The organism is Pseudomonas sp. SWRI111, assembly GCF_014268555.1.
GTDB lineage: Bacteria > Pseudomonadota > Gammaproteobacteria > Pseudomonadales > Pseudomonadaceae > Aquipseudomonas > Aquipseudomonas hamedanensis.
Genome location: NZ_JABWQQ010000004.1, coordinates 1 through 114,624, shown reverse-complemented (window position 1 = coordinate 114,624; position 114,624 = coordinate 1). Strand labels below are relative to the sequence as shown.

The window sequence follows — 114,624 nt, the reverse complement described above, 5'->3', positions numbered from 1 at the left end:
CGCGGCACCGGTGCCCACGGCACCTTCACCGTGACCAACGACCTGAGCGATCTGAGCAAGGCCAAGGTCTTCGCCGCAGGCCAGAGCACCCCGGTGTTTGTGCGCTTTTCGGCGGTGGTGCATGGCAACCACTCCCCGGAAACCCTGCGCGACCCACGCGGTTTTGCCACCAAGTTCTACACCGCCGACGGTAACTGGGACCTGGTCGGCAACAACTTCCCGACCTTCTTCATCCGCGACGCAATCAAGTTTCCGGACATGGTGCATGCGTTCAAGCCCGACCCGCGCACCAACCTCGACGATGACTCGCGTCGATTCGACTTCTTCTCCCACGTGCCGGAAGCCACGCGCACGCTGACCGAGTTGTATTCCAACTCGGGAACGCCAGCCAGTTATCGGCAAATGGACGGTAACGGTGTTCACGCCTATAAGTTGATCAACGCCAAGGGCGAAGTGCATTACGTGAAGTTCCACTGGAAGAGTTTGCAGGGGATCAATAACCTCACGCCGAAAGAAGTCAGCAAAGTTCAGGGTCAGGATTACAGTCATATGACCAATGACTTGGTGACTCATATCAACAAGGGTGACTTTCCAAAGTGGGACTTGTACGTTCAGGTATTGAAACCGCAAGATTTGTCCAAGTTTGATTTTGATCCGCTGGATGCAACCAAGATATGGCCGGGTGTTCCAGAACGAAAAGTTGGACAAATGGTATTGAACCGTAATCCAGCCAATGTATTCCAGGAAACCGAACAAGTGGCAATGGCACCGGCCAATATTGTTCCAGGCATCGAGCCGTCAGAAGATCGCTTGTTGCAAGGTCGGGTGTTCTCTTATGCCGATACGCAAATGTACCGCTTGGGCGCCAATGCTTTGCAATTGCCGATCAATGCCGCGAAAGTTGCAGTCAATAACGGCAATCAGGATGGCGCGATGAACTTCGGGGCCAGCCGCTCCGGGGTCAATTATCAGCCGAGTCGCCTGCAGCCTCGGGAAGAGACCGAGACGGCACGTTACAGCCAGTTGGCGCTGGCGGGCAGCACCCAGCAGGCGAAGATCCAGCGCGAGCAGAACTTCAAGCAGGCCGGTGATCTGTATCGCTCGTTCAGCCAGCAGGAGCGTCGTGACCTGATCGACAGCTTCGGCGGCTCTCTGGCCACCACCGATGATGAGAGCAAGCACATCATCCTGTCCTTCCTTTATAAGGCCGATCCGGAATACGGCAGCGGCGTGACCAAAGTGGCCAAGGGTGACCTGAGCCGGGTCAAGGCACTGGCGGCAAAACTCACCGACTGATTGTCGCGGCCATGCCATGCGGGGCCTGAATCGGGCCCCGTTCTGTTCAAGGAGACGGCGTATGCGTATTTATCTGTTATTGCTGCTCGGCAGCCTGTCCTGGTCGGCGCTGGCCGGACAGAGTCCCGAGGCGGTCAAGGCGCAGTTGCAGGATTATCTGTTCGATGCCGCCCGGCGCGGCGACGTACCGATGCTCGAGACGTTTATCGAGGCCGGTTATCCCCTCGACACCCGCGACAGCAAGGGCTACACCGCGTTGATCCTCGCGGCCTATCACGGCCAGGCGCCGGCGGTGGAGCGCTTGCTTGCTGCCGGAGCCGATGCCTGCGCCCAGGATCAACGCGGCAACACGGCGCTGATGGGGGCAATATTCAAAGGCGAGGTGCAGATTGCCCGACGTCTGATGGCCACCGATTGCAGCCCTGACCAGCGCAACGGCGCGGGGCAGACCGCTGCCATGTATGCAGGTTTGTTCAAGCGCCTGGAGCTGCTTGACGCGCTGAAAGCCAAAGGTGCCGACCTCAATGCCGAAGATCCGCTGGGCAACAGCGCCGCACGTCTGGCCAGCGGCGAAATCCGCAGCGCTGCGCCGCGCTGATCGGCGATGGCTGCGTTATCATCGCGTCTTTTGCTTCGGGGGTTCTGATGGCCAAGGCCAAGCGCATGTACGGCTGCACCGAGTGCGGCGCAACCTTTCCCAAGTGGGCCGGGCAGTGCGGTGAGTGCGGTGCCTGGAACACCCTGACCGAAACCATGATCGAAAGCGGCGGCGCCACGGCACCCACCGGGCGCACCGGTTGGGCCGGGCAGCAGGCGCAGATCAAGACGCTGGCCGAAGTCAGCATCGAAGAAATTCCACGTTTTTCCACCGCTTCCGGTGAACTGGATCGTGTCCTTGGCGGCGGTCTGGTCGATGGTTCGGTGGTGTTGATCGGCGGTGACCCGGGGATCGGCAAGTCGACCATCCTGCTACAGACCTTGTGCAACCTCGCCAAGAGCATGCCGGCGCTATACGTCACCGGCGAAGAATCCCAGCAGCAAGTGGCGATGCGCGCACGCCGTCTCGGGCTGCCCCAGGATCAGTTGCGGGTGATGACCGAAACCTGCATCGAAACCATCATTGCCACCGCCCGCCAGGAAAAACCCAAGGTGATGGTGATCGACTCGATCCAGACGATTTTCACCGAGCAGCTGCAATCGGCGCCGGGCGGCGTGTCCCAGGTGCGTGAGAGTGCGGCGCTGCTGGTGCGCTACGCCAAGCAGAGCGGCACGGCGATTTTCCTCGTCGGCCACGTCACCAAGGAGGGCGCGCTGGCCGGTCCCCGCGTGTTGGAGCACATGGTCGACACTGTGCTGTATTTCGAGGGCGAGTCCGATGGCCGGCTGCGCTTGTTGCGTGCGGTGAAAAACCGTTTCGGTGCGGTCAACGAACTGGGCGTATTCGGCATGACCGACAAAGGCCTGAAAGAAGTCTCCAACCCGTCGGCGATTTTTCTCACCCGCGCCCAGGAGGAAGTCCCGGGCAGCGTGGTCATGGCGACGTGGGAGGGCACCCGGCCGATGCTGGTCGAAGTGCAGGCACTGGTCGATGACAGCCATCTGGCCAATCCACGGCGGGTGACGCTGGGGCTGGATCAAAACCGTTTGGCGATGCTGCTCGCGGTATTGCACCGTCATGGCGGCATTCCGACCCACGATCAGGATGTGTTTCTCAACGTGGTCGGTGGCGTCAAGGTGCTGGAAACCGCGTCCGATCTGGCGTTGATGGCGGCGGTGATGTCGAGCTTGCGCAACCGGCCGTTGCCGCATGATTTGCTGGTGTTTGGCGAAGTCGGCTTGTCCGGCGAAGTGCGCCCGGTGCCGAGCGGGCAGGAGCGCTTGAAGGAAGCGGCCAAGCATGGTTTCAAGCGCGCCATCGTGCCCAAGGGCAACGCCCCGAAGGAAGCACCGGCGGGGTTGCAGATCATCGCAGTGACGCGCCTCGAACAAGCCCTCGACGCGCTTTTCGAATAACCACGATTCCCCTGTAGGAGTGAGCCTGCTCGCGATAGCGGTATATCAGCCAATGATTGGTTGAATGACAGACCGCTATCGCGAGCAGGCTCACTCCTACATTTGATCGTGGTGATTTCTAGATCTCGATCAGCGCAGCCAACTCGCGCTCAAGTTCCGCTTCATCCGCCAGGTTCAGCTCGATCAACCGCCGCAGACGCTGGATCGATTCCAGGCTGATATGCCGGCAGATGAACCCTAAATGACCGTTCTCCTCATGGGCCAGATGCACGTCCATCTCGATATCAACGTCTTCGCTCAGATGAATGTCGACGAAAAAGTCCTGTTCACGATCTCCAAGCCACGGCTCCGGCCGTTCGATCAGCAATCCCTTGAGCGACAGGTCGATCAGCTTCACCTGCCAGATGTACTCGCCCTGCCTCAGCTCGGTTTTGGCATCGAACTCGATACGTTTAAAGCGGCGACGATTGTCTGGGTGCTCGCTCATGGCGCAATCCTCCGAAGGTTCGCTGACTATAGACCCGCATTGTTCAAGCGTGCCAGCGCAGGCGGGCCGAATAGACCAATGTCGGGGTATGGCCTTTGGCGCCGTAAGCGCTAAACTCGGGGTGGCTGTCTTTCTTGTCCACCCTGGCTGGAATAAAAAAATGAAAAATAATAATAGCCTGCTACGCCACTTACCCTGGCTAGTGCTGGCAATCGTAGGAGCGTGCGCCCTGGGCGTAGTGGCATTGCGCCGAGGCGAGGCGATCAACGCCTTGTGGATTGTGGTCGCTGCCGTGGCCATTTATCTGGTTGCGTACCGTTACTACAGCCTGTTCATCGCCAACCATGTGATGCAACTGGATCCGCGTCGGGCCACCCCCGCCGTGCTCAACAACGATGGTCTGGACTATGTGCCGACCAACAAACACATTCTTTTCGGTCACCACTTCGCGGCCATCGCTGGTGCGGGGCCACTGGTCGGCCCGGTATTGGCAGCGCAGATGGGCTATCTGCCCGGCACGCTCTGGCTGATTGCCGGTGTGGTGCTGGCGGGCGCGGTGCAGGACTTCATGGTCCTGTTCATGTCGACCCGACGCAACGGCCGTTCCCTGGGCGACATGGTGCGTGAAGAAATGGGCCGGATTCCCGGCACCATCGCGCTGTTCGGCTGCTTCCTGATCATGATCATCATCCTTGCGGTGCTGGCGCTGATCGTCGTCAAGGCGTTGGCCGAGAGTCCGTGGGGCATCTTCACCGTGATGGCGACCATTCCGATCGCGATGTTCATGGGCATCTATATGCGCTACATCCGCCCGGGCCGCATCGGCGAAATCTCCGTGGTCGGCGTGTTGCTGCTGCTCGGTTCGATCTGGCTGGGTGGGCAGATTGCTGCCGATCCAGTGTGGGCCAAGGCCTTCACCTTCACCGGCGTGCAGATTACCTGGATGCTGGTTGGATACGGTTTTGTCGCTGCGTCGCTGCCGGTGTGGCTGATTCTCGCACCGCGTGACTACCTGTCGACGTTCCTCAAGATCGGTACCATTGTTGCGCTGGCGATCGGCATTCTGGTCACCATGCCCGAGCTGAAAATGCCCGCGCTGACGCAGTTTGTCGACGGCACAGGCCCGGTGTGGAAGGGCGGTCTGTTCCCGTTCCTGTTCATCACCATCGCCTGCGGTGCGGTATCGGGCTTCCATGCGCTGATCTCGTCGGGCACCACACCGAAGCTGCTGGATAACGAAACCAACGCTCGCTACATCGGTTACGGCGGCATGTTGATGGAGTCGTTCGTGGCGATCATGGCCATGGTCGCCGCTTCGGTGATCGAGCCAGGCGTGTACTTCGCCATGAACAGTCCGGCAGCCGTGGTCGGCAGTGACGTGGTATCGGTCGCGCAAGTCGTCACCAGCTGGGGCTTCGCGATTACGCCGGATGCGCTGCAAGCGGTGGCCAATGACATCGGTGAAACCACCATTCTGGCTCGCGCCGGTGGTGCGCCGACCCTGGCGGTAGGTATCGCGCAGATCCTGCACAGTGTCCTGCCGGGTGAAAACACCATGGCGTTCTGGTACCACTTCGCGATCCTGTTCGAAGCGCTGTTCATCCTTACCGCTGTCGACGCCGGCACCCGTGCCGGACGCTTCATGCTGCAGGATCTGCTTGGCTCCTTCGTACCGGCGCTCAAGCGTACCGAATCCTGGACTGCCAACCTGATCGCCACCGCCGGTTGTGTGGCAATGTGGGGCTGGTTGCTGTATCAGGGCGTGATCGATCCACTGGGCGGCATCAACACCCTGTGGCCATTGTTCGGCATCTCCAACCAGATGCTCGCCGGTATCGCGCTGATGCTCGGCACCGTGGTCCTGATCAAGATGAAGCGCCAGCGCTACATCTGGGTCACCCTGTTGCCGGCCACCTGGCTGCTGATCTGCACCACAACGGCAGGCTTCATCAAACTGTTCGACGCCAACCCGGCGATCGGCTTCCTGTCCCTGGCGAAAAAATACAGCGATGCGCTGGCCAACGGTCAGGTGCTGGCGCCGGCAAAAAGCGTTGAGCAGATGCAGCACGTGATCTTCAACGCCTATACCAACGCAACGCTCACGACGCTGTTCCTGTTCGTGGTGTTCAGCATCCTGTTCTATGCGCTCAAGGTTGGCATCGCCGCCTGGGGCAAAAAAGAGCGCACGGATAAAGAATCGCCATTCCAGGCCTTGCCGGATGCGTAACCAGAGGATTGCACCATGTTCAATGACCTGAGTCGCCTCGGTAAATACCTCGGTCAGGCCGCGCGCCTGATGGTCGGCATGCCCGACTACGACACCTACGTCGAGCATATGCAAACCAAACACCCGGACAAACCGGTGATGAGCTACGAGATGTTCTTTCGCGAACGTCAAGAAGCCCGTTACGGTGGCAAGGGTGGGCCCAAGTGCTGTTGAGCTGACAGCCTTGGGCTGATGCAATCCCCCTGTGGGAGCGGGCTTGCTCGCGAAAGCGCAGTGTTAGTCGATGATGGTGTTGACTGATCCACCGCCTTCGCGAGCAAGCCCGCTCCCACATTTGTTTTTGTGTTGTTCATTGAATCTATGAAGGGGATCGATTTTGACTTCTCCAATACCGGTCACGGTACTCAGCGGCTTCCTTGGCGCCGGCAAGACCACGTTGCTGCGTCATCTGCTCAAAGCCGAGCACGGCCTGAAAATCGCCGTGATCGAAAACGAATTCAGCGATGCCGGTATCGACACTCAGTTGCTGGGTGACGAGCCGGTGCAAGTCATGACACTGGCCAACGGCTGTGTCTGCTGCACCATTCACACTGATCTGACCAAGGCGCTGTATTTACTGCTCGAGCGCCTGGACAGCGGCGAGATCGCTTTCGACCGACTGGTGATCGAGTGCACCGGTCTGGCCGACCCGGCGCCCGTGGCGCAGACGTTTTTCATCGACGAAGAACTGCGCGAGCGTTACCTGCTCGACGGCATCATCACCCTGGTCGACGCCGCCCACGCCGACGTGCACCTGACCCAGACCATCGCCCAGGCGCAAATCGGTTTTGCCGACCGTCTGCTGGTGAGCAAGACCGATCTGGTCGACGCAGCGACGTTCGACGCATTGAGCGAGCGGCTGACGCGGATCAACCGCCGCGCGCCGATTCGTGTGGTCGAGCATGGCAACATTGATCTGGCCGAATTGCTTGATGTGCGCGGCTTTAATCTGAATGCCGATCTTGGCGGTGGATTGAGTCTGCGTCCGGTGGGCAAGGCCCCGTCCATCGACCGCATTTCCAGTGTGGTGCTGCGCACCGATCAGGCGCTGGATATCGATCAGCTCAGCGAGTTCATGAATGAACTGCTGGAAGAACACGGCAAACAATTGCTGCGTTACAAAGGCGTGCTGAACATTGCCGGTGAGGATCGGCGCCTGGTGTTCCAGGGCGTGTTGAAACTCTATGGTTTCGACTGGGACAGCGAATGGGCTGAGGGTGAGGCGCGGGAAAGTGTGATCGTGTTTATTGCCGATGAGTTGCCGGAAGAGAAGATTCGGGCGGGGTTTGCCAGGGTGGCTTCTGCCTGATGGTTTTTCTGAACCTGTAATGAAGCTATCGCGAGCAGGCTCACTCCTACAGAGGAACGCATTCCAAATTGTAGGAGTGAGCCTGCTCGCGATAGCCATCTAACCTACAACACATGGCTCAAGGTCTGAACCGAGCAGCGTCTGCTCAAGATGATCCAGATGCCGATTAATCAATGAATCGGCTTTGGCCGCATCGCCACGTTCAATGGCTTCGACAAGCGCCACATGCTCCTGCCACGCGCAGCAGCTATGCGTCTGGCCCGCACTTCGCGCAACCGCCAATGACGTAACAGGTACAAGGCTGCCAAGAAAATTCGCCAACGGCACATTCCCCGCCATCCGCGCCAACTGCAGGTGAAACTCCCCCGACAAACGAATCGCCGCCCCCCGCCGGTCCTGCTCGACGGCGCGCTTCTCGCGTTCGACCGACGTGCGCAAGCATTTCAAATCATCTACCCGCGGACGCTGACACGCCAACCGTATCAACGTGATCTCAGCCAGCCGCCGCGCATGCAGGGTCTGCCTGATCAATTCTCGATCAGGCGCCGCCACGCGCGGTCGATGATTGGCCCGCAGCACCACGATCTGCTCATGGGCCAGTTGCGTCAGCACTCGCCGGACATCGGCACGACTGGAATTAAACATGTCCTTCAGGCTGTCCTCGGTAAAACGGCTGTCTGCATCGATACGCTGCTCGAGAATCGCATCGAACAGTCGTGGGTAAAGGTCCTCCACCGGCATCCGCAGGCGCGGGAAGGGCAGGGCAGTCGGGTGCGGGTGCGGCGCGGAAGCGAAACTGTTCATGGCCGGTCTCCAAAGGATCAGTTGGGCAGGTTGTCATCCGGGATATTCAGCTCAATGCCCATGCGCCGACCTTCACGCAGAATGTGCCGACGCATTTCGGCGCTGGCCTGGGCGCTGTTCTTGCTGCGAATCGCGCGGACCACGGCTTCGTTTTCCTCCAGCCGCTCGGCCAGATGTTCCGGTGAATTGCGCAGCACTTCGGCGCTCTGCTTGAGGGCGTTGCTGGTCTGCTGCACCACACTCTGGAAAATCGGATTCGAGGTCAGTGTGAACAGCTCTTCGTGGAAGGCGATGTAGGCGCTGACCCCGGCTTCGCTGTCGCCGGCCTCGAGGGCTTCACGCATGTCCATCAGGGTCAGGCGCAACTGGCCGATTTCCTTGCTACTGATCGATTGCGCGACCAGCCCGACAATGAACGGCTCCAGGGTGTAGCGCAGTTGCAGCACGTCTTCGAGGCTCGCGCCGGCGACTGCGCTGTCGTGGCTCTGGCTGTCGGTCAGTTGCGCGTCGAGGACGACCACGCCTTTGCCCGGCATCGAGCGCACCAGGCCGAGGGTTTCCAGAACAATCACCGCCTCGCGCAGGCTGGGCCGGCTGATGCCCAATTGTTCGGCCAGTTCGCGCTGGCCCGGCAGCATATCGCCGGAGCGCCATTGCCCGCGGGCCAGGGCGGCGCGCAGTTTTTCCACCACTGAGTTGACGACGGTTGATGAAGTAATCACGTATTGGCTCCATTCGCCGTGCCTGCGGTCTGGCAGGCACGGCGCTCATTCAAAATTCTTTCGCCGCCGCTTGGGCGACCGTTTTTCTCGGTTGAAAGTTATAGCCTTGCTCGCCATTGAGCACCTTGTTCGCCCGTTGCACATCGATGTCCTTTTCCCAACGGGCGATGGCCACGGTGGCCACGCAGTTGCCGATCAGGTTGGTCAGCGCGCGGCCGATGCCCATGAACCAGTCCACCGCCAGCACCAACACCAGGCCGACCACGGGAATGGCCGGGATTGCCGTCAGGGTTGCCGCAAGAATCACCAGCGCCGAACCGGGGATGCCGTGGGCGCCCTTGGAGGTAATCAGCGAGACCAGCAAAATCGTCAGCAGATCGGTCATGGCCAGCGGTGTGCCGGTAGCGTTGGCGATGAAGACGATAGCGAGGGTCAGGTAAATCGAAAAACCGTCGAGGTTGAAGGAGTAACCGGTCGGAATCACCAGCCCTACCGTCGAACTGCCGATGCCCAAGTGTTCGAGCTTGCGCATGATCTGCGGCAGCACTGCATCAGAGGAGGCGGTGCCCATGACGATCAGCAACTCTTCGCGCAGATACTTGAGCAGCGGCCACATGCGCAGGCCGGAGACGCGCATCACCAGGCCGAGAATCAGCGCGACGAAGGCGATGCAGGTCAGGTAGAACAAACCGACCAGACTGCCCAGATGCTGCAACGAATCGAGGCCATATTTGCTGGTGGTGAAAGCGATGGCGCCGAACACGCCGATCGGCGCCAAACGTACGATCATGCCCATGATGCGGAAGATCACATGGCTCAGTTCGTTGATCAGCCGCGAGATCCCGGAAGCCGCTTCGCCAACCAGATTCAACGCACTGCCGAACAGCACCGAAAACAGCAGCACCTGCAAAATGTTGTTGTCGGCGAAGGCGCCGATCACCGAGGTCGGGATCAGGTCCATCAAGAACTGCGTGGTGGTGTGCATGTGCTGGCCGCGCTCGGCGAGGTCGCCCATGTCGGCGGTGGAGAGTTGCTCCAGATGAATATTCGCGCCGCTGCCGATACCGGTGCTGAAGGCGAACACCAGCCCGATAATCAGCGCGAGGGTGGTCAGCACTTCAAAATAAATCACCGATTTGAGGCCAATGCGCCCGACCTTCTTCAGATCGCCTGCGCCGCTGATGCCGCTGACCACCACGCAGAACACGATCAGGCCGATGAGCATCTTGATCAGTTTGATGAAACCGTCGCCGAGCGGCTTGAGCTGGGCTGAGTATTCAGGAAGGGTCAGCCCGCAGACGATGCCGAGCATCAGTCCGAGAACCACTTGAAGGAAGATCGAACGCGAGCACCATCTGAGCATGGGAGGAATCCTGGGTCGGTGTCCTGGCTGCCGCACGCTTGGCGCATCGGATTCAGGACTTAATTATTGTGGTCTTACCGGTATGTCCAGTGCAGGCGCAGTTTAGGCTTTGGTTTTTCCTGATTACAAGAGGGAGAGGTGAAATTGGCATGACCGGTCTGACCGGTGGTCCAAAAACAATCTTTTGATCTTTTGATCTTTCATTCAGACGAAAAAAAACCGGCCAATCACTTGGCCGGTTTTTCATGCTGCGGGTTTAACGTTGCGATTTACGCGCCGTATACCGGCAGTTTCTTGCAGATGGCTTTGACTTTCTCACGAACGGCGTCGATCACCGCTTCGTTGTTCAGGTCTGCCAGAATGTCGCAGATCCAGCCGGCCAGCTCTTTGCACTCGGCTTCCTTGAAGCCGCGAGTGGTCACAGCCGGGGTGCCGAAGCGCAGGCCGGAGGTGACGAACGGCGAGCGTGGATCGTTAGGCACGGAGTTCTTGTTCACGGTGATGAACGCTTTGCCCAAAGCGGCGTCGGCGTCTTTACCGGAGATTTCCTGCTTGATCAGCGACAGCAGGAACAGGTGGTTTTCGGTACCGCCGGAAACCACGTCGAAACCGCGCTCGATGAACACGCCGGCCATGGCCTTGGCATTCTTCACCACTTGTTGCTGGTAAACCTTGAACTCAGGCTGCAGCGCTTCCTTGAAGCAGATCGCTTTGGCGGCGATCACGTGCTCCAGCGGGCCGCCCTGGGCGCCCGGGAATACTGCGGAGTTGAGCTTCTTCTCGATATCGGCGTTGGCGCGCGCCAGGATCAGACCGCCACGTGGACCGCGCAGGGTCTTGTGGGTAGTGGTGGTCACGACGTCAGCGAACGGCACCGGGTTCGGGTAGACGCCAGCGGCGACCAGACCGGCCACGTGGGCCATGTCGACGAACAGGTAGGCGCCGACTTTGTCAGCGATTTCGCGGAAGCGCGGGAAATCGAGAATCTGCGAGTAGGCAGAGAAACCGGCCACGATCATTTTCGGCTTGTGTTCTACCGCCAGGCGCTCGACTTCGTCGTAGTCGATCAGGCCGTTGGCGTCGATACCGTACTGGATGGCGTTGTACAGCTTGCCCGACGAGGAAACGCTGGCACCGTGGGTCAGGTGACCGCCGTGGGCCAGGCTCATGCCCAGAATGGTGTCGCCGGCCGACAGCAGGGCCAGGTACACAGCGGCGTTGGCTTGCGAACCGGCGTGCGGTTGAACGTTGGCGTAATCGGCGCCGAACAGCTCCTTGGCACGGTCGATCGCCAGTTGCTCAACCACGTCGACGTACTCGCAACCGCCGTAGTAGCGCTTGCCCGGGTAGCCTTCGGCGTACTTGTTGGTCAGAACCGAACCTTGAGCCTCCATCACCGCTGGGCTGGTGTAGTTTTCCGAAGCGATCAGCTCGATGTGTTCTTCCTGGCGCTGAGCTTCTTGCTCCATGGCGGCAAAAAGATCGGCGTCGTACTTGGCAATAGTCAAATCACGGCTGAACATGGCGGTCCTCAAGGATCGGGGGCAGAAAAGGGGGGCATTCTAACCCAACGGGTTTTGGATGGCATATGAAACGACATCATGTCGCAGACAAGTGGCGTTCATGACAGATGTGCGGTGCTTTTGCCGGCCCCATCGCGAGCAGGCTCGCTCCCACAGGGGAATGCATTTCAGATGTGGGAGCGAGCCTGCTCGCGAAGGGCGCGCCGCAGGTCTTCAGTCGAACATGAACAGCGCATCATTGCTGAACTGCGCCTCAAACCGCCCGGCCGGCATCGGCCGCCCGAACAGATAACCCTGCACCTCATCACAACCATGCTCACGCAGGAAGTCCAGTTGCTCATGGGTTTCCACACCCTCGGCGATCACCGCCAGGTTCAGGCTGTGGGCCATGGCGATGATGGCCCGGGCGATTTGCGCGTCCTGCTCGCCGGATGGCAAGCCATCGACGAAGGTGCGGTCGATCTTCAGCACGTCGATCGGGAACTGCTTGAGATAGTTCAGCGACGAGTAACCGGTGCCGAAGTCATCGACCGCAATGCTCAGGCCGAGATTTTTCAGTCCGGCAAGAATCTGCATCGCCTCGCTGACTTCGCGCATCAGGATGCTTTCGGTCAGTTCAAGCTCCAGGCAGGCCGGCGGCAAGCCGGTTTCGCGCAGGATCGTGGCGATGCGCGTGCCGAGCTGGCCGTCGGAGAACTGCCGCGCCGAGATGTTCACCGAGACCTTTGGCACTCGCACGCGTTGCTGGTGCCAGGTTTTCAACTGCCTGCAGGCCTCGCTGATCACCCAGTCGCCCACGTCGACCACCAGACCGAGTTCTTCCAGCACCGGAATAAAGTCGCCCGGCGGCACCAGCCCGCGCCGCGGGTGCCGCCAGCGCAACAGCGCCTCGGCGCCGGTCAGGCGTTTGCCGTCGCCGCTGAACTGCGGCTGGTAATACAGGACGAATTCGTTCTGCTCCAGGGCATGGCGCAAATCGCTCTCCAGCTCCAGGCGCTCCAGTGCACTGGCGTTCATGTCGGCCTGATAAAATTGGAAGTTGTTCTTGCCGCGCTCCTTGGCGTGGTACATCGCAGTATCGGCGTTCTTCATCAACTGGCTGAGTTCGTTGCCGTCCTGCGGACTGAGGGCGATGCCGATACTGGCGGTGACAAAGAACTCGCGACCTTCGAGTACAAACGGCCGCACCAGGCTGCCGAGAATTTGCTCGGCGACGTGAATGGCCCGGTTCAGGGCCAGTTCGCGGCTTGAACGGTGTTGCAGCAGCAGGGTGAACTCATCGCCGCCCATGCGCGCCACGGTGTCGTCTTCGCCGACGCAGGCCAGCAGGCGCGTGGCCATGTCCTTGAGCATGCGATCGCCGGCGGCGTGGCCGAGGGAGTCGTTGATCGGTTTGAACCGGTCGAGATCGAGGAACATCAGCACCACCCACGACTTCTGCCGTTCGGCCGCTTGCAGCGCGGTGTGCAGGCGATCCTGGAACAGCGTGCGATTGGGCAGATGGGTCAGGGCGTCGTAGTAGGCGAGGCGGTGAATGCGCTGTTCGCTGGCCTTGCGCTCGCTGATGTCGCTGAAGAAACACACGTAACTGGCCAGGTCGCCCTCGTCGTCGAGCACCGCAGTAATCCCGACCCACGCCGGGTAGTGCTCGCCGTTACGGCGCTTCATCCAGACTTCGCCTTCCCAGGTGCTGTGCTCGTGCAGTTGCTTGAGCACGTAGCGCAGGTGCGCGTCCTGCTGTTCGTCGACGGTGAGCATGTTCGGCAGTTGATCGAGCACTTCGCTGACGGCATAGCCGCTGACCCGGCTGAAGGCTTCGTTGGCCTGGACGATGTAGCCGGCCGGGTCGGTGATGAGGATCGCCGAGGTTGAATGCTCGAAAACCGTGGCGGCCATGCGCAGGTCTTTTTCCGCGCGGCGCTGCTGGCTGATATCACGGCCGACGCCCAATACGCCTTCGAACGCGCCGTGTTCGTCCCACACCAGCACCAGGCGCAGTTCGATCGGGATCTTGCGGCCGTCGGCACGCAGGCAGTCGAACAGGAACAATTGCGTCTGTACCTGACTGCGCAGCAGGGCCAGTTGCTCGGGCTTGTCCAGCGCTTTGCTGACGCGGTCCATCAGGCTGTAGATGCCGTTCAGTTGCCCCGGGTTGGCGATGGTCGATTGCCAGCCGTTCTGGAAAATCCATTCGGCGTTGTAACCCAGCACCGCCTGTACCGACGGACTGACATAGTTCAGCGAGAGCTTGCTGTCGGTGGAAAAAATCACATCGCTGATGCTCTCGGCGAGCATGCGGTAGCGCTGCTCGCTGTCGCGCAGCGATTCACTGGCTTCAATCTGTTCAGTGATGTCCTTGGCCACGCCGATGATCCGCGTGACCTGATCGTGCTTGTCGCGGGCCAGCGCCTGTTCGCGAATGTCGAAGCGCCGCCACTTGCCGTCGCGATGGCGGAAACGCAACTGGCATTGCAGCAACTGGCTATAACCGGCGTGGCGCTGCATTTGCCGTGAGCGATGGTAGTAGTCGGCGTCTTCCGGATGCAGAAGGATTTCCCAGAAATACTCGCCCATCTGGTGCAGTTCGCTGCGGTTGTAGCCGAGGGTCTGGCCGAGGTGGTGGTTGCTGAAAATCATCCGCTGGCTGATCACGTCCTGCACATACAGATGATCGGGCACGGTGCGCACCACGTCCGACCAGAAACCTTCGCGTTCCAGCAGGGACAATTCGATCAGCTTGCGGCTGGTGATGTCGTTGATGCTCAGGATGACCGCTTTATAGTCGTGCTGCTCCTGCGGCAAGCGCAGCACCATCCACAGGTGTTGATCGCGACCGTTGGGGTGCGGCAGCTTGATTTCCAGTTCCAGTTGTTTCTGCTGGAGCAGTACGGCATCGAGTATCTGATTGCCGATCGCACAGTGCGCGTGTGGCTGACCGTCGATCAGCAACTGCCAGGCCTGGTCGCAGGAATGGACGTCGAGCAGTTGCAGCGCCACCTGATTGACCTCGGTGACGCGCAACTCCTGCAGCAGTTGTTGGCGCTGGCGAGGCTGATCGAGCCAGGCCTTGAGCTGATCGCCGGTCTGGATCTGCGCCTTGTCAAAAAACTGCTTGAGTCCGGACAGGTCGAGGACGCACAGGGCGACGCCGGTGCCTTCGAAAATATCCTGATAACGTCGCCGACCTTCGTGCAACTGACGCTGACGACGGCGCATATTCAGCAGCGCAATCACCGGCAGCATTGAGAATGCCAGGCCCAGCAGGCATTTGCCGATGAACGCCGGCAGCAGTTCTTCGAGCACGCGCTGGCGGTCGAACAGCCCACGCAGTTGCCAGTCGCTGCTGCTCAGCGGCACGGTCAGGACGGTGTTGGCCAGATCGTCCGGGGTCAAAACCCCGGGCCTGGCCGAAGGCTGGGCGTCGTCGCGGCTGATGATTTGCTGGTTGACGCGGTTTTCCACCAGCCACAACGGACGCAGGCCGGTTTCGCCCTGCTGGGTCAGTGAGTCGAAGAACGTCGGCGTCAACCGCAACGCCCAATAGCCGCGCGTGCTGCCGCTGGCTTGGCGCAGTAGCAGATGCACCACCGAGCCGTCGCTGGCGTTGCTGAAGTAGTGCGCCTGGGCGCGGCTGCGGCGCACCAGTTCGGCGAGATAGTCGGCGTCGGGGCTGTCAGCAGCGCTGTCGCTGATGACTTTTCCCGATGGGCTGAGCAAGGCCATGCTGCGCAGGTCCGGCAGCGATTGCTGCAGCTTGCGCAGCAACACCTGCTGTTCGTCGGTTGTCTGCGGTTGCTCGACGATTGGTAGCAGATTGAGTGCGATCTGCGCGTTCAACGCCATGTTCAGACTGACCTGGGCGGCCAGGTCGGCGGTGTAATCGATGGTGTACTGGCGCTGGTTTTTCTGGGTTTCGCGCAGTTGGTCGAGCAGTTGCCAGAACAATAACGCCAGCAACAGCAACACCAAAGTCGCCAGCGCACCCTTCAATGTCCCGCGCAGGGGCGAGCCGGGCGCCGGTTGGGCGCTGCTCACAGAGGCGGGCGGACTGACATTGGACAAGCTGTGATCCTGCGGATTGGCTGGACTGGCGCGACGTGCACTATAAGCCGGACGCCCAAAGGGCGGCTAGCATGCCTTGAGTCGTGGCGAAGTGCCAGCCCTGCGCGGCTGGACTGCCTTTCATCATTAAGGTAGCTTTGCCGGTTACGCGGGAGCGTTCCAGCTCCTAGACTCAGACTTTTTCCGCGCGCACGCATTGATAACCATCACGTGAACGACGCGCATGGTCTGGCCAGGCATCGCCTGTGCTGCAATCATTCATCTGTCACTGACCCAAGGTTCTCCATGGCTCAATACGTCTTCACCATGCATCGGCTGGGCAAAGTTGTTCCGCCGAAGCGGGAAATCCTGAAAAACATTTCGCTGTCCTTTTTTCCCGGCGCCAAGATCGGCGTGCTCGGCCTCAACGGTTCGGGTAAATCCACGCTGCTGAAAATCATGGCCGGCGTCGACACCGAGTTCGAAGGCGAAGCCCGTCCGATGCCGGACCTGAACATCGGTTACCTGCCGCAAGAGCCACAACTGGACCCGGCCAAGACCGTGCGTGAAGTGGTCGAGGAAGCGGTCAGCGTGATCAAGGATGCGCAAGCGCGTCTGGACGAGGTCTACGCGGCCTACGCCGACCCGGATGCCGACTTCGACAAGCTCGCCGCCGAACAGGCCAAGCTCGAAGCGATCCTGCAGGCCAGCGACGGCCACAACCTTGAGCGCCAACTGGAAGTCGCCGCCGATGCGTTGCGCCTGCCGGCGTGGGACGCCAAGGTCGAATTTCTCTCCGGTGGTGAAAAGCGCCGTGTCGCCCTCTGCCGCCTGCTGCTGTCCGCCCCGGACATGCTGCTGCTCGACGAACCGACCAACCACCTGGATGCCGATTCCGTGGCGTGGCTGGAGCATTTTCTCCACGACTTCCCGGGCACTGTGGTTGCGATCACGCACGACCGCTACTTCCTCGACAACGTCGCCGGCTGGATCCTGGAACTTGACCGCGGCGCGGGCATTCCTTACGAGGGCAACTATTCGGGCTGGCTCGAAGCCAAGTCCGATCGTCTGGCCCAGGAATCCAAGCAGCAGTCGGCCCACGAAAAGGCTATGAAAGAAGAACTGGAGTGGGTGCGCAAAGGCGCCAAGGCTCGTCAGTCGAAATCCAAGGCCCGTCTGCAACGCTTCGAAGAAATGCAATCGCAGGAATTCCAGAAGCGCAGCGAGACCAACGAGATCTACATCCCGGCCGGCCCACGTCTGGGCGATAAGGTCATCGAGTTCAAGAACGTCACCAAGGGCTATGGCGATCGCGTGCTGATCGACAACCTGTCGTTCTCCATGCCCAAGGGCGCCATCGTCGGCGTGATCGGCGGTAACGGTGCCGGTAAGTCGACGCTGTTCCGCATGCTGATGGGCAAGGAAACGCCAGATTCGGGCAGCATCGAAATCGGCGAAACCGTGCAACTGGCCTGCGTCGACCAGAGCCGCGAAGACCTCGACGGCAGCAAGACCGTGTTCCAGCAGATCTCCGACGGCTCCGACCAGATCCGCATCGGCAACTACGAGATCCCGTCGCGCACCTACGTCGGTCGCTTCAACTTCAAGGGCGGCGATCAGCAGAAGTTCGTCAAGGACCTCTCCGGCGGTGAGCGCGGGCGTCTGCACCTGGCGCTGACGCTGAAGGAGGGCGGCAACGTCCTGCTGCTCGACGAACCGTCCAACGACCTCGACGTGGAAACCCTGCGTTCGCTGGAAGAAGCCCTGCTGGACTTCCCGGGCGCGGCCATTGTGATCTCCCACGATCGCTGGTTCCTGGACCGTGTCGCCACGCACATCCTGGCGTACGAGGACGACTCGCAAGCGGTGTTCTTCGAAGGCAACTACACCGAGTACGAAGCCGACCGTAAAAAACGTCTCGGCGAAGCGGCTGCCCAGCCACACCGGGTGCGTCACAAGAAACTGGCCTGATTTCTGGTTGGTTGCATGAAAGAGCGGAGCCTTCGGGCTCCGTTTTTTTTTGCGTTTTTTCAGCTGAACCGTGGTGGGGCTATCGCGAGCAGGCTCACTCCTACAGGGGGAACGCATTCGCAATTGTAGGAGTGAGCCTGCTCGCGATAGCGGTATCCCTGATAGTGCGAAACCAGAATTGGTAATCCCTGTTCCGGTGCAAAATCCCCCAAAAACGCCGCTGATTTATATCCTGTGCACCATTTAATTTCATAACTGCGACATTTTGCTCTATTCCTGTGCGCAATGCGTTTGTTACAGTCCGGCTCAATCTCCTCCAACGACAACAAATTTGCCGAGACTTTTGCCCATGATCGAATCCGTCGAATCCTTCCTTGCGCGCCTGAAAAAACGCGACCCGGATCAACCCGAATTTCATCAGGCCGTCGAAGAAGTGCTGCGCAGTCTGTGGCCGTTTCTCGAAGCCAATCCGCATTACCTGACGTCGGGGATTCTGGAGCGCGTCTGCGAGCCGGAGCGTGCGGTGGTGTTTCGCGTGTCGTGGGTCGACGATCTGGGCAAGGTCCAGGTCAATCGCGGTTTCCGTATCCAGATGAACAGCGCCATCGGCCCGTACAAGGGCGGCTTGCGTTTCCATCCATCGGTGAACATGGGCGTGCTGAAATTCCTCGCCTTCGAACAGACCTTCAAGAACTCCCTGACTTCGCTGCCCATGGGCGGCGGCAAGGGCGGGTCGGACTTCGATCCGAAGGGCAAGAGTGACGCCGAGGTTATGCGTTTCTGTCAGGCGTTCATGAGCGAGTTGTATCGCCACATCGGCGCCGACGTTGACGTACCGGCCGGCGATATTGGTGTCGGCGCGCGGGAGATCGGGTTCCTGTTCGGCCAGTACAAACGCCTGAGCAACCAGTTCACCAGTGTACTGACGGGCAAAGGCATGACCTATGGCGGCAGCCTGATCCGTCCGGAAGCCACCGGTTTTGGCTGCGTGTATTTCGCTGAGGAAATGCTCAAGCGACGCGGGCTGAGCGTGGAGGGCAAACGCGTGGCGATTTCCGGTTCCGGCAACGTCGCGCAATACGCGGCGCGCAAGGTCATGGACCTGGGCGGCAAGGTGATTTCCCTGTCCGACTCTGAAGGTACGTTGTATTGCGAAGCCGGATTGACCGAGGAGCAGTGGCGGGCGCTGCTGGAATTGAAGAACGTCAAACGCGGGCGCATCAGTGAACTGGCGGACGCTCATGGTCTGGAGTTCCGCGCCGCACAGCATCCCTGGTCGCTGCCGTGCGACATCGCGTTGCCATGCGCCACGCAGAACGAGCTCGACGCCGACGCCGCACGCACATTGCTGCGCAACGGCTGCGTCTGTGTGGCCGAGGGCGCGAACATGCCGACTACGCTTGCGGCTGTGGATATCTTTATCGAGGCCGGGATTTTGTTTGCGCCGGGCAAAGCTTCCAATGCAGGCGGCGTCGCGGTGAGCGGTCTGGAGATGTCGCAAAACGCCATGCGGCTGCTGTGGACGGCGGGCGAGGTGGACAGCAAGCTGCACGCGATCATGCAGTCGATCCACCACGCCTGCGTGCATTACGGCGAAGAAAACGGCCAGGTCAATTACGTCAAGGGCGCGAACATCGCCGGTTTCGTCAAAGTCGCCGACGCGATGCTGGCCCAGGGCGTGGTTTAAGCCGGTTCGATGCGGATCACTTCAATCAGTTGATCGCCGGCAGGACGCTGCCACAACACTTCATCGTTGCGCCGGGCGCCGAGCAAGGCCCGGCCCAGCGGTGAGGCCCAGTTGATCAGGCCCTGACTGGCGTCGGCCTGATCTTCACCGACCAGTTGCACACGATGTTCCGTGTCGTGTTCGTCGGCGAAAGTCACCCGGCTGCCGATCTGCACTTTGTCGGTCGAGGTCGCGGCAAGCGCCACTTGGGCACTGCTCAGGCGCTGAGTGAAGTAGCGCAGATCCCGTTGCAAATCCGCCAGCCGCTGTTTGTCGGCCTGTTCGCCCCTGGCGGTTTGCTCGGCGTGCAAGGTTTGCAGCTCGGCGACTTTCGCCTGCAATTGCGCCAGCCCTTGTGGGGTGACGTAATTGGGCTGCGTGCTGACCTGACGCTCGACGGGCTGATCGGCTTGTGCGGCGGCGTTATCTTCGTTAACAAAAGCGCGGCTCATGGTGTCCTCCTCTATGAGGTTTGGGCCATGCTCGCAGGTATTTGGTTTCACCGGATGTCTGTCAGCGACCTAGGGCGAGCGATAAGCCCGCCCGGCGTCCTGAACTTTCTGCTGTTGCCAGGCACGCTCGCGTTCGTCCCAATGCTCGTTGCGATATTGCTCGCGATCGCGGTTTTCGAGCATCGCCTGACACTGGCGAAAACCGTCGCTCCAGCCTTCGGCGTACTGCTTGTCCTTGAGATAGCGCGGCACGTTCTTGCGAAATTCGCCGCTGATTGAGCCGGCCGCCTGGCGGCCACTGATGCAACCGTCATCGAAGCCGTCGGCGAAGGCGGGTGGATAACCCTTGGCGATCAGATCTTCATGGGTGGTCTGGCAACCGCCCAGCGCCAGCAAAACGCTCAACAAACCCACGCACCGCCACATCGCATTCTCCCGCGCCGGTTTTCGGCTGATAGGGAAAGTCTAGAAGGGGATTGGTCGGGCGCTGGTGAAAGGCATGTCAGTAATTTGTTGAACAGCACAAATCCAAATGTGGGAGCGGGCTTGCTCGCGAAGCGGTGGGTCAGTCAATATTTGAGTTGCCTGACACGACGCCTTCGCGAGCAAGCCCGCTCCCACAGGGGGATTTGTGCTGTGTTCTGGATCAATAGTGATACCACTTCACTTCAAGCATGACTTCCGTTTCCGGGCTGGCGAGCTGGCTGAACTCGCGCTGCGCACTCAAACGCAATCCCAGGTTGCGCGACAGTTCCCACTGCTGATTCAGGCTCAGGCTGCGGCGCACTTCACCGTTGAAAAAATAATCGCCCTTGGCTTCCAGGCTCAAGTTGCCCAGCGGGTTTTTCCACAGCACGCCCGTGTTGAAACCGCCCGCCGGGGAGACGAATTCGGCGAAGTCATTGTTGTGTTCCACCCGCACCGTGCCGAGGGCAAACCCGAGCACGTCTTCACCTAACTGCCACGTACCGCCGCCGCCGCCGTTGACGTGGCTGACCAGCGTTTCGTCATCATGCTTGCCGGGCACCCGCTCAAGACCGCCGGTGACTTGCCACGACCACGGCTGCAGCAGCTCGTTGCGCGGTGTCAGCGAACGAATGGTCGCCAGATCCAGTTGTTGCAACTGCCAGTCGTTGCCTTCGTACTGGCGCAGTTTCAACTGCAGGATTTCAATCTGCGCACCGAGGGGGAAACTTTCAGCATTGTCGTTGAGGTCGTGATAAGCCATGCGCAAGCCGTACTCGCCAAACGCGCGATCGCCACGAGTACCGAGGCCTGCCTGCCAAGTGCGGGATTCATGGCCGTCTTCGGGCAAACCGGGCTGCGGAATGTCCAGCTCTGGTGCCGGATTTTTGTTGATCGCGCGCAACAGTTCGAAACTGCGCTGCGCTCGTTGCGGGTCGCGCTCCTGGCCGTTGGCGCGGTAACGCTCAAGGCGATAGGCGGCATCGACGATCAACGCCTGACGATCACGGGGCAGCGCTTTGAACGTCGCCTCCTGCAATACTTGTTGATCGGCGCTGACTTTCAGCACCCACTGCTGTTCGTCGTCGCTCAACGGCTCGGCGCGACTGAGCAATTCACGCTCGCGAGACGGCCGGTATTCGATGTGCTCGACCAGTCCGGCCTCTTTCACCGCTTTGACGGTGTCGGTGGGGATCGCGGTCAGCGGGAACTGTTCGGTCAGGCGCAGGCTCGGCCGCGCCACTTGCAGCAGTTCGAGCAAGCGATACGAGCAGTTTTCATCGAAGAAGAAATAGTCGAACTGAATCTGCTTCAACTCCCACACATGCTCGACCATGCGGGCGGTTTCTTCCTGAGTCAGGTTGAGCCGGTATTCCCACAGGTCGCGGTTTTCCAGGCTGCGGTACTCGGAGAGTTTTTCCTGATAGGGCACCAGCGCGAACAGCCCGGGGTAGCCGCCCATCAGGCCTTTCCAGGCATAGAGAATGCTGTTGTCGGAGCCTTCGATATAGGCGCCGAAGTTGATTGCGTAACTGAGCAGCGAAGTCTTGTCGGCTTGCACGTCGGCCTGATCGATGCGCAGCAGGGTATGGCCGAACATCGACGAAGGGCTGTTGAGATACGCCGCCGGGAAAATCATCACTGCGCTGTGCGGCGAGACGTCCTTGAACCATTTCTTGTATTCGACGCAGGCCGGCGCCGGCAGATCGGTCAGGTTGAGCTGCGCCTTCAGCCAGCGCGTACGCGCCGGGTAAACGCATTGCGCGTGTTGCTCGCCGAGGCTGGCCGGGGCGTACAACGCCTGCACGGTGGCGGCGAGTTCGCGCTCGGGATGCTCGTTGCCATCGGGCGCCAGAAAGAACTTTTTATCGCTGACATAACTGCGCCAGCCGCCGAGCTTGGCGGTTTCGTAATGACCGAGGGAAATCCAGAAGCGGTCGTTGGCCAGTTGCTGCAAACGTTGAGGGTCGATGTGAGGCGCGGCGGACAGCGGGGCGCAGACACAGAGCGCCAGCCAGGCAAGGCGTTTGAGCATAAGTGGCAACTTATCGAAAGAAAATAAAACCCGGATCGGGGGTGATCACTGCACCCTGTGGCGAGGGGATTTATCCCCGCTGGGCTGCGAAGCGGCCCCATAAGCTGTGTCCCCAATGCATCAGATACACCGCATGCACAGGTTTTACGACTGCTTCGCAGCCGAACGGGGATAAATCCCCTCGCCACAGACCGCATTCAAAATAAAAACCCGCTTCCCGAAAGAAGCGGGTGGGGTCGAGCTTAAGCCTGAGTTGCGTACTTGGCCAGACGTGGGTCTGCCTTGAGTACCGCCAGGGTGTTGGTATGCACGTCTTCAGCGGTCACGTCAGCTTTGCTGAAGATCTGCTGGAAGTGCTGGTGAGTCACTTGCGCAAAGTGCGCGCGATCTTCCGGTGCTACGCCCAGTACCACGGCATAAGTCGTCAGCGCTTCGCCGTTGCCTTTGGCCATGTCTTCGGACAGCTCGTTCATCATGCCATTCATGGCGAACCAGGACTTGCCGCCATAAGTCAGCGACGCGTTGGTCGAGCAACCGTTGGTGCCGGAAGTCATACCGAACGTGGCGTTACCGGAAGTGCCGTTGGTGGTAGAAGCAAGGAAGTGCGCCGGGGTGCCACGCTGACCTTCGAACAGCATGTTGCCCCAACCGCAATCCGGGCCGCCCGGGGCTTGCGCCATTGCGTTGATGGATACAGCGGTGAAGAGAGTACCGAGAAGAATCCGTTTCATAGCTTTGTTCTCTTTATGTGCATACCAATGGACAGGGTTCTGGCCCTTTTGACGCGGTCTGCGACAGCGCCAAAAGTGTCAGGGGGCCGGTATTAGTTCCAGCCGCGCAGTTTGGAGTTTAGGCACGTTCCAGCGGTTCCGTGATTTTTTACAAAATATTTGGAATAAACCCCGGTTTCAAGGGGCGCGTCGCAGGCCCGGCCACTTGTCTATGCTTTGTTGGTGGCGCGCCTTGCCAGTGGGGCACGGGCAGCGCCAGAATGCCGCTACTTGCCCCGCCTGATTGTTAAGGAAGCCCGATGCCTGATCCTGTTGCTGCCAGCCTGCGTCTTGCGCCCGAAGCGCTGACTCGTCCGTTTTCCGCTGAACAGTTCAGCTTCACTACCACCAATGATCTGGAGCCCTTTCGCGGTGTGCTCGGCCAGGAACGTGCGGTCGAAGCCTTGCAGTTCGGTGTGGCCATGCCACGCCCCGGTTACAACGTGTTCGTCATGGGCGAGCCCGGCACCGGGCGCTTCTCGTTCGTCAAACGCTACCTGAAGGCCGAAGGCAAGCGCCTGCAGACCCCGGCAGACTGGGTCTACGTGAACAATTTCGATGAGCCGCGCGAACCGCGCGCACTGGAGTTGCCGTCCGGCACCGCCGCCTCGTTCATAGGCGACATCAACGGTCTTATCGACAACCTGCTGGCGACTTTTCCGGCGGTCTTCGAGCATCCGTCCTACCAGCAGAAGAAAAGCGCCATCGACCGCGCCTTCAACCAGCGCTACGACAAGGCCCTCGACATCATCGAGCGCCTGGCCCTGGAAAAAGACGTCGCCCTGTACCGCGACAGCAGCAACATCGCCTTCACGCCGATGCTTGAAGGCAAAGCGCTGGACGAAGCCGAGTTTGCCCAGTTGCCGGAAGCCGAGCGCGAGCGTTTTCACACGGATATTTCCGGCCTCGAAGAGCGCCTGAACGAAGAACTCGCAAGCCTGCCGCAGTGGAAGCGTGAGTCAAACAATCAACTGCGCCAGCTCAACGAAGAAACCATCACCCTGGCCTTGCAGCCATTGCTGGCGCCGCTGTCGGAAAAATACGCTGAAAACGCTGCCGTCTGCGGGTACTTGCAGGCGATGCAGGTTTACTTGTTGAAAACCGTGGTCGAGCAACTGGTCGACGACAGCAAGACTGACGCGGTGGCGCGCAAGCTGCTGGAGGAGCAATACGCGCCAAGCCTGGTGGTCGGTCATCCGGCCAGCGGTGGCGCGCCGGTGGTATTCGAACCGCACCCTACTTACGAAAACCTGTTCGGCCGCATCGAGTACACCACCGACCAGGGCGCGCTCTACACCACCTATCGGCAGCTACGCCCGGGCGCACTGCATCGGGCCAACGGCGGCTTCCTGATTCTGGAAGCGGAAAAAATGCTCAGCGAGCCGTTCGTGTGGGATGCGCTCAAGCGCGCCCTGCAATCGCGCAAGCTGAAAATGGAATCGCCGCTGGGCGAGATGGGCCGTTTTGCCACCGTGACCCTTAACCCGCAGCACATTCCGTTGCAGGTCAAAGTCATCATCATCGGCGCGCGTCAGTTGTATTACACGCTGCAGGACCTCGATCCGGACTTCCAGGAAATGTTCCGCGTGCTGGTCGACTTCGACGAAGACATTCCGATGGTCGACGAAAGCCTCGAGCAGTTCGCCCAGTTGCTGAAAACCCGCACCTCGGAAGAAGGCATGGCGCCTTTGACTGCCGATGCGGTGGCGCGCCTGGCGACCTACAGCGCGCGGCTGGCCGAGCATCAGGGGCGTTTGTCGGCGCGCATTGGCGACCTGTTCCAATTGGTCAGCGAGGCGGATTTCATTCGCCACTTGGCCAGCGATGAAATGACCGATGCCGGCCACATCGAACGCGCCCTGAAAGCCAAGGCCACCCGTACTGGGCGCGTATCGGCGCGGATTCTCGACGACATGCTTGCCGGAATCATCCTCATCGACACCGACGGCGCGGCGGTCGGCAAGTGCAACGGGCTGACGGTGCTTGAGGTCGGCGACTCGGCATTCGGGGTGCCGGCGCGGATTTCCGCCACGGTCTACCCGGGCGGCAGCGGCATTGTCGACATCGAGCGCGAGGTCAACCTCGGCCAGCCGATCCACTCCAAAGGCGTGATGATCCTCACTGGCTACCTGGGCAGCCGTTATGCGCAGGAATTCCCGCTGGCGATTTCCGCAAGCATCGCGCTGGAGCAATCCTACGGTTACGTCGATGGCGACAGTGCGTCGCTGGGCGAGGCGTGCACGCTGATCTCGGCGCTGTCGAAAACCCCGCTCAAGCAGTGCTTCGCGATTACCGGTTCGATCAACCAGTTCGGTGAAGTGCAGGCGGTCGGCGGAGTCAACGAGAAGATCGAAGGCTTCTTCCGCCTCTGCGAAGCTCGCGGGCTGACCGGCGAGCAGGGCGCGATCATCCCGCACGCCAACGTCGCCACGCTGATGCTCGATGAAAAAGTCTTGGCGGCGGTGCGTGCCGGGCAGTTCCATGTCTACGCCGTGCGTCAGGCCGACGAGGCGCTTAGCCTGCTGGCCGGCGAACCGGCGGGCGAGCCAAACGCTGACGGCGAATTCCCGGAAGGCAGCATCAATGCACGGGTGGTCGAGCGCCTGCGCGACATTGCCGAGATGATCAGCGAAGAGGACTTGAAGGAGGCCGAGAAAGAACTGGCGCAGGAGGCCCTCGCCGAAGCGAAACCGGCTTGACAGGCTTGCAGTGAACCCTGTGGGAGGGAGCTTGCTCCCGAAAGCGGTCTATCAGTTGACGAATCTGTTGCCTGACATACCGCTTTCGGGAGCAAGCCCCCTCCCACAGTTGTTTTGCCTCGATTGTTTTTTGTGGTGATCTTCGGGGAAAACGCCACTACTCTGGCGTCAAACTTCACACAATGACCATTCGGCGCCTTCTGGTTTCATTTGGCGTGCGCCGGACACTTTTCTTCTATTCTCAGGTCAAGGATATCGACAGTATCACTGGATCGAGCCAGTCCTCCCGTGGGGGCTGAATACCGGCTTCACCGAGGGTCGCCGCCATGTCGCGCAACCTCTGTCTCACCCGTCAATGCCTGGGTCTGGTGACCCGGATCGAATGCGCCGTCAAGCCGCTGGCCGGCGATAACGGCCTGTGGACGCTGCTCTTCGCCGCCGGCATGGCCGGCGAACAACCTTCCGCGATCAAAGCCCAGGGCCCGTTCCATGGGCCGGTCGCTGCCGAGTCGATTCTCGACACCATCGTCGAAAGCCTGACCCTGCATGGCTACGAACTGGCCGATGATCCGCAGATCTGGAGTCTTCACCTGCAAGCTCAATTGCGGCAGATCAATGGCGGCCGCGGGCGCAGTCTCAACGGTTAAGGGGCCGCTTCGTCCACCGGCGCCTTGTCGAGCTTGACCTCGAAACCGTATTGCACGGTGGTCAGGTCGGTGCGCTGGTAGGTTTCCACGCGGGTCGGGTGGCCATAGAAATAGTGCACGCCGAGTAACGCCGGGCCTTCTGCGCTGGCGTCGTGGCTGACCGACAGCATCTGCTTGAGATAGTGGCCGCTGTCATCCTTGACGAAAAAACGCCACTCGTTGGCCGGGAACGCTTTCAGGTCGACCACCAGGGTGTTGTCCTTGATCGCCAGGCCCTTAGGCAGTGAATTGGCGTCATGGGACTGCTTTGCGATCGTGGCCAGAAACAACGGCATCGAGCCCACGGCAATCGCCGGGGTTTCCGGGAACAGGTTCAGATCGTAAGTAATGGTCGCTTGCAGCGGATCGACCTGATACGCCTCGGGCGGCAGTTCGATCGGCTCGTCGAGTTTGCCGCCGCGCTTTTCAGTAAAGAATGTCACCGGGCTGACGCCGGGATTGAGTTCATCGCCAAGCAATTCGTCATTGAAGGTGCGGCGGTGGGAAAACTCGATGCGCGCCGCGCTCGGCTCTTCCACCGATTGATGGATACGCACGCCAGCCTTCAGTTGCTCCTCCGTCAGGTCCGCGCCTTTGAGCCAGTTTGCGGCCAGATCGTCGTAAACCACTACCGGCAGGTCCAACGGCTGAACGGCTTTTGCGGTGGTGTGCGGGTTGAAGGTGCGAATCGGCAGGTCCAGGGTTTTGCGCGTTACCGTCGCCGCGGAGAAATCGAGCACGCTGACTTCCAGCGTTTCGATCGGTCCGTGAAAGTAAACCTTGTTGTAGCGACGCGGATGCGCTTTTTCAAAGGCTTGCTGATCGTCGCCGAGCTGTTTTTCCAGCGTATCGCTCCAGCTCTTTTGCTGTTGCAACTGCGCCAGTTGTTTGCGGTAGAACGCGACCTGCTCCGGGCTTTCGTTGATCGCACCGGCGCGTACCAGGTACTGGCCGCTGGCGTCGCGGGCCTGGACAATCAGCGGATTGATGCGCGTCTCGGCGACTTCCGGGGCCAGCGGCAGGCTGTTGCTGACTTCGACCTCGGCGTAGTTCTTTTCAAGTTTGAGCAGTTTGACGCTGAGGTTATCGTGGGTGCGAGTCTGGCCAACGTCTTTGTGCGTCAGGTCGAAGCTGTACAGGCGCCGTGGCGCGATGACTTCGACCTCACCTTGCAGGCTGACCGGCTGCGGCAGGCTTTTTTTGTCCACGTTGAGGCCGTCGATGAACGGGTAGGTCACCGTCAGGTCATCGGGGTTGGTTACGTTGGAACTGGAAGGGCTGAGCTGAATGCCGGGATCGGTTTCCGACCACTCTGGCTGAAAGGCAATGACGCGTTTGTTGCTCAGCGTCACCGAACGCCACTCGATGCCATGGGGGAACAGAAACCCGCCGGGGATGTTCAGGTTGAAGGGGAACACGGGTTGCAGATCGGTGAGGTAATCGGAGCTGGCGTCCTTGTGCAGCACGAACAGGCCATTGATAAACGTATCGACCAACGCCTGTGGAGTAGGGTAGTGCTTTAGCACGGCAAGGGCGTCTGCGCCGTATTCGGTGTGCGGCGCGATGTCATCGAGCTTGAGTTGGGCTCTTTCCAGCAACAGCAGCGAACCGCCGAGTTCGGTGATCGCGTCCTTGAGCTTCGGATCGCCGATGGCGTCCAGTGACTGTTCGAATGTGGCGGTTTGTTCCTCGAGCTTCGCCACCTGCTTTTCATCGCCGGGCGAGCAGCCGCCCATCAGCAGGGCAAGGCAGATTCCGGCGGTCGTCATTGGCAATCGCACATCCATTTCCACGCGTCCTGTCCACTGTCGCTGGGCTGTCGATGACTTGGACACTAGCAGAAAAACTTTGTCACACACACGCCCGCAGGTGGCGGATTTTTCGGCGGTTTCTGGCTGTCACAGGGGACTGTTATACTCGCCGCCATTTCCAGCCCCCTTGTGTGAGATTCAATGGAACGCTTTATCGAAAATGCAATGTACGCCACGCGCTGGCTGCTGGCGCCGATCTACATCGGCCTGTCCCTCGGTCTGCTGGCGCTGGCATTGAAGTTTTTCCAGGAAATCGTCCATATCCTGCCCAACGTGTTTGCGATGGCCGAATCGGAACTGATTCTGGTGCTGCTGTCGCTGATCGACATGGCGCTGGTGGGCGGTCTGCTGGTAATGGTGATGATTTCCGGCTACGAGAACTTTGTCTCGCAACTGGACATCGACGAGGGCAAAGAAAAGCTCAGTTGGCTGGGCACCATGGACTCCTCGTCGCTGAAGATGAAAGTCGCCGCCTCGATCGTGGCGATTTCCTCGATTCACCTGTTGCGCATCTTCATGGATGCCAAGAACGTCGATCCCGAGCACTTGATGTGGTACGTGATCATTCACATGACGTTTGTGATCTCGGCATTCGCCATGGGTTACCTCGACAAGGTCACCAAGCACTGATCGACAATCGATCAAGGCTGCAAGGAAACCGCCCGTCTGTTGCGAAACAGACGGGCGGTTTCGTTTGTGGCTTGTGCTTTGAGGCACGTCGGCCTATCCCTGTAACGGTACGATTCGCCAACGGTGTGAGGTGCGCTCATGAACCTGCAAGAGCTGAATGCGTTTGCCATCGCCGGCAAGGTCGATGAATTGAATCTGATCTCCATGGAAGGCGGGATCTATCTGCTTGAAGCGCGGATGCACGGGGCGGCATATCCGTTGAACGGTCCGCTGGGGAAAACCCTCACCCTGCGTTCGGTCGAGCATGCGCGGGACATGTTGCACGCTTTTCCGGTGCTGCCCTTCAATCTGGTCCATACCTCGGTGCACGATGAAATGTGTGGCCTGGGCGGTGGCATCAATGAAAGTCTGAAAGTACCGCTGGCCTGGCGCTCGGCCCTGTAGGCACGGCCCCAAAGCCTGGGTATCTGTGCTAGTCTGCTCGCCCTTTTGGTTCCGGGCGCGCCGGGACGCGCTGTGCACGCACGGCAAGTCTTGTGGCCGTCCGCACAGCGGAGCAGTGTCATGTCCGAAGTAAATCTGTCCACCGACGAAACCCGCGTCAGCTACGGTATCGGCCGTCAGTTGGGTGACCAGCTGCGCGACAACCCGCCACCGGGCGTCAGCCTGGACGCGATTCTGGCCGGTCTGACCGACGCTTTCGCCGGCAAGCCAAGCCGTGTTGGCCAGGAAGAAATGTCCGCCAGCTTCAAGGTCATCCGCGAAATCATGCAGGCCGAAGCAGCAGCCAAGGCTGAAGCGGCTGCTGGCGAAGGTCTGGCATTCCTGGCTGAAAACGCCAAGCGTGACGGCATCACCACCCTGGCCTCCGGCCTGCAATTCGAAGTGCTGACCCAGGGCGACGGCGCCAAGCCGACCCGTGAAGACCAGGTTCGCACTCACTACCACGGCACGCTGATCGACGGCACCGTGTTCGACAGCTCCTATGAGCGCGGCCAGCCTGCAGAATTCCCGGTTGGCGGCGTGATCGCTGGCTGGACCGAAGCCCTGCAACTGATGAATGCCGGCAGCAAATGGCGTCTGTACGTGCCGAGCGAACTGGCTTACGGCGCTCAAGGCGTTGGCAGCATCCCGCCGCACAGCGTTCTGGTATTCGACGTCGAGCTGCTGGACGTTCTGTAATACCGAGCCTGCCTTGATGGCAGGCCAATGTAGGAGTGAGCCTGCTCGCGAACGCGGTGTGTCAGTTGTTGATTGGCTATCTGACACACCGCTATCGCGAGCAGGCTCACTCCTACAGTTTTGACCGCGTTTCATATTTCGATCTTGTTGTGCAGCTCGGTGGTCGGGCGCAACGCCCGGGCATAGCAGAACAGGAACAGATTGCGCACCAGCTCCTTGAGCACCAGCGGCTCGCTGGAGTTCAGGCTGCTGACGTCCAGATCCCCCTGGTCTTGCAATTCATGCAGGGCTTCTTCTTCAAGCACCGCACAGACCTCTCCGGTTTCCCGATGAAGGATTCTGAGGTAGGGGTGTGGGCGATCCAGCCAGGCGTCGATCAAATAAGTCATGGGTCTCATCTCCTTGAAAGGTTTCAATGAGAATAATTCTTATTCATCAAATAGCAAGTGCCTATTGGCGGATCGTGATTTTTTCTGCGGGAGTCCTGTGGGAGCGAGCCTGCTCGCGAGGGGGCAAAACAGGGATTCATTGAGGCAAAGCGGGGAAGGCGAAGCTCCATCCCACGGCTGGCGCGGGATGGATGACGCAAGGCTCAGACTTTTCTGACGAACTCGGATTTGAGTTTCATCGGGCCGATGCCGTCGATCTTGCAGTCGATGTCGTGATCGCCGTCGCACAGGCGGATGTTCTTGACCTTGGTGCCGACCTTGACCACCAGGGACGTGCCCTTGACCTTCAGGTCCTTGATCACGGTGATGGTATCGCCGTCCTGCAGAACGTTACCGACCGAATCTTTTTTCACTGCATCATCGGACGCTACTTCGGCTTCGCCGCTGGCGGACCACTCGTGGGCGCACTCCGGACAGACCAGTTGGCTACCGTCTTCGTAGGTGTATTCGGAATTGCATTTCGGGCAGGGTGGCAACGTGCTCACTAAGGCTCCTTGGCGTGGGGGTCGCTAAAAGTCGCACATTATATAGGGTTTAACGCGAAGGAGGGCATTGCGCAGAAACAACTGTGGGAGCGACGGTGCGACGACTCGACTTGCTCGCGAAGGCGTCAGTTCAGTCAACATTGAAGTCGACTGGTTAATCGCATTCGCGAGCAAGCCCGCTCCCACAAAGGGCAGAATCAGTGCGTGCGGGCGACCGCGAACTCGCTCAGTTCCACCAGCGCATCGCGATATTCGCTGGCCGGCAGTGCTTCGAGGCATTTGATCGCACGGGCTACGTAATCGCGAGCCAGTTGCGCGGTATATTCCAGCGAACCAGAGGCTTCGACGGCGATGCGGATACTCTCCAGATCTTCGATCCCGCCTTTCTGGATTGCCTGGCGCACCAGCGCCGCCTGCTCAGGCGTGCCCTCGCGCATGGTGTAGATCAGCGGCAGGGTCGGCTTGCCTTCGGCCAGATCGTCGCCGACGTTTTTTCCGAGAGTTTCTGCGTCACCCTTGTAGTCGAGCAGGTCGTCGACCAGTTGGAAGGCCACGCCCAGGTGATCGCCGAAGGTACGCAAGGCTTCAGCCTGTTCAGGGCTTGCCTCGCACAAGGCCGCCGCGCTGTGGGTCGAGGCCTCGAAGAGCATCGCGGTCTTGCCGCGGATGACTTCCATGTAGGTTTCTTCGGTGGTGCTGGCGTCGCGCACCTTGGACAGTTGCAACACTTCGCCCTCGGCGATGATGCGCGTGGCCTGGGAGAGGATTTTCATCACGGGCATCGAGCCCAGCTCGACCATCATTTCGAACGAGCGCGAATAAAGGAAGTCGCCGACCAGCACGCTTGGAGCGTTACCCCACATGGCGTTGGCGGTAGAGCGGCCACGGCGCATGCCGGACATGTCGACGACGTCGTCATGCAGCAGGGTCGCGGTGTGCAGGAATTCGATGGTGGCGGCCAGCAGGCGCAGATCGTCGCCTTCGCGACCCAGGGCCTTGCCACACAGCAACACTAATAAAGGACGCAGGCGTTTGCCGCCAGCCGAGGTGATGTAATCGCCGATTTTCGATACCAGCGGCACTCGAGACGTCAGCTGCTTCTTGATGATGCCGTCGACGGCGCTAAAATCGTCCGCCACCGCGCGGTAGAAAGCTTGGGGTTGCATCAGCGAGAGTCGCTCCAGAAGGGTTGCGCGGCATGCTAGGACCCCCATCCGGACCTGTCAAGGCGCGATGGACGGCTACTTGCAAGCGTACGGCGGCTTGCGTACAATCGCGCACCCTGAACTTCCTGGGCAGCACCTGCCTTACGCAATTGCTAGCGGGCCATCCAGCCCCATGCAGCCATGCCAGCCAATACCTCTTCCTATAAAGAGCTGGGTGAGCAGGATTATCGGAGAAATACCATGTCTTATGCAGTAATCGTTACTGGCGGCAAGCAATACAAGGTCGCCCCAGGTGAATACCTGAAGATCGAAAAACTGGAAGTCGCTACCGGCGAATCCGTTACCTTTGATCGCGTTCTGTTGGTTGCCAATGGCGACGACGTGAATATCGGCGCTCCAGTTGTTGCTGGCGCTACCGTTGTGGCTGAAGTGATCTCCCAAGGTCGTCACGATAAAGTCCGCATCATCAAGTTCCGTCGCCGTAAGCACCACATGAAGCGTATGGGCCACCGCCAGTGGTACACCGAGATCAAAATCACCGGTATTCAGGCTTAATTACAGCCTAATTCCTCACTAGGAGAATTGAACTCATGGCACACAAAAAAGCTGGTGGTAGTACCCGTAACGGTCGCGACTCAGAAGCCAAACGCCTTGGCGTCAAGATGTATGGCGGCCAGAAAATCATTCCGGGCAACATCATCGTGCGTCAGCGCGGCACCCAATTCCACGCCGGTTACGGTGTAGGCATGGGTAAGGATCACACCCTCTTCGCGAAAATCGAAGGCGTGATCAAGTTTGAAGTAAAAGGCGCGTTCAACCGCCGTTACGTGAGCGTTGTCGCAGCCTAACTGCGAGATCGCTGGAAAAGCCCTGTCTCGCGACGGGGCTTTTTCGTTTGTGGGGTGAGTCTCTTGCAAAGCTGTTTGTATGGGCTGTCGGCGTGCGATGCAGGTCGTGTTTTGGGGTCGCTGCGCTCATTTTTGCAAGAGTCTTATGTCTTGATTGTTTTTCGGCTCGTCCGTACGGCGAGAGGCGTTGGTTATGAAGTTTGTTGATGAAGTATCGATTCGTGTAAAGGCTGGCGACGGTGGCAATGGCGCCATGAGTTTCCGCCGTGAAAAATTCATTGAAAACGGTGGCCCGAACGGCGGTGACGGCGGTGACGGCGGTTCCATCTACATGATGGCCGACGAAAACCTCAACACCCTGGTCGACTATCGTTATACCCGTCACTTCGATGCCGAGCGTGGCTCCAATGGTGGCAGCACCGACTGCACCGGCAAGAAGGGTGAAGACCTGATCTTGCGTGTGCCGGTCGGCACCACGGTGATCGACTCTGCCACTCAGGAAGTCATCGGCGACCTGACCAAGGCTGGTCAGAAACTGATGGTGGTGCAGGGCGGCTGGCACGGTCTGGGCAACACTCGTTTCAAATCCAGTACCAACCGTGCGCCGCGTCAGACCACGCCGGGCAAGCCGGGCGAGCAGCGCGATCTCAAGCTGGAAATGAAAGTATTGGCCGACGTCGGTCTGCTGGGCTTGCCGAACGCTGGTAAAAGTACCTTTATCCGTTCGGTGTCGGCTGCCAAGCCGAAAGTCGCCGATTACCCGTTCACCACGCTGGTGCCGAACCTGGGTGTGGTCAGTGTCGATCGCTGGAAAAGCTTCGTCATTGCCGACATTCCGGGTCTGATCGAAGGCGCTTCCGACGGTGCCGGCCTGGGTATTCGCTTCCTCAAGCACTTGGCGCGTACGCGTTTGCTGCTGCACCTCGTCGACATGGCGCCGCTGGACGACTCCAGTGCTCCGGACGCGGCAGAAGTGATTGTCAACGAGCTGATCAAGTTCAGCCCGTCGCTGGCTGAGCGTGATCGCTGGCTGGTGCTGAACAAATGCGACCAGATTCTTGAAGAAGAGCACGATGCCCGGGTCAAGGAAGTCGTTGATCGTCTGGAGTGGACCGGCCCGGTTTACGTGATCTCGGCCATCGCCAAGATCGGTACCGAGCGTCTGTGCCACGACATCATGCGTTACATGGAAGATCGTGCCGACCGTCTGGCCGCAGACCCTGCGTACAAGGAAGAGCTGGCCGATCTCGATCAGCGCATCGAAGACGAGGCGCGTGCGCAGTTGCAAGCGCTGGATGACAAGCGTGCCCTGCGTCGCAGCGGCGTGAAGTCGGTCCATGACATCGGCGACGATGACTGGGACGAAGAAGATGTGGATGACGAAGACGGTCCGGAAATCATTTACGTGCGTGACTGATCTGTTGCGATAAACTTGAACGCCGCTCAATCGAGCGGCGTTTTAGTATCCGGAAATCGATCGTTGGTCACCAATAACCACGATTAACGTCACGGGCAGCGCTGGGTCGCGCTGTCCTCAAGCTAAGGTTGAAGATGATGCGGAGCAAGGTGACAGGTGCGCAGCGTTGGGTCGTGAAGATCGGCAGCGCGTTGCTGACGGCTGATGGCAAAGGGCTGGATCGTGCGGCAATGGGTGTCTGGGTCGAGCAGATGGTGGCCTTGCACGAGGCGGGCGTCGAGTTGGTGCTGGTGTCCTCCGGTGCAGTGGCGGCGGGCATGAGCCGCTTGGGCTGGACCGCGCGACCCAGTGCGATGCACGAGCTCCAGGCGGCCGCCGCAATTGGTCAGATGGGGCTGGTGCAGGCGTGGGAATCGAGCTTCGCCGAGCATGGCCGGCACACCGCGCAGATTCTCCTGACCCACGACGACCTGTCCGACCGCAAGCGCTACCTGAACGCCCGCAGCACCTTGCGCGCACTGGTCGAGCTGAAAGTCATCCCGGTGATCAACGAAAACGACACCGTGGTCACTGATGAAATCCGTTTCGGCGACAACGATACCCTGGCGGCGCTGGTGGCCAACCTGGTTGAGGCGGATCTGCTGGTGATCCTCACGGATCGCGACGGCATGTTCGATGCCGATCCGCGCAACAACCCTGATGCGAAGATGATTTTTGAGGCGCGCGCCGATGATCCGACACTGGATGCGGTGGCGGGCGGTACCGGCGGTGCGCTGGGGCGTGGCGGCATGCAGACCAAGTTGCGCGCGGCGCGACTGGCGGCACGTTCCGGGGCGCACACGATTATTGTCGGTGGGCGTCTTGAGCGAGTGCTTGACCGTCTGAAGGCTGGCGAGCGCATCGGCACCTTGCTCTCGCCTGAGCGTGGCATGCTGGCGGCGCGCAAGCAGTGGCTGGCCGGGCATCTGCAAACCCGCGGTACGCTGGTGCTGGACGATGGCGCAGTGTCGGCGCTGTCCCAGGGTAACAAGAGCTTGTTGCCGGTCGGCGTCAAGCTGGTGCAGGGCAGCTTCCGTCGTGGCGAAATGGTGGTTTGCGTGGCGCCGGACGGTCGTGAGATCGCCCGTGGCCTGGCCAACTACAGTGCGCTGGAAGCACAAAAAATCATCGGTCAGTCGTCGGATGCGATTGTCGGTTTGCTCGGTTACATGGCGGAGCCGGAACTGGTTCACCGTGACAACCTGATTCTGGTCTAAGGAAAACTCGATGCGCGTAGCAAAAGGATTGTTGGCCTTGCTGATGGCAATGCCATTGCTGGCTTCGGCCGAGGAAATCGGCCAGGTGTCGACAGTGTTCAAATTTGTCGGGCCGAATGACCGGATAGTGGTCGAGGCGTTCGATGATCCGAAAGTTGAAGGTGTGACCTGCTACCTGTCGCGCGCCAAGACCGGCGGTGTGAAGGGTGGGCTGGGTCTGGCCGAAGATCGTGCTGAAGCGTCGATCGCATGCCGGCAGGTCGGCCCGATCAAATTCAAGGGCGAGCTGAAGGATGGCGATGAGGTGTTCAAGGAGCGCACCTCGCTGGTGTTCAAGACCATGCAAGTGGTGCGCTTTCTCGACAAGAAGCGCAATACGCTGGTGTATCTGGTCTACAGCGATCGCCTGATCGAGGGTAGCCCGCAGAATGCGGTCACTGCCATTCCGATCCTGCCGTGGGTGCCGGTCCAGCAATAACGCCGCAAGCCAACTGTAGGGGTGAGCCTGCTCGCGATGGCGGTGTGTCAGATAGAAATCTTCATCTGACACACCGCCATCGTCGGAACGCCGCCCGGAGCAGGCTCACTCCTACATTTTTTAGCGTCGCATTCACCAAATCACAGGCAATAAAAAACCGACCCTGAGGTCGGTTTTTTAATGACTACGTCGATTAAGCAGCTTCTTTCAGCGCTTTGACGTGGCCATTCAGACGGCTCTTATGACGAGCAGCCTTGTTCTTGTGGATGATGCCTTTATCGGCCATGCGGTCGATAACTGGCACAGCCAGAACGTATGCAGCTTGAGCTTTTTCAGCGTCTTTTGCGTCGATGGCCTTAACTACATTCTTGATGTAGGTACGAACCATGGAACGCAGGCTGGCGTTGTGGCTGCGACGCTTCTCAGCCTGTTTTGCACGTTTTTTGGCGGAAGGTGAGTTGGCCACCGTCGAGCTCCTCGAAAGACTTTTTAGGAAATAGCAAACAAAATAGGCCGCGAATCATGCCGATGAAGACTTGTCTTGTCAAGGGCACTTGAATCGTTCCGCTAAGTGGTAGGTATAAAGAGGCGGGATATTTATTTCCGGCGCTTGACCTGTAAACTCGCGAGCTTTGGCTCTGTGCTGCTGCGGCGCGGAGTATCGCACAAGTAGGCGCATTGTTCGCCTGCTGTTTATCGACAGGCACAAACTCTCTCAATGAATCTGCTCAAATCGTTGGCCGCCGTCAGCTCTATCACGATGCTTTCCCGGATTCTGGGCTTTGTTCGTGACACGCTGATCGCACGGACATTCGGCGCCGGGATGGCCACGGACGCCTTCTTTATTGCCTTCAAACTGCCCAATCTGCTGCGGCGGATCTTTGCCGAAGGGGCTTTTTCCCAGGCCTTCGTGCCGATTCTCGCCGAGTACAAAAGCCAGCAGGGCGAAGAGGCGACGCGCACTTTTATTGCCTATGTGTCGGGCTTGCTGACCCTGGTGCTGGCAGTGGTCACCGCGCTGGGCATGATCGCCGCCCCCTGGGTGATCTGGGCCACGGCGCCGGGTTTTACCGATACGCCAGAAAAATTCCAGCTGACTTCCGATCTGTTACGGGTGACCTTTCCTTATATATTGCTGATTTCCCTGTCCTCGTTGGCCGGTGCGATTCTCAATACCTGGAACCGGTTTTCGGTGCCGGCCTTTGTGCCGACCCTGCTCAATGTCAGCATGATCGTGTTTTCGCTGTTCCTGACGCCGTACTTCGATCCGCCGGTCATGGCCCTTGGCTGGGCGGTATTGGTCGGCGGCCTGGCGCAATTGCTCTATCAACTGCCGCACCTGAAAAAGATCGGCATGCTGGTGTTGCCGCGGCTGAATCTGCGCGACAGCGGCGTGTGGCGGGTGATGAAGCAGATGTTGCCGGCGATTCTCGGTGTGTCGGTCAGCCAGATCTCGCTGATCATCAATACGATTTTCGCCTCGTTTCTGGTCGCCGGTTCAGTGTCGTGGATGTACTACGCCGACCGCTTGATGGAACTGCCGTCCGGCGTATTGGGCGTAGCGCTGGGCACGATTCTGTTGCCGACGCTGGCAAAAACCTACGCCAGCAAGGATCGCCACGAGTATTCGCGGATTCTCGACTGGGGCCTGCGCCTGTGCTTCGTGCTGGTGCTGCCGTGCGCATTGGCATTGGGAATTCTGGCTGAGCCGCTGACCGTCTCGCTGTTCCAGTACGGCCAGTTCAGCGGTTTTGACGCCGAGATGACCCAGCGCGCGCTGATTGCCTATTCTGTCGGGCTGCTGGGGATTATCGTGATCAAGGTGCTGGCGCCGGGCTTTTATGCGCAACAGAACATCCGCACCCCGGTGAAAATCGCAATCTTCACCCTGGTCTGCACGCAACTGTTCAACCTGGCGCTGATCGGGCCGCTGGCTCACGCCGGTCTGGCGCTGGCGATCAGTGCTGGCGCCTGCCTGAATGCCGGTCTGCTGTTCTATCAGTTACGCAAGCAGAACATGTATCAGCCACAACCGGGTTGGGGCAAATTCGCTTTCAAGCTGGTTGTCGCCGTGACTGTGATGTCGGCGGTGTTGCTGGCCGGCATGCATTTCATGCCGGCCTGGGACGAGGGCCACATGCTCGAGCGATTCCTGCGTCTGGGGGCCTTGGTGGTGGCGGGTGTGGTGGCGTACTTCGGCATGTTGCTGCTGCTGGGTTTCCGCCTGCGCGACTTTAATCGCAAGGCTTTGAGCTGAGGTTTTAGCGATTAAGGCCAGACGCCGGCCGGCAGTTTTGTCGGCTCGATCACTTTGCGTTACGGTGTTGCCTGTCGCCGACCGTCGGGTGTGGTTATAATCGACCACTTTATGAGCAAGAAGCGCGTTATGCAGCTGGTTCGAGGCCTCCACAACTTGCGCCCCCAGCATCGGGGCTGCGTCGCCACTATTGGCAACTTTGACGGTGTTCACCGTGGTCACCAGGCAATCCTGGCCCGACTGCGTGAGCGTGCGCTCGAGTTGGGCGTACCCAGCTGCGTGGTGATTTTCGAGCCGCAGCCACGGGAATTCTTTGCCCCTGACACGGCGCCGGCACGGCTGGCGCGCTTGCGTGACAAACTGCAATTGCTCGCCGCCGAAGGCGTCGACCGGGTCTTGTGCCTGGCGTTCAACCAGCGCCTGAGCAAGCTCAGCGCCAGTGAGTTCGTCGATACCATTCTGGTCGACGGTCTTGGCGTACAGCATCTGGAGGTCGGTGACGATTTCCGCTTCGGTTGCGACCGCCTCGGTGATTTCGATTTCCTGCTGCAAGCCGGGCAAATGCACGGTTTTACCGTGGAAGCTGCGCAGACCGTCGAGCTGGACGGCCTTCGCGTCAGCAGCACGCAAGTGCGCAACGCCTTGGCCGCCGCCGATTTTGCCTTGGCCGAACGCTTGCTCGGCCGTCCGTACCGGATTGCCGGTCGCGTGTTGCACGGCCAGAAGCTGGCCCGGCAACTGGGTACGCCTACTGCCAATGTTCAACTCAAGCGCCGTCGCGTACCGTTCACCGGGGTGTATCTGGTGAATGTCGACATCGACGGCAAAACCTGGCCCGGCGTCGCCAACATCGGCGTGCGGCCCACGGTACAAGGTGACGGCAAGGCCCACCTTGAGGTCCATCTTTTAGATTTTGCCGGCGATCTGTATGACCGGCGTTTGACGGTGGTTTTCCACCAAAAGCTGCGTGAAGAGCAGCGATTCGCCTCCCTGGAGGCGCTGAAAACGGCGATCAACGCGGATGTCGCCGCCGCCCGTGCACTAGCCGCACCTAGCGCCCATCGCTAATGAAGAGCCTTAAATGACCGACTATAAAGCCACGCTAAACCTTCCGGACACCGCCTTCCCAATGAAGGCCGGCCTGCCACAGCGCGAACCGCAGATCCTGCAGCGCTGGGACAGTATTGGCCTGTACGGAAAGTTGCGCGAGATTGGCAAGGATCGTCCGAAGTTCGTCCTGCACGACGGCCCTCCGTACGCCAACGGCACGATCCACATCGGTCACGCACTGAACAAGATTCTCAAGGACATGATCATCCGCTCGAAAACCCTGTCGGGTTTCGACGCGCCGTATGTGCCGGGCTGGGACTGCCACGGTCTGCCGATCGAGCACAAGGTTGAAGTGACCCACGGCAAGAATCTGGGCGCGGATAAAACCCGCGAGCTGTGCCGTGCCTACGCCACCGAGCAGATCGAAGGGCAGAAGTCCGAATTCATCCGCCTCGGCGTGCTGGGCGACTTCGCCAACCCGTACAAGACCATGGATTTCAAGAACGAGGCCGGTGAAATTCGCGCCCTCGCCGAAATCGTCAAGGGTGGTTTCGTGTTCAAGGGCCTCAAGCCGGTGAACTGGTGCTTCGATTGCGGTTCGGCCCTGGCTGAAGCGGAAGTCGAATACGAGAACAAAAAGTCCTCGACCATCGACGTGGCGTTCCCGATTGCTGACGAGGCCAAACTGGCTGCCGCCTTCGGTCTGGCGTCGCTGAGCAAACCTGCTGCGATCGTGATCTGGACCACCACCCCGTGGACCATCCCGGCCAACCAGGCGCTGAACGTGCACCCGGAATTCAACTACGCCCTGGTCGATATCGGCGACAAGCTGCTGGTGCTGGCTGAAGAGCTGGTCGAAGCCTGCCTGGCGCGCTACGGCGTGCAAGGTTCGGTCATCGCCACCACCACCGGTAAAGAACTGGAGCTGATCAACTTCCGTCACCCGTTCTACGATCGTCTGTCGCCGGTGTACCTGGCTGACTACGTCGAACTGGGCGCTGGCACCGGCGTGGTTCACTCCGCCCCGGCCTACGGCGTCGACGACTTCGTGACCTGCAAAAAATACGGCATGGTCAACGACGACATCCTCAACCCGGTGCAGAGCAACGGCGTGTACGTGCCGTCGCTGGAGTTCTTTGGCGGCCAGTTCATCTGGAAGGCCAACCCGGCGATCGTTGAAAAACTGACCGAAGTCGGTGCGCTGATGCACACCACCGTCATCGAACACAGCTACATGCACTGCTGGCGCCACAAAACCCCGCTGATCTACCGCGCCACCGCGCAGTGGTTCATCGGCATGGACAAAGAGCCAACCAGCGGCGATACCCTGCGCGTGCGTTCGCTCAAAGCCATCGAAGACACCAAGTTCGTTCCCGCCTGGGGCCAGGCGCGCCTGCACTCGATGATCGCCAACCGCCCGGACTGGTGCATCTCGCGTCAGCGCAACTGGGGCGTGCCGATCCCGTTCTTCCTCAACAAGGAAAGCGGTGAGCTGCACCCACGCACCGTCGAGCTGATGGAAGAAGTCGCCAAGCGCGTTGAAGTCGAAGGCATCGAAGCCTGGTTCAAGCTCGACGCCGCCGAACTGCTGGGCGATGAAGCGCCGCAGTACGACAAGATCAGCGACACCCTCGACGTCTGGTTCGACTCGGGCACCACACACTGGCACGTCCTGCGCGGGTCGCACCCGATGGGCCACGAGAGCGGCCCGCGTGCCGACCTGTACCTGGAAGGTTCCGACCAGCACCGTGGCTGGTTCCACTCGTCTTTGCTGACCGGTTGCGCTATCGACAACCACGCACCGTACCGCGAACTGCTGACCCACGGCTTCACCGTCGACGAGTCCGGTCGCAAGATGTCCAAGTCGTTGGGCAACGTGATCGCGCCGCAGAAAGTCAACGACACCCTGGGCGCCGACATCATGCGTCTGTGGGTTGCATCGACCGACTACTCCGGCGAAATGGCGGTGTCCGAGCAGATTCTGCAGCGCAGCGCGGATGCCTATCGGCGCATCCGTAACACCGCGCGTTTCCTGCTTTCCAACCTGACCGGTTTCAACCCGGCCACCGACCTGCTGCCGGCCGAAGACATGCTGGCGCTGGATCGCTGGGCAGTGGATCGCACGCTGCTGCTGCAACGCGAACTGCAAGAGCACTACGGCGAATACCGTTTCTGGAACGTCTACTCGAAGATCCACAACTTCTGCGTGCAGGAGCTGGGTGGTTTCTATCTCGACATCATCAAGGACCGCCAGTACACCACCGGTGCCGACAGCAAGGCGCGTCGCTCGTGCCAGACCGCGCTGTTCCACATCTCTGAAGCGCTGGTGCGCTGGATCGCGCCGATCCTCGCCTTCACCGCCGACGAACTGTGGCAATACCTGCCGGGCGAGCGCAACGAGTCCGTCATGCTCAACACCTGGTACGAAGGCCTGACCGAGCTGCCGGAAGGCTTCGAGCTGGGTCGCGCCTACTGGGATCGCATCATGGAAGTGAAAGTCGCGGTCAACAAAGAGATGGAAATCCAGCGCGCGGCGAAAGCTGTCGGTGGCAACCTGCAGGCGGAAGTGACGCTGTTTGCCGAAGAGGCGCTGAGCGCCGATCTGGCCAAGCTGAGCAACGAACTGCGCTTTGTATTGATCACTTCGACGGCAAGCGTTGCGCCATTTGTGCAGGCTCCGGCCGATGCGGTGGCAACCGAAGTCAGCGGTCTGAAACTGAAGATCGTCAAGTCGGCCTTCCCGAAGTGCGCCCGTTGCTGGCACTGCCGCGAAGATGTCGGCGTGAACCCGGAACATCCGGAAATCTGCGGTCGCTGCGTCGACAACATCAGCGGCGCTGGCGAGGTTCGTCACTATGCCTAACGCCGTTGGCCGTTTCGGACGGCTGAGCTGGCTGTGGTTGAGCTTGCTGGTACTGGTCATTGACCAGGCCAGCAAGTTCTACTTCGAAGACAAGCTCGAAATGTTCCAGCAGATCGTGATCATTCCCGATTACTTCAGCTGGACCCTGGCCTACAACACCGGCGCTGCGTTCAGCTTCCTGGCTGACAGCTCCGGCTGGCAGCGCTGGCTGTTCGCGCTGATTGCGATTGTGGTCAGTGCGGTGCTGGTGGTCTGGCTCAAGCGCCTGGGGCGCAACGAAACCTGGCTGGCCGTCGCCTTGGCGTTGGTGCTGGGTGGCGCGCTGGGTAATCTGTATGACCGCATTGCCTTGGGCCATGTTGTCGACTTCATCCTGGTGCACTGGCAGAACCGCTGGTATTTCCCGGCGTTCAACTTCGCCGACAGCGCGATCACCGTTGGCGCGATCATGCTGGCACTGGACATGTTCAAACCGAAGAAAACCGAAGAGGCTGCTCATGACTGAACAGGTATCGGCTGAGCAACGCATCGGCCAGAACACGGAAGTCACCTTGCACTTTGCCTTGCGCCTGGAAAACGGCGACACCGTCGACAGCACGTTCGACAAGGCACCAGCTACCTTCAAGGTGGGCGATGGCAACCTGCTGCCGGGTTTCGAAGCGGCGCTGTTCGGCTTCAAGGCGGGCGACAAGCGTACGCTGACCGTCGAACCGGAAAACGCCTTCGGCCAGCCGAACCCGCAGAACGTTCAGATCATCCCGCGCTCGCAGTTTGTCGACATGGAGTTGTCGCCGGGTTTGCTGGTGATCTTCAATGATGCGGCCAATACTGAGTTGCCGGGTGTGGTGAAAGAGTTCGACGACGCGCAAGTGACCATCGACTTCAACCACCCGTTGGCCGGCAAGACGCTGACCTTTGACGTCGAGATCATCAGCGTCAAAGCGCTGTAACTGACCGAATACGGTCAAAATGTGGGAGCGGGCTTGCTCGCGAATGCTGACTGACATTCAACGTTGATGTTGTCTGACACACCGCTTTCGCGAGCAAGCCCGCTCCCACAGTTTGTTTTCCATTGTTTTCGCGCGCAAGACACGAGGCACAGCATGCAAATCAAACTCGCCAACCCCCGTGGCTTCTGCGCCGGTGTGGACCGTGCGATCGAAATCGTCAATCGCGCTCTGGAAGTCTTCGGGCCGCCGATCTATGTGCGCCATGAAGTGGTGCATAACAAGTTCGTCGTTGAAGACCTGCGCAGCCGTGGCGCGATTTTCGTCGAAGAACTCGATCAGGTGCCCGATGACGTGATCGTTATCTTCAGCGCCCACGGTGTTTCCCAAGCCGTGCGTAACGAAGCCGCTGGTCGTGGCCTGAAAGTGTTCGACGCCACCTGCCCGCTGGTCACCAAGGTGCACATCGAAGTGGCGAAATACAGCCGCGACGGTCGCGAATGCATCCTGATCGGCCATGCCGGTCACCCGGAAGTCGAAGGCACCATGGGTCAGTACGACGCCAGCAATGGCGGCGCGATCTACCTCGTCGAAGACGAGCAAGACGTGGCCGAGTTGCAGGTGCGTAACCCGGAGAAACTCGCCTTCGTTACGCAGACGACTCTGTCGATGGACGACACCAGTCGGGTTATCGATGCGCTGCGAACGCGCTTTCCGGCCATCGGCGGTCCACGCAAGGACGACATCTGCTACGCCACGCAAAACCGTCAGGACGCGGTCAAGCAACTCGCCGACGAATGCGACGTGGTGTTGGTGGTCGGCAGCCCCAACAGCTCCAACTCCAACCGTCTGCGTGAACTGGCTGAGCGCATGGCGACCCCTGCCTACCTGATCGACGGCGCCGAAGACCTGCAAAAGAGCTGGTTCGATGGCGTCGAGCGCATCGGCATTACCGCCGGCGCCTCGGCTCCTGAAGTCCTGGTGCGCGGCGTGATCCAGCAATTGCAGGCCTGGGGCGCAACCGGTGCCGATGAGCTGGCCGGTCGAGAAGAGAACATCACATTCTCGATGCCGAAAGAGCTGCGCGTTCGTTCGATCTGACGTTTCTGTTTCTGTCGCAAAGCGCCTGTTCGGTTTCCTGACTGCCCAGGCGCACGCGACCGGTCGCCGCCAGCACAATCTGGCGCTGGCTGACCGGTTCGCGCGGTGAGCAGATGTGCAATGTTCCCGCCTGAAACCGCCGTCCGGGCATCAGCGGTTGCCCCAGATGACTGAACCGCACATAGCGGCTCACCCACCAGTTGCCGACAATCGGCACCTTCGCCTCGCTGGCGCGCTCAACCAACAGCGGATTGCTGCTGTCTTCCGGCCCCTTGCCGCTGATGTCCAGAATGATTCGCCAACCCTGACTCCAGTCGCCGTCGATACCGTGGATCACCACGCTCTGATTGTGCGTAATGGCTAGTGTGCGGGCGTGGCGGATACCTTCGATCAGTGACTGCGCCGCGTGGTCGCGCTGAGTCGCTTGCTTGAGCGCGGCGAACGCCGGGCTGACCAGCAACAGAACAATTGCGCCAATCGCCAGTCCCATAAGCACTTCAATCAGGCTGAAACCGTGTTGCGGCATGAAAAATCCCTCCGTGGAGTGGTGTGAACGGCGCATTCCGTGCGCCGCGCAGGGCAAATCCGTCGGCGCGTGCCGAGCGAATGTTCTAGCGTGTAGAAGCAGGTATAGCCGACGGCAACGGAGGGCATCGATGGATCTTCGTACAAAAGGTTTCACGCTGGTCGAGTTGCTGATCGCCATCGCGGTGTTGTTGCTTCTCGTCACCTTGGCGGTGCCGGCCTTTACCCGAACGATTCAGAGCAGCAAGGCCGATACCGAAATGGGCGACCTGCAGCGTGCGATCAATTTTGCTCGCCTCGAAGCCATCAACCGCGGGGTGACGACTCGCCTGCGCCCGACTGCGGGCGGCAGCGTCTGGACCGGTGAGCTGGCGGTTTACGACAGTACTGGCAATCCGGCCAATGTGTTGCGGGTTGTTCCAGCGATGAGCAGCGGCGCGACTCTGACGCTAACCTCAGGAGTGACCGCGCTCGATTTCAATAATCTGGGTGGTCTGGCGGCACCGTCGACGGCGGTGGTCATCGCTTACACGCTGGGCACGCAAAGCAGGACGCTGAACGTGTGTTTGAACGGACGCATTCAATTGGGTGGAAATTGCGGATGAGGGCAGGGAGCAAAAAAGCACAGGAGGGCATGACGCTGATCGAAGTGCTGGTCGCGTTGCTGATTCTGACCGTCGGGCTGTTGGGCGCGGCGGCGGTGCAACTCAATGCGCTGAAGTACACCGACAGCTCGCGGATGACCAGTCAGGCCAGTTTCATCGCCTACGACATGATGGACCGCATTCGCGCCAACGCCGGCGCCAACTACACCGTCACGCCGCCCACCTCGGGCAACCTCAGCGTAACGCGAGACCAGGATCTCTACGACTTCACCACCAATATCGCCAACTTCGGCGGTCCGACCGCGACGGGCAGCATCACCCTCAACCAGCGGGTCTACACCATTACGATTACCTGGAGCGATGCCCGTGCGGCCAACACCGCAAGTGCGCAACGCAGTTTCGTGCTGACCAGCCGGGCGACGGTCGATCCGGTGGCGACACCATGAAGCGTTCCAGTCGTGGTTTCGGCCTGATCGAGTTGCTGGTCGCATTGGCGTTGGGGCTGATCGTCGTGCTTGGAGTGGTGCAGATTTTCATCGCGGCGAAGAACACTTACGTCAGTCAGAACAGCGCCGCTGCGATGCAGGAGGACGCGCGCTTTGTTCTCAGCAAAATGATTCAGGAAATTCGCATGGTCGGCATGTTCGGCTGCCTCGGCACCATCGTCGACTCCAGTTCGGCAGGGGATTTCAATGCGGCGCAGCTCACTCCGATCAGTTGGGATAATGCCAATCTCAAACTGACCCTGGTGACGGCCGATGTCGGCAGCGGCGGGGGGACGCCGACGTGGACGGTGATTTCCGACTGTCGCAACAGTGCGGTCGCCTACAGCGGATTGCGTAGCCCGACCACGGGGCAGATTGCTTTCCCGATCCGGCGTCTCCTTTACAGCTTTAGCAATAACCAGATCCTCATGGGCACCGGCAGCGGTAATCCGGCGCAGCAAGTGCTGGTGAATAACGTCAGTGCGTTCGACGTGACGTTCGGTCTGGCCAGTTCCGCGACGGATGTGGCGGCCTCGACCTACAGCAGCAATCCTGGTGATCCGGCGCGCATCCGCAGCGTCCGCCTGAGCCTGACCCTCACCGACCCGAACAATCGGGTGCGCAATCAAACCTTCAACGTGGTTGCCGCTTTGCGCAACCGCTTGCCGTGAGGGCGCGGCGATGAGGATTTCCTTGCACCAGCGGCAAACCCAGCACGGCATGGTCTTGCTGGTCAGTCTGGTGTTTTTGCTGTTGCTGACCTTGATCGGACTGTCATCGATGCAAAGCGCCAACCTGCAGGAAAAAATGGCCGGCAGCGTGAGCCTGCGCAATCAATCGTTCCAGTCCGCCGAAGCGGCGTTGCGTGTCGGTGAGAGCGCAGTGCAACTGGACAGCTACGCATTGCCAGTGTGCAGTGGCACTCAGTGTCTGCCGCCAGCCGAGTCATCGGTGATCAGCGCGGCGGGGTTCAATTCGACATCCGGCGTAACCTGGATCGCCGCCGGTAATGGCTTTTACGGGGTGCAGAATATCGGCACGACCGTCACCGCGGTGAACGTGCCCAGTAATACCTCGGCCACCCTGTATCGAGTGACCGCGGTCGGGCTTGTCGGCACTTCGCGCAGTGTGGTGGAGAGTGTCTATGCGAAGTATTGAGCGCTACAGAGCGCTGCTGCTCGGCATGTTGGCGAGCCTTTATCTGGCGGCGCCGGCCTGGGCGTTCACGCCGTCCGAATCGCCGCTGTTGAGCGCCGCGGCGGTGGCGCCGAACGTGATGCTGCTGATCGATGATTCCGGCAGCATGAACAGCATTATCTACGACACGGATTTCAATCCTGCCATCAACCGCACGCCGGCCCGGGAATGCAATGCCTTCCTCGGACTGTGCTCTGCGCTGAATGCGCCGCAGATTACCGGCGACACCGTATTCTTATCGAGCCTGCCAAACTCCGGCTGCTCGGGGGGCGCCTATGCGTTCTACAACAACAGCCCGGTGCCGTTGTGCCTGAAACTGCCAGACCCGGTAGGCAACGAGAACACCCGTTATTCCGCTGATTACATTGCCTGGATCGTCAGCCAGGCCATCAGCACCGGAACCCGTGACTTCACCACCGGTGCAATTCCCAACGATTACCGCATGAACGTTGCGCGCAACGTTTCCACCGCACTGGTCAGCAGCAACCGTACCTTGCGCATCGGCTTGTCGACGTTCAATCCGGCCAACAGCACTAACCCTGGCAATGGAGGTTTCATTGCCCGCTCGATCAGCGATTTGTCGCCCGTTTCCGGAAGCGTCACCCAGGCCCAGGCTGACACCAACTACAACGCGCTGATTTCATCGATCAACGGCTTGAATGCCGTGGCCAACACGCCGCTGGCCGAGACCTATTACGAAGTCAGCCGCTACATGCGCGGCATGGCGCCGTATTACAACGGTACACCGGGCACGTACACCAGCCCGATTCAGTACCGCTGCCAGAAAAACTACGGCGTGGTGGTTACCGACGGCTTGCCGACCTACGATCGCACCTTCCCGGGCAATGACCCGCTGAGTGGCAATCGCTTGCCGAACTGGGACGGCCTCAGTAATGACGGCGATAACCTCAGCGGCGATGGTGAAAACGACACGCTGTATCTGGACGACATTGCCAAATTCGCTTTCGACATTGATATGCGTTCGACCGGTACCGATGCGGCCGGCAAAAGCTGGAACGCGGTGGACTTTCCAAGGCAGAACATGAACACCTATACCGTAGGCTTTGCGGCTGACAACGATATGCTGTCGGATGCCGCCAGTTACGGGCAGGGCAGGTACTACCAGGCCACCGACAGCACCGGACTGAATGCTGCGCTGTCGTCGGCACTCAGGGATATTACGTCCAGGGCCGGTTCCGGCGGCAGCGGCGTAACCAGCGGCACAACGCTGGCCAGCGGCACCAGTTATTTCCAGACCAGTTACGACCCCAGGGATTGGCGCGGGACGATCAAGTCGTTCGGCTTCACTGCGGCAGGCGCGGTCAATACTTCGGCGACGCTCTGGAGCACCGATACGACCATTGTCCCGAGCGCCACCGCGCCAACCTTCCAGTCCTGGAACACCGCGAACAACGCGGCGGTCACGCTGGCCTTTGGCAATTTTTCCCCTGCTCAGCAGACCGCGCTCAGCCAGGGCCTGCCCACGGGCGTCAGCGGCATCGACCTGGTGGAGTGGAGCAAAGGCACCAACAGGACCGGGCTCAAAGTGCGCAGTGTGCTGTTGGGCGACATCATCAACTCGCCGCTGGTGCTGGCTTCACCCACCGACCAAACCGCCTCTGACTTGACGGGCGATACCTCCTACAGCGCCTACCTGACGACCAAGGCCGCGAACATGAGCGCCAGTCTGGTGGTGAACGCCAACGACGGCTTCGTCAATGTCATCAACGCGGCCAACGGTACCCGTCGTTACGCCTACATGCCGTCCAGTGTGTTGCCGTCGCTGCGATTCATTGCCGATCCGAACTACGTCAACGGCGTCAGTCACAAGTTTCTCGTCGACGGTCAGCTCGGCGTGTACGACGCGCAAATCAGTGGCGCGTGGAAAACCCTGGCCATCGGCGGTACGGGCGCAGGCGGCAAAACCTTCTATGCGTTGCAACTGTATGACGCGTCGGCGGGCAACGTTGTGCGCGCGTTGTGGGAAGTCAGTGCACCGACGACCGCCAGCACCAGCAATGCATTCAATGATCTGGGTTATGCCTACGCGCGACCGGAAGTGGCACGCTTGGCCGATGGACGCTGGGCGGCGTTCATCGCCAACGGTTACGGCAGCAATTCGGGTGTTGCCGCGCTGTATGTGCTGGATGTGCGCGACGGTTCGCTGATCCGCAAGATTGTCGTCGACAGCACTGAAACCACCAATGGCCTGTCCTCGGTCAAGCTGCGGGTCAATTCACAGAACGTGGTCCAGGCTGCTTATGGCGGCGACCTGAAAGGGCGCCTGTGGAAATTCGATCTCAGTGCCACGGCGGCGGACAGCTGGGGCGTGGCGTTTGCCGGCAAACCGTTGTTCACCACGGCCGGCGGGGCCACGCAACCGATCACCGCGCAACCCTTGCTGGCGGACAACGCGCAGGGTGGCAAACAGATTTTCGTCGGTACCGGCAAATTCAATGAAACGGCCGACAAGACCAACAAGGATTTACAGGCGTTCTATTCGGTATGGGATGCCGAGGGCGGCTCCGGCCAGATTACCGTGAGCAGTCTGCAGGCTCAGGCCATTACCGGCGTGTTCTCGGGCAGCTCCGGACAGTTCGTGACGACCACGCAGAACGACACGACTTATCCGGGAGAGAAGGGTTGGTACCTGCCCTTGGTGTATAACAGCGCGCTGATTGGCGAGCGAGTGATCAATCAGGCCAGTCTGGTGCTGGGGCGGATCATTTTCACCACGGCGAGCGTCGACACCACGGACCCCTGTGCCAGCTTTGGCACCGGCAAACTGGTCGAACTCGAGGCGTTCAGCGGTAAGATGCTCAACTATGCGGTGCTCGATACCAACGCCGATGGCGTGGTCGACGGCAACGACACGATTTCCAGCGGCGTGGTGTTCACTGGCGGCATTCCTACCCTTAATGCCATCGTCAACAGTGCAACACGCAAGATTGTGAACGACTCCAGTGGCGGCATTACCACCCTGGTGGAAAAATCCGGCGGCGGCAGCCGTCGTATCATGTGGCGACAAATACAGTAAGCGAGAGTTGAGGCATGCGCAGATCCATCCGAGGATTCACCCTGATCGAAATCATGATCGTGATCGCGATCATCGGGATCGTCATCACCATTGCCGCACCGCGCTATACCGAATACGTGAACAAAGGACGCCGCGCCGAAGTGGCGGGCTTGCTCTCGGAGCAGGCGCAGACCCTCGAACGCTTCTACACGAAAAACAATGTCTACACGGGCGTAACCGGGCTCAGCACCGGCAATGACTTCTACACCATTACCCCGACCCTCACTGACCAGACGTTCCTGCTGACCGCCACACGCAAAGCGGGTTCGGCCATGGCCACCGACAAGTGCGGTGATCTGACCTTGAGCAATACCGGTGTCAGAGCCATGAACAACGCGGCCACCGGCCTGACCAGCAAAGACTGCTGGGGTCGCTGAGGCGCTTATTGTCGGGCGCCTTTTGCCCTCCCTGTCTTCTTTTTGATTGGATTAAACATGACCAGGCAACAGCAAGTGGTGATTGTCGGTGGCGGAGTGATCGGCCTGCTGACCGCCTACAATCTTGCCTCCGAATTGCGCAGCGTGGTGCTGCTGGATCGCTCGAACGTCGGCCGGGAATCATCGTGGGCCGGCGGCGGTATCGTTTCGCCGCTGTACCCGTGGCGCTATAGCCCGGCAGTTACCGCACTGGCACACTGGTCGCAGGATTTTTATCCACAGTTGGGCGAGCGCCTGTTTGTCGATACCGGCGTTGATCCTGAAGTGCACACCACCGGCCTGTACTGGCTGGATCTGGATGACGAAGCCGAAGCGCTTGCCTGGGCCGAACGGGAACAGCGCCCGCTGCGGGCAGTGGACATCTCGGCGGCGCACGATGCGGTGCCGGTGCTGGGTGCCGGATTCTCCCGGGCGATCTACATGGCCGATGTTGCCAACGTGCGTAATCCACGTCTGGTGAAATCGTTGAAAGCGGCGCTGCTGGCACTGCCCAACGTGACGATTCACGAGCAGTGTGAGGTCAGCGGGTTCGTTCGCGAGCACGAGCGGATTGTCGGCGTGGAAACATCCAGCGGCATCATCACAGGTGATCAGATTGTGCTGACGGCTGGGGCGTGGAGCGGCGATTTGCTCAAGACGCTGGGCCTGACGCTGCCGGTCGAGCCGGTCAAGGGCCAGATGATTCTCTATAAGTGCGCAGCGGACTTCTTGCCGAGCATGGTTCTGGCCAAGGGCCGTTATGCGATCCCCCGTCGCGACGGGCATATTCTGATCGGCAGCACGCTGGAACACGAAGGCTACGACAAGACGCCAACCGACGTGGCGCTGGCAAGCCTCAAGGCTTCGGCAATCGAGTTGTTGCCGGCACTGGCGCAGGCCGAGGTCGTCGGGCATTGGGCCGGCTTGCGACCGGGGTCGCCGGAAGGCATCCCGTATATTGGCCGGGTGCCGGGGTTCGATAGCTTGTGGCTGAACTGCGGGCATTACCGCAACGGCCTGGTGCTGGCGCCGGCGTCGTGCCAGCTGTTTGCCGACGTGATGCTGGGGCGGGCGCCGATTATCGACCCGGCGCCTTATGCGCCTGAGGGCCGCATTTAGTCAGACAGTTTTTCATCGGCTGGTTGGCCGCCTTCGCGAGCAGGCTCGCTCCCACAGGGATTATGCATTCCAATCTGGGAGCGAGCCTGCTCGCGAAGGTGCCCTTCAATCCAGGCCGAGCTTCTTCAGCCGATAGCGCATCGACCTGAACGAAAGACTCAAGCGCTGCGCCGCTGCCGTACGGTTCCAGCGTGTCTCCTCCAATGCCTGCAGGATCAGCTTGCGTTCGACGTTTTCCAGATAATCTTCCAGGTTGTCGATCTGCGTAAGGTCGGCAATCGCACCCTCCGCCGCGCAATTGCCTTCGCTCAGCCGCAAGTCCTGAGATTCGATGATACGGTTCTCGCACAGGGTATGCGCCCGTTCAAGCACGTTCTCCAGTTCCCGCACGTTCCCGGGGAAGCGGTAATTCTTCAGGCTTTCCAGCGCCTGCGGATGCAGGCTCGCGACAGGCTGGCCGGTGTCCCTGGCCAATCGCTTGAGGACATGCGCGGCCAGCACTTCGATGTCATCGCGGCGCTCGCGCAGAGAGGGTACGCGCAGCTCGATCACGTTCAACCGGTAATAAAGGTCCTGGCGAAAACGTTCGGCGCTGACCTGCGCATCAAGGTCCTTGTGCGTCGCGCTGAGGATGCGCACATCGACCACGGTTTCCTGTTGGCCGCCGATGCTGCGCACGGCTTTTTCCTGAATCGCCCGCAGCAGTTTGACCTGCATCGATAACGGCAGATCCGCCACTTCATCGAGAAACAGCGTGCCGCCATGGGCGGCCTGGAACAGCCCCGGTTTGTCCTCCACTGCACCGGTAAAACTGCCTTTGCGGTGGCCGAAAAACTCGCTTTCCATCAACTCCGAGGGAATCGCCCCGCAATTGACCGGGACAAAGGGCTGCTGGGCGCGCGGGCCCTGCTCATGAATCAGGCGTGCGACCAGTTCCTTGCCGCTGCCAGATTCACCGCTGATGTACACCGGCGCCTGGCTGCGGGCGAGTTTGTCGATCTGCTTGCGCAGGTTGCGCATGGGCAACGAGTCGCCGAGCAGGCGTCGGTCGATCGAACTGCTCGCGCCGCCCGCCACCGGCATACGCAGGGCCGTGGCGACCAGTTCGCGCAGGCGCGTGAGGTCGACCGGCTTGGTCAGAAAGTCGAAGGCCCCGGCCTTCAGCGCGTTGATCGCAGTCTCCAGACTGCCATAGGCGGTGATCATCGCCACCGGGAGCTGTGGATAACGTTGCTGGATGTGCTGCACCAGGTCCAGCCCCGTGCCGTCGGGCAGGCGCATGTCGGTCAGGCACAGATCGAAACGCTCGCGCTGCAGCAGCGCCTGGGCCTCACCCAGGTTACGCGCGCTGAGGGTGTCGAGTTTCATCCGCCCCAAGGTGATTTCCAGGAGTTCGCGGATATCCGGTTCGTCGTCGACGATAAGAATTTTTTGCCGTGGGCTCGTAGTCAACTTTGTTTCCGTCCGTGAGCAAAGGTGATGCGAAAGCAGCCGCCGTCTTGGCGTGACTGAAAGTCTAGGCGCGCCTGGTTGCTTTCGCACAGCTCACGGGACAGATAAAGCCCAAGGCCGGTGCCTTGGCTACTGGTAGTAAAGAACGGTTCAAACAGATGCGCCTGTTCGGCGAGCGGCACGCCGGGGCCGTTGTCCCGCACTTGCAGCACCGCCAACTGGCTGTCCGGGTCGATGAACAGGGTCATCCAGACCTCGGCCTGATCATGCAGCAAGGCACTGTGACGCCAGCCGTTGCGTAACAGATTGTCGAGAATCTGGGTGAGCTGGTCGGGGTCCATCAGGGTAGTGAAGTCGCCGGAATCGATCCGCAAATGAATCTGCTGACGTTCGGTCGCGTGTTCGCGGCTTTCGGCGACGAACTGTTGCAGCCATGGCTTGAGGTCCAGCCGTTGCGGTTCACTTTGCTGGCGGCGGGACAGTTGCAGGACGTTTTCGATGACTCGGTTCATGCGCTGGGAGTGGTCTTGAATGATCTGCGTCAGACGCCGATCGGCGCTGTCGAGTTCCTCGGACTCGGCCAAGAGCTGTGCGGCATGGCTGATCGCGCCCAGCGGGTTGCGGATTTCGTGGGATATCCCGGCGGTCAGTCGTCCAAGCGCGGCCAGCTTTAACTGCTGGGCCTGTTGGGCGATCTGTGCCAGGTCTTCGAGAAACACCAGAATCTGCTGGTTCGGGCGCTGATCGAGGGCGATGAAGCTCGGCTGCAGTTCGAGGCCGTTACCGGCCACCTTCAGGCTTTGCGGGCGCAGCGTCGGGTTATTCCTCCACAGCTGCAGGCGATCGACCAGGGCCGGCGCGCAATCGTCGATCAACTGACCCTGAAGGTGCGTATGCGCGAGCAAAGTCTGGGCGCTGTGGTTGGCCAGTTGTACGCGGCGTGCCTCGTCAAGCACAAGAATGCCGGTGCGCATGCGTTGCAGGATCAGCGCATTGAGGGCTTCCAGGCCGATCACTTCGCTGGCGCGTTGTTCGGCCAGTGTTTCGCTGACCTCAACGCGGCGAATCAGACCCTGTACCAGCAGTGAGGCCGCGAAACATAACGCACCGAGGGTGCCGGCTTGCAGGTACTCGTTGGCGCTCAACGGGTGGCTGAAACTCAGCAGGAAACTCAAGCCGACGATGCCCAGGGCAGCAATGGCCGCGATCAGCAAGCCAATGCGTCGGCGCAGCAAGGTATTGCTGATCGCCACCGAGACGATCAGCAAGTTGCCCAGCGCACTGGCCACACCGCCTGCTGCATAGAACAGACCACCGAGCAGCAGGACGTCGACCAGCGCGAGGCTGAGCAATTGAGCCGGGCGCCGGGTGTTCTCCAGAAACACCACCAGCAGGATATTGAGCACCAGGTACAACCAGCTGCCGCCGCGCAACAGTTCGTCGTTGGCAGACGTCAGCAGACGGTTGTCCATGTCGCTGGAGATCAGCAGCACCAGCGTAATGCCGATGCTCAGGCGGTAAAGATGATAAAGACGCAGCAGGCGCTGCGCCTGTTTGCTGTCGGCGGGGGCGGCCTCAGCGATCACTGGCGCCTGGGCCTTGCTCAAGATGAGCCTGGCTGCAATACCACTGTGGTTGATTGCCCAGCGCGCGGTCGCGCGGCAAGTGCACGCCGCAATGGGCGCAACGCACCATCGGCGCGGCGTCTTGCTCGCGCGAGGCGCGCCCGGATGGCGAAGCGGAGGCGGGCGCCTTGAATTTACGCCACAACCAGATGGCGGCGAAGACCAGGGCAATCCAGAACAATAAACGAAGCATGATGGGCGGCTTTTCGACTGATGATCCGCCAGTTTAGCCAAGGACCCGATCAGCGCACAGCCTATTAAAGCGCGGCAATAAAAAAGGGAGATCCGCAGATCTCCCTTTTTTGTACAGCCGGTGTGGTCAGTCGAACACGCCGAAGGTCATGTAGCTGAACCACGAGCGGTCGGTATCGGTGGATTCCGGCTCCGGCTCTTCGATCACGTCGCCGTTCTCGTCTTTAGGCTTGAGCTCGTTCGGGATCGCATCTTTCGCGTCCTGGAACTGCTTCTGCACGTCCTGGTTGGCGCGGGTTTCGCCCGGCGGCAGCGGTGGACGCGATTCGATCAGGCCCAGGGTCGCCTTGCTCAGGAACGAACGGTTGTCGGCTTCGGCAACACGCGGCACGAACTGGCCGTCCTGCAGGCTCGGGTGATCCGGGTAGTTGAGCTTCAGGGTTTCCAGGCTGGTCGCCGCCAGATCGTCGAGGTGCAAACGCTGGTAGGCTTCGGTCATCACCGCCAGGCCGTCGCCGACCGATGGGGTTTCCTGGAAGTTTTCCACCACGTAGCGGCCGCGGTTGGCGGCGGCGACGTAGGCCTGACGGGTCAGGTAGTAATCGGCCACGTGGATTTCGTAGGCCGCCAGCAGGTTGCGCAGGTAGATCATGCGCTGCTTGGCGTCCGGCGCGTAGCGGCTGTTCGGGTAGCGGCTGGTCAGCTGGGCGAACTCGTTGTACGAGTCGCGGGCGGCGCCCGGGTCACGCTTGGTCATGTCCAGCGGCAGGAAGCGCGCCAGCAGGCCGACGTCCTGGTCGAACGAAGTCAGACCCTTGAGGTAGTACGCGTAATCCACGTTCGGATGCTGCGGATGCAAACGAATGAAACGCTCGGCGGCGGACTTTGCAGCTTCCGGCTCGGCGTTCTTGTAGTTGGCGTAGATCAACTCCAGCTGGGCCTGATCGGCGTAGCGACCGAACGGATAACGCGACTCCAGAGCCTTCAGCTTGGCTGTGGCGCTGGTGTAGCTGTTGTTGTCCAGATCAGTCTGAGCCTGCTGATACAGCTCGGCTTCGCTGAGGTTTTCGTCTACGACTTCCTTCGATGAGCAAGCAGCGGTCAATGCGAGGATGGCGATCAGCAGCAGGTGTTTCACTTGCATGGCGGCTTGCGTCCCTATGACGGCCGCTGTCTTGGGCGGGGCCGTCCTGTTATGATGAGCGCCCCGTTGAAAAGCCTCGGGGCAAAAGACGCCGTATTTAACCACAAGCGCGCAGCCGAAACCAAAGGCTGTGCCGACGCCCAGTCCGAGCATGTCCGATAAAATTGAACTTAGCGCAGAGGTGCCGTCCGAATTGGGCGGCCAACGCCTCGATCAAGTCGCCGCCCAACTCTTCGCTGAGCACTCACGCTCGCGCCTTTCCGCCTGGATCAAAGAAGGTCGCCTGACTGTGGACGGGGCGGTCATCCGCCCACGCGACATCGTGCATGGCGGTGCCATCCTTGAGCTGACTGCCGAGCAGGAGGCCCAGGGCGAGTGGATCGCCCAGGACATCGAACTCGACATCGTCTATGAAGATGACGACATTCTGGTGATCAACAAGCCTGCGGGCCTGGTGGTGCACCCGGCTGCCGGTCACGCCGATGGCACCTTGCTCAACGCCTTGCTGCACCACGTGCCGGACATCATCAATGTCCCGCGCGCCGGTATCGTGCATCGTCTGGACAAGGACACCACTGGTCTGATGGTGGTGGCCAAGACCATTCAGGCGCAGACCAAACTGGTCGCTCAGTTGCAGAGCCGCAGCGTCAGCCGCATCTATGAGTGCATCGTGATTGGCGTGGTCACTGCCGGTGGCAAGATCAACGCGCCGATCGGTCGTCACGGCCAGCAGCGCCAGCGCATGGCGGTGATGGAAGGTGGCAAGCCTGCCGTCAGCCACTACCGCGTGCTGGAGCGCTTCCGTTCCCACACTCACGTGCGGGTAAAACTGGAAACCGGTCGCACCCACCAGATTCGCGTGCACATGGCGCACATCAACTTTCCGTTGGTCGGCGATCCGGCGTACGGCGGGCGTTTCCGCATTCCCCCGGCGGCGAACCCGACCATGGTGGAATCGCTCAAGCATTTCCCGCGTCAGGCCCTGCACGCGCGCTTCTTGGAGCTCGATCACCCGACGAGCGGTGAGCGCATGAGCTGGGAATCGCCGCTGCCGGAAGATTTCGTCTGGCTGCTGACCCTGCTCAAGCAGGATCGCGAGGCGTTCGTCGGATGAACTGGCTGACGCCGGACTGGCCTGCGCCGGCCAGCGTCAAAGCCTGTGTCACCACCCGTGAGGGCGGTGTCAGCGAGGCGCCGTTCGACAGCCTCAATCTGGGCGATCACGTCGGTGATCGCCCGCAAGCGGTGGCCGAAAACCGTCGGCGTTTGACCGAACATTTCTCCATACAACCTGCCTGGTTGCAGCAAGTTCACGGGATTACCGTCGCGCATGCTGATCCGGGCATTGTTGCGACTGCAGATGCCAGCTGGACCGCAACGCCGGGTATTGCCTGCGCGGCGATGACGGCGGATTGTCTGCCTGCCTTGTTCTGTGATCGTGAGGGTACTCGCGTCGCTGCGGCTCATGCCGGTTGGCGTGGGTTGGCGGCGGGGGTACTTGAAGCCACCCTCGATAGCCTCGATGTTGCGCCTGAAGACATTCTCGTCTGGCTCGGCCCGGCCATCGGCCCGCAGGCCTTTGAAGTTGGCGCGGAAGTGCGCGAAGTCTTCGTCAGTCAGTTGCCTGAAGCAGCCGAAGCCTTTGTACCGAGCAGCAATGCCGGCAAGTTCATGGCCGACATCTATCAGTTGGCGCGCCTGCGTCTGGCTGAGCGTGGTGTCACTGCTGTTTATGGTGGCGGTTTCTGCACCGTGACTGATCCGCGCTTCTTCTCGTATCGCCGTGCTTCGCGCACCGGTCGCTTTGCCTCCCTGATCTGGCTTGAGGCGCCCAGCCTCACAAATACGATTCCTTTTTGACTGCGTCTGTTTCCGTCATGCTGCGTTGCCGCTCCTCGCCATAGCGGGCTATGACTCGTCGCGGCGCCTTGCCTGACGAAAACAGCCACTCGTCAAAAGAGGATCGTATTTGCGAGGCTGGGCGCCAGCTAGACTGTCTGATCTGCATCAACTCTCCGACGCTTGAATCTTGCAGAATCGACCGCATCTATAGCGGTATCTGGCAGGTTTCTTTATTCAGGATGGTTTCTTAGGTCCGGCCTGCTCAAAAGGAAGGTGACCCATGCGTATTGACCGTTTAACCAGCAAATTACAGTTGGCCTTGTCCGACGCCCAGTCGTTGGCGGTTGGCCACGATCATCCGGCCATCGAGCCGGCGCACTTGATGCAAGCCATGCTTGAACAGCAGGGCGGTTCGATCAAGCCGCTGCTCATGCAGGTCGGCTTCGACGTCAACAGCTTGCGCAAAGAGCTGACCAAAGAGCTCGATCAATTACCGAAAATCCAGAACCCGACTGGCGACGTGAACATGTCGCAGGATCTGGCGCGCCTGCTCAATCAGGCTGACCGTCTGGCCCAGCAGAAAGGTGATCAGTTCATCTCCAGCGAACTGGTGCTGCTCGCCGCGATGGATGAGAACAGCAAGTTGGGCAAGTTGCTGCTCGGCCAGGGCGTGAGCAAGAAAGCCCTGGAAAACGCGATCAACAACCTGCGTGGCGGCGAAGCGGTGAATGACGCCAACCACGAAGAGTCGCGTCAGGCACTGGATAAATACACCGTCGACCTGACCAAGCGCGCCGAAGACGGCAAGCTTGATCCGGTGATCGGCCGTGACGACGAAATTCGTCGGACCATTCAGGTTTTGCAGCGCCGCACGAAAAACAACCCGGTGCTGATCGGTGAGCCTGGCGTGGGTAAAACCGCAATCGCCGAAGGTCTGGCCCAGCGCATCATCAACGGCGAAGTGCCGGACGGCCTCAAGGGCAAGCGCCTGCTCTCGCTGGACATGGGCGCGCTGATTGCCGGTGCCAAGTATCGCGGTGAGTTCGAAGAGCGCCTCAAAGGCTTGCTCAACGAGCTGTCGAAGCAGGAAGGGCAGATCATTCTGTTCATCGACGAACTGCACACCATGGTCGGCGCTGGTAAAGGCGAAGGTTCGATGGACGCCGGTAACATGCTCAAGCCAGCCCTGGCGCGCGGCGAGCTGCACTGCGTTGGCGCGACCACGCTCAATGAGTATCGCCAATATATAGAGAAGGACGCGGCGCTCGAGCGACGTTTCCAGAAAGTTTTGGTGGACGAGCCGAGCGAAGAAGACACCATCGCGATTCTGCGGGGCCTCAAGGAACGTTACGAGGTTCACCACAAGGTGGCGATTACTGACGGCGCGATTATCGCCGCGGCCAAGCTCAGCCATCGCTATATCACTGACCGGCAGTTGCCGGACAAGGCGATCGATCTGATCGACGAGGCGGCGAGCCGCATTCGTATGGAGATCGACTCCAAGCCGGAAGTGCTCGACCGTCTGGAGCGGCGCCTGATTCAGTTGAAGGTGGAATCCCAGGCACTGAAGAAAGAAAGCGACGACGCGGCGAAGAAACGCCTGGAAAAGCTTCAGGAAGAAATCGAGCGTCACGAGCGTGAATATTCCGATCTGGAGGAAATCTGGAACTCGGAAAAAGCCGAGGTACAGGGTTCTGCGCAGATTCAGCAGAAGATCGAACAGTCGCGCCAGGAACTGGAAGCCGCACGCCGCAAAGGCGATCTGAACCGCATGGCCGAGTTGCAGTACGGGGTGATCCCGGATCTGGAGCGCAGCCTGCAAATGGTCGACCAGCACGGCAAGAGCGAAAACCAGTTGCTGCGCAGCAAGGTGACCGAAGAAGAGATCGCCGAAGTCGTGTCGAAATGGACCGGTATCCCGGTGTCGAAAATGCTCGAAGGCGAGCGCGACAAGCTGATGAAGATGGAGAGCCTGTTGCACAAACGGGTGATCGGTCAGGAAGAAGCAGTCGTCGCTGTGGCCAACGCCGTGCGGCGTTCCCGAGCCGGGCTGTCCGACCCGAATCGTCCGAGCGGTTCGTTCATGTTCCTCGGCCCGACCGGTGTCGGTAAAACCGAGCTGTGCAAGGCGCTGGCCGAGTTCCTCTTCGATACCGAAGAGGCGATGGTGCGGATCGACATGTCCGAGTTCATGGAGAAACATTCCGTGGCTCGCCTGATCGGTGCGCCACCAGGCTACGTCGGCTACGAAGAGGGCGGCTATCTGACCGAAGCGGTGCGTCGCAAGCCGTACTCGGTGATCCTGATGGACGAGGTCGAGAAGGCGCACCCGGATGTGTTCAACATCCTCCTGCAAGTGCTTGAGGATGGCCGTCTGACCGACAGCCATGGTCGTACGGTGGACTTCCGCAATACGGTGATCGTCATGACTTCGAACCTGGGCTCCATGCAGATCCAGGAACTGGTCGGTGATCGTGAGGCGCAGCGTGCCGCAGTGATGGACGCGTTGACGTCGCATTTCCGTCCGGAGTTCATCAACCGGGTCGACGAAGTGGTGATTTTCGAGCCGCTGGCACGGGATCAGATCGCTGGCATCACCGAGATCCAGTTGGGCCGTCTGCGCAGTCGTCTGGCCGAGCGCGAGCTGAAGCTGGAGCTGAGTCCGGAGGCAATGGACAAGCTCATCGCCGTCGGTTACGACCCGGTGTATGGCGCACGTCCTTTGAAACGGGCGATCCAGCGCTGGATCGAAAACCCGCTGGCGCAGTTGATCCTGTCGGGTCATTTCATGCCCGGCGACACGGCCACTGGCAAGGTCGAGAACGACGAAATCGTTTTCGGCTAAGCCTCGGCGGCAATGAAACAGGGAAGGCCTCGCATTGCGAGGCCTTTTTTTCGCCAGGCTGTTGAACTCAAAGGAAAAGGCTTGTAAAGTGCGCCCCGCAGTCAGTCACCAACAGCGTTTCAGCTCACTGGGCTGGAATCTGAAATAAGTTGCAAATCATTAACTTGAAAGCAATTTAGGGGGTTGACAGAGGTGTTCTAGGTTGTAGAATAGCGCGCCTCAGACACACGAACGCAGCGATGCGAACGGGTGGCGAGATGTAACAAAGCTTCACCGTTGTAAATTGAAATATGCAGTTCCGTGATAGCTCAGTCGGTAGAGCAAATGACTGTTAATCATTGGGTCCCAGGTTCGAGTCCTGGTCACGGAGCCAATTTCAAATCGGGGTATAGCGCAGTCCGGTAGCGCGCCTGCTTTGGGAGCAGGATGTCAGGAGTTCGAATCCCCTTACCCCGACCATTTTTGGGTCGTTAGCTCAGTTGGTAGAGCAGTTGGCTTTTAACCAATTGGTCGTAGGTTCGAATCCCACACGACCCACCATTTTTGAAACCAGTTAACGCTGGGATCGAATCTTAAGATCAGAGGCCAAAAGCGCTGATCGAAGAAGGCGATCTTTGAAAGGTCGCCTTTTTTTTACCGGGGTATAGCGCAGTCCGGTAGCGCGCCTGCTTTGGGAGCAGGATGTCAGGAGTTCGAATCCCCTTACCCCGACCATATTAAAAATCCTCGTATCGAAAGATACGGGGATTTTTTTTGCCCGTCGAAAGCCGAATCCCTTCAAGTCGTCATACAACCTGCCGATAGCCCGCTAACACGAGGGGACTGCCAACGCTTCGCCCCTGAATCTGGCCAATACAAGAATAAGGGCGTTCGTCATGTTGCTTCGTCGGTTGAATATTGCTCCCCGGGCTGCCCTGGGCTTTGCCCTGATTGCGGTGTTGGTGGCCATGCTTGGGGTGTTTGCGCTGGGGCAGATGTCGAGCATTCGCGACAGTGAGGTGGCGGTGGAGAACCGCTGGTTGCCGAGCATTCGCGGTGGTGACGAGATCCGCGAGCTGATGCTGCGTATCCGCACCATTTCCCTGCGCATGGCGCTGGATCAGGATCCTGCAAACATCGCCACCTATCGTGGCCAGATGGACACCCGGGACAAAGAGCTGAGCGAGAAAATCGCCGCCTACGACAAACTCGTCGATACCCCGGAGGGCCAGCAACTGTACGACCAGTTCAAGACAACCTTCGCCGCTTATCGCACCGGCATCGCCCAGTCGTTCACCCTCGCCGAGCAAGGCAAGCGGGACGAGCTGACCAGATTGCTCTTGGTCGATATGAAAACGGTGGTCGACGGCTCCGGCAAGCAACTCAACGATCTGGCTGACTTGTTTGCCCGGCAAGTGGCTACCGAGAGCGAGAAGTCCGCCGCGCATTATCAAACCTCGCGCACCATCGTCAGCCTGTTCATTGCTTTGGCAGCGCTGGCCACGGTGGCGCTGGCGATGTTGCTGACGCGCAGTATCGTGCGCCCCCTGAGCAGCGCCGTGGAGGCTGCCGAAAGCGTGGCGAAGGGCGATCTGACCCGCCCCATCGAGGCTCATGGCAACGATGAAGTGAGCCGTTTGCTCAAAGCACTGGCGACCATGCAGCAGAACCTGCGCGAAACCCTGCAGAGCATCAGTGGCTCGGCCACGCAACTGGCCACGGCCGCTGACGAGCTGAGCGCGGTCACGGTCGACAGCACGCAAGGCCTGCAACAGCAGAACAATGAAATCGAACAGGCTGCCACGGCCGTCAACGAGATGACCGCTGCGGTGGAGGAGGTGGCGCGCAACGCCGTATCGACGTCCGATGCCACGCGTCAATCCAGTCAGTCGGCGCAGTTGGGCCAGGAACGCGTCAGCGAAACCGCCAATGCGATCAATGCGCTGGCCAGCGATGTGCAGCACACCGGTGAGTTGGTGCAGTCGCTGGCGAATCAGTCACAAGACATCGGCAAAGTGCTCGATGTGATTCGCGCCATCGCCGAACAGACCAACTTGCTGGCGCTCAACGCCGCCATTGAAGCGGCACGCGCGGGTGAAAGCGGGCGAGGTTTTGCGGTAGTGGCCGACGAGGTACGCGCGCTGGCCTATCGCACCCAGCAATCGACACAAGAGATCGAGCAGATGGTGCAGGGCATGCGCAGCGGGTCGAGCCTGGCGCTGGATTCCATGCAGGCCAGCGCATCCCGTGCGGCGAGCACGCTGGTATTGGCTGAGCGGGCGGGCGAGGCACTGGTGACGATCACGGCTTCGGTGCACGAGATTCACGAGCGCAACCTGGTCATCGCCAGCGCCGCTGAAGAGCAGGCGCAAGTGGCGCGCGAAGTGGATCGCAATCTGGTGAACATTCGTGATCTGTCGGTGCGCTCGGCTGCAGGGGCTGATCAGACCAGTGCGTCGAGCCATGAACTGTCGCAACTGGCCAACGCCCTGCAGGGCATGGTGAGACGCTTCCAGCTGTAATCGACAGCCAATAAAAAGCCCCGCGCGATGCGGGGCTTGGAATAAAGATCAAAGGTGGGAGCGAGCCTGCTCGCGAATGCGCTGGATCTGCGAGCAGCACGAAAACCTGTGGGAGCCGGGCTTGCCCGCGATAGCGGTGGGTCAGGCAACAGAAATATCAACTGACCCGGCGCCATCGCTGGCAAGCCAGCTCCCACAGACGCTGGCCTTAGTGCAATTTCAGACGCGGTTCGGTGCCACGACCGATCTTGCTGCCCAGCATCAGCATCGCCGTGCGGAACGGCCCGTACAGTGCCATCTGGTGCATACGATACAGCGACACGTAGAACATCCGCGCCAGCCAGCCTTCGAGCATCACGCTGCCGGTCAGGTTGCCCATCAGGTTACCCACAGCGGAAAAACGCGACAGCGAAATCAGCGAGCCGTAATCGGTGTACTTGTACTCCGGCAGGGTCTTGCCTTCGATGCGCAGTTTCAGCGACTTCGCCAGCAATGACGCCTGTTGGTGCGCCGCCTGAGCACGTGGCGGTACGTTACGATCGGTACCCGGTTGCGGGCAGGCCGCGCAGTCACCAAAGGCAAAAATGTTTTCGTCGCGGGTGGTCTGCAGGGTCGGCAGCACTTGCAGCTGATTGATGCGGTTGGTTTCCAGACCGTCGATGTCCTTGAGGAACCCCGGGGCACGAATACCGGCGGCCCAGACTTTCAGGCTGGCCTTGATCTCGTTGCCGTCGGCGGTGATCAGGCTGTCGGCGGTGACTTCGCTGACCGAGGCGTTGGTCATGACATTGACCCCGAGCTTCTCCAGGGTTTTGTGCACCGGTCCGCTGATGCGTTCCGGCAGCGCCGGCAGCACCCGTGGGCCGGCTTCGATCAGCGTAATGTGCATGTTTTCCGGTTTGATCCGGTCCAGACCGTAAGCCGCCAGTTCATGGGCGGCGTTGTGCAGCTCTGCGGCCAGCTCGACGCCCGTGGCGCCAGCGCCGACGATGGCCACGCTGATCTGCTCGACCACATCGGTTTGCCCGGCGTGGGCGCGCAAATAGTGATTGAGCAGTTGCTGGTGAAAGCGCTCGGCCTGTTTACGGGTATCGAGGAACAGGCAATGCTGCGCTGCACCCTGAGTGCCGAAATCGTTGGTGGTGCTGCCGACGCTGATCACCAGCGAGTCATACGGCACTTCGCGCGCGGGCACCAGTTCGACGCCGTTTTCGTCATAAGTGGCAGCGAGCTGAATTTTCTTCTGCGCGCGGTCGAGACCGCTCATGCGCCCCAGCTGGAACTCGAAGTGGTTCCATTTCGCCTGGGCAACATAGTTGAGTTCATCTTCCGAGGAGTTGAGGGAGCCGGCGGCCACTTCGTGCAGCAGCGGTTTCCAGATGTGCGTCAGGTTGGCGTCGACCAGCATCACGCTGGCTGTGCCGCGTTTGCCCAAGGTCTTACCCAGACGGGTAGCCAACTCCAGACCGCCGGCGCCGCCGCCGACAATGACAATACGATGGGACATAGGGATAACTCGCAAGGTTTTTAAAGGAAATCTGTGCAGTTGCCCGAGCGAGTGCGAAGCGACTCATAGCGTCAGGTAACTGATAAATCGGCTCAACAGGCCCAGACCAATGGTCACTGCCAGTACCAGCACCAGGAGCATCCACGGCCGGAATGGCCGGCGCTCGACACGGTGTTGGGACAGTTGCAGGTATTCTTCGACATGCTTTTGGTCTTCGGGGTTCAGGCGGCTGGTCATATTTGCCTCGTCAGGTAGACGTTACTGAATGGGCAGAAGCTACAGCGGTTTTTAGCCGGGGTTGAACGCAGCATAGCCGCTGTCCGGGACCGGTTCGACGCGCACGTCGTCGTCGAGGCGAATGATGCCGCTCTGTAGCACTCGTGCAGTGATTCCGCCGTGCCCGCGTACGGCCTGGAAAGTGCCGGGGCCGAGGTTGTTCTGCAAGCGTGCGCAGGGCTGACACCAGCCTGTGGTTTCGAGTATCGCCTGACCGATGCGAAAGCGCCGCCCCTTTAGGCTAAACAAATTGATTCCGCTTATAACGAGATTGCGCCGCAGATCTTCAGGTCTGATCGGTTGATCGTCGGGGCGGCCCATCAATGTACTGATCACTGCCAGGTGCTCCCACTGGATCAATGTCACCTGCCGAGCGTTGCGAATGCCGGGGCGGGCGTGGTCTCCGGTCAGTCCGGCTTCCAGGCGCGCCTCGACCGCATCGAGTTCAATCATTGGCCCACGGGACTGAGGACGCACGCCGATCCAGCGCACCCGGCCGGCTTGCGGCACCTCGGCGATCAGTTGCTGCAGCGGCGTCACAGGCTGATGCCTACGTCGAAGACGATGCTGCGACCGAGGTTGCTGCGCAAAAAGTCCGGCGCATCAGGGTGAGCGAACAGTACACGGGCAAACGTCGGGCCGACCAGCGACAGCGAGCGCCAGCCCTGACGCAGGTATTCGGTCGGCGGCGGGAAATGGCTGTTGAGGTCCAGCACTTCGCGCTTGAGGCTGGCGAAGGCGATGATGTCCAGTTCGCCCAGGTCCATGCCGCGCTCCTTGTAGTTGTGGGCTTTCTTGCGCAACGTCGGCGCCAGGCGCAAAAGAAATTCATTGGCCGGGATGCGCTTGGGCTTGGCTTCGCGGCGCACCAGTTGGCTGAGGGAAAACGCGCTGCGCCGACGCTGCAATTCGTCGCGCCATTCATCGTTGAGGCGGCGGCCTTCATCGAGGACGAAAAATACTTCGAAATTGGCATCGCGAAACAGTACGTCCGGCGGCTCACCGGCCGGCGCGAATTCATCGGCGCGGTAGGGGATGTTCAAGCCTTGCAGCAGGCGCTGGCAGACCCAACGCTCACGCTCCCATTTGCGGGCATTGGACAGGAACGCGTTGGCTTGCTCGGCCGCGATGGTCAGCAGGCGTAAATAATCTGAGTCATCCATAGGCCCAAGCTTAGCGTCCAAATGCGACAAGCAGAAAGCTTTGCATCGGCCCAGCTATAAACGTCTTGCGATTGCGCACTTGTAGGAGCTGCCGAAGGCTGCGATCTTTTGATCTTCTTCTTTCAGAGTCAAAAGATCGTCCGATCGCGGCCCGAGCCTTCGGCAGTTCCTACAGGGGTTGTGTCGTGGAAAAGGTGAGGGGTCATGATTGGAGCTGAACTGCTGTCCTCGACAAGCCTGACGCTCGGCTGGCTGATTTATCTGCCGCTGCTGCTGTGGGCGATCGCGCGCGCGCCATGGGTCGAGCTGTTCAGCGACAGTCGCCGGCAGCACTTGCTGTTCGGCACGGTATTCGCGCTGTTTCTGCTGTGGCTGGTGCGCAGGGATTTCGATACCGGCGTGTCCTATCACTTCATTGGCATGACGGCGGTAACGTTGCTGCTCGATTGGCCGCTGGCGATTGTCGGCGGGCTGGTCGCGCAGATGGGGCTGGTGCTGTTGGGGCGTCAGGACCTTGTAGCCGTCGGCGTCAACGGCACATTACTGATTCTGTTGCCGGTGCTGGTCACCGAGTGCGTGGCCATCCTGGTCGAGCGTGCGCAGCCACGAAACCCCTTCGTTTACATCTTTTGTTCCGGGTTCTTCGCAGCCGCTTTGTCTGGCCTGTTGTGCCTGGTCCTGAGCCTGACGCTGCTGTGGTACGACGGCCTGTTCGCCATGCCGGAATGGCTGGAGGATTTCGTCGGTTATCTGTGGCTGCTGTTGTTTCCCGAGGCCTTCATCAACGGCATGATCGTCAGTGCGCTGGTGGTGTTTTCCCCGGAATGGCTGGAGACCTTCAACCGCACGCGTTACCTCTCGGCGCCGTGGAAGGACGACGAGCCGAAGTCTTGATCCACATCAAACCGGCCACGCCGCAGAGATTTCATGCTCGCGCAAATCCCTTCAGGAGCAGTGGCATGGGCGTTTACGAATGGGCGCGGCAGGAAACCCGGCAGAATCTGGACATGGCGCTGGAAGTGGGCTTCGACCCGGGCCTGAGTTTGCGCGCCTTGCTCAGCGCGGTGGTGCAGCAGAGCAAGGCTGTGCGCAACGCCGAAGACCTCGCCGACGAGTTGCGTTTTCTGGCGGAAAACCTCGACGATGGTCAGGACTATAGCTTCATGCGGCCCTGATCGGGGTCAGTGACGCGGGTCGAAATCGCCCGAGAACAGTTCGTCTTCAGCATCCGGTGCAACCGGAATCTTGTGTTCTTCCGACGCCCAGGCGCCGAGGTCGATCAGTTTGCAGCGATGGGAGCAGAACGGACGGAATTCGCTTTTCGGGGTGAATTCGACGGGTGCGCCGCAGGTTGGGCATTCAACGGTTGGAATGTGGCTCATGCTTGGCCTCCGGATAAAGTCAGGTAAAAGTGATGCAGCCGTTCGACCTCGCTGTGCAGCCAGGCGAGGTCGCGGTCGTTGACGATCACATCGTCGGCACGGCTCACGCGGTCTTCGCGGCTCGATTGCGCCTTGAGGATCGCCTGGACCTGCTCGGCGCTGGTCTGGTCACGCTGCAAGGTGCGTTCGATCTGCAGTTGTTGCGCAGCGTCGATGACCAGGATGCGCTGGGTCATCGCGTATTGGCCGGATTCTATCAACAACGGCGACACCAGAATCGCGTAGGGCGATTGTGCCAGCGCCAGATGATGGGCGATTTCCTCGCCGATCAATGGATGCAGCAAGGCTTCGAGCCAGCGACGCTCCTCGGGCACTTCAAAGATCAGTTTGCGCAGGGCGGCGCGGTCCAGCGTACCGTCGGCCTGCAACACGCCGGAACCGAAGTGTTCGGCAATCTTCGCCAGCGCCGGGCGGCCGGGTTCGACCACCCAGCGCGCCGCATGATCGGCATCCACCACATGCACGCCGAGGTCGATGAAGTGTTGGGCTGCCGCGCTTTTGCCGCTGCCGATGCCGCCGGTCAGGCCGAGGATCCAGGGTTTTTCCACAGGGGTATTCATTTCAAACCGACAAACTGCCAATAGAAGTCGGTCATTTGACCACCCCAGAGCAAGGCAATCCAGCCGGCAATTGCCAGGTAGGGGCCGAAAGGGATCGGCGTCGAGGTCTGCGCTTTGCGCAGACGCAGCACAATCACGCCGAGCAACGCGCCCACCAGCGAGGACAGCAGAATCGTCAGCGGCAGTATCTGCCAGCCGCCCCAGGCGCCGAGCAGCGCCAGCAGCTTGAAATCGCCATGGCCGATGCCGTCCTTGCCGGTGATCAGCTTGAACAGCCAGAACACCGACCACAGCGCCATATATCCGGCCACCGCGCCCCACAGCGCATCGTGTAACGGCACAAATAACCCGAAACTGTTAATGATCAGCCCCAGCCATAACAGCGGCAGCACCAGCACATCAGGCAACAGTTGATGTTCGCTGTCGATCAGGCTCATCGCCAGCAACCCCCACGTCAGCACGATCAGCGCGCAGGCCGGCCAGCCAAAGCCCAGATGCCACGCAATGAAGGCTGACAGCAGGCCGCAGGCCAGTTCGGTCAGCGGATAGCGTTTACCGATCGGTGCAGCGCAGGCCGAACAGCGCCCGCGCAAGCACAGGTAACTGAGCAGCGGAATGTTTTCCCAGGCGCGGATTCGGTGTGCACAGTGCGGACATTGGGAATGCGGCAACAGCAGGTTGTAGGTCGGCAACGCTTGATCCGCGGGCAAGCCGAGCACCTCATGGGCCTGCTCGCGCCAATCGCGCTCAAGCATTTTCGGCAGGCGCCAGACCAGTACATTGAGGAAGCTGCCGATCACCAGCCCCAGCAGCAACGCGGTGCAGACAAAGGCCAGCGGATACAGGGCAAAGAGTTCGTCGAGAGGCATGTCAGACCGCTGAGCCGAGTTGGAAAATCGGCAGGTACATGGCCACCACCAGCCCGCCGACGATCACTCCCAGCACCACCATGATGAACGGCTCCATCAGGCTGGTGAGGTTGTCGACCATGTTATCCACTTCCTCTTCGTAAAACCCCGCGACTTTGTCGAGCATGTCATCGAGGGCGCCGGACTCTTCGCCGATGGCGGTCATCTGCACCGCCATGTTGGGAAACACGCCCGTGCTGCGCATCGAGAAATTCAACTGCATGCCGGTGGAGACATCCTGACGCACGCGCAGCACGGCGCGTTTGAACACCACGTTGCCGGTGGCACCGGCCACCGAATCGAGCGCCTCCACCAGCGGTACGCCGGCGGCAAAGGTGGTCGACAGAGTGCGGGCAAAACGGGCGACGGCGGATTTATACATCAGCGTGCCCACCAGCGGCAGTTTCAGCAGTAAGGTGTCGCGGCGATCGCGCAAGGCCTGGGATTTTTTCAAGGCATGGCGCAGGCCGAAAATGGCCGCCACCAACACCAGCAGCATCGCCCACCACCATTGCTGCATGAATTCCGAAAGGCTGATCACCATCAGGGTGAAGCCCGGCAGTTCGGCGCCGAAACCAGAGAAAACCGACTCGAATTGCGGCACGACCTTCACCAGCAGAATCCCGGTGACCACCGCCGCCACCAGCAACACGGCCGTCGGATAGGTCATGGCTTTCTTGATCTTCGCTTTCAGCGCTTCGCTCTTCTCCTTATATGTTGCGACGCGTTCCAACAGGGTGTCGAGGGCGCCGGACTGCTCGCCGGCGTCGACCAGGTTGCAATACAGCTCGTCGAAGTACTGCGGCTTTTTGCGCAGCGCGGTGGCAAAGCTGTTGCCCGCCGCGACTTCCTGCTTCACCTCGTCCACCAGTTTGCGCATCGCCGGGTTTTCGAAGCCCTCGCCGATGATGTCGAACGATTGCAGCAGCGGAACACCGGCCTTCATCATTGTCGCCATTTGCCGGGTAAACAGGGCAATGTCGCGAACCTTGATGCGCTGACCGAAGCTGAGCAAGGACGCCGACTTCTTGCGCACCTTGCCGGGGGAGATCCCCTGTTTGCGCAACTGCGCTTTGATCAATGCCGGGGTTTGCCCGCTCAGTTCACCTGAGACTTTGCTGCCTTTGCGATCCGTACCTTCCCAGGCGTAGACGCTGATTTTCGCTGCCTTGGCCGCCATGTTCAGTCCTTGCTGACTCGGTTGATTTCCTCAAGGCTGGTAATGCCTTGCATGGCCTTGTGCAGCCCAGAGGTGCGCAGATCGTCGAAGCCGTCGCGGCGCATCTGGCTGTCGATTTCCAGTGAATTGCCCTCGGCCATGATCAGCCGTTGCAAGTCCGGTGTGTTTTTCACCACTTCATAAATCCCCACGCGTCCCTTGTAACCGCCGTTGCAGTGATCGCAACCGACCGGCTCGTAGATCGTGAAACTGCCGATGCGTTCCTCGGGGAAGCCTTCCTTGATCAGGGTTTCGCGAGGAATGTCGATGGGCTTTTTGCAGTGGCTGCACAATTTGCGCGCCAGCCGCTGGGCGATGATCAGGCTGACCGAGGTGGCGATATTGAAGCCGGGAATACCCATGTTGTGCAGGCGCGTGAGGGTTTCTGCGGCGCTGTTGGTGTGCAGGGTCGACAGCACCAGGTGACCGGTCTGTGCGGCCTTGATGGCGATTTCGGCGGTTTCCAGGTCGCGGATCTCGCCGACCATGATCACGTCCGGGTCCTGACGCAGAAACGAACGCAGAGCCTGGGCAAAGTCCAGGCCCTGCCGTGGATTGACGTTGACCTGGTTAATGCCTTCCATGTTGATCTCCACCGGATCTTCGGCCGTGGAGATATTGATGTCGACGGTATTGAGAATATTCAGGCCGGTGTACAACGACACGGTTTTGCCGGAACCGGTCGGGCCGGTGACCAGAATCATCCCTTGCGGCTGCTTCAGCGCCGCCAGATACAAGGCTTTCTGCTCGGGCTCGTAACCCAGCGCATCGATACCCATCTGCGCGCTGGACGGGTCGAGAATCCGGATCACCACTTTTTCGCCCCACAGGGTCGGCAAGGTGTTGACGCGAAAATCGATGGATTTGCTTTTCGACAGGCGCATTTTGATCCGCCCGTCCTGGGGTTTGCGCCTTTCCGAGATGTCGAGACTGGCCATGACTTTCAGGCGCGCGGCGATGCGTCCGGCCAACTGGATCGGCGGTTTGGCCACTTCGCGCAGCATGCCGTCGGTGCGCACCCGCACTCGATAATTTTTCTCGTAGGGTTCGAAGTGCAGGTCGGAGGAGCCGCTTTTGATCGCATCCAGCAGCATCTTGTGCACGAAGCGCACGACCGGCGCATCGTCGGCGTCGAGGCCGCCGATGGCGTCCTGCCTATTGTCGTCGACGGACTCGACGTCCAGCCCGTCGAGATCGACATCGGCCATTTCTTCGAGGCCGCTGGTGTGGGTCTCGAAAAACTTGTCGATGGCATCGCTGAGCTTGTCGTCCTCGACCAGAATCGCTTCGGTGCTCAGGCCGGTACTGAACTGGATGTCGCTGATTGCCTGCTGGTTGCTCGGATCGGAGATACCGACAAACAGTTTATTGCCGCGTCGCCACAAGGGTAGGGCGCAATGCTGGCGCACCAGTTTTTCACTGACCAGACCTCTGGGCTGGGTTTCCTTGTCGAGGCAACCGAGGTCAAGCAGGGCCATGCCAAAATGTTCCGAAGCGATTTCGGCGATCTGCCGGCTCTTCACCAGCTTGTTGTGCACCAGATAATTGACCAGCGATACGCGATTGCGCTGCGCTTGTTGCCAGGCCTGCTGAGCGCCTGTTTCCGTGAGCAGTTCGGCCTGCACCAATTGCTTGGCCAGACCGCTCAGAGCGATGTCATTCATGGGGATTCCGCACGCTTGCCGTTCATGACTTATAGCCTAGTCAAGTGACAGCGCCAAACACGGCCGGTGCAGGTGACAAAAAGTGTCAGATAGTGCGGTTGCAGGTTGTAGGAAACCGCGCTGTCAAACGCTCGCGCCCAGTGGACGGGGCCTGAAGGCGTTGGCATGGGCTGTGCTGAGGCTTGTTCAGATCATGAGATTTCGCCTCATGCCTGGAGTGTGTGTATGAAAAAACAACAAGGCTTCACATTGATCGAGCTGCTGATCGTGGTGGCGATCATCGGGATCCTGGCGACCATCGCCCTGCCGCAATATACGAAGTACCAGGCGCGGTCGAAGGTGACGGCGGGGCTCGCGGAGATCAGTGCATTGAAAGTGCCGTTTGAGGACACGATCAACCAGGGCACCGATCCGACATTGACGCTGGTTGCAGGCAGTGCCGCGGTGACCACCTCCAATTGCGCCGTGACGGCGTCGGGTACTGCTTCGACGGGCGCTGGCACAATCGTCTGCACGATCAAAAACGCCCCCGGCCCGGTCCTCGACAAGACTATTACGCTGACTCGCTCGTCCGGCACCGGTGCTGGTGTGTGGACATGCGCAACCACCGTCGCCCCCGATTATTCGCCGAAAGGCTGCACTGCCAGCGGTACATAATCGCGGCCTGCCGATCGAATGCCCCGCGCTTGCGGGGCATTTTTTTATTCTCACCGCTTCACAAAAGCTCTAATAATTTCAGCAGCTTATGAACTTTCCAAAAAACCGCAAGTTGCATGTGAAGATTGAGCGAGTCATGCATTTTGCATGAAAACGAAAATTGTCTGTTTTCGTAAGCCGTTGTTTTTAAAGTGTTTTATCTGTTCGAAAAAGTTGGCACAGCGTTCGCAATATCTCCGGTAACCCTGCTGACAAGCGTTACAGCAGACTTCAAGTAAAAACAGGAGTTACTCGTATGAAGAAGTTCGCTATCACTGCCGCTGCTACCGCTCTGACCCTGACCATGGCTGGCGGCGCATTCGCCCAGACCACTCAGGCTACCCAGTCGCCAATGGTTCTGGCTGCCGGTGAAGTTACTCAAGCGAAAGAAGCTACTTCCGATACCTGGATCACCACCAAGGTCAAAGCTGATCTGGTCACCGAAAAAGGCATTCCTGGCACTGACATCAAGGTTGAAACCAACAAAGGCGTTGTTTCCCTGTCGTCGACCACTGCAGTAACCGACGCGCAAAAAGAAACGGCTGTGTCCATCGCCAAGAAAATCAAAGGCGTCAAAGCGGTCTCCGCTGACGGCCTGAAAGCCGAGTAAGGCAAGGCTTCTCGCCTGGACCGGGAGAAGACGCGACAGGCGGGCCGAGCAATACGTCTGTCGCAACTTTAGAGTTCATGCGAACGGTCACAGGGATGTGACCATTACAGGCCCCGGCACTTGTGTCGGGGCCTGTTCTATTTCAGGGGGCACACAAAACAATGTAGGAGTGAGCCTGCTCGCGATAGCGGTCTGTCAGTTGAATCAGTGTTGACTGACAGACCGCTATCGCGAGCAGGCTCACTCCTACAAGGGGGGATGTTCTTCAATTACCGCGTTTGCTGCTGATCTGCCGCAGGCGATTGCCTTCGAAGCGCAGGTATTGGTACATGCCGTTGTTCGGGCCGTAGGTCCATTCTTCGACCTGAAACTCTTCGCGGCGATTGGCGCTGCGCTTGTAGCCCAGAACGTCACGGCTGACCGGTTCACCACATTTTTGCAGGACCTCGCTTGAGCGATCGCCGAGGCTGATCAACTGGCTGCCGCAGCGCAGGGTATCCGACGCTGACGCATGGCTGGCGGCACACGTCAGCGCGAGCACAGCCAGCCAGTGACGCGTTGTCATTCGGCATCCAGGTGCATTTGCGTTACTACCCGCCCGTCGCTCTCGGCCTCGCCAAGATTGGCGTCGATGAAGTACACGCGGTCATCCTCAAGCTTGCCCTTGTCGACCAGGTAATCCTTGATCGTGCTGGCGCGATCCTGACCCAACTGCCGCAGCAGCACGTCGCTGCCGCTCCAGAACGCGATCACGCCTTCGCGCATTTTGGCCGTACGTTCTTCCTTGCCCAGATCCTTCCATTCTGCCGGCGGCTGGGTTTTCAGGCGGGTGCGATAAATACCCTCAAGCAACGGGCCTTTCTCGCTGTCAGGCACTTGCAGCAGCGACGCCTGGGCCGGGACCTTGTCGCCACGGCGCTGGAGCATCTTGTAGTAGTTGTACTGGTATTCCCGTTCCAGGCGCTGCTCGGCGAGTAGCGGGCCGTCGCTGCTTTTCGCGGCGGTGCCTTCGATTTCCAGGCGCAGGGCCGGACGTTCCTTGAGCGCTTGCGACAGTTTCACCAGCGCCGCTTCGGCATCTTTGCTCAAGTCGCTGGACCCCGGCGCGAAGGACACGGTGCCGAGGTCTTCGGAACCACCGCCACTGACCAGCCCGCCAATCATCTTGAACGGCGCGGCGGCGGCTTTGACGATCAGGTTGCGCAGGGTCTGCCAGACAATCGGCATCACGCTGAACTGAGGGTTATTGAGGTCGCCGGTCACCGGCAACTCGATGGAAATCTTGCCATCGACGTCCTTGAGCAAGGCTATCGCCAGTTTCAGCGGCAGGCTGACAGCGTCCGGGCTGTCGACTTTTTCGCCCAGTTGTAATTGCTCGACCACCACTTTGTTGTCGGCTTTCAACTGGCCGTTGGTGATCAGGTAATGCAAGTCAAGATTGAGCCGGCCCTTGCGGATACGGTAACCGGCGAACTTGCCGGAGTAGGGCGTCAGGGTGGTCAGTTCGACCCGTTTGAAACTGGTGGCGATGTCGAGGCTGGCCATCGGGTCGAACGGGTTGACCGCACCCTTGATGGTCACCGGTGCATAACGATCGACCTTGCCTTTGATGTCGACGCTGGCCGGCTTCGCCTGACGACTGTCGATGGTGCCGATCTGACCGTTGAGCTGCTGCACGGCGGTGGCGAAGTTCGGTGTCAGGCTAAAGTCGGCGAAGTTGGCCGAGCCGTCGTTGATCGCAATCGCGCCGATGTGAATGCCCAGCGGTTTGTCTTTGCCGGCGGGTTTCGCGGCGGTCGTTTTTGTACCGCTGTCAGCCGGTTGCGCGATCAGCAGGTCGTCGATGTTGGTGGTGCGGTCATCGTTGATCATGAAGCGCGCATAGGGCTGGAACAGGTTGACCTTGTCGATCGACAGGCTGTCGCCGTGCTGGTAGTTCAAGCCTTCGACCACCACTTGCTGCCACTTGAGGAAGTCGCGGGTCTTGAGCGTGTCGAGGGTGTGCAACTGATCGATCTGCGCGCGGCCGGTGACGCTGAGCGCCAGCGGTTCGGTGCTTTTCAGGTTGACCTTCAGGTCACTGCCGAGCATGCCGCTGCGCAGTTCCAGACGAATAAAGGGATTGATGTAGGACTGCGCGACACGCAGGTCGATGTCCTGGGTCTTGACGTTGAGCTGCGCGTTGACCGGTGCCAGATTGACCGTGCCGTCAGCGCTGATCTTGCCTTGCTTGCCCAGCCCGCTGTCGAGTCTGAGCTTGAAAGGCGAGCCGTTGAGGCTGTCGAAATCCTGCAGATCGACGTTCAGCGGGGTGATATCCAGCGCCACCGCAGGCTTGGCGGAACGGTCGGCCAGGTGCACGGTGTAGTTGCGCAGTTGCACGTCTTTGATCAGCACCTGCCACGGTTTGCTTGGCGCGGTCGATTCAGGCTTGGGTGAGTCGGCGGCCGCCGGCGCATCGGCCGGCTCGGCGGCGGCTTTGGCAGCGGGTTTCGACGGCTGGCTGGCGAACAGCTTCTGCCAGTCGAGTTGACCGTCGGCTTCCAGCGCGGCCCAGGTTTCCAGTTTGTTGCTGCGAATCTTGCCGACCAGCACTTGCTGCTTGGCCAGATCCACAGAGGTTTCGCTGACATCGAGGCGCTCTAGCTTCGCCAGCGGCCGGCCGTCCGGAGCCTTGATGGCGAACGGTGCAATGCTCACCGCTACGTTGTTGAGCAGCAGTTCGGTCTGTTTCGACAGATTGAGTTTGTAATCGGTGCTGAGGCTGACCACACCGTTCTCCAGCACCAGCGGCACCGCGTCGCGCACGTAAGGCCAGAACGCTTTCATCTGGCCATCGGTGACTTTCAGTGTGCCTTCTGAGGTGAAGGGGATCAGGCTGAAGTTGCCGCTCCAGTCAATCCGCCCACCAGCGGGGCCGATCGCGACCAGGGTCATGTCGGCGCTGTCTTCGGGCAGGGTACTGAGGTTTTTCAGCTCGAAGCTGAGGTTGTCGTAGAGGAATTCGATGGGCTCGCTGGGCCGAACATCTTCGAAGTGCACGACGCCGCCGGCCAGCTTGATGTTGTCGATGCGCAGCGGAAACGGCTTGGCGTCGGGATCGGCGGGTGTCGGCTCACTCGGCGGGATGTTGAACAGGCCGAGCAGGTTGAGCTTGCCGTCCTTGGCGAAAAGGATTTCGCTCTTGGGCTTGTCCAGCTCGATGTCCGACAGATGCAGCGCTTTGGTCCACAGGCTGTCGAGTTGCAGGTTGGCGTAGAGACGGTCAAAGCCGACCTGTTCCTTGCCCGGTTCGCCAATCATCAGGCCCCACAGGGTGACTTCAAGGCTGAACGGGTTCAATTCGATGCGCTGCAGGTGCGCCGGCACCGTCGCGTAGTTCGCCAGTTGCTGGTTGGCCACACGCAGGGCAATGCCCGGCAGGATCAGAAACCCCAGCAGGCTGTAGAGGGCCAGGGCGGTCAACAGGGCGCCAATCGCGCGAATCAATCCTTTGGGCATGTGCGGCTTCATCTGTCTGAATCGGAGTGCCTTGGAGTATGGCACGCGATTCTGGTTCCGAAGTGCTTGATGTGGGAGAGGATTGTTCAGAAATTTCTGTAGGAACAGATTCCCATTGTAGGAGTGAGCTTGCTCGCGATCGCGGTGTGTCAGTTACCGAAATTGCTGACTGACCCACCGCGATCGCGAGCAGGCTCACTCCTACAGGGGGTGTGGCGTCTTCGGGAAAATTGGCTAAAGCTGCAAGATGAGGGTTTTCAGCGGTGGCTGCTGATCCAGCGACGGGAAGTCGGCGCCCGGTGTCATTACGCTCCACTCGCGCACCGGCCGCCCGGCTTTCTCGGCGCAGCGCAGCACTTGTTCGCGCCAGTCGTCCATGCTGACTTTCGCCAGGTTGTTGCAGCAGATCAGCACGCCGTTGTCAGCGGTGGTCAGCAGGGCCGGTTTGAGCAGGCTCTGATAATCGCGCAGCAGATCGACGGTGCCGAACGCACTTTTCGCCCAGGCCGGCGGGTCGAGCAGGACCAGATCGTATTGACGTTGTTCGAGGCGCTGATAGCTCGGCAGTTTCTGCCCGCGGCGCTGACTGATCGGCAGGCCGGCGAGTTGGCGGATCGCCGGGAAGTAATCGGACTGAATGAATTGCATCGGCGGCAGTTGCGGATTGAGTAACCCGTTTTCGCGACCGACCGCCAGATTGCCCTCGGCGAAGTCCAGATTGCACACCTCGCGCGCGCCACTCGCCGCAGCACTGAGGCCTACGCCGCAGGTGTAGGCGAACAGGTTGAGCACGCTTTTGCCCTGGGCGTGATCCTTGACCCAGCCGCGCGTGTTACGCAGGTCGAGGAACAGCAGCGGGTCCTGCCCTGCATGCCGCCCGCGCACCCGGTAGTTCAGGCCCCATTCGTGGCCGACCAGATCCGCCAGTGCCGCGTCATCTGCGGTGTAAACGCTGTCTTCGCGATCGATTCGCGAGTTGCCACGGGAACGATCGTTGTAGACCAGCAGGGTGTCGAAGCCCAGTGTCTGGTTGACCATCGCATGCAGTTGCAGCAGGTCATCTCGCTCCAGCGACTGATGGAAACTCTGCACCAGCAGTTGCGGACCGTAGCGATCAATCGTCAGGCCGCCGGCACCTTCCTGGCTACCGTGGAACAGGCGATAGCAATCGGTGCCCTGGCTGTGCAGGGTCGCGAGCAGGTCCTGACGTTGATCGAGGGCGGCGCGCAGCGCCTGATTCAAGGAAGACATGCGGGCGCCTTGCTGAGGGGAATTGGGGCGCGGGAGTTTAACAGTTTGCCGGGCGATGGCGTGATGGCCTTCGCGAGCAGGCTCGCTCCCACAGTGCAATCCATTCACCTGTGGGAGCGAGCCTGCTCGCGAAGCTTTTCAAGCTATTGATTCAAACGCTTGTCGACCAGCTCCTGCACCACACTCGGATCAGCCAGCGTCGACGTGTCGCCCAGACTGTCCAGCTCATTGCAGGCGATCTTGCGCAGGATGCGTCGCATGATTTTGCCCGAACGGGTTTTCGGCAATGCCGGTGCCCACTGGATCAGGTCCGGTTTGGCAAAGCTGCCGATTTCCTTGCTGACATGGGCCAGCAGGTCTTTTTTCAACGCGTCATTGGCTTCGGTGCCGTTCATCGGCGTGACGAACGCGTAGATGCCCTGGCCTTTGACGTCATGGGGATAACCGACCACGGCCGCCTCGGCGATGCTGTCGTGCAGCACCAGCGCGCTTTCCACTTCGGCAGTGCCGATGCGGTGGCCGGAGACGTTGATCACGTCGTCAATGCGCCCGGTGATCCAGTAATCGCCATCCTCGTCACGCCGCGCGCCGTCACCGGTGAAGTAATAGCCGGGGTAGGGTTTGAAGTAGGTGTCGACCATCCGTTGCGGGTCGCCATAGACGCTGCGGATCTGCGCCGGCCAGCTCGATTTGATCGCGAGTACGCCGCTGCCGGCGCCTTTGATTTCCTTGCCCACTTCATCCAGCAACACCGGTTGCACGCCGAACATCGGTTGCGTCGCGCAGCCCGGTTTGATCCGTTGTGCGCTGACCAGCGGGCTGAGCATGATGCCGCCGGTTTCGGTCTGCCACCAGGTGTCGACGATCGGGCAGCGCTGTTCGCCGACGACGTTGAAATACCATTCCCACGCTTCCGGGTTGATGGGCTCACCGACGCTGCCGAGCAATCTGAGGCTGGCGCGCGAAGTTTCCTTCAACGGCCCGGCACCTTCACGCATCAACGCGCGCAGGGCGGTGGGCGCGGTGTAGAAGATGTTGACCTTGTGCTTGTCGATCACCTGCCAGAAACGCGCGCTGCTTGGATAGCTCGGCACGCCTTCGAACATCAGCGTGGTTGCACCGTTGGCCAGCGGCCCGTAGACAATGTAACTGTGGCCGGTGACCCAGCCGACGTCGGCGGTGCACCAGAACACCTCGCCGTCGCGGTAATCGAGTACGTATTTGAAGGTCATCGCCGCCTGCAGCAAATAGCCGCCAGTGGTATGCAGCACGCCTTTGGGTTTGCCGGTGCTGCCGGAGGTGTAGAGGATGAACAGCGGGTCTTCGGCGTCCATCGGCTCGGGCGGGCAATCGTCGCCAACCTCGCGCACGGCCTGGTGATACCAGAGGTCGCGGCCCTCGACCCAGTCGACTTTGCCCCGGGTGCGCTCGACCACCACGACGCTGCTGACGTTCGGGCAACTTTGCAGGGCTTTATCGACGTTGCTCTTCAATGACACAACGCGGCCGCCGCGCACGCCTTCATCCGCGGTGATCACGGTGCGGCAATCGGCATCGAGGATACGGTCGCGCAGGGAGTCCGGGGAGAAGCCGCCGAACACCACTGAATGAATCGCACCGATCCGCGCGCAGGCGAGCATGGCGTAAGCGGCTTCGGCGATCATCGGCATGTAGATGCACACCCGGTCGCCTTTTTTCACGCCACGGCTTTTCAGCACGTTGGCCAGTCGGCAGACATGCTGGTGAAGTTTTCGGTAGGTGATTTGCGCCGATTCGGCCGGGTCGTCGCCTTCCCAGAGCAGGGCGGTCTGCTCGCCGCGTTGTTCCAGGTGGCGGTCGATGCAGTTATGACTGACGTTGAGCTTGCCACCGACAAACCAGGCCGCTTCACCGGTTTTCAGGTCATAGCGCTGAACGGTCTGCCATGGCGTACTCCAGTCGAGAAAACGCTTGGCCTGTTCGGCCCAGAAGGTGCTGGGGTGTTCAATCGATTCGCGGTACAGGCGCCGATACTCGTCCTGACTCAACTGCGCAGCCTGGCGCACGGCATCGGCTTTGGGGAACGTGCTGATATCGAACATGACGGTTCCTTATTCTTGTGGTGCGACAGGAATAAAGATGCGCCGATGGGCGGAAGGGTTCAAGCCGGAACAGAAATCCGATTGCGGATGTTGAATTCAGGTGTACACAAAACGACTGTGGGAGCGGGCTTGCTCGCGAATGCGGTGTCTCAGTCAACAAAGAGGCTGAATGATCCACCGCATTCGCGAGCAAGCCCGCTCCCACATTGGCAATGTGTCGCCCACAAGTTCGTGGGCAACCTATTTACATCACCCGCGATGACGCCCGCGGAAGTAGTTGATCAGGCCCTGGGTCGAGGCATCATCCGCCACGGTCTCATCGCTGCCGACCAGACGGTTGTAGACGCCTTTGCCCAGCTCCTTGCCCAATTCCACGCCCCACTGGTCGAAGGCGTTGATGCCCCAGACCACGCTTTGCACGAACACTTTGTGTTCATACATGGCAACCAGTGCGCCGAGGCGACGCGGGCTGATGCGCTCGACCACCAGGGTGTTGCTCGGACGGTTGCCCGGGATCACCTTATGCGGTGCAAGTTTGCTCACGTCTTCCTCGTCCATGCCCTTGTCGCGCAGTTCGGCTTCGGCTTCCGGCAAGGTCTTGCCGAGCATCAGCGCCTGGCTCTGCGACAGGCAGTTGGCGTACAACCACTGGTGGTGGTCAGAGACCGGGTTGAAGCTGACGATCGGCACGATGAAGTCGGCCGGGATCAGTTGGGTGCCCTGGTGCAGCAACTGGTGGTAGGCGTGCTGACCGTTGCAGCCGACGCCGCCCCAGATCACCGGACCGGTGTCGGTGGACACCGAGGTGCCGTCCTGACGCACGCTCTTGCCGTTGGATTCCATGTCCAGCTGTTGCAAGTGCTTGGTGATGTTACGCAGGTAGTGGTCGTACGGCAGGATCGCGTGGCTTTGCGCGCCCCAGAAGTTGCCGTACCACACGCCGAGCAGGGCCAGCAGCACCGGCATGTTCTGTTCGAACGGCGCGGTCTGGAAGTGCTGGTCCATGGTGTAGGCACCGGACAGCAGTTCCTTGAAGTTGGACATGCCGATCGCCAGGGCAATCGGCAGACCGATCGCCGACCACAGCGAATAACGACCGCCGACCCAGTCCCACATCGGGAAAATGTTTTCTTCGCGAATGCCGAAGGCCACGGCTGCCGCGTTGTTGCTCGATACGGCGATGAAGTGACGATACAGCTCGGCTTCCGAACCACCCTGGGCCAGGTACCAGGCGCGTGCCGCCTGAGCGTTCTTCAGGGTTTCGAGGGTGTTGAAGGATTTCGACGAAACGATGAACAGCGTGGTTTCGGCGCGCAGTTTCTGCGTCAGCTCGTGGAACTCACTGCCATCGATGTTCGCCAGGTAATGACACCGCACGCCTTTCTGCGCATAGGACAGCAGCGCTTCGGAGACCAGCTCAGGGCCGAGGAACGAGCCGCCGATGCCGATGTTGACCACGTCAGTGATCGGCTTCTCGGTGTAACCGCGCCACAGGCCGTCGTGGATGCGGCCGACCAGATCGGTGATCTGGTTCAGCACCTTGTGCACTTCCGGCATCACGTTGACACCGTTGACCGACAACTTGTCGCCTACCGGGCGGCGCAGGGCAGTGTGCAGGGCCGGGCGACCTTCGGAAGCGTTGACGATTTCACCGTCGAACAGCGCTTTGATCGCGCCCTTGAGATCGACTTGATTGGCCAGACCCACGAGCAGGTTGCGGGTCTCGGCGTTGATCAGATTCTTCGAATAGTCGAGAAACAGTCCGCAGCTGCTGAGGGTGAACTGATTGAAACGCTGCGGATCGGCGTTGAAGGCTTCGCGCATGCTGAAATCCTGCATGGCTTGGCGGTGATCTTTCAACGCTTGCCAGGCAGGCAGAGCGGTAACGTCATGAGGAGTGCGGTAGTACGCCATCGCTGCGGTTTTCCTTTTTACTTGAACGGCCTTTTGAACACGGAACAGATCCACCACGCCGCGCTCGGCGTGGGATCAACTGTGTCGACACGATTTCTGGACACAGGGCGAATACAGTAAACCTCGCGCTGCGTTCTGTCTTGACTTTGTCTGACCAGATCCCTGTACTTTTTTAACATTCGAACAGGGATTTGGCCGACAAACGGAGAGGGACGGCTGCTGCGGTGGCTCAGGCGAGCTGAACCGGGATGGCGTTGCTGGTATGGCTCAGTTCATTGCCCGGCGCCATGTACAGCATGCGCGGTTTGAAGTTGAGCAGTTCGGCTTCGCTGTAGTGAGCGTAGGCACAGATGATCACGCGGTCGCCGACCCTGGCCTTGTGCGCGGCGGCGCCATTGACCGAAATCATCCGCGAACCTTCTTCGCCGCGAATCGCATAGGTGGTGAAGCGCTCGCCGTTGTCGACGTTATAAATCTGGATCTGCTCGTACTCGCGAATGCCGGACAGGTCCAGCCACTCGCCATCGATGGCGCACGAACCTTCGTAATCGAGCACCGCATGGGTGACTTCGGCGCGGTGCAGTTTGGCCTTGAGCATGATCGCGTGCATGAGGGGTTTTCCCGGGTTGGAATCGAACGGCGGGCAGTGTGCCTGAAGGCTTGGGGGGCGGCAATATGGCTGAAACGAGTTCTCCAGAACGCCGCAAACCTTGTAGGAGTGAGCCTGCTCGCGATAGCGGTGAGTCAGTCGATGGAGCTGTGACTGACGGACCGCTATCGCGAGCAGGCTCACTCCTACAGGGGGGATTTGTGTGTGTTCAGGTCGTGCTATCGAGGTTCAGGTGCAGGTTATCGATCAGCCGAGTGGTGCCGAGAAACGCCGCTACCAGAATCACCAGGTCGCGATCCTCCGCGGTCGCCGGACGCAACGTCAGGCCATGGCGAATTTCCAGGTAATCCGGACGCAGGCCTGCCGATTCCAGCAGTTGCAACTGCACGCTGATCAGCGTCGGGTAGTCGCGATCACCTTGTTTGATCGCTTCGGCAATATTGTTCAGCGTGCGATAGACCACCGGTGCGACCGCGCGCTGGTCCTCGCTTAGGAAACCGTTACGCGATGACAGCGCCAGACCGTCGCCCGCCCGCACGGTGGGCTCGCCGATGATCTGGATTGGCATGTTGAGGTCGTGCACCAGCGCACGGATCACCGCCAGTTGCTGATAATCCTTCTGGCCGAAGATCGCCAGGTCCGGCTGGACCATGTTGAACAGTTTGCTGACCACCGTCGCGACCCCTTCGAAGTGCCCCGGACGGCTGGCGCCGCACAAGCCTTCGGACAGTTTTGGCACGCTGACCCGGGTTTGTCCGGCCATGCCGTCCGGGTACATCTCTTCAACGGTCGGGGCAAACAGCAGGTCGCAACCGGCTTCGAGAAGTTTTTCCTGGTCAGCCGCCAGGGTGCGCGGGTATTTGTCGAGGTCTTCGCCGGCACCGAATTGCAGCGGGTTGACGAAAATGCTCGCGACCACGAAATCGACCCGTTGCGTGGCCTTGGTGACCAGTGCGACATGGCCGCTGTGCAGGTTGCCCATGGTCGGCACAAAGCCGATGCGTTTTCCTTCGCTGCGGGCGCGGGCTACAGCGGCGCGCAGTTCGCGTACGGTTTTGACGGTGTTCATGCGGAGAATCCGTGTTCGATGCCAGGGAACGTGGTGGCTTTGACTTCGTTGACGTAGGCCTTCAGCGCGGACTGGATACTGTCCTGACCGTGCATGAAGTTCTTGACGAATTTGGGTACGCGGCCGGTGATCGACAGGCCCAGCATGTCGTGCAGCACCAGTACCTGGCCGTCGGTCGCATTACCCGCGCCGATACCGATCACCGGAATCTTCACGGCCTGGCTGATTTCTGCCGCCAGTTCACTGGGCACGCATTCGAGCAACAGCATCGCCGCGCCGGCCTGTTCCAGCGAGATCGCGTCGGCACGCATCTGCCGCGCCTGATTCTCGTTGCGGCCCTGCACCTTATAGCCACCCAGAATGTTCACCGCTTGCGGTGTCAGGCCCATGTGCGCGCAGACCGGCACGCCGCGTTCGGCCAGCAGGCGGATCGACTCGGCCAGCCACAACGCACCTTCGACCTTGACCATGTGCGCGCCGGCCTGCATCAGCATGGCGCTGTTGCTCAAGGTTTGCTCGAGGGTCGCGTTGGCCATGAACGGCAGGTCGGCCAGGATCAGGGCGTCGGTGTTGCCGCGTTTGACGCAGGCGGTGTGGTAGGCCATTTCTGCGGTGGTCACCGGCAGGGTGCTGTCGTGACCTTGCAGGACCATGCCGAGGGAGTCGCCCACCAGCAGCACTTCGACTCCGGCCTCGTTGCAGGCGTGGGCGAAAGTCGCGTCATAGCAGGTCAGCATGGTGATCTTTTCACCTTTCTGCTTGAGGCTCTGGAGCGTGGTCAGGGTGATGGCTGGCATGTAAAAAATCCTCGTTCAGGCGCTCTGGAAACTACAGCGAGTAACGCGCGTGATTCGTCATCTACTCAGGCGCACGGTCTTGTGTCGTGCTTATAAGGCCTGGATTGCGCCCGTATGTGCCGGGTTGGCGGCAGCGGGACGCCTATAGTCGTGATGAGCCAACAGGAAGTCAATTGCGTGTGTTACCGCATTGTTACGTGCCGGGTGTTACCGGCGTTACTGATGCGATTCAGCGTGGCGGCGGGGTTGTAGGAGTGAGCCTGCTCGCGATCGCGGTGGGTCAGTTATTGAAGCTGTGACTGACTCACCGCGATCGCGAGCAGGCTCACTCCTACAATTTGAATTTGTGTCAGGGCTGGGGGAGGCGTTCCAGGCCGACGAACGGACAGGCTGCCAGCAGGTTGGGCAGGGCGCGGCCGTCAGGCAAGCGCAAATTCTGTGGGGCGAGTTCGGCGAGGGGATAGAGCACGAACGCGCGCTCATGCATCTGGTAATGCGGGACTTTCAACCGTGGCTCGTCGATCAGGCGATCGCCGAACAGCAGAATGTCCAGATCCAGGGTCCGCGGCCCCCAGCGCTCCAGACGCTCGCGGCCCTGATCGTTTTCGATCGCCTGCAAGGCATCGAGCAGTTCAATCGGTGCAAGCGAGCTGTCGAGCGCGGCCACGGCGTTGGTATAACGCGGCTGACCGGGCAGCAGGGAATCGCTTTGATAAAAAGCGGAAACGCCGGCAAGGGTGGTTTGCGGCAATTGCCCCAGCGCCGCTATGGCGCTGCGCAATTGTTCGGCGGGGGCAGCGAGGTTGCTGCCCATGCCGATGTAGATACGCTCCATGGCTTACTCGCCCGTCGCGCTCGGCGCACCGGCGCGTTTGCGCTTGGAACCGCTGCTGCGCCGACGTTTGCGTGGCGCGCCACTGGCATCGTCACCCTTGCCGCTGAGGTCGCGGATCATGTCGCGACGCTCGCTGTCGTTGGCGTCCTGATAGTCCGTCCACCATTCGCCGAGGCCATCGGTTTCCTCGCCCGCGCTCTCGCGCAGCAGCAGGAAGTCGTAACCGGCCCGGAAACGCGGATTGTCCAGCAGCAGGTCGGCGCGTTTGCCGCTGCGGCGTGGCAGGCGCTCCTGCATGTCCCAGATCTCGCGGATCGGCATGGTGAAGCGTTTTGGAATCGCGATGCGCTGGCACTGTTCGGCGATCAGTTCGTGAGCGCCTTCCTGCATCGCCGGGATGGGCGGCATGCCACGTTCCTGCAAGCGCAACACGCGGGCCGGCAGCGCAGGCCAGAGCAGGGCGGCAAACAGGAACGCCGGGGTCACCGGTTTGTTCTGCTTGATGCGCAAGTCAGTGTTGGTCAGCGCTTCGCTGATCAGCGTGTGGGTGTACTCCGGGTTGTATTCCAGCGCCTCGGCACTGGCCGGGAACAGCGGGGCGAACAGTTGCAGGTCGACCAGCATTTCAAAGGTGATCGCGCCGTGGCCGGAGAGGAACAGCTTCAGCACTTCTTCGAACAAGCGCGCCGACGGAATCTCGCGCAGCATCGGTGCCAGCTCGCGGATCGGCTGCACGGTGTGCTTTTCGATACCGAAATTGAGTTTGGCGGCAAACCGCACGGCCCGCAGCATGCGCACCGGGTCTTCCTGGTAACGCTGTTTGGGGTCGCCGATCAGACGGATCAGGTGATTGCGGATGTCGTGCACGCCGTTGGCGTAGTCGAGAATGCGCTCGCTGACCGGATCGTAATACAGGGCGTTGATGGTGAAGTCGCGGCGTTGCGCGTCTTCTTCCAGGGTGCCGTAAACGTTGTCGCGCAGGATTCGCCCGCTTTCGTTACGCGAAGACTGGTTGCTGTCTTCGTCGTCTTCGTTGACCGGGTGATTGGCGCGGAAGGTCGCGACTTCAATGATTTCGCGACCGAAATGGATATGCACCAGCTTGAAGCGGCGGCCAATGATCCGCGCGTTGCGGAATTCGGCACGGACCTGCTCGGGGGTGGCGCTGGTGGCGACGTCGAAATCCTTGGGCGTGATGCCCAGCAGCATGTCACGCACGCAACCGCCGACCAGATAAGCCTGGTAACCGGCACCTTGCAGGCGTTCGACGATGTTCACCGCATAGCGGCTGAACTGCGTTTTCTGCAGCGAATGTTGGCCGCTGTTGAGCACTTCAGGGGTGCTGCGGATGTGTTGCGTACGACGCACTGGAGTTCGGAATGACTGGAACAGCTTCTTCAGCATGGGATGCACTGTTTGAAGGAATGTTCGGCCATACCAAAAGAATGACCGCATGATGGGCGCAGATTCTAGCATTTAGTCGGGGGATGGTGTAGGAGACAGCAGATTCGAGCTGTAAGCCGCGTGCTACAAGGGTCGAGCGAGGCAAAAAGGGGGATTTCACAGACGGGAGAAACTACAAGGGGAGCCGAAGCTCCCCAAGAAGTAGTTGCGTGCTCTTTTTATTATTGATTCGGGCTTCTTGTTTTTGTTGAGTGCCCTCGCCACGAAGTGTTTCCTTCGTGACCCTCCCAATCGGGAGCCAAGAGCAAACGGATTGCTTTGGTCGCTGAATTGCAGTGATCTGTCGATCCAACCAGTACAGGCTCTGTCTTAGGACAGTTTTTGTTGTTCTCGGCCTGGTCGTGGGGCAAGCCCCAAATACAACGCCTCTCCAAAAGAATCAGTTAGCTGCGCCTCTCGCCGTCTTGTTTTTATTGTGCGTGAGTCGATTCGTCTTATTTTTATTGTCTTGTTCATTGCTTGTTATTGTTCTTGTACCAAACATATTGCAGGGTGCGTGCCAACTTTTGCCAAGCCCAGTAAAACAAGGGGTTAGGTCGATATAACCGTTTTGCAGGGGCGAAAAAAAGCCGGGGTTTCGTTACCGATAACCCCGGCTTCTGTTACGTGAATCGACTGCGGTAACAGTTTCTTCACAAGGTCATGCGTTACCCGCCCGCGTGTTGGGTAACGCTCAGCTCTCGCTGGCGACCCCGGTCTTGCGGCGTGGAATGCCCAGACGTTGACGACGCTCCCACAGGCATTTGCGGCTGACGCCGAGTTTGCGCGCCAGTTCGGTCTCGGTCATGTGGTCCTGATGCTCGAGGACGAAGTGCTGGAAATAGTCTTCCAGCGACAAGTCCTCGGTCGGCTCATGGCTGCTGTTGCTGGCGTTACCGCCGGTCTGCGGCGGCAGGCCGATGAACTCGTCGTCTTCCAGATCGCTCAGCTCGATGTCGATGCCCAGCAGGTCGGCGGAAATTTCCGGACTCTCGCTGAGAATCACCGCGCGCTCGACCGCGTTCTCCAGTTCACGCACGTTACCCGGCCAGGAATAGTGCCGGATCGCCTGTTCGGCATCGGCGGCAAATTTCAGATCGGTGCGGTTGATGCGCGCGCTTTGGCGAGCGAGGAAGGCATTGGCGATCTCGTTGACGTCGGCACCGCGCTCGCGCAGCGGCGGCAGTTTCAAGGCAATCACGTGCAGGCGGTAATAAAGGTCTTCACGGAACTGGCCGATTTTCGCCAGGCTTTTCAGATCGCGGTGGGTCGCGGCGATCAGACGTACATCGACTTTCTGCGATTGCACCGAGCCGACCCGGCGAATTTCGCCTTCCTGCAAGACCCGCAGCAAGCGAGCCTGGGCTTCCAGTGGCAGTTCGCCGATTTCATCGAGGAACAACGTGCCGCCGTCCGCGGCTTCGACCAGACCGGCGCGCCCGGCGCTGGCGCCAGTGAACGCGCCTTTTTCGTGGCCGAACAGCTCGGACTCGATCAGGCTTTCCGGGATGGCCGCGCAGTTGACCGAGATCATCGGCGCCTTGGCGCGTTTCGACAGATTGTGCAGGGCACGGGCCACCAGTTCCTTGCCGGTGCCGGATTCGCCCTGGATCAGCACATTGGAATCGGTCGGCGCGACTTTGCGGATCTTGCTGTAGAGGTCCTGCATGGGCGGGCACGAGCCGATGATGCCGATCTCGCCGTTGCTGTTGTCGCTGGCGGCCTTGCTGCTGCCGTTGGTCGGTTTGCTGGCAACGGCTTCGCCGCCAGCCGGGGCCGATTGCCGATCGCGCAGGATCCGCGCGACGGCCTGGAGCATTTCATCGTGGTCGAAAGGCTTGGCGATGTAATCCACCGCGCCCATCTTCATCGAGTCGACCGCCGAGCGCAGGCTGGCGTAGCTGGTCATGATCAGCACCGGTGTGCCCTGGCCAAGCTTGATCAGCTCGGTGCCCGGCGCACCCGGCAGGCGCAAGTCGCTGACGATCAGATCGAACGTGGGAATGGTGAAGCGTTCTTGTGCTTCCTGCACTGAACCGGCTTCGCTGACCTGGTACTGGTTACGTTCCAGCAGGCGGCGCAAGGCGGAGCGGATAATTGTTTCGTCTTCGACGATCAAAATGTGCGGCATTGATTCGATACTCTCGACGGTCTCAGTTCACAGCGGACGTCGCTTCGACATGACGCGGCAAGGTCACCCGGATACGGGTGCCGCGTTGGCTTTGTACATCAGCCGGGCTGTCGATGGTGATTTGTCCATAATGCTCTTCAACGATGGAATAGACCAGTGCAAGGCCCAGACCGGTGCCTTCGCCAGGATCCTTGGTGGTGAAGAAGGGTTCGAACAATCGGTCCATGATGCTCGACGGAATACCGCTGCCTTCGTCCTCGACGATCAGATCGACCGTGTGTTCGCCGGCTTCGCTCTTGACCCGTACCGCGCTGCCGGGCGGCGAGGCGTCACGGGCATTCGAGAGCAGATTGATCAGTACCTGGGCGAGCCGTTGCGGATCGCCTTCGACCCAGTGATCGGGGTCGCACAGGTTGTAGAACTGTACTTCGAAGTTGCGTCGGTTCAGGGCCAGCAGGCCGATGGCATCCTGCGCAACCTGCGCCAGACAAACGGGCTCGTCACTGTGCTGATGGCTGCCGGCGTGGGCAAAACTCATCAGCGACTGGACGATGCGCGACACGCGTTTGGTCTGCTCGAGAATCTGCCCGCTGATTTCCGTCAGCTCACTGTCGTCTTCACGTTCTTCGCGCAGATTCTGCGCCAGGCAGGCGATCCCGGTAATCGGGTTGCCGATTTCATGGGCCACACCCGCCGCCAGGCGACCGATGCTGGCCAGACGTTCGGAGTGCACCAGTTTATCTTCGAGCATCTGCGTTTCAGTCAAATCCTCGACCAGCAGCACCAGGCCGCTGTTGCCCGGCGCCAGCGGCTCATCGATTGCCGCTTTGTGCAGGTTCAGCCAGCGCGTCTGGCCGTCGAGGGCCAAGTGTTGTTTGTGCAGGTGTTCGTCGGGCAGGTCGATGAAACCCTGCAGCAGCTCCTTCCACGGATTGGCAATGGTGCTCAGGCGCGAGCCGACCACCCGTTGCGCGGCAATCCCGGTCAACTCTTCCATGGCCTTGTTCCACATCAGGATCTCCTGATCCTTGGCCAGTGAGCAGACGCCCATCGGCAGCTCCTGCAGAGTCTGGCGGTGGTAGCGGCGCAGCGCATCGAGTTCGGCGGCCAGACCGGTGAGGCGCGAGTGATAATCCTCGAGGCGGCTTTCGATGAAATGAATGTCTTCAGTGACGTAGTTTTCGCCGCCGGCCTTGTATGGCAGAAAGGTTTCGACCATGTCCTGCGCCACGCTCGGGCCCATCAGGCCGGAGAGGTTGGCTTCAATGCGATCACGCAGTCGGCGCAGGGCGTACGGCCGGCGCTCGTCGAACGGCAGGTAAAGGTCACGCAGGGCCTGTTCGACTTCTTTCTGTGCGGCTTTGGCGCCGAGCGGTTTGGCCAGTTGTGTGGCGAATTCCTGTGGCGAGGCCGCGTGCAGCTCACGACGTTGCGGGCGGCGCACGTTATCCACTGCGCAGGCTTCGGCGGCACTCGCCTCTTCCGCGCTGGCGTTGGTGAACAGCGAGATCAGGGTGAACATCAAGACGTTGGCCGCCAGCGAGGCGATGGCCGCCATGTGCCAACTGGTGTCGTCGAGCACATAAATCATGTTCAGCAGCGGAATGTAGAAACCCTGCAGATTGCCGACCAGCGGCAGCAGCATGGTCACGACCCAGACCAGAATCCCCGCCAGCAAGCCTGCGATAAAGCCGCGACGGTTGGCGGTCGGCCAGTACAGCACCGACAGCACCCCCGGCAGAAATTGCAGGGTGGCGACGAACGCGACGATGCCGAGGTTGGCCAGATCCTGTTCGGCGCCGAGCATCAGGTAGAAACCGAAACCGGCCATGATGATCGCGACGATCAGCGCCCGGCGCGTCCACTTCAGCCAGCGGTAGATATTGCCTTCGGCCGGCGGCTGGTAAAGCGGCAGCACCAGATGGTTGAGGGCCATGCCCGACAGCGCCAGGGTGGTGACGATGATCAGACCACTTGCCGCCGACAGACCGCCCACATAAGCGAGCAGCGCCAGCGGCTTGCTGTTGGCGGCAATGCCGATGCCCAAGGTGAAATATTCCGGATTGGTCGTGGCGCCAAGCTTCAGGCCGGCCCAGAGAATCAGCGGCACCGCCAGGCTCATCAACAACAGGAACAGTGGCAAGCCCCAGCTCGCGCTGACCAGCGAGCGCGGGTTGAGGTTTTCGGTGAAGGTCATGTGATACATGTGCGGCATGACGATTGCCGAGGCGAAGAACACCAGCAGCAGCGTGCGCCATGGCCCTTCCTGTAACGGCGTATGCAGCGCGGCGAGGGCGGTCTGGTTCTGCAACAGCCACAGTTCCAGATGTTGCGGGCCGTCGAATACCCCATAGAGCGCATACAGGCCGACGCCGCCGAGGGCGATCAGTTTGATCACCGACTCAAAGGCGATGGCGAACACCAGCCCTTCGTGTTTCTCGCGGGTGGCGATATGGCGCGAGCCGAAGAAGATCGTGAACAGAATGATCAGTGCACAGAACGCCAGCGCCACGCGGCTCTGAATCGGCTCGCCGGTCAGGATGCCGATGGAGTCGGCCACTGCCTGAATCTGCAAGGCCAGCAGGGGCAGGACGCCGATCAGCATGAAAATCGTGGTCAGCGCGCCGGCCCAGGTGCTGCGAAAACGGAAGGCGAACAGATCCGCCAGCGACGACAACTGGTAAGTGCGGGTGATCTTCAGGATCGGATAGAGCAGCACCGGGGCCAGCAGGAATGCACCGGACACGCCGAGATAGCTGGAAAGGAAACCGTAGCCGTACTGGTACGCCAGACCCACCGTGCCGTAGAACGCCCACGCGCTGGCGTAAACCCCCAGCGACAAGGTGTAAGTCAGCGGGTGGCGAATGATCGCTCGCGGGATCATGCCCCGTTCACTGACCCAGGCCACGCCGAACAGCGCCGCCAGGTACGCGGCGCTGATCAGAAGCATCTGGGTCAGGCTAAAGCTCATCGGCATCTTTTTGGCTCTGCAGGATGAAGGTCACGACAATCAGGATCAGCCAGAGCAGATAAGGGCGATACCAGGCGCCCGTCGCGTCGATCCACCAATCCATGATGGCGGGGGAGAACAGATAGATCCCGACGACCAAAAGCAGGACCAAGCGATAGATGTACATCCCGGCCTCTCTTTTTATGCGCGTGCCCGAAAACGTGCGGCGATGGTAACGGATGGGCGCGCGACTGCAAGTGTCGTCATTGCAGTTGCGCTTCAGGCAGCGTCAGTGTGCGTGGAATCTTGTCCGCATCCCAATGAGCGCTGCCCCAGGCGAGCAGTTCGTGCGGCGAAGCGCAGGCCAGTTCGCTGCCGGGTTTTTGCCCCAGTGCGCGCAGGGCACGCAGCAGCAACGGCGTGGCTTGATCGGCTTCGAGCGGCGGCGAACGGTAGGACTTGCCGAGCTTGTTGCCGTCGGGCTGGGTGATCAGCGGCAGGTGCAGGTAGCGCGGTTGTTTCAGGCCCAGCAGCTCTTGCAGATACAACTGGCGGGGCGTCGAGTCGAGCAGGTCGGCGCCGCGCACGATGTCGGTGATGCCTTGCCAGGCATCGTCGAGCACCACGGCGAGTTGATAAGCGTAGAGGCCGTCGCGGCGGCGGATCACGAAGTCGCCAACGTCACGGCCCAGATGCTGGCGGAATTCGCCCTGCACGCGGTCGATGAAGTGGTATTCCAGTTCCGGCACGCGCAGACGGATCGCCGCATCTTGCTGCTCATGGCCGGCGTTGCGGCAAAAGCCGGGATAAATCCCGTGATACGGCTCAAGTTGTTTGCGCGAACAGGTGCAGGCGTAAGCCAGACCGTGATTGAACAAGCTGTCGAGCACTTCGGCATAGGCCGCGTGCCGCTCGCTCTGGCGAACCATTTCGCCGTCCCATTCGAAGCCGTAACTTTCCAGGGCCTTGAGAATCGCCGCTTGCGCACCGGGCTCTTCGCGCGGCGGATCAAGGTCTTCCATGCGCACCAGCCATTGGCCGCCGACCGATCGGGCATCGAGGTAGGAGGCCAGCGCCGCGACCAGCGAACCGAAGTGCAGGTGGCCACTGGGGGTGGGGGCGAAACGGCCGATGTAGGCGGGGGAGGTTTTGGCGATCATGAGAGAAAATACAATTTTTCGGGATTCGGCACATTACCTCTGTGGGAGGGGGCTTGCTCCCGAAGGCGGCTATTCAGACAACTTTGATGTCGAATGACACGCCGCCTTCGGGAGCAAGCCCCCTCCCACAAAAGGCAGTCAAGAGGCGGGGCGGCAGGCAAACCGCACAAACAAAAACGGAGCGTTCGCACGCTCCGTTTGCTGTTCAGGTCGAAATTACTTGCCGACCTGCTTTTCCTTGATTTCCGCCAGGGTCTTGCAGTCGATGCACAGATCCGCTGTTGGACGGGCTTCGAGGCGTTTGACGCCGATCTCGATGCCGCAGGACTCGCACCAGCCGTACTCTTCGTCTTCGATCAGTTGCAGCGTCTTGTCGATTTTCTTGATCAGCTTGCGCTCGCGGTCGCGGGCGCGCAGTTCGAGGGCGAATTCTTCTTCCTGGCTGGCACGGTCGGCCGGGTCAGGGAAGTTGGCCGCTTCGTCTTTCATGTGATCAACCGTACGGTCGACTTCCTGCATCAAGTCCAAGTCCAGTTTCCACTTGTTCAGGATCTTGGTGAAATGCGCGCGCATCGGAGCGCCCATGTACTCTTCACCCGCCTTCGGAACGTAAGGTTCGAAGCCGCTGATCGTCGCTTGCTGCTGTTGCTTTGCTTGGGTGGACATGAAATAGACCGCCTCTACTCTTGTAATCCATTGCGCAGGAAGCTCCATCACCGACACCTGCCGGCCCTGCGGCTGCAAGCGGGCGAACTTACCAGATCAATTCAGCCGGCGCTACTCCCGGATGTCGAGGCCCCGGCGGGTGGCGCTTGCAGATGTTTGGCAAGTCGTGTCTGGTGGGATGCAGACCTGTTCAATCAGTGATTTTAGTCAATCCTGGAGCGAACGCTCATCTCGTTACAGTCCAGTGTTCTTGAGGCTGTGACCGCTGCGGGTTCTCGCTCGTTCCGGTAGATGGGTAGAATCGACTCTTTTTTCCGTCGAAGGCAATCCAATGGCCCCCTACAGTGCGCGCAGTCGTGCGATCGAACCGTTCCATGTGATGGCGCTGCTGGCGCGGGCCAACGAACTGCAGGCCGACGGTCACGATGTGATTCACTTGGAAATCGGCGAGCCGGACTTCACCACTGCCGAGCCGATCATTCGCGCCGGGCAAGCCGCGCTGACGGCGGGCAAGACCCGTTACACCGCGGCGCGGGGCATTCCTGAGCTGCGTGAGGCGATTTCCGGGTTTTACCAGTCGCGCTATGGCTTGAATATCGATCCGCGCCGGATCCTGATCACGCCCGGTGGTTCTGGCGCGCTGCTGCTCGCGAGCGCGTTATTGGTCGATCCCGGCAAGCACTGGCTGCTGGCGGATCCGGGCTATCCGTGTAACCGGCACTTTTTGCGTCTGGTTGAAGGTGCGGCGCAGTTGGTGCCGGTCGGGCCGGACGTGCGCTATCAATTGACCCCGGACCTCGTCGAGCGGCATTGGGACCACGACAGTGTCGGCGCGCTGGTCGCCTCGCCGGCCAACCCGACCGGGACGATTCTGACCCGTGCCGAGCTGGCCGGGTTATCCACAGCCATCAAGGCGCGGCACGGCCATTTGGTGGTGGATGAGATCTACCACGGTCTGACGTACGGCACCGATGCCGCCAGCGTGCTCGAAGTCGATGACAGTGCGTTTGTCCTGAACAGTTTTTCCAAGTACTTCGGTATGACCGGCTGGCGTCTCGGCTGGCTGGTGGCACCGGACGCGGCGGTCGGCGAACTGGAAAAACTTGCGCAAAACCTCTACATCAGCGCGCCGAGCATGGCGCAACACGCGGCTCTGGCCTGTTTTGAGCCCGATACGCTGACGATTCTCGAGGAGCGCCGCGCTGAATTCGGCCGCCGACGGGATTTCCTCCTGCCGGCGTTGCGCGAGCTGGGCTTCAACATTGCCGTCGAGCCTGAAGGCGCTTTCTATCTTTATGCCGATATCAGCCAGTTTGGCGGCGATGCCTTCGCGTTCTGCCAACATTTCCTCGAAACAGAACATGTGGCCTTCACCCCGGGCCTGGATTTTGGCCGCTATCAGGCCAGTCATCATGTGCGGTTCGCCTACACGCAAAACCTCGCGCGCTTGCAGGAAGCGGTGGAGCGCATCGCCCGTGGTTTGAAGAGCTGGCAAGGCTGATGCGTTTTTATCCACCGCTGGAGCAGGCGCGGCTGATCCGTCGTTACAAGCGCTTTCTCGCTGACATTGAAACCGTCAGCGGCGAATTGCTGACCATCCACTGCCCGAACACCGGTTCGATGCTCAATTGCCAGGTCGAGGGCGGGCAAGTCTGGTTCAGTCGCTCCAACGACCCGAAACGCAAATTGCCCGGCACTTGGGAAATCGGCGAAACCCCGCAGGGCCGCTTGTTTTGCGTGAACACCGGGCGCGCCAACGGACTGGTCGAGGAAGCGTTACAGGCCGGCGTCATTACCGAGTTGGCCGGGTTTACTGCTTTGAAGCGGGAAGTGGCTTACGGGCAGGAAAAGAGCCGCATCGATTTCCGCCTCGAATACCCCAGTGGCCCGGCTTATATCGAAGTGAAAAGCGTCACGCTGGGCTTCGACGGTACGGCCGTGGCCGCGTTTCCCGATGCGGTGACCCAGCGCGGCGCCAAGCATTTGCGTGAGCTGGCGCACCTGGCACGGGACGGGATCCGCGCGGTGCAGTTGTATTGCGTCAATCTCACCGGGATTGAGGCCGTGCGTCCGGCCAGGGAAATCGACTCGGCCTACGCCGATGCGCTTCTCGAAGCGGTCGCTTGTGGCGTCGAGGTGCTGGCGTATGGCGTGCGCCTGGATCATCAAGAGCTGGTCATTGATCGGCGTCTCGACGTATTGCTCAACGGTTAAACGTCTATCCACAGCCCTTGCGCATCTTCGCGGCAGGCAATCGCCGTCAACGCTTGCCCGGCGCAGGGGCCGGCGACGCATTCACCGTCCTCGATCAGAAACAGGGCGCCGTGGGTGGCGCACTGGATCAGACTGTTGCTCGGATCGAGAAACTGGTCGGGTTGCCATTCCAGCCTGACGCCTCGGTGCGGGCAGCGGTTGAGGTAGACATAGGCCTGCCCGCCACGTCGCACGGCAAACAGCTTTTTCCCGTCGATATCGAAACCGCGACTACCGGCCTCGACCAGATCGACCCCGGCGCAGAGAAACTTCATGGCTATCCTCGAGTGTCCGCTCGTGTCTGGATATGTCCGAGCTTGACGTTTAAATGCAAACAATTATCAAATGGCGGCCTTCTCCCACGGGGATCGGGCAGAGGCCGAGGATACTTGGCTTGTCGTCCGGATGCCTGGGAAACCTTATTCAAGGAAGCTGTGTATGCGCCTGAGTGCTCGCGTTGCTGTGCTGTGTGTCGGCCTGTTTGTCAGCCACCAGGCCGCAGCGGCGGATTTGCCGCAACGCTGGGTCAGTGCCGGCGGCGCGTTGTCGGAATGGGTCAGCGCGCTGGGCGGCGAATCGAAACTGGTGGGTGTCGACACCACCAGCCAGCATCCGCAATCGCTGAAGGCACTGCCGAGCATCGGTTATCAGCGCAGCCTGTCCGCCGAGGGCATCTTGAGCCTGCGCCCGGACATTCTGATCGGCACGGAGGAAATGGGCCCGCCGCCGGTGCTTGCACAGGTGAAAGCGGCCAAGGTGCAGGTGCAGTTGTTCTCGGCCGAGCCTGACCTGCCCACGCTGGAAAATACGCTGACGCAACTCGGGCAACTGCTCGGTGCGGAACAACAGGCGGCGCGGTTGCTGCAAACGTATCAACAGCAACTCGCTGCGCAAAAGGCGCGAGTCGCTCAAGCGCAAACTCGACAGAAAGCCCCGGGCGTTCTGCTGTTGCTCGGGCATGCCGGCGGCAAGCCATTGATCGCCGGCAAGGACACCGCGGCCGATTGGCTGCTGCAACAGGCGGGCGGGCATAACCTGGCGACGCACACCGGCTACAAGGCGTTTTCGGTAGAGGCACTCGCCGGTCTCGATCCGCAAGTGCTGGTTTTTGCTGATCGGGCACTCACCGGTGAGGCGGCAAAAGCTGCGTTGTTCAAGGAAAACCCGATCCTTGCCGGCAGTCGTGCGGCCAAGGCCGGGCGCGTGCTGGAGCTGGATCCGACGTTGCTGGTCGGCGGGCTTGGACCACGTCTGCCGGCAGCGTTGAAAACCTTGTCGGACAGTTTCTATCCGGCCAAGAGCGATCAATGACCAGATTGGTCAAACCTCGCGCGCTGTTCATCGGCCTGGCGCTCCTGTGTTTGCTGGCGATCTGGCTGTCACTGGCGCTGGGACCGGTCAGCCTGCCGCTGTTCGATACGCTGCGCGCGGCACTGCGCATGCTCGGCGTGCCGTTGGCGCCGGAAGGTCTGGAGCAGGCTGAGTTGATCGTCGGGCAGATTCGTCTGCCGCGTACGTTGCTCGGGCTGGCGGTTGGCGGGGTGCTGGCGTTGTCCGGCGTGGCGATGCAGGGACTGTTTCGCAATCCGCTGGCGGACCCGGGGCTGGTCGGGGTGTCCAGTGGTGCGGCGCTGGGTGCTGCGGTGGCGATTGTCGGCGGCTCTTTTTTTGGCGGTTTGCCGGAGGCGTTCGGCCCCTATTTATTGTCGGTGTGCGCATTTCTCGGCGGGCTTGGTGTAACGGCGCTGGTTTATCGGCTCGGCCGGCGTAATGGTCAGACCCATGTGGCGACCATGCTCCTGGCGGGCATCGCGCTGACGGCTCTGGCCGGTTCGGCGGTCGGGCTGTTCACGTATCTGGCCGACGATGCGACGTTGCGCACGCTGACGTTCTGGAACCTTGGCAGCCTTAATGGCGCCAGTTACGCGCGGCTGTGGCCGTTGCTGATCATCAGCGCTGCGGTGGCAGCGTGGCTGCCGCGCCGGGCCAAGGCACTCAATGCCTTGCTGCTGGGTGAATCCGAGGCCGGGCATCTGGGCATTGATGTCGAGCGGCTCAAGCGCGAATTGGTGTTCTGCACCGCGCTGGGGGTTGGCGCGGCGGTGGCGGCGGCGGGGATGATCGGTTTTGTCGGCCTGGTGGTGCCGCATCTGGTGCGCTTGTTGTCCGGTCCCGATCATCGCGTGTTGCTCCCGGCCTCGGTACTGGCCGGCGCGAGCCTGCTGTTGCTGGCCGATCTGGTGGCGCGTCTGGCGCTGGCGCCGGCGGAGTTGCCGATCGGTATCGTCACCGCGTTTATCGGTGCGCCGTTCTTTCTTTACCTGTTGCTGCGAGGGCGAGCCTGATGTTGCGCGCCGACCATTTGCACGTTCAGCGTGGCCGCAAGGTTGTGCTCAGTGACGTCACGCTCCAGCTCGAACCGGGCAAAGTGCTTGGCGTACTCGGGCCGAACGGTGCCGGTAAAAGTACCTTGCTCGCAGCCTTGTGCGGTGAGTTGGCGCCCAGCTCCGGCGCGGTTTGCCTCGATGGGCACGGGTTGAACCATTGGAGCGGCACACAGCGGGCGCAGCGTCTGGCGGTGCTGCCGCAGGCATCGACGCTGGATTTCGCCTTTCGTGTCGAAGAAGTGGTCGGCATGGGCCGGTTGCCTTATCAGTGCGGTCGGGTGCGCGATGACGAGATTATCGCCGCCGCGCTGGCCGCGGCAGATGCCGGGCACCTGAGCGGCCGCAGTTATCTGGCGTTGTCGGGTGGCGAGCGCCAGCGCGTGCATCTGGCGCGGGTGCTGGCCCAGCTCTGGCCGGGGCAGGCGGGGCAAACGCTACTGCTGGATGAGCCGACGTCGATGCTCGACCCGCTGCATCAGCACACGACCTTGCACGCGGTGCGCGAGTTTGCCGGCCGTGGCGCGGCGGTGCTGGTCATCCTGCATGATTTGAATCTGGCGGCGCGTTATTGTGACCGGGTCTTGCTGCTTGAAGCTGGGCGCCCGGTAGCGCTGGACACGCCTGAGCGAGTGTTGCGCCCGGATTCGCTCAAGGCCGTGTTCGGGCTGGACGTGTTGGTGCAACCGCACCCGGAGCGCGGGCATCCGCTGATCATCGCCCGCTGACTGGAATGTCGAGGAGATTGCATGCGCCGGATGTGGCTGTTGGCGGTGGTGTGGCTTACCGGGTGCCAGCATGTTGTTGCGCCGCCGCCCGTCGACGGCGAGATTCGCGATTTGCGCAGCGGCCAGGTGCTGACGGCGCAAGCGCTGATTCAGCGCCTGGCCAGCGCCGAGCGAGTGATTGTCGGCGAGCAGCATGACAATGCCGAGCACCACGCGGTGCAGTTATGGCTGTTGCAGGCGCTGGGTGAGCAGCGCGCGCAAGGCAGTGTGTTGCTGGAAATGCTTACGCCCGATCAACAGCCCAGGATCGCCAGGTTGCGCCAGTCCGCCGCGCTCCCTGCCGATCTTCCTGCTGCCTTGGCCTGGCAGGAAGGCTGGGACTGGACGCTTTACGGGCCGATTGTGCGGTTCGCGCTCGCACAACCGTATCCGCTGCTGGCGGCAAACCTTGATAACGCCGAGGTCCGTAGCGTCTATCGCAATCCACCCGCTTTGAGCGGCCCGCTCAGCAATGCTGAGGCGGTGAAGGCGACGTTGCTGGAGCAAGTCAGCGATTCCCACTGTGGTCTGCTGCCCGAGTCGCAAATGCCGGCGATGCTTGCTGTTCAGCAACAGCGCGACCGGCGCATGGCCGAACAGCTGATGGCGGCGCCGCATCCTTCGGTTCTGTTGGCCGGTGCATGGCACGCCCGCAAGGATGTCGGCGTGCCGCTGCACATGCTCGGCCTGGGCGCCGCGCAGGCCCCGAGCGTGCTGATGCTGGCCGAGCGGGGCGCCGAAGTCACGCAGGCGATGGCCGATTACGTCTGGTACACCGCTGCCATGCCAGCGCAGGATTATTGTGCACAGATGCGTCAACAGCTGGCCCGATGACTTTTCCACAGGCAAAAAAAGACCCGGTAAAAAACCGGGTCAAATAACCGTGATTAGCCTGATGAGGAGATAATCTGAGAGTCCGAACCAAGGGCTTTTCAGAATATCGACTGATCTCGCGACCAGTTGTGATAATCATAGCGATTCTCATTACCGAGTCAACAACTGATTCCGTATTTATTTGTTTCGGGCGTTGAAGTGGCCCGTCATCCCGCGAAAACCAAGGGATCGGCATCACCGATCGAGCGGTGCCGTTTGCGTGAGTTGTCGGTTCAATTGGCCGATGCGTCGCGCCATGCTCTCGATCAGGCTGTGGGCAATCTTCGGGTTGGTGCGGGTCATGCTCAAAAAATGATCGCCGGGAATCAGCATGACGGTACTCGGCTCGCGAGCGACGACCGTGGCATTGCGTGGCTCGCCCGTGAACAGCGCCATGGCGCCGAAGATCTCGTCCTTAAGCACTTCACCGACCTTGTGCCCGTCCACAAACGCCTCGGCGTGCCCGTCGATGATCACAAATACATGATCGGCGGCGTCCCCCTGATGGATCAGGGTTTCCCCGGCTTCTACCCGTTTGAAACCGTGGGTACTGCGAAATTCGCGGGGCTTGAGGTCGGCGACGGCATGGGCCAGAAGTGCCATCTGTCCCAGCAAATATTGCAAAAACTGCTCGCAACGGCCGCTGTCGGCAAACAAGTGCAGGAACACCTCGCTGCGTCTGTAGGGCAGCAAGCGCAATGGTCCCTCTGCGCACAAGCGGCAGTCGGCCCACGCCTCACCTTGCTGGAGACCAATCAGATCGCCTTCCTGCCAATAAAACAGTACCCGCGCGCCGATACCGCCGTTGATCACGCCGTCCTCCAGCAGAAACAACTGGTCGGCGGGCAACTGCGCCATCAGGTCTTCCGTTGCCTGCAGTTCGAGCAATGGCCCGCACTGTGTCAGGCCCAGCAGCCATTGCGCGGGCAGGTTCTGCAAACGATTGATCAAGGCATCGGCGTGCGCCGATTGTTCCCCCAGTACATACATGACGGCAGTGCCCGCTCAATTCTTGTGGCGTGAAGAGATGGCGTCGAGCTGCTTGTTCAGGGCGTCCTTGCGTTCGGCGGGGATGTCGTTCCAGTGCACATCCATCAGCGCGCCTTCGATCGCATACAACAACACCTTCGATGCACGAAACCCACGGGTACGCACGGCCCGGTAGGCGTCCACCGCGCCCAGGCGCCGCAAGTCCGAGGCGCTGTGGATGCCCACGGCATGCAGCCATTGCGCCGACGTCTTGCCAAGATTTTTCAGGTGTTGCAGTTCATCATTCATCAAGCCTCCTTGCGACGGCCGAATGGAGCGTGGGCGAGCTTCTCAGGAGTGTAGCCATCAGTAGGAAAAGCGTGGTTGTTTGGTCGGATTCGACGCAAATGCTTCTAAGAGGGGGAGGAAAGATCTGGCGAACGCAGAAGGGCGTGGCGTAACACATATAACTGTAGGAGTGAGCCTGCTCGCGATGACGGACTGACAGACAGCACATTTGCTGAATGTTAAACCGCTATCGCGAGCAGGCTCACTCCTACATGGGGGGGAGTGTCAGGTGCTGAACATGAATCTCAGCGCGTGCGATACCGCAACCGCGTGCCGAAATTCATCGACATGAGAATCTCGTCTGCGCTCAGCTCCGGCGGGAAGTACGCACCGGAAATCTGTGCGTGGGCCAGGCTGGCGCCTTCGAGCGAAGCCTTGCGGAAATCGATGCCACGCAGATCGGCGGAGCGAAAGTAGGCGTCCCGGAAATCCACGCCATCGGCGTTCAGTTCACGCAGGTCGAGGCCACGGAAATCACCGCCGACCATGTCAATCGGGCCGTCCTGTGGACGCTCCTTGTTGAAACCGGCGATGTCATCTTTGTGCAGCAAGGCATACAGCGGGGTGTCGAGAAGTTTCGGCTGGCTCATGTCAGATCACCTGTTGGTTTTATGGCGCCAGTATAGTGCCACTATTTAGCAGCCGTGAAGCGAGCGAGGGCTTCACGGCCGAAATAGTTTCTTACAGACCTGGCAGGCGCTGACGGATCTGCGCGACCACGGTGTCCAGCGTGCCGGATTCATTGGTCTGCACGCGTTTGCTACGGAGGATTTCTTCCGGCGTCAGCGCTTCGCGGTTGGCCTGCTGCGCTGCGATCACTGCCAGGGTGGCGTCGGACGGATCCTTTTGATCGGCCTGACGCAGCGCCAGCCAGCTCTCGATAACCGCTTGTGGGGCGTTGCAGTCGAGAATCAGGAACGGCGTGCCGGTGGCCTCGGCGATTTTTGCAGCGCTGTCACGTTGCTCTCGCTTGAGGTAGGTGGCATCAATCACTACCGGGAAACCGGCGTGCAGGATCACTTCGGCGATTTCATGCAGACGCGCGTAGGTCGCGGCGCTGGCCTCGGCGCTATAAATGCCGGCCTGCACGTCGTTGGCAACGGTCTGTTCACCGAACAGGCGCTTGCGCTCGACGTCGGAACGCAGACGAATCGCGCCCAGCGCTTCGACCAGGCGCATCGCCACGTGGCTCTTGCCGACCGCGGAGACGCCGTGGGTGATCGCCATGAAGCGCGAAGGAATGGTGCTGTAGCTCTCGGCGAGGTTGGCATAGTTGCGGTACTGGCGCAGGGTAGTGGCGCGCTGCACCGCCGTGGCGTCCGTCGGCATGCTGAACAAGGCCACCTTCGCGCGCACCAGCGCGCGGTAGGCTTTATAGAAGTTCAACACTTCCAGGCCTTGGTAGTCGCCGGTCAGTTCCAGATACTGGCTGATGAAACGCCGGGCCAGGGATTTCAGTCCGCGGTCTTCCAGGTCCATCGCCAGGAACGCAGTGTCGGCGTAGACGTCGGTGAAGCGGAAGGGTTCGTTGAATTCGATGCAGTCGAAAATCACCACCTTGTCATCGATCACGGTGGCGTTGCCCAAATGAATGTCGCCGTGGCATTCACGGGTGAAACCGTCAGCCTTGCGCTGGGCGAGCAGTGGCTTGAGGCGCTCGAAGCTGCTTTCGGCCCAGGCTTGCAAGGCTTCAAGTTGCAGCAGGTCGTTCTTGTCGCTGAGGAACGGCAGGATCTGTTCGAAATTCTGCCGCACCGGCGCCATCACGCTGTCCGGGGTGCCGGCGTCGTGTTCGGCCGGGACTTTTGGTGCGTTGAGGTGGAAGTGCGCAATCTGCTCGGCCATCGCATCGATGTGCTGAGTGGTCAGCTCGCCGTTGGCCTGAAGGGTGCTGAGCAAACCGGTCTGCGGGAACTGGCGCATCTTCAGCACGTATTCGATGGCCGGGCCGTCGCCGCCCAATTGCGGTGCTTCGACGCTGCCGGTGACTGGCAACACCTCCAGATACAAATCATCGGTCAGACGCTGATTCAGGCGCAGCTCTTCAGCGCAGAAATGTGCGCGGGCGTCCAGGCCGGTAAAGTCGAGGAAGCCGAAATTCACCGGCTTCTTCACTTTATAGGCAAAGGGCCCGGTGAGAATGACCCACGAAATATGGGTTTCGATGACCTGAAACCCTTCGACGGGATGCGGGTAGAGGGCCGGGTTTTGCAGGGCAGCGATCAGGGACTGGCTCACAGGCGATCCTTCAGAGACGGGGGAGATTCGAGGCGGCCATTATGGCTGCTTGCCCGCCTGACGCAAACCTCGGAGCGTGCCTGTTGAGGATCAATAAAGTGCGTATAATCCGCCGCCATGACTCGATCCCGATCCCCCCGTACCAAGAAAAAACCACCAGCCAAGGGCATGAACCCGTGGCTGAGCTGGGCCATTAAACTCAGTCTGGTCGGCCTTGTAGTGCTGGCCGGCTTCGCCGTCTACCTTGATGCCGTGGTGCAGGAGAAGTTCTCCGGCAAGCGCTGGACCATTCCGGCCAAGGTCTACGCGCGCCCGCTTGAGCTGTTCGTCGGACAGAAGCTCAGCAAGGACGATTTCCTCACCGAACTCGACGCCCTCGGCTATCGCCGCGAAGCCGTGAGCAACGGTCCCGGCGCCGCCGCCGTCAGCGGCAATACGGTTGATCTGAATACCCGTGGCTTCCAGTTCTACGAAGGCCTGGAAAAAGCCCAGCCGGTGCGGGTGCGTTTCTCCGGCGATTACGTGGCGGAGCTGTCGGCGACCAACGGCTCGAAATTGTCGGTGGTGCGTCTGGAGCCGCTGCTGATCGGTGGCATTTACCCGAAAAATCTTGAAGACCGCATCCTGATCAAGCTCGATCAGGTGCCGCCGTATCTGCTCGAAACCCTGGTCGCCGTCGAAGACCGCGACTTCTATAGCCATTGGGGTGTGTCGCCGAAGTCGATTGCCCGTGCGGTGTGGATCAACACCTCCGGCGGCAAGATGACCCAGGGCGGCAGTACGCTGACCCAGCAGTTGGTGAAAAACTTCTACCTGACCAGCGAACGCAGCCTGAGCCGCAAGCTTACCGAAGCAATGATGGCGATGTTGCTGGAGCTGCATTACGACAAGAAGGAAATTCTTGAGGCGTACCTCAACGAAGTCTTCGTCGGTCAGGACGGGCAGCGTGCGGTGCACGGTTTCGGTCTGGCCAGCCAGTTCTTCTTCGGCCAGCCCTTGTCCGAATTGAAGCTGCATCAGGTTGCGTTGCTGGTCGGCATGGTCAAAGGTCCGTCCTACTACAACCCGCGACGCAATCCGGAACGTGCACTTGAACGGCGTAATCTGGTACTCGACGTGCTTGAGCAGCAAGGCGTGGCCACTGCGGAGCAAGTCGAAGCGGCGAAAAAAATGCCGCTGGGCGTGACGACCCGCGGCAAGCTCGCCGACAGCTCTTTCCCCGGCTTTATCGATCTGGTCAAACGTCAATTGCGTGAAGACTATCGTGACGAAGACTTGACCGAAGAAGGCCTGCGCATCTTCACCAGTTTCGATCCGATTCTGCAGATGAAGGCCGAGGCCTCGGTCAACGACACCTTCAAGCGTCTGGCCGGGCGCAAGGGTTCCGATGACGTGGAAGCGGCAATGGTCGTGACCAACCCGGAAACCGGTGAAGTCCAGGCAATGATCGGCAGCCGTCAGGCCAGCTACGCCGGTTTCAACCGTGCGCTGGATGCCGTGCGGCCGATTGGCTCGTTGATCAAACCGGCGGTGTATCTGACCGCGCTGGAAAAACCGAGCCAGTACACGCTGACCAGTTGGCTGTCGGACGACCCACTGTCGGTCAAGGGCGCGAACGGGCAGGTGTGGAAGCCGCAGAACTACGATCGTCGCTCCCATGGCACGGTGTTCCTCTACCAGGGCCTGGCGCATTCCTACAACCTGTCGACCTCGCGGCTGGGCCTGGAAGTCGGCGTGCCGAACGTGCTCAAGACCCTCGCTCGACTGGGCGTGACGCGTGAGTTTCCGGCGTTTCCGTCGATGCTGCTGGGTGCGGGCGGCATGACCCCGATCGAAGTGGCGACGATGTACCAGACCTTGGCCAATGGCGGTTTCAACACGCCGATGCGCGGGATTCGCAGCGTACTGACGGCCGATGGCGAGCCGCTCAAGCGTTATCCGTTCCAGATCGAACAGCGTTTCGATCCGGCCTCCATTTACCTGATCCAGAACGCCATGCAGCGGGTGATGCGTGAAGGTACCGGCAGTTCGGTTTATAACGTGCTGCCCAAGACCCTGACGCTGGCGGGCAAGACCGGTACCAGTAACGACTCGCGCGACAGCTGGTTCGCCGGGTTCAGTCAGGATCTGCTGGCGGTGGTCTGGCTCGGGCGTGATGACAACGGCAAGACGCCGTTCACCGGGGCGACCGGTGCGTTGCAGGTCTGGAGCAGTTTCATGCGCAAGGCCGACCCGCTGCCGCTCGACATGCCGCAGCCGGACAACGTCGTCCAGGCCTGGGTCGATTCACGTACCGGTCAAGGCTCTGACGCCAACTGCCCGGGCGCCGTACAGATGCCGTATATTCGCGGCAGCGAACCGCCTCCCGGCGCCGCGTGTGCGAGCGAAACGCCCGCTTCCGGCGAGTCGGTGATGGATTGGGTCAAGGGCTGGATGAATTAAGCAAAGAGGGCTTCAAGTGAACAAGTGGTTGATTCCAGCGGTGACCGCCGTGGCTTTGCTCAGCGGCTGCTCTACCGTACAGCGTGGTTCGATTCCGGTGGTCGACTCCGGTACCGCCGTGTCCAACAGCGAACGCATTTCGGCCAACGGCGGTTTCCGTCAAACGACGGTGAAGCGTCCGGTACAGGGCCAGACTCAGGCGATTCCTCAGGGCGATACCGGTGTCGTGGTCATGGTGCCCGGCGGTGGCGCGACCACTTCGGCGCCGATCAGCAGTTCGCCAATCGTGCCCGGCCCCGCATCCGGCGGCATCACGCCTGGTCCGTATAACCCTTCGGCGGTGGACTCTGCGCCGGTCAATTCGGGCAGCTACAGCATGCCGTCGTCGCCTAGTGGCATCCCTTCGGCCAGCAGTGGCGGCGGTCTGTCGGCTGACGAACAACTGGACGGCCCGGTGCTCGCCCTGTTGACCACCGCGCAACAGCAGCAGGCCGGTGGCGACCTCAACGGTGCGTCGTCCAGTCTGGAACGTGCCCAGCGTGTCGCCCCGCGCGAGCCGCAAGTGCTTTATCGCTTGGCGCAAGTACGTATGGCCCAGGGCGATGCGCCGCAGGCCGAGCAATTCGCCCGTCGTGCACTGACCATGGCCAACGGCCGCCCAGATCTGCAGGCCAGCCTGTGGGACATCATCGCTCAGGCCCGTGAGAAGCAAGGCGATTCCGCCGGCGCCGCACTGGCCCGTCAGAAGGCCAAGGTTTCCCTGTGATGGATGCGCGTTTCCCGAAAATCGCCGATCAGCTGTTGCTGATCGAGCGTGAACTGCGTACCCAGGGCTGGTGGGATGAGGTCCCGCCGTCGGCTGAAGCACTCAGCAGTGTCGAGCCGTTTTCGGTCGACACGCTGGACTTCGAGCAATGGCTGCAATGGATCTTCCTGCCACGCATGAAGATGATCCTCGAACAGGATCTGCCGTTGCCGAACGCCTCGGGGATTCAGGAAATGGCTGAAATGGTATTTGCCCAGCGCAATCTTGGCGGCAAGGATCGTCAGTTGCAGGTGCTGCTTAAAGAGTTTGACCTGCTGATCACTGCTTCACGCTGAACGCGACTGTAGGAGCTGACGAGTGCAACGAGGCTGCGATCTTTTGATCTTGCTCTTCAAACAAGTCAAAGAAGATCGCAGCCTTCGGCAGCTCCTACATAGCCCTACACAGCTTCTTCGCAGCGATTACGAGCAATTCTCGGCAATCTGCTTCTTCGCTTCGACAATGCGCTCCTGACGTTGCGCGTCGTCAAGGCGCCGCAAATCACCCTCGACCTCCTCACGCAATCGCGGATTGTTCTGCAGTTGCGCCAGATTCGTGCGTGCCTGTTCGCAAAATGCCTTGAGCTGCGCCTGCTGTTCGGCGACCTGTTTCTTGACCTTGTCATCGATGGTTTTCTGATCACCGATTACCCCGCCGCCCGACATCGGCGCTGGTTTCGGCGCGGGCGAGGAGGGCGTTTGCACGGTGGTGGACGGTTGCCCCTGAGGCGGCTGCGCATCGAAATGCGTGACACCCTGGGCGTCGACCCATTTGTAGATTTGAGCGGCCGAGCACCAGGGGCTGAGGCCGACTAACAGAGTCAGGAGGAGCGTTCGCATGCTGATTCCTTGCTGAAAATGCGCAATTGACGCTAACAGAGTAGCGCTTTTCAGGTTTTTTCTTGCGTTCTCATGTGCTTACCCACAATTAACCACACAGACGACTTGACTTGCAGAGGGCGAAACAGAAGAATCCAAAGTCCGCTGTAGAGGGACTGCCAGAAGCAGACCCACTCGGTAGATCATGAGGCGCACATCCGCGCCGACCTGTTACACCCGCAACGCGTTACCTCGCGCTGGGTGGGAAAGGCCCGCAACACTTGGGACGATCCCAATACTTGCTCAGTCAGTGCTGACGTAGTCGGCGACCACCGTCGCTCATGCTCTGCCGAGAAGTAAACCTATTAAGACCCGCCCCTTTTTGTGGACGGTATTCTGGCGTTTTAGAGGTGAACAACGTGGAGCTTTTATCTGGCGGTGAGATGCTCGTCCGCTTTTTGCGTGACGAAGGCGTCAAATACATCTACGGGTACCCGGGTGGTGCTCTCCTGCATGTTTACGATGCCCTGTTCAAAGAACCGGAAGTGACTCACATCCTGGTTCGTCACGAACAAGCGGCAACCCATATGGCTGACGGCTACGCCCGTGCCACCGGTAAAGCCGGCGTGGTATTGGTGACTTCCGGTCCTGGCGCCACAAACGCCATCACCGGTATCGCCACCGCCTATATGGACTCGATTCCAATGGTTATCATTTCCGGTCAGGTGCCCAGCACCATGGTCGGCACCGACGCGTTCCAGGAAACCGACATGATCGGTATCTCCCGGCCGATCGTGAAGCACAGCTTCATGATCAAGCACGCTTCGGAAATCCCGGAAGTCATGAAGAAGGCATTCTACCTGGCGCAATCCGGTCGTCCGGGCCCGGTCGTGGTCGATATCCCGAAAGACATGACCAACCCGGCCGAGAAGTTCGAATACATCTTCCCGAAAAAAGCCAAGCTGCGTTCCTACAGCCCGGCCGTTCGCGGTCACTCCGGGCAAATCCGCAAGGCGGCCGAAATGTTGCTGGCGGCCAAGCGCCCAGTGCTCTATTCGGGTGGTGGCGTGATCCTCGGCAACGGTTCCGCACCGCTGACCGAACTGGCCAAAATGCTTAATCTGCCGGTGACCAACACCTTGATGGGCCTGGGCGGTTTCCCTGGCACTGACCGTCAGTTCATCGGCATGCTCGGCATGCACGGCAGCTACACCGCCAACCTGGCGATGCACCATGCCGATGTGATCCTGGCCGTCGGCGCGCGCTTCGACGATCGCGTGATCAACGGCCCGGCGAAGTTCTGCCCGAACGCCAAGATCATCCACATCGACATCGACCCGGCGTCGATCTCCAAGACCATCAAGGCCGATGTGCCTATCGTTGGCCCGGTGGAGAGCGTCCTGACCGAAATGGTCGCGATCCTCAAGGAAATCGGCGAGACCCCGAACAAGGAGTCCGTGGCCAGTTGGTGGAAGCAGGTTGATGAATGGCGTGGCGATCGTGGCCTGTTCCCTTATGAAAAGGGCGACGGCAGCAAGATCAAGCCGCAGACCGTGATCGAGACCCTCTGCGAAGTGACCAAGGGCGACGCTTTTGTGACCTCTGACGTCGGTCAGCACCAGATGTTCGCGGCGCAGTACTACACGTTCAACAAGCCTAATCGCTGGATCAACTCCGGTGGCCTGGGCACGATGGGCTTTGGTCTGCCAGCCGCAATGGGCATCAAGCTGAGCTTCCCCGACGACGACGTTGCCTGCGTCACCGGTGAAGGCAGTATCCAGATGAACATCCAGGAGCTGTCGACCTGCTTGCAGTATGGCTTGCCGGTGAAAATCGTCATCCTCAACAACGGTGTGCTGGGCATGGTTCGCCAGTGGCAGGACATGAGCTACGGCAGCCGTCACTCGCACTCCTACATGGAATCGCTGCCTGACTTCATCAAGCTGGCTGAAGCTTACGGCCACGTTGGCGTACGCATCACCGAATCGAAAGATTTGAAGGCGAAGATGGCCGAAGCGTTCGCCATGAAGGATCGTCTGGTGATCATCGATGTTTCGGTCGACACCAGCGAGCACGTCTACCCGATGCAGATCAAAGACGGCTCCATGCGCGATATGTGGCTGAGCAAGACGGAGCGTACCTAATCATGCGGCACATTATTTCCTTGCTTCTGGAAAACGAACCCGGCGCTCTGTCTCGCGTGGTCGGCCTGTTCTCGCAGCGCAACTACAACATCGAAAGCCTGACCGTGGCCCCGACCGAAGACCCGACCCTGTCGCGTCTGACGCTGACCACCGTGGGTCACGATGAGGTCATCGAGCAGATCACCAAAAACCTGAACAAGCTGATCGAAGTGGTCAAGCTGGTGGACCTGTCGGAAAGCGCTCACATCGAACGCGAACTGATGCTGGTCAAGGTCAAGGCCACTGGCGCCCAGCGCGCCGAGATCAAACGCACCACCGATATCTACCGTGGACAGATCGTCGATGTCAGCGCCAGCGTGTATACCGTTCAATTGACCGGTACCAGCGACAAGCTCGACAGCTTCATTCAGTCCATCGGCACCGCTTCGATTCTGGAAACCGTCCGTAGCGGCGTGACCGGCATTGCCCGCGGCGACAAAGTACTCAGCATCTAAACCAAATTAGCGCATGGCCTGAACGGCCGGATATAAGGGGAAATTCATGAAAGTTTTCTACGATAAAGACTGCGACCTGTCGATCATCCAGGGCAAGAAAGTTGCCATCATCGGTTACGGCTCCCAGGGTCACGCTCAAGCGTGCAACCTGAAAGACTCCGGTGTCGACGTTACCGTCGGTCTGCGTAAAGGTTCGGCCACCGTTGCCAAAGCCGAAGCTCACGGCCTGAAAGTGACTGACGTTGCTTCTGCTGTGGCGGCTGCCGACCTGGTCATGATTTTGACCCCGGACGAATTCCAGTCCTCGCTGTACAAGAACGAAATCGAGCCGAACATCAAGAAAGGCGCCACCCTGGCCTTCTCCCACGGCTTCGCGATCCACTACAACCAGGTTGTTCCGCGTGCCGACCTCGACGTGATCATGATCGCGCCGAAAGCCCCGGGCCACACCGTGCGTTCCGAGTTCGTCAAGGGCGGCGGTATCCCTGACCTGATCGCGATCTACCAGGACGCCTCGGGCAACGCGAAAAACGTTGCACTGTCCTACGCCGCTGGCGTTGGTGGCGGCCGTACCGGCATCATCGAAACCACTTTCAAGGACGAGACTGAAACCGACCTGTTCGGCGAACAAGCCGTTCTGTGCGGCGGCACCGTTGAGCTGGTCAAAGCCGGTTTCGAAACCCTGGTTGAAGCTGGCTACGCGCCGGAAATGGCCTACTTCGAATGCCTGCACGAACTGAAGCTGATCGTTGACCTCATGTATGAAGGCGGTATCGCCAACATGAACTACTCGATCTCCAACAACGCCGAGTACGGCGAGTACGTGACCGGTCCGGAAGTCATCAACGCCGAGTCCCGTCAGGCCATGCGCAACGCCCTGAAACGTATTCAGGACGGCGAATACGCCAAAATGTTCATCAGCGAAGGCGCAACCGGCTACCCTTCGATGACCGCCAAGCGTCGTAACAACGCCGCTCACGGTATCGAAATCATCGGCGAGCAACTTCGCTCCATGATGCCGTGGATCGGTGCCAACAAGATCGTCGACAAAGCCAAAAACTGAGTCAGCGTCCCTTGTATGAAAAAAACGCGGCCCTGGCCGCGTTTTTTCGTTTGAGACGGCGGTTCTGGTATAAAGCTGCATCGTTTGTGGCCGAACTGTCGTCCTCAAGCTTCTGTCGAATTTTTTCCACACCGTTGCAAGGTAATGTCCATGAGCGAACGTCCCGAAGAGCCGAACAAGGCTTCCGACGCCGAAAGCCTCCTGCCCATCGATGAGCACATCGAAGAAGGGCACGACGCAGAAGGTCGTAAAGTCCGGCATCGTGGTATCTATCTGCTGCCGAACCTGTTCACCACCGCCAACCTGTTCGCAGGGTTCTATTCCATCATCAACTCGATGAGCGCCCAGGCGGCCTTGAGTGCCGGCGACTCGGCGAATGCGAGCAAATACTTCGCGTTCGCCGCGATCGCGATTTTCGTTGCCATGGTGCTCGACGGCCTCGACGGTCGGGTTGCACGCATGACCAACACGCAGAGCGCGTTCGGCGCCGAATATGACTCCCTGTCAGACATGGTTGCTTTCGGCGTCGCGCCTGCGTTGCTGGCTTTCGGCTGGGCATTGGGTGACATGGGCAAGGTCGGCTGGATGGTCGCCTTCATCTATGTAGCTGGCGCGGCGTTGCGTCTGGCGCGTTTCAACACTCAAGTGGGTACGGCAGACAAGCGCTACTTTATCGGTCTGGCCAGTCCGGCAGCCGCGGGTGTGGTGGCGGGTATCGTCTGGGCATTCAGCGATTACGGCATTCAGGGTTCGAAGATGTCGTTCCTGGTTGCGTTGATGGTGGCGGCGGCCGGCATGTTGATGGTCAGCAACATCAAGTACAACAGCTTCAAGGAGCTGGACTTGAAAGGGCGTGTGCCGTTCGTGGCGATCCTCGCCGTGGTGCTGGTGTTCGCGGTCGTGTTCAGCGATCCGCCGCGCATTCTGCTGCTGGTGTTCCTCGCCTACGCTGCTTCCGGCCCGGTGCAATACCTGTTGCGCCTTCGTCGTCACAAAAACGCCGAGTGATGTAATTTCCCGCATACTCCGCAGTCTATGGGTGCACCTGTCCTCCAAAGCTGCGGAGTTGTCATGTTGATCAAGATCCCCAAAGCATCTGACTGCCATGAGTCGGATGTCACGCCCGAATCCATCTATCTTTCCCGTCGCCAACTGCTCGGTGCTACCGCCGCCGGTATTGCTGTCAGCAGCCTGCCGCGTTGGGCCAGTGCCGCGGATCCTTCTCGTTACTCCGATGTTGAACCGGGCAAAGCGCCGGCCTGGTTCGCCGAAAAGCTTCCTTCTACCCAGTGGGGCGCGGTCAGCGTCAAGGATGAGGCGATCACGCCTTATAAGGACGCTACTCACTACAACAACTTTTATGAGTTCGGTACCGACAAGGGCGATCCGGCGGCGAACGCCGGATCGCTGAAAACCGAACCGTGGAGCGTGGTGATAGACGGAGAGGTGGGTAAGCCGGGACGCTATGCGCTTGAAGATTTCATGAAACCTTATCAACTGGAGGAACGTATCTATCGCCTGCGCTGTGTCGAGGCGTGGTCGATGGTCATTCCCTGGATCGGTTTCCCCATCTCGGCGTTGCTCAAGCAAGTCGAGCCGACCTCAAAGGCCAAATACATCCGCTTCGAAACCTTGCAGGATCCCAAGAGCATGCCCGGGCAGCGCTCCGGGTTCGCCTTGATTGACTGGCCCTATGTCGAAGGCTTGCGTCTGGACGAGGCAATGAACCCGCTGGCAATCCTCGCTGTGGGCATGTATGGCCGGGAACTGCCGAATCAGAACGGCGCACCGCTGCGGTTAGTGGTGCCGTGGAAATATGGCTTTAAAAGCGTGAAGTCCATCGTGCGGATCAGCCTGGTCAGTGAGCAGCCGAAGACAACCTGGCAAAGCATCGCCGCGGATGAGTACGGCTTCTATGCCAATGTGAATCCGACGGTTGATCACCCGCGCTGGACCCAGGCACGGGAGCGGCGATTGCCGAACAGTCTGTTCAAACCGAATGTGCGTGACACGCAAATGTTTAACGGCTACTCGGAAGAAGTCGCTTCTTTATATACAGGGCTCGATCTGCGGAAGAACTACTGATGCGTTACCCGTTCTGGCGAGTGGGCGTTTTCATCGCGGCGGCGATCTGGCCTTTGCTCTGGTTCTATCAGGCTTTTGCGGATTTGCTCGGGCCTGATCCGGGTAAGGTGCTGGTAGATCGGTTGGGGCTGGGGACGCTGGTATTGTTGTTGATCACGCTGAGCATGACCCCTTTGCAGAAACTGACCGGGTGGGCGGGGTGGATTGCCGTTCGCCGGCAGCTGGGGCTTTGGTGTTTTGCGTATGTGGCTTTGCACCTGTTCAGCTATATGGCGTTTATCCTCGGGTTCGACTGGTCGCAGTTGGGCGTCGAGTTGAGCAAGCGGCCGTACATTATTGTCGGTGCGCTGGGTTTCCTTGGACTGCTGATATTGGCGGTGACGTCGAATCGCTATAGCCAACGTCGCTTGGGTACTCGCTGGAAGAAGCTGCACCGCCTGGTGTACGCCATTTTGGGACTGGGTTTGCTGCATATGTTATGGATTGTGCGGGCTGATCTGGAGGAGTGGGCGATTTATGCCTTTATAGGCGCCTTGCTTTTGGTGCTTCGTGTGCCACCAGTGCTGAGGCGAATCCCGCGTTTATTGGCTAGAAAGCAAAATGTTCAAGAAAAGCGAAATTAACGGTTGACGGCAGATTCTGGAGGTCTATAATTCGCCCCACTTCCGGCGCAGTCGAAACGGAAAACTCCTTGAGATTCAAAGAGTTACGCAGTTTTCGACAGCGGCTTGCTTCAGATCATCGAAGCCTGGAAGGAGTTGAAAGGGCAGTAATGTTTGGCTCTTTTAACGGTTCGATCTTCTCGGTCGAAAGCGGAGAAAAAGAGGTGTTGACAACAGCGAGTAACGCTGTAGAATTCGCCTCCCGCTAACGAGAGATCGGAAGCGCAAGTGGTT

At 60.2% G+C, this 114,624-nt stretch carries 104 protein-coding genes and 4 tRNA genes (1 of these 108 only partly in view); 58 read left to right on the top strand and 50 right to left on the bottom strand.

Features of this window, described 5'->3' with window-relative positions:
• The 3 genes from katB to radA form a co-directional block, all read left to right on the top strand.
• Nucleotides 1–1,296, top strand: the 3' portion of a protein-coding gene (gene katB, locus HU755_RS07420; protein WP_186631102.1) for a catalase KatB. The gene continues 246 nt to the left of window position 1, outside the view; the window shows 1,296 of its 1,542 coding nt (coding positions 247–1,542); its start codon lies off the left edge, out of view; it ends in the stop codon at nt 1,294–1,296.
• A 61-nt stretch (nt 1,297–1,357) separates the two neighbouring features.
• Nucleotides 1,358–1,894, top strand: coding sequence for an ankyrin repeat domain-containing protein (locus tag HU755_RS07415; RefSeq protein WP_186546848.1), 537 nt, complete (start codon nt 1,358–1,360; stop codon nt 1,892–1,894).
• Between the two features lie 47 nt (nt 1,895–1,941).
• Entirely contained in the window at nt 1,942–3,309 is a 1,368-nt protein-coding gene (gene radA / locus HU755_RS07410; protein ID WP_003228407.1) for a DNA repair protein RadA, read from the top strand.
• Nucleotides 3,310–3,427: 118 nt separating this feature from the next.
• Here radA and HU755_RS07405 read toward each other — a convergent pair whose 3' ends face one another.
• Entirely contained in the window at nt 3,428–3,796 is a 369-nt protein-coding gene (locus HU755_RS07405) for a PilZ domain-containing protein (protein WP_186631100.1), read from the bottom strand.
• Between the two features lie 160 nt (nt 3,797–3,956).
• Here HU755_RS07405 and HU755_RS07400 point away from each other — a divergent pair, with 160 nt between their 5' ends.
• The 3 genes from HU755_RS07400 to yjiA all read left to right on the top strand — a co-directional run bounded on the left by HU755_RS07400 (nt 3,957) and on the right by yjiA (nt 7,371).
• Nucleotides 3,957–6,023, top strand: a complete 2,067-nt coding sequence (locus HU755_RS07400; protein WP_186546850.1) for a carbon starvation CstA family protein — start codon at nt 3,957–3,959, stop codon at nt 6,021–6,023.
• A gap of 15 nt (nt 6,024–6,038) precedes the next feature.
• Entirely contained in the window at nt 6,039–6,236 is a 198-nt protein-coding gene (locus HU755_RS07395; protein WP_003228401.1) for a YbdD/YjiX family protein, read from the top strand.
• A gap of 163 nt (nt 6,237–6,399) precedes the next feature.
• Nucleotides 6,400–7,371: a GTPase gene (yjiA, locus tag HU755_RS07390; RefSeq protein WP_186631098.1), complete on the top strand. Its 972-nt coding sequence runs from the start codon at nt 6,400–6,402 to the stop codon at nt 7,369–7,371.
• Between the two features lie 99 nt (nt 7,372–7,470).
• Here the strand turns inward: yjiA and HU755_RS07385 are convergent, their stop codons facing one another.
• The 5 genes from HU755_RS07385 to morA form a co-directional block, all read right to left on the bottom strand.
• A complete protein-coding gene (locus tag HU755_RS07385; protein WP_186631096.1) occupies nt 7,471–8,175 on the bottom strand; it encodes a GntR family transcriptional regulator in 705 nt (234 codons plus the stop codon).
• A gap of 17 nt (nt 8,176–8,192) precedes the next feature.
• On the bottom strand, nt 8,193–8,897 hold the full coding sequence (locus tag HU755_RS07380) for an FCD domain-containing protein (protein ID WP_186631094.1): 705 nt from the start codon (nt 8,895–8,897) through the stop codon (nt 8,193–8,195).
• A 49-nt stretch (nt 8,898–8,946) separates the two neighbouring features.
• Nucleotides 8,947–10,260 carry a C4-dicarboxylate transporter DctA gene (locus tag HU755_RS07375; protein ID WP_186631092.1) on the bottom strand — a complete coding sequence of 438 codons (1,314 nt, stop codon included), beginning with the start codon at nt 10,258–10,260 and terminating at the stop codon, nt 8,947–8,949.
• A 269-nt stretch (nt 10,261–10,529) separates the two neighbouring features.
• Nucleotides 10,530–11,783, bottom strand: coding sequence for a serine hydroxymethyltransferase (glyA, locus tag HU755_RS07370; RefSeq protein WP_186623956.1), 1,254 nt, complete (start codon nt 11,781–11,783; stop codon nt 10,530–10,532).
• A 213-nt stretch (nt 11,784–11,996) separates the two neighbouring features.
• The gene (morA, locus tag HU755_RS07365) at nt 11,997–15,845 is read right to left on the bottom strand and encodes a cyclic di-GMP receptor MorA (RefSeq protein ID WP_186631090.1); all 3,849 of its coding nucleotides are present in this window, start codon (nt 15,843–15,845) and stop codon (nt 11,997–11,999) included.
• Nucleotides 15,846–16,130: 285 nt separating this feature from the next.
• Between morA and ettA the strand changes: the two genes are divergently transcribed.
• Nucleotides 16,131–17,795: an energy-dependent translational throttle protein EttA gene (ettA, locus tag HU755_RS07360; RefSeq protein ID WP_186623954.1), complete on the top strand. Its 1,665-nt coding sequence runs from the start codon at nt 16,131–16,133 to the stop codon at nt 17,793–17,795.
• Nucleotides 17,796–18,144: 349 nt separating this feature from the next.
• Nucleotides 18,145–19,482, top strand: a complete 1,338-nt coding sequence (gene gdhA / locus HU755_RS07355) for an NADP-specific glutamate dehydrogenase (protein ID WP_186631088.1) — start codon at nt 18,145–18,147, stop codon at nt 19,480–19,482.
• On the opposite strand, the gene HU755_RS07350 is transcribed toward gdhA, so the two are convergent.
• From HU755_RS07350 to HU755_RS07335, 4 genes are all read right to left on the bottom strand, one after another.
• Entirely contained in the window at nt 19,479–19,973 is a 495-nt protein-coding gene (locus tag HU755_RS07350) for a GreA/GreB family elongation factor (protein ID WP_186622423.1), read from the bottom strand. The genes gdhA and HU755_RS07350 overlap by 4 nt on opposite strands.
• A 69-nt stretch (nt 19,974–20,042) precedes the next feature.
• Entirely contained in the window at nt 20,043–20,399 is a 357-nt protein-coding gene (locus HU755_RS07345) for a hypothetical protein (RefSeq protein WP_186631086.1), read from the bottom strand.
• A 220-nt stretch (nt 20,400–20,619) separates the two neighbouring features.
• Nucleotides 20,620–22,473: a DUF4105 domain-containing protein gene (locus tag HU755_RS07340; RefSeq protein WP_186631084.1), complete on the bottom strand. Its 1,854-nt coding sequence runs from the start codon at nt 22,471–22,473 to the stop codon at nt 20,620–20,622.
• Between the two features lie 242 nt (nt 22,474–22,715).
• Nucleotides 22,716–23,204 (bottom strand): DUF3015 domain-containing protein, encoded by a 489-nt coding sequence (locus HU755_RS07335; RefSeq protein ID WP_186546862.1) that lies wholly within the window; start codon nt 23,202–23,204, stop codon nt 22,716–22,718.
• A gap of 299 nt (nt 23,205–23,503) precedes the next feature.
• Here HU755_RS07335 and HU755_RS07330 point away from each other — a divergent pair, with 299 nt between their 5' ends.
• Complete coding sequence (locus HU755_RS07330) at nt 23,504–25,942, top strand: Lon protease family protein (RefSeq protein WP_186631082.1); 2,439 nt, start codon at nt 23,504–23,506, stop codon at nt 25,940–25,942.
• A gap of 326 nt (nt 25,943–26,268) precedes the next feature.
• Nucleotides 26,269–26,589 carry a hypothetical protein gene (locus HU755_RS07325; RefSeq protein WP_186546864.1) on the top strand — a complete coding sequence of 107 codons (321 nt, stop codon included), beginning with the start codon at nt 26,269–26,271 and terminating at the stop codon, nt 26,587–26,589.
• Here HU755_RS07325 and HU755_RS07320 read toward each other — a convergent pair.
• Nucleotides 26,586–28,415 (bottom strand): hypothetical protein, encoded by a 1,830-nt coding sequence (locus HU755_RS07320; RefSeq protein WP_186631080.1) that lies wholly within the window; start codon nt 28,413–28,415, stop codon nt 26,586–26,588. The genes HU755_RS07325 and HU755_RS07320 overlap by 4 nt on opposite strands.
• 165 nt (nt 28,416–28,580) lie before the next feature.
• Here HU755_RS07320 and HU755_RS07315 point away from each other — a divergent pair, with 165 nt between their 5' ends.
• The 3 genes from HU755_RS07315 to HU755_RS07305 all read left to right on the top strand — a co-directional run bounded on the left by HU755_RS07315 (nt 28,581) and on the right by HU755_RS07305 (nt 30,251).
• Nucleotides 28,581–29,069: a TIGR00645 family protein gene (locus HU755_RS07315; RefSeq protein ID WP_090286455.1), complete on the top strand. Its 489-nt coding sequence runs from the start codon at nt 28,581–28,583 to the stop codon at nt 29,067–29,069.
• Between the two features lie 138 nt (nt 29,070–29,207).
• Entirely contained in the window at nt 29,208–29,513 is a 306-nt protein-coding gene (locus HU755_RS07310) for a DUF6482 family protein (RefSeq protein WP_186622419.1), read from the top strand.
• Between the two features lie 120 nt (nt 29,514–29,633).
• Nucleotides 29,634–30,251 carry an FKBP-type peptidyl-prolyl cis-trans isomerase gene (locus HU755_RS07305; protein ID WP_016773117.1) on the top strand — a complete coding sequence of 206 codons (618 nt, stop codon included), beginning with the start codon at nt 29,634–29,636 and terminating at the stop codon, nt 30,249–30,251.
• Nucleotides 30,252–30,382: 131 nt separating this feature from the next.
• Here the strand turns inward: HU755_RS07305 and HU755_RS07300 are convergent, their stop codons facing one another.
• From HU755_RS07300 to HU755_RS07290, 3 genes are all read right to left on the bottom strand, one after another.
• Complete coding sequence (locus HU755_RS07300; protein WP_186546867.1) at nt 30,383–30,640, bottom strand: hypothetical protein; 258 nt, start codon at nt 30,638–30,640, stop codon at nt 30,383–30,385.
• Between the two features lie 203 nt (nt 30,641–30,843).
• On the bottom strand, nt 30,844–31,185 hold the full coding sequence (locus HU755_RS07295; RefSeq protein ID WP_186546868.1) for a zinc ribbon domain-containing protein YjdM: 342 nt from the start codon (nt 31,183–31,185) through the stop codon (nt 30,844–30,846).
• A 197-nt stretch (nt 31,186–31,382) separates the two neighbouring features.
• Nucleotides 31,383–32,351, bottom strand: a complete 969-nt coding sequence (locus tag HU755_RS07290) for a polyprenyl synthetase family protein (RefSeq protein ID WP_186546869.1) — start codon at nt 32,349–32,351, stop codon at nt 31,383–31,385.
• A gap of 240 nt (nt 32,352–32,591) precedes the next feature.
• Here HU755_RS07290 and rplU point away from each other — a divergent pair, with 240 nt between their 5' ends.
• The 5 genes from rplU (at nt 32,592) to HU755_RS07265 (ending at nt 36,350) form a co-directional block, all read left to right on the top strand.
• Nucleotides 32,592–32,906, top strand: coding sequence for a 50S ribosomal protein L21 (gene rplU, locus HU755_RS07285; RefSeq protein WP_007950961.1), 315 nt, complete (start codon nt 32,592–32,594; stop codon nt 32,904–32,906).
• Between the two features lie 35 nt (nt 32,907–32,941).
• Entirely contained in the window at nt 32,942–33,199 is a 258-nt protein-coding gene (gene rpmA, locus HU755_RS07280) for a 50S ribosomal protein L27 (protein WP_003176049.1), read from the top strand.
• A 193-nt stretch (nt 33,200–33,392) separates the two neighbouring features.
• Entirely contained in the window at nt 33,393–34,616 is a 1,224-nt protein-coding gene (cgtA, locus tag HU755_RS07275) for an Obg family GTPase CgtA (RefSeq protein WP_186631078.1), read from the top strand.
• Between the two features lie 137 nt (nt 34,617–34,753).
• A complete protein-coding gene (gene proB, locus HU755_RS07270) occupies nt 34,754–35,872 on the top strand; it encodes a glutamate 5-kinase (protein ID WP_186546870.1) in 1,119 nt (372 codons plus the stop codon).
• A 10-nt stretch (nt 35,873–35,882) separates the two neighbouring features.
• On the top strand, nt 35,883–36,350 hold the full coding sequence (locus HU755_RS07265; RefSeq protein ID WP_186546871.1) for a CreA family protein: 468 nt from the start codon (nt 35,883–35,885) through the stop codon (nt 36,348–36,350).
• A 193-nt stretch (nt 36,351–36,543) separates the two neighbouring features.
• Here the strand turns inward: HU755_RS07265 and rpsT are convergent, their stop codons facing one another.
• Complete coding sequence (gene rpsT, locus HU755_RS07260) at nt 36,544–36,816, bottom strand: 30S ribosomal protein S20 (protein WP_003228351.1); 273 nt, start codon at nt 36,814–36,816, stop codon at nt 36,544–36,546.
• A 252-nt stretch (nt 36,817–37,068) separates the two neighbouring features.
• Here rpsT and murJ point away from each other — a divergent pair, with 252 nt between their 5' ends.
• The 6 genes from murJ to ispH all read left to right on the top strand — a co-directional run bounded on the left by murJ (nt 37,069) and on the right by ispH (nt 44,568).
• Entirely contained in the window at nt 37,069–38,607 is a 1,539-nt protein-coding gene (gene murJ, locus HU755_RS07255) for a murein biosynthesis integral membrane protein MurJ (RefSeq protein WP_186631069.1), read from the top strand.
• Nucleotides 38,608–38,736: 129 nt separating this feature from the next.
• Nucleotides 38,737–39,675 (top strand): bifunctional riboflavin kinase/FAD synthetase, encoded by a 939-nt coding sequence (ribF, locus tag HU755_RS07250; RefSeq protein ID WP_186546873.1) that lies wholly within the window; start codon nt 38,737–38,739, stop codon nt 39,673–39,675.
• A 13-nt stretch (nt 39,676–39,688) separates the two neighbouring features.
• Entirely contained in the window at nt 39,689–42,520 is a 2,832-nt protein-coding gene (gene ileS / locus HU755_RS07245) for an isoleucine--tRNA ligase (RefSeq protein ID WP_133339081.1), read from the top strand.
• Nucleotides 42,513–43,025: a signal peptidase II gene (lspA, locus tag HU755_RS07240; protein WP_186631067.1), complete on the top strand. Its 513-nt coding sequence runs from the start codon at nt 42,513–42,515 to the stop codon at nt 43,023–43,025. Before ileS ends, lspA begins: the two co-directional genes overlap by 8 nt.
• Nucleotides 43,018–43,470: an FKBP-type peptidyl-prolyl cis-trans isomerase gene (fkpB, locus tag HU755_RS07235; RefSeq protein ID WP_186631065.1), complete on the top strand. Its 453-nt coding sequence runs from the start codon at nt 43,018–43,020 to the stop codon at nt 43,468–43,470. The genes lspA and fkpB overlap by 8 nt, the downstream gene beginning before the upstream one ends.
• Before the next feature lie 153 nt (nt 43,471–43,623).
• The gene (gene ispH, locus HU755_RS07230) at nt 43,624–44,568 is read left to right on the top strand and encodes a 4-hydroxy-3-methylbut-2-enyl diphosphate reductase (protein WP_186546876.1); all 945 of its coding nucleotides are present in this window, start codon (nt 43,624–43,626) and stop codon (nt 44,566–44,568) included.
• Here ispH and HU755_RS07225 read toward each other — a convergent pair.
• Nucleotides 44,525–45,094: a GspH/FimT family protein gene (locus HU755_RS07225; RefSeq protein WP_186631063.1), complete on the bottom strand. Its 570-nt coding sequence runs from the start codon at nt 45,092–45,094 to the stop codon at nt 44,525–44,527. The genes ispH and HU755_RS07225 overlap by 44 nt on opposite strands.
• 130 nt (nt 45,095–45,224) lie before the next feature.
• Between HU755_RS07225 and HU755_RS07220 the strand changes: the two genes are divergently transcribed.
• The 7 genes from HU755_RS07220 to thiO are packed head-to-tail and all read left to right on the top strand — an operon-like array spanning nt 45,225 to nt 51,991.
• The gene (locus HU755_RS07220) at nt 45,225–45,698 is read left to right on the top strand and encodes a GspH/FimT family protein (RefSeq protein WP_186622410.1); all 474 of its coding nucleotides are present in this window, start codon (nt 45,225–45,227) and stop codon (nt 45,696–45,698) included.
• Nucleotides 45,695–46,144: a type IV pilus modification protein PilV gene (pilV, locus tag HU755_RS07215; RefSeq protein ID WP_186631060.1), complete on the top strand. Its 450-nt coding sequence runs from the start codon at nt 45,695–45,697 to the stop codon at nt 46,142–46,144. Before HU755_RS07220 ends, pilV begins: the two co-directional genes overlap by 4 nt.
• A complete protein-coding gene (locus tag HU755_RS07210) occupies nt 46,141–46,854 on the top strand; it encodes a PilW family protein (protein WP_186631058.1) in 714 nt (237 codons plus the stop codon). Before pilV ends, HU755_RS07210 begins: the two co-directional genes overlap by 4 nt.
• Before the next feature lie 10 nt (nt 46,855–46,864).
• On the top strand, nt 46,865–47,341 hold the full coding sequence (locus tag HU755_RS07205; protein WP_186631056.1) for a PilX N-terminal domain-containing pilus assembly protein: 477 nt from the start codon (nt 46,865–46,867) through the stop codon (nt 47,339–47,341).
• The gene (locus HU755_RS07200) at nt 47,328–50,417 is read left to right on the top strand and encodes a pilus assembly protein (protein WP_186631054.1); all 3,090 of its coding nucleotides are present in this window, start codon (nt 47,328–47,330) and stop codon (nt 50,415–50,417) included. The genes HU755_RS07205 and HU755_RS07200 overlap by 14 nt, the downstream gene beginning before the upstream one ends.
• A 14-nt stretch (nt 50,418–50,431) precedes the next feature.
• Nucleotides 50,432–50,833, top strand: a complete 402-nt coding sequence (locus HU755_RS07195; protein ID WP_186622405.1) for a type IV pilin protein — start codon at nt 50,432–50,434, stop codon at nt 50,831–50,833.
• 57 nt (nt 50,834–50,890) lie between these two features.
• Entirely contained in the window at nt 50,891–51,991 is a 1,101-nt protein-coding gene (thiO, locus tag HU755_RS07190; protein ID WP_186631053.1) for a glycine oxidase ThiO, read from the top strand.
• A gap of 105 nt (nt 51,992–52,096) precedes the next feature.
• Here thiO and HU755_RS07185 read toward each other — a convergent pair whose 3' ends face one another.
• From HU755_RS07185 to HU755_RS07170, 4 genes are all read right to left on the bottom strand, one after another.
• Nucleotides 52,097–53,443: a sigma-54 dependent transcriptional regulator gene (locus HU755_RS07185; RefSeq protein ID WP_186631052.1), complete on the bottom strand. Its 1,347-nt coding sequence runs from the start codon at nt 53,441–53,443 to the stop codon at nt 52,097–52,099.
• Nucleotides 53,440–55,029: an ATP-binding protein gene (locus HU755_RS07180; protein WP_186631396.1), complete on the bottom strand. Its 1,590-nt coding sequence runs from the start codon at nt 55,027–55,029 to the stop codon at nt 53,440–53,442. The genes HU755_RS07185 and HU755_RS07180 overlap by 4 nt, the downstream gene beginning before the upstream one ends.
• A complete protein-coding gene (locus HU755_RS07175; RefSeq protein WP_186631051.1) occupies nt 55,019–55,261 on the bottom strand; it encodes a PP0621 family protein in 243 nt (80 codons plus the stop codon). The genes HU755_RS07180 and HU755_RS07175 overlap by 11 nt, the downstream gene beginning before the upstream one ends.
• Nucleotides 55,262–55,387: 126 nt before the next feature.
• A complete protein-coding gene (locus HU755_RS07170; RefSeq protein WP_186532466.1) occupies nt 55,388–56,404 on the bottom strand; it encodes an outer membrane protein assembly factor BamD in 1,017 nt (338 codons plus the stop codon).
• A gap of 151 nt (nt 56,405–56,555) precedes the next feature.
• Between HU755_RS07170 and rluD the strand changes: the two genes are divergently transcribed.
• The 8 genes from rluD to HU755_RS07130 all read left to right on the top strand — a co-directional run bounded on the left by rluD (nt 56,556) and on the right by HU755_RS07130 (nt 63,592).
• Nucleotides 56,556–57,518, top strand: coding sequence for a 23S rRNA pseudouridine(1911/1915/1917) synthase RluD (gene rluD, locus HU755_RS07165; RefSeq protein WP_186546888.1), 963 nt, complete (start codon nt 56,556–56,558; stop codon nt 57,516–57,518).
• On the top strand, nt 57,515–58,264 hold the full coding sequence (gene pgeF, locus HU755_RS07160) for a peptidoglycan editing factor PgeF (protein WP_186631050.1): 750 nt from the start codon (nt 57,515–57,517) through the stop codon (nt 58,262–58,264). The genes rluD and pgeF overlap by 4 nt, the downstream gene beginning before the upstream one ends.
• 262 nt (nt 58,265–58,526) lie before the next feature.
• Nucleotides 58,527–61,091: an ATP-dependent chaperone ClpB gene (clpB, locus tag HU755_RS07155; RefSeq protein ID WP_016773142.1), complete on the top strand. Its 2,565-nt coding sequence runs from the start codon at nt 58,527–58,529 to the stop codon at nt 61,089–61,091.
• Nucleotides 61,092–61,388: 297 nt separating this feature from the next.
• A tRNA-Asn gene (locus HU755_RS07150) sits at nt 61,389–61,464 on the top strand.
• Between the two features lie 9 nt (nt 61,465–61,473).
• Nucleotides 61,474–61,550, top strand: a tRNA-Pro gene (locus HU755_RS07145).
• A 5-nt stretch (nt 61,551–61,555) separates the two neighbouring features.
• Nucleotides 61,556–61,631, top strand: a tRNA-Lys gene (locus HU755_RS07140).
• A 97-nt stretch (nt 61,632–61,728) separates the two neighbouring features.
• Nucleotides 61,729–61,805 (top strand) — tRNA-Pro (locus HU755_RS07135).
• 161 nt (nt 61,806–61,966) lie between these two features.
• Entirely contained in the window at nt 61,967–63,592 is a 1,626-nt protein-coding gene (locus HU755_RS07130) for a methyl-accepting chemotaxis protein (RefSeq protein WP_186631049.1), read from the top strand.
• A gap of 208 nt (nt 63,593–63,800) precedes the next feature.
• Here HU755_RS07130 and HU755_RS07125 read toward each other — a convergent pair whose 3' ends face one another.
• From HU755_RS07125 to HU755_RS07110, 4 genes are all read right to left on the bottom strand, one after another.
• Nucleotides 63,801–65,099, bottom strand: a complete 1,299-nt coding sequence (locus HU755_RS07125) for an NAD(P)/FAD-dependent oxidoreductase (RefSeq protein ID WP_186546891.1) — start codon at nt 65,097–65,099, stop codon at nt 63,801–63,803.
• Nucleotides 65,100–65,162: 63 nt separating this feature from the next.
• On the bottom strand, nt 65,163–65,336 hold the full coding sequence (locus HU755_RS07120) for a DUF3094 domain-containing protein (protein ID WP_007909875.1): 174 nt from the start codon (nt 65,334–65,336) through the stop codon (nt 65,163–65,165).
• Nucleotides 65,337–65,387: 51 nt separating this feature from the next.
• Nucleotides 65,388–65,915, bottom strand: coding sequence for an MOSC domain-containing protein (locus tag HU755_RS07115; RefSeq protein WP_186631048.1), 528 nt, complete (start codon nt 65,913–65,915; stop codon nt 65,388–65,390).
• Nucleotides 65,912–66,538, bottom strand: coding sequence for a DUF1780 domain-containing protein (locus HU755_RS07110; protein WP_007909887.1), 627 nt, complete (start codon nt 66,536–66,538; stop codon nt 65,912–65,914). The genes HU755_RS07115 and HU755_RS07110 overlap by 4 nt, the downstream gene beginning before the upstream one ends.
• A 204-nt stretch (nt 66,539–66,742) precedes the next feature.
• Here HU755_RS07110 and HU755_RS07105 point away from each other — a divergent pair, with 204 nt between their 5' ends.
• Nucleotides 66,743–67,432, top strand: coding sequence for an energy-coupling factor ABC transporter permease (locus HU755_RS07105; RefSeq protein ID WP_186631047.1), 690 nt, complete (start codon nt 66,743–66,745; stop codon nt 67,430–67,432).
• A gap of 65 nt (nt 67,433–67,497) precedes the next feature.
• Nucleotides 67,498–67,713, top strand: a complete 216-nt coding sequence (locus HU755_RS07100) for a hypothetical protein (protein ID WP_186546894.1) — start codon at nt 67,498–67,500, stop codon at nt 67,711–67,713.
• 6 nt (nt 67,714–67,719) lie between these two features.
• Here the strand turns inward: HU755_RS07100 and yacG are convergent, their stop codons facing one another.
• Genes yacG through pilB form a run of 5 tightly spaced genes read right to left on the bottom strand, consistent with a single transcriptional unit; the run spans nt 67,720 to nt 72,331 of the window.
• Nucleotides 67,720–67,920, bottom strand: coding sequence for a DNA gyrase inhibitor YacG (yacG, locus tag HU755_RS07095; protein ID WP_186546895.1), 201 nt, complete (start codon nt 67,918–67,920; stop codon nt 67,720–67,722).
• Nucleotides 67,917–68,540: a dephospho-CoA kinase gene (coaE, locus tag HU755_RS07090; RefSeq protein ID WP_186546896.1), complete on the bottom strand. Its 624-nt coding sequence runs from the start codon at nt 68,538–68,540 to the stop codon at nt 67,917–67,919. Before coaE ends, yacG begins: the two co-directional genes overlap by 4 nt.
• The gene (locus HU755_RS07085) at nt 68,537–69,409 is read right to left on the bottom strand and encodes an A24 family peptidase (protein ID WP_186631046.1); all 873 of its coding nucleotides are present in this window, start codon (nt 69,407–69,409) and stop codon (nt 68,537–68,539) included. Before HU755_RS07085 ends, coaE begins: the two co-directional genes overlap by 4 nt.
• A gap of 1 nt (nt 69,410) precedes the next feature.
• A complete protein-coding gene (locus HU755_RS07080) occupies nt 69,411–70,628 on the bottom strand; it encodes a type II secretion system F family protein (RefSeq protein ID WP_186546898.1) in 1,218 nt (405 codons plus the stop codon).
• 2 nt (nt 70,629–70,630) lie between these two features.
• Nucleotides 70,631–72,331, bottom strand: coding sequence for a type IV-A pilus assembly ATPase PilB (gene pilB / locus HU755_RS07075; RefSeq protein ID WP_186631045.1), 1,701 nt, complete (start codon nt 72,329–72,331; stop codon nt 70,631–70,633).
• A 225-nt stretch (nt 72,332–72,556) separates the two neighbouring features.
• On the opposite strand from pilB, the gene HU755_RS07070 reads away from it, so the two are divergent.
• The gene (locus HU755_RS07070) at nt 72,557–72,988 is read left to right on the top strand and encodes a pilin (RefSeq protein ID WP_186546900.1); all 432 of its coding nucleotides are present in this window, start codon (nt 72,557–72,559) and stop codon (nt 72,986–72,988) included.
• A 295-nt stretch (nt 72,989–73,283) separates the two neighbouring features.
• Nucleotides 73,284–73,637 carry a BON domain-containing protein gene (locus HU755_RS07065; protein ID WP_186631044.1) on the top strand — a complete coding sequence of 118 codons (354 nt, stop codon included), beginning with the start codon at nt 73,284–73,286 and terminating at the stop codon, nt 73,635–73,637.
• Nucleotides 73,638–73,902: 265 nt separating this feature from the next.
• Here the strand turns inward: HU755_RS07065 and HU755_RS07060 are convergent, their stop codons facing one another.
• The 15 genes from HU755_RS07060 to dksA form a co-directional block, all read right to left on the bottom strand.
• A complete protein-coding gene (locus HU755_RS07060) occupies nt 73,903–74,202 on the bottom strand; it encodes a DUF2845 domain-containing protein (protein WP_186631043.1) in 300 nt (99 codons plus the stop codon).
• Nucleotides 74,199–77,150: a DUF748 domain-containing protein gene (locus HU755_RS07055; protein WP_186631042.1), complete on the bottom strand. Its 2,952-nt coding sequence runs from the start codon at nt 77,148–77,150 to the stop codon at nt 74,199–74,201. The genes HU755_RS07060 and HU755_RS07055 overlap by 4 nt, the downstream gene beginning before the upstream one ends.
• A 222-nt stretch (nt 77,151–77,372) precedes the next feature.
• Nucleotides 77,373–78,389, bottom strand: a complete 1,017-nt coding sequence (locus tag HU755_RS07050; protein WP_186631041.1) for a class I SAM-dependent rRNA methyltransferase — start codon at nt 78,387–78,389, stop codon at nt 77,373–77,375.
• 143 nt (nt 78,390–78,532) lie between these two features.
• The gene (gene acs, locus HU755_RS07045) at nt 78,533–80,470 is read right to left on the bottom strand and encodes an acetate--CoA ligase (RefSeq protein ID WP_186631040.1); all 1,938 of its coding nucleotides are present in this window, start codon (nt 80,468–80,470) and stop codon (nt 78,533–78,535) included.
• Nucleotides 80,471–80,719: 249 nt separating this feature from the next.
• Nucleotides 80,720–82,384 carry a glucose-6-phosphate isomerase gene (pgi, locus tag HU755_RS07040; RefSeq protein WP_186631039.1) on the bottom strand — a complete coding sequence of 555 codons (1,665 nt, stop codon included), beginning with the start codon at nt 82,382–82,384 and terminating at the stop codon, nt 80,720–80,722.
• Between the two features lie 229 nt (nt 82,385–82,613).
• Nucleotides 82,614–82,994: an aspartate 1-decarboxylase gene (gene panD / locus HU755_RS07035; protein ID WP_186546907.1), complete on the bottom strand. Its 381-nt coding sequence runs from the start codon at nt 82,992–82,994 to the stop codon at nt 82,614–82,616.
• A 208-nt stretch (nt 82,995–83,202) separates the two neighbouring features.
• On the bottom strand, nt 83,203–84,063 hold the full coding sequence (gene panC, locus HU755_RS07030) for a pantoate--beta-alanine ligase (protein ID WP_186631038.1): 861 nt from the start codon (nt 84,061–84,063) through the stop codon (nt 83,203–83,205).
• The gene (gene panB / locus HU755_RS07025) at nt 84,060–84,860 is read right to left on the bottom strand and encodes a 3-methyl-2-oxobutanoate hydroxymethyltransferase (protein WP_186546909.1); all 801 of its coding nucleotides are present in this window, start codon (nt 84,858–84,860) and stop codon (nt 84,060–84,062) included. The genes panC and panB overlap by 4 nt, the downstream gene beginning before the upstream one ends.
• A gap of 349 nt (nt 84,861–85,209) precedes the next feature.
• Nucleotides 85,210–85,695 carry a 2-amino-4-hydroxy-6-hydroxymethyldihydropteridine diphosphokinase gene (gene folK, locus HU755_RS07020; protein WP_186631037.1) on the bottom strand — a complete coding sequence of 162 codons (486 nt, stop codon included), beginning with the start codon at nt 85,693–85,695 and terminating at the stop codon, nt 85,210–85,212.
• A gap of 3 nt (nt 85,696–85,698) precedes the next feature.
• Nucleotides 85,699–87,099, bottom strand: a complete 1,401-nt coding sequence (locus tag HU755_RS07015) for a polynucleotide adenylyltransferase PcnB (protein WP_186546911.1) — start codon at nt 87,097–87,099, stop codon at nt 85,699–85,701.
• A 733-nt stretch (nt 87,100–87,832) separates the two neighbouring features.
• Nucleotides 87,833–89,269, bottom strand: a complete 1,437-nt coding sequence (locus HU755_RS07010) for a sigma-54 dependent transcriptional regulator (RefSeq protein WP_186546912.1) — start codon at nt 89,267–89,269, stop codon at nt 87,833–87,835.
• Between the two features lie 22 nt (nt 89,270–89,291).
• Nucleotides 89,292–92,246 (bottom strand): sensor histidine kinase, encoded by a 2,955-nt coding sequence (locus tag HU755_RS07005; RefSeq protein WP_186631036.1) that lies wholly within the window; start codon nt 92,244–92,246, stop codon nt 89,292–89,294.
• The gene (locus HU755_RS07000; RefSeq protein WP_003176118.1) at nt 92,230–92,406 is read right to left on the bottom strand and encodes a hypothetical protein; all 177 of its coding nucleotides are present in this window, start codon (nt 92,404–92,406) and stop codon (nt 92,230–92,232) included. The genes HU755_RS07005 and HU755_RS07000 overlap by 17 nt, the downstream gene beginning before the upstream one ends.
• Before the next feature lie 76 nt (nt 92,407–92,482).
• On the bottom strand, nt 92,483–93,379 hold the full coding sequence (gene gluQRS / locus HU755_RS06995) for a tRNA glutamyl-Q(34) synthetase GluQRS (protein WP_186631035.1): 897 nt from the start codon (nt 93,377–93,379) through the stop codon (nt 92,483–92,485).
• Between the two features lie 216 nt (nt 93,380–93,595).
• Nucleotides 93,596–94,045 carry an RNA polymerase-binding protein DksA gene (gene dksA, locus HU755_RS06990; protein ID WP_186631034.1) on the bottom strand — a complete coding sequence of 150 codons (450 nt, stop codon included), beginning with the start codon at nt 94,043–94,045 and terminating at the stop codon, nt 93,596–93,598.
• Between the two features lie 331 nt (nt 94,046–94,376).
• Between dksA and HU755_RS06985 the strand changes: the two genes are divergently transcribed.
• Nucleotides 94,377–95,546: a pyridoxal phosphate-dependent aminotransferase gene (locus tag HU755_RS06985; RefSeq protein WP_186623560.1), complete on the top strand. Its 1,170-nt coding sequence runs from the start codon at nt 94,377–94,379 to the stop codon at nt 95,544–95,546.
• A complete protein-coding gene (gene sfsA / locus HU755_RS06980; protein ID WP_186631033.1) occupies nt 95,546–96,259 on the top strand; it encodes a DNA/RNA nuclease SfsA in 714 nt (237 codons plus the stop codon). Before HU755_RS06985 ends, sfsA begins: the two co-directional genes overlap by 1 nt.
• Here the strand turns inward: sfsA and HU755_RS06975 are convergent.
• Complete coding sequence (locus HU755_RS06975) at nt 96,256–96,573, bottom strand: Rieske (2Fe-2S) protein (RefSeq protein WP_186631032.1); 318 nt, start codon at nt 96,571–96,573, stop codon at nt 96,256–96,258. The two genes, sfsA and HU755_RS06975, sit on opposite strands and share 4 nt — an antisense overlap.
• A 163-nt stretch (nt 96,574–96,736) precedes the next feature.
• Here HU755_RS06975 and HU755_RS06970 point away from each other — a divergent pair, with 163 nt between their 5' ends.
• Genes HU755_RS06970 through HU755_RS06955 form a run of 4 tightly spaced genes read left to right on the top strand, consistent with a single transcriptional unit; the run spans nt 96,737 to nt 100,283 of the window.
• Entirely contained in the window at nt 96,737–97,609 is an 873-nt protein-coding gene (locus tag HU755_RS06970) for a hemin ABC transporter substrate-binding protein (RefSeq protein ID WP_186546918.1), read from the top strand.
• Between the two features lie 50 nt (nt 97,610–97,659).
• On the top strand, nt 97,660–98,643 hold the full coding sequence (locus HU755_RS06965; protein WP_186546937.1) for an iron ABC transporter permease: 984 nt from the start codon (nt 97,660–97,662) through the stop codon (nt 98,641–98,643).
• A complete protein-coding gene (locus tag HU755_RS06960) occupies nt 98,643–99,410 on the top strand; it encodes a heme ABC transporter ATP-binding protein (protein ID WP_186631031.1) in 768 nt (255 codons plus the stop codon). The genes HU755_RS06965 and HU755_RS06960 overlap by 1 nt, the downstream gene beginning before the upstream one ends.
• Before the next feature lie 21 nt (nt 99,411–99,431).
• A complete protein-coding gene (locus tag HU755_RS06955) occupies nt 99,432–100,283 on the top strand; it encodes a ChaN family lipoprotein (RefSeq protein WP_186631030.1) in 852 nt (283 codons plus the stop codon).
• A 234-nt stretch (nt 100,284–100,517) separates the two neighbouring features.
• Here the strand turns inward: HU755_RS06955 and HU755_RS06950 are convergent, their stop codons facing one another.
• The 4 genes from HU755_RS06950 to HU755_RS06935 form a co-directional block, all read right to left on the bottom strand.
• A complete protein-coding gene (locus tag HU755_RS06950) occupies nt 100,518–101,312 on the bottom strand; it encodes a Crp/Fnr family transcriptional regulator (RefSeq protein ID WP_186631029.1) in 795 nt (264 codons plus the stop codon).
• Nucleotides 101,313–101,327: 15 nt separating this feature from the next.
• Complete coding sequence (locus tag HU755_RS06945) at nt 101,328–101,600, bottom strand: TfoX/Sxy family protein (protein ID WP_064392505.1); 273 nt, start codon at nt 101,598–101,600, stop codon at nt 101,328–101,330.
• 284 nt (nt 101,601–101,884) lie between these two features.
• Complete coding sequence (locus HU755_RS06940) at nt 101,885–102,229, bottom strand: pentapeptide repeat-containing protein (protein ID WP_186546922.1); 345 nt, start codon at nt 102,227–102,229, stop codon at nt 101,885–101,887.
• A gap of 91 nt (nt 102,230–102,320) precedes the next feature.
• On the bottom strand, nt 102,321–103,877 hold the full coding sequence (locus HU755_RS06935) for an AAA family ATPase (protein ID WP_186631028.1): 1,557 nt from the start codon (nt 103,875–103,877) through the stop codon (nt 102,321–102,323).
• Between the two features lie 117 nt (nt 103,878–103,994).
• Here HU755_RS06935 and mrcB point away from each other — a divergent pair, with 117 nt between their 5' ends.
• From mrcB to HU755_RS06920, 3 genes are read left to right on the top strand one after another with little or no spacing between them, the layout of a single operon-like run.
• The gene (gene mrcB / locus HU755_RS06930) at nt 103,995–106,319 is read left to right on the top strand and encodes a penicillin-binding protein 1B (protein WP_186546924.1); all 2,325 of its coding nucleotides are present in this window, start codon (nt 103,995–103,997) and stop codon (nt 106,317–106,319) included.
• A gap of 16 nt (nt 106,320–106,335) precedes the next feature.
• On the top strand, nt 106,336–107,085 hold the full coding sequence (locus HU755_RS06925) for a hypothetical protein (RefSeq protein ID WP_186631027.1): 750 nt from the start codon (nt 106,336–106,338) through the stop codon (nt 107,083–107,085).
• Complete coding sequence (locus HU755_RS06920) at nt 107,085–107,420, top strand: YqcC family protein (RefSeq protein ID WP_186631026.1); 336 nt, start codon at nt 107,085–107,087, stop codon at nt 107,418–107,420. Before HU755_RS06925 ends, HU755_RS06920 begins: the two co-directional genes overlap by 1 nt.
• A gap of 126 nt (nt 107,421–107,546) precedes the next feature.
• Here the strand turns inward: HU755_RS06920 and HU755_RS06915 are convergent, their stop codons facing one another.
• Entirely contained in the window at nt 107,547–107,963 is a 417-nt protein-coding gene (locus HU755_RS06915) for a DUF4124 domain-containing protein (protein ID WP_186546927.1), read from the bottom strand.
• A gap of 398 nt (nt 107,964–108,361) precedes the next feature.
• On the opposite strand from HU755_RS06915, the gene HU755_RS06910 reads away from it, so the two are divergent.
• From HU755_RS06910 to msrQ, 6 genes are all read left to right on the top strand, one after another.
• A complete protein-coding gene (locus HU755_RS06910; protein WP_186546928.1) occupies nt 108,362–110,086 on the top strand; it encodes an acetolactate synthase 3 large subunit in 1,725 nt (574 codons plus the stop codon).
• A gap of 2 nt (nt 110,087–110,088) precedes the next feature.
• A complete protein-coding gene (gene ilvN / locus HU755_RS06905; protein WP_003176102.1) occupies nt 110,089–110,580 on the top strand; it encodes an acetolactate synthase small subunit in 492 nt (163 codons plus the stop codon).
• A 46-nt stretch (nt 110,581–110,626) separates the two neighbouring features.
• Nucleotides 110,627–111,643 (top strand): ketol-acid reductoisomerase, encoded by a 1,017-nt coding sequence (gene ilvC / locus HU755_RS06900; RefSeq protein ID WP_003228216.1) that lies wholly within the window; start codon nt 110,627–110,629, stop codon nt 111,641–111,643.
• Between the two features lie 150 nt (nt 111,644–111,793).
• Complete coding sequence (gene pssA, locus HU755_RS06895; RefSeq protein WP_186546929.1) at nt 111,794–112,651, top strand: CDP-diacylglycerol--serine O-phosphatidyltransferase; 858 nt, start codon at nt 111,794–111,796, stop codon at nt 112,649–112,651.
• 63 nt (nt 112,652–112,714) lie between these two features.
• The gene (gene msrP / locus HU755_RS06890; protein ID WP_186631025.1) at nt 112,715–113,728 is read left to right on the top strand and encodes a protein-methionine-sulfoxide reductase catalytic subunit MsrP; all 1,014 of its coding nucleotides are present in this window, start codon (nt 112,715–112,717) and stop codon (nt 113,726–113,728) included.
• A complete protein-coding gene (gene msrQ, locus HU755_RS06885; RefSeq protein WP_186631024.1) occupies nt 113,728–114,351 on the top strand; it encodes a protein-methionine-sulfoxide reductase heme-binding subunit MsrQ in 624 nt (207 codons plus the stop codon). The genes msrP and msrQ overlap by 1 nt, the downstream gene beginning before the upstream one ends.
• Nucleotides 114,352–114,624: the final 273 nt, after the last annotated feature.

Bases quoted from the DNA above. Each gene is read 5' to 3' on its own strand.
- HU755_RS07415 (WP_186546848.1), top strand. From the start codon at position 1,358: ATGCGTATTTATCTGTTATTGCTGCTCGGCAGCCTGTCCTGGTCGGCG.
- radA (WP_003228407.1), top strand. From the start codon at position 1,942: ATGGCCAAGGCCAAGCGCATGTACGGCTGCACCGAGTGCGGCGCAACC.
- HU755_RS07405 (WP_186631100.1), bottom strand. From the start codon at position 3,796: ATGAGCGAGCACCCAGACAATCGTCGCCGCTTTAAACGTATCGAGTTC.
- HU755_RS07400 (WP_186546850.1), top strand. From the start codon at position 3,957: ATGAAAAATAATAATAGCCTGCTACGCCACTTACCCTGGCTAGTGCTG.
- HU755_RS07395 (WP_003228401.1), top strand. From the start codon at position 6,039: ATGTTCAATGACCTGAGTCGCCTCGGTAAATACCTCGGTCAGGCCGCG.
- HU755_RS07385 (WP_186631096.1), bottom strand. From the start codon at position 8,175: ATGAACAGTTTCGCTTCCGCGCCGCACCCGCACCCGACTGCCCTGCCC.
- HU755_RS07375 (WP_186631092.1), bottom strand. From the start codon at position 10,260: ATGCTCAGATGGTGCTCGCGTTCGATCTTCCTTCAAGTGGTTCTCGGA.
- glyA (WP_186623956.1), bottom strand. From the start codon at position 11,783: ATGTTCAGCCGTGATTTGACTATTGCCAAGTACGACGCCGATCTTTTT.
- ettA (WP_186623954.1), top strand. From the start codon at position 16,131: ATGGCTCAATACGTCTTCACCATGCATCGGCTGGGCAAAGTTGTTCCG.
- gdhA (WP_186631088.1), top strand. From the start codon at position 18,145: ATGATCGAATCCGTCGAATCCTTCCTTGCGCGCCTGAAAAAACGCGAC.
- HU755_RS07350 (WP_186622423.1), bottom strand. From the start codon at position 19,973: ATGAGCCGCGCTTTTGTTAACGAAGATAACGCCGCCGCACAAGCCGAT.
- HU755_RS07345 (WP_186631086.1), bottom strand. From the start codon at position 20,399: ATGTGGCGGTGCGTGGGTTTGTTGAGCGTTTTGCTGGCGCTGGGCGGT.
- HU755_RS07340 (WP_186631084.1), bottom strand. From the start codon at position 22,473: ATGCTCAAACGCCTTGCCTGGCTGGCGCTCTGTGTCTGCGCCCCGCTG.
- HU755_RS07335 (WP_186546862.1), bottom strand. From the start codon at position 23,204: ATGAAACGGATTCTTCTCGGTACTCTCTTCACCGCTGTATCCATCAAC.
- HU755_RS07330 (WP_186631082.1), top strand. From the start codon at position 23,504: ATGCCTGATCCTGTTGCTGCCAGCCTGCGTCTTGCGCCCGAAGCGCTG.
- HU755_RS07325 (WP_186546864.1), top strand. From the start codon at position 26,269: ATGTCGCGCAACCTCTGTCTCACCCGTCAATGCCTGGGTCTGGTGACC.
- HU755_RS07320 (WP_186631080.1), bottom strand. From the start codon at position 28,415: ATGGATGTGCGATTGCCAATGACGACCGCCGGAATCTGCCTTGCCCTG.
- HU755_RS07315 (WP_090286455.1), top strand. From the start codon at position 28,581: ATGGAACGCTTTATCGAAAATGCAATGTACGCCACGCGCTGGCTGCTG.
- HU755_RS07310 (WP_186622419.1), top strand. From the start codon at position 29,208: ATGAACCTGCAAGAGCTGAATGCGTTTGCCATCGCCGGCAAGGTCGAT.
- HU755_RS07305 (WP_016773117.1), top strand. From the start codon at position 29,634: ATGTCCGAAGTAAATCTGTCCACCGACGAAACCCGCGTCAGCTACGGT.
- HU755_RS07300 (WP_186546867.1), bottom strand. From the start codon at position 30,640: ATGACTTATTTGATCGACGCCTGGCTGGATCGCCCACACCCCTACCTC.
- HU755_RS07290 (WP_186546869.1), bottom strand. From the start codon at position 32,351: ATGCAACCCCAAGCTTTCTACCGCGCGGTGGCGGACGATTTTAGCGCC.
- rplU (WP_007950961.1), top strand. From the start codon at position 32,592: ATGTCTTATGCAGTAATCGTTACTGGCGGCAAGCAATACAAGGTCGCC.
- rpmA (WP_003176049.1), top strand. From the start codon at position 32,942: ATGGCACACAAAAAAGCTGGTGGTAGTACCCGTAACGGTCGCGACTCA.
- cgtA (WP_186631078.1), top strand. From the start codon at position 33,393: ATGAAGTTTGTTGATGAAGTATCGATTCGTGTAAAGGCTGGCGACGGT.
- proB (WP_186546870.1), top strand. From the start codon at position 34,754: ATGCGGAGCAAGGTGACAGGTGCGCAGCGTTGGGTCGTGAAGATCGGC.
- HU755_RS07265 (WP_186546871.1), top strand. From the start codon at position 35,883: ATGCGCGTAGCAAAAGGATTGTTGGCCTTGCTGATGGCAATGCCATTG.
- murJ (WP_186631069.1), top strand. From the start codon at position 37,069: ATGAATCTGCTCAAATCGTTGGCCGCCGTCAGCTCTATCACGATGCTT.
- ribF (WP_186546873.1), top strand. From the start codon at position 38,737: ATGCAGCTGGTTCGAGGCCTCCACAACTTGCGCCCCCAGCATCGGGGC.
- ileS (WP_133339081.1), top strand. From the start codon at position 39,689: ATGACCGACTATAAAGCCACGCTAAACCTTCCGGACACCGCCTTCCCA.
- lspA (WP_186631067.1), top strand. From the start codon at position 42,513: ATGCCTAACGCCGTTGGCCGTTTCGGACGGCTGAGCTGGCTGTGGTTG.
- fkpB (WP_186631065.1), top strand. From the start codon at position 43,018: ATGACTGAACAGGTATCGGCTGAGCAACGCATCGGCCAGAACACGGAA.
- ispH (WP_186546876.1), top strand. From the start codon at position 43,624: ATGCAAATCAAACTCGCCAACCCCCGTGGCTTCTGCGCCGGTGTGGAC.
- HU755_RS07225 (WP_186631063.1), bottom strand. From the start codon at position 45,094: ATGCCGCAACACGGTTTCAGCCTGATTGAAGTGCTTATGGGACTGGCG.
- HU755_RS07220 (WP_186622410.1), top strand. From the start codon at position 45,225: ATGGATCTTCGTACAAAAGGTTTCACGCTGGTCGAGTTGCTGATCGCC.
- pilV (WP_186631060.1), top strand. From the start codon at position 45,695: ATGAGGGCAGGGAGCAAAAAAGCACAGGAGGGCATGACGCTGATCGAA.
- HU755_RS07210 (WP_186631058.1), top strand. From the start codon at position 46,141: ATGAAGCGTTCCAGTCGTGGTTTCGGCCTGATCGAGTTGCTGGTCGCA.
- HU755_RS07205 (WP_186631056.1), top strand. From the start codon at position 46,865: ATGAGGATTTCCTTGCACCAGCGGCAAACCCAGCACGGCATGGTCTTG.
- HU755_RS07200 (WP_186631054.1), top strand. From the start codon at position 47,328: ATGCGAAGTATTGAGCGCTACAGAGCGCTGCTGCTCGGCATGTTGGCG.
- HU755_RS07195 (WP_186622405.1), top strand. From the start codon at position 50,432: ATGCGCAGATCCATCCGAGGATTCACCCTGATCGAAATCATGATCGTG.
- thiO (WP_186631053.1), top strand. From the start codon at position 50,891: ATGACCAGGCAACAGCAAGTGGTGATTGTCGGTGGCGGAGTGATCGGC.
- HU755_RS07175 (WP_186631051.1), bottom strand. From the start codon at position 55,261: ATGCTTCGTTTATTGTTCTGGATTGCCCTGGTCTTCGCCGCCATCTGG.
- HU755_RS07170 (WP_186532466.1), bottom strand. From the start codon at position 56,404: ATGCAAGTGAAACACCTGCTGCTGATCGCCATCCTCGCATTGACCGCT.
- rluD (WP_186546888.1), top strand. From the start codon at position 56,556: ATGTCCGATAAAATTGAACTTAGCGCAGAGGTGCCGTCCGAATTGGGC.
- pgeF (WP_186631050.1), top strand. From the start codon at position 57,515: ATGAACTGGCTGACGCCGGACTGGCCTGCGCCGGCCAGCGTCAAAGCC.
- clpB (WP_016773142.1), top strand. From the start codon at position 58,527: ATGCGTATTGACCGTTTAACCAGCAAATTACAGTTGGCCTTGTCCGAC.
- HU755_RS07130 (WP_186631049.1), top strand. From the start codon at position 61,967: ATGTTGCTTCGTCGGTTGAATATTGCTCCCCGGGCTGCCCTGGGCTTT.
- HU755_RS07125 (WP_186546891.1), bottom strand. From the start codon at position 65,099: ATGTCCCATCGTATTGTCATTGTCGGCGGCGGCGCCGGCGGTCTGGAG.
- HU755_RS07120 (WP_007909875.1), bottom strand. From the start codon at position 65,336: ATGACCAGCCGCCTGAACCCCGAAGACCAAAAGCATGTCGAAGAATAC.
- HU755_RS07110 (WP_007909887.1), bottom strand. From the start codon at position 66,538: ATGGATGACTCAGATTATTTACGCCTGCTGACCATCGCGGCCGAGCAA.
- HU755_RS07105 (WP_186631047.1), top strand. From the start codon at position 66,743: ATGATTGGAGCTGAACTGCTGTCCTCGACAAGCCTGACGCTCGGCTGG.
- HU755_RS07100 (WP_186546894.1), top strand. From the start codon at position 67,498: ATGGGCGTTTACGAATGGGCGCGGCAGGAAACCCGGCAGAATCTGGAC.
- yacG (WP_186546895.1), bottom strand. From the start codon at position 67,920: ATGAGCCACATTCCAACCGTTGAATGCCCAACCTGCGGCGCACCCGTC.
- coaE (WP_186546896.1), bottom strand. From the start codon at position 68,540: ATGAATACCCCTGTGGAAAAACCCTGGATCCTCGGCCTGACCGGCGGC.
- HU755_RS07085 (WP_186631046.1), bottom strand. From the start codon at position 69,409: ATGCCTCTCGACGAACTCTTTGCCCTGTATCCGCTGGCCTTTGTCTGC.
- HU755_RS07080 (WP_186546898.1), bottom strand. From the start codon at position 70,628: ATGGCGGCCAAGGCAGCGAAAATCAGCGTCTACGCCTGGGAAGGTACG.
- pilB (WP_186631045.1), bottom strand. From the start codon at position 72,331: ATGAATGACATCGCTCTGAGCGGTCTGGCCAAGCAATTGGTGCAGGCC.
- HU755_RS07070 (WP_186546900.1), top strand. From the start codon at position 72,557: ATGAAAAAACAACAAGGCTTCACATTGATCGAGCTGCTGATCGTGGTG.
- HU755_RS07065 (WP_186631044.1), top strand. From the start codon at position 73,284: ATGAAGAAGTTCGCTATCACTGCCGCTGCTACCGCTCTGACCCTGACC.
- HU755_RS07060 (WP_186631043.1), bottom strand. From the start codon at position 74,202: ATGACAACGCGTCACTGGCTGGCTGTGCTCGCGCTGACGTGTGCCGCC.
- HU755_RS07055 (WP_186631042.1), bottom strand. From the start codon at position 77,150: ATGAAGCCGCACATGCCCAAAGGATTGATTCGCGCGATTGGCGCCCTG.
- HU755_RS07050 (WP_186631041.1), bottom strand. From the start codon at position 78,389: ATGTCTTCCTTGAATCAGGCGCTGCGCGCCGCCCTCGATCAACGTCAG.
- acs (WP_186631040.1), bottom strand. From the start codon at position 80,470: ATGTTCGATATCAGCACGTTCCCCAAAGCCGATGCCGTGCGCCAGGCT.
- pgi (WP_186631039.1), bottom strand. From the start codon at position 82,384: ATGGCGTACTACCGCACTCCTCATGACGTTACCGCTCTGCCTGCCTGG.
- panD (WP_186546907.1), bottom strand. From the start codon at position 82,994: ATGCACGCGATCATGCTCAAGGCCAAACTGCACCGCGCCGAAGTCACC.
- panC (WP_186631038.1), bottom strand. From the start codon at position 84,063: ATGAACACCGTCAAAACCGTACGCGAACTGCGCGCCGCTGTAGCCCGC.
- panB (WP_186546909.1), bottom strand. From the start codon at position 84,860: ATGCCAGCCATCACCCTGACCACGCTCCAGAGCCTCAAGCAGAAAGGT.
- folK (WP_186631037.1), bottom strand. From the start codon at position 85,695: ATGGAGCGTATCTACATCGGCATGGGCAGCAACCTCGCTGCCCCCGCC.
- HU755_RS07015 (WP_186546911.1), bottom strand. From the start codon at position 87,099: ATGCTGAAGAAGCTGTTCCAGTCATTCCGAACTCCAGTGCGTCGTACG.
- HU755_RS07010 (WP_186546912.1), bottom strand. From the start codon at position 89,269: ATGCCGCACATTTTGATCGTCGAAGACGAAACAATTATCCGCTCCGCC.
- HU755_RS07005 (WP_186631036.1), bottom strand. From the start codon at position 92,246: ATGCCGATGAGCTTTAGCCTGACCCAGATGCTTCTGATCAGCGCCGCG.
- HU755_RS07000 (WP_003176118.1), bottom strand. From the start codon at position 92,406: ATGTACATCTATCGCTTGGTCCTGCTTTTGGTCGTCGGGATCTATCTG.
- gluQRS (WP_186631035.1), bottom strand. From the start codon at position 93,379: ATGATCGCCAAAACCTCCCCCGCCTACATCGGCCGTTTCGCCCCCACC.
- dksA (WP_186631034.1), bottom strand. From the start codon at position 94,045: ATGTCCACCCAAGCAAAGCAACAGCAGCAAGCGACGATCAGCGGCTTC.
- HU755_RS06985 (WP_186623560.1), top strand. From the start codon at position 94,377: ATGGCCCCCTACAGTGCGCGCAGTCGTGCGATCGAACCGTTCCATGTG.
- sfsA (WP_186631033.1), top strand. From the start codon at position 95,546: ATGCGTTTTTATCCACCGCTGGAGCAGGCGCGGCTGATCCGTCGTTAC.
- HU755_RS06975 (WP_186631032.1), bottom strand. From the start codon at position 96,573: ATGAAGTTTCTCTGCGCCGGGGTCGATCTGGTCGAGGCCGGTAGTCGC.
- HU755_RS06970 (WP_186546918.1), top strand. From the start codon at position 96,737: ATGCGCCTGAGTGCTCGCGTTGCTGTGCTGTGTGTCGGCCTGTTTGTC.
- HU755_RS06960 (WP_186631031.1), top strand. From the start codon at position 98,643: ATGTTGCGCGCCGACCATTTGCACGTTCAGCGTGGCCGCAAGGTTGTG.
- HU755_RS06955 (WP_186631030.1), top strand. From the start codon at position 99,432: ATGCGCCGGATGTGGCTGTTGGCGGTGGTGTGGCTTACCGGGTGCCAG.
- HU755_RS06950 (WP_186631029.1), bottom strand. From the start codon at position 101,312: ATGTATGTACTGGGGGAACAATCGGCGCACGCCGATGCCTTGATCAAT.
- HU755_RS06945 (WP_064392505.1), bottom strand. From the start codon at position 101,600: ATGAATGATGAACTGCAACACCTGAAAAATCTTGGCAAGACGTCGGCG.
- HU755_RS06940 (WP_186546922.1), bottom strand. From the start codon at position 102,229: ATGAGCCAGCCGAAACTTCTCGACACCCCGCTGTATGCCTTGCTGCAC.
- mrcB (WP_186546924.1), top strand. From the start codon at position 103,995: ATGACTCGATCCCGATCCCCCCGTACCAAGAAAAAACCACCAGCCAAG.
- HU755_RS06920 (WP_186631026.1), top strand. From the start codon at position 107,085: ATGGATGCGCGTTTCCCGAAAATCGCCGATCAGCTGTTGCTGATCGAG.
- HU755_RS06915 (WP_186546927.1), bottom strand. From the start codon at position 107,963: ATGCGAACGCTCCTCCTGACTCTGTTAGTCGGCCTCAGCCCCTGGTGC.
- ilvN (WP_003176102.1), top strand. From the start codon at position 110,089: ATGCGGCACATTATTTCCTTGCTTCTGGAAAACGAACCCGGCGCTCTG.
- ilvC (WP_003228216.1), top strand. From the start codon at position 110,627: ATGAAAGTTTTCTACGATAAAGACTGCGACCTGTCGATCATCCAGGGC.
- pssA (WP_186546929.1), top strand. From the start codon at position 111,794: ATGAGCGAACGTCCCGAAGAGCCGAACAAGGCTTCCGACGCCGAAAGC.
- msrP (WP_186631025.1), top strand. From the start codon at position 112,715: ATGTTGATCAAGATCCCCAAAGCATCTGACTGCCATGAGTCGGATGTC.
- msrQ (WP_186631024.1), top strand. From the start codon at position 113,728: ATGCGTTACCCGTTCTGGCGAGTGGGCGTTTTCATCGCGGCGGCGATC.